The sequence below is a fragment of the Burkholderia sp. Ap-955 genome, assembly GCF_011753045.1.
Taxonomy (GTDB): domain Bacteria; phylum Pseudomonadota; class Gammaproteobacteria; order Burkholderiales; family Burkholderiaceae; genus Burkholderia; species Burkholderia lata_D.
In genome coordinates this window covers 1-115343 of record NZ_VWWH01000004.1, presented here as the reverse complement: position 1 = coordinate 115343, position 115343 = coordinate 1, and the positions used below count along the sequence as shown (strand labels likewise).

The following is a 115343-nucleotide window of genomic DNA, read 5'->3' as shown; positions in this document are numbered from 1 at the left end:
CTCGGCATGTCGCTCGACGCGGGTGGCCACCTGACGCACGGCGCGAAGCCGGCGCTGTCGGGCAAGTGGTTCAACGCGGTCCAGTACGGCGTGAACCGCGACACGATGCGGATCGACTACGACCAGGTCGAAGCGCTCGCGCACGAGCACAAGCCGAACCTGATCATCGCCGGCTTCTCGGCCTACCCGCGTGCGCTCGACTTCGCGCGCTTCCGCGCGATCGCCGACAGCGTCGGCGCGAAACTGATGGTCGACATGGCGCACATCGCCGGCGTGATCGCCGCGGGCCGCCACGCGAACCCGGTCGAGCATGCGCACGTCGTCACGTCGACCACCCACAAGACGCTGCGCGGCCCGCGCGGCGGCTTCGTGCTGACCAACGACGAGGAGATCGCGAAGAAGATCAACTCGGCCGTGTTCCCCGGCCTGCAGGGCGGCCCGCTGATGCACGTGATCGCCGGCAAGGCCGTCGCGTTCGGCGAAGTGCTGCATGCGGACTTCAAGACCTACATCGACAACGTGCTCGCGAACGCGCAGGCGCTCGGCGAAGTGCTGAAGGCGGGCGGCGTCGATCTGGTCACGGGCGGCACCGACAACCACCTGCTGCTGGTCGACCTGCGTCCGAAGGGCCTGAAGGGCGCGCCGGTCGAACAGGCACTGGAGCGCGCGGGCATCACCTGCAACAAGAACGGCATCCCGTTCGACACCGAGAAGCCGACCGTCACGTCGGGCATCCGCCTGGGCACGCCGGCCGGCACGACGCGCGGCTTCGGCGTCGCGGAATTCCGCGAGGTGGGCCGCCTGATCCTGGAAGTGTTCGACGCGCTGCGCGCGAACCCGGAAGGCGACCACGCGACCGAACAGCGCGTGCGCCGCGAGATCTTCGCGTTGTGCGAACGCTTCCCGATCTATTGATCCCACCGACCCGACAATACTGGAGCAACACATGAGCACGCTGCATCAAGACAGCATCATCATCGACGGGCTGAACATCTCGAAGTTCGAGAAGCCGGTGTTCGAAGACATGCGCCGTGGCGGCATCACTGCCGCGAACTGCACGGTGTCGGTGTGGGAGAACTTCACCAAGACCGTCGACAACATCGGCGTGATGAAGAAGAAGATCCGCGACAACAGCGAGTTGCTGACGCTGGTGCGCACGACGGAAGACATCTTCCGCGCGAAGAAGGAAGACAAGACCGGCGTGATCCTCGGCTTCCAGAACGCGCATGCGTTCGAGGACAATATCGGCTACATCGAAGCGTTCGCCGACATGGGCGTGCGCGTCGTGCAGCTCTGCTACAACACGCAGAACCTGGTCGGCACCGGTTGCTACGAACGTGACGGCGGCCTGTCGGACTTCGGCCGCGAAGTGATCACCGAGATGAACCGCGTCGGCATCATGGTCGACCTGTCGCACGTGGGCGGCAATACGTCGTCGGAAGCGATCGCGTTCTCGAAGAAGCCGGTGTGCTATTCGCACTGCCTGCCGTCGGGCCTGAAGGAGCATCCGCGCAACAAGAGCGACGAACAGCTGAAGGAGATCGCCGATGCGGGCGGCTTCGTCGGCGTGACGATGTTCGCGCCGTTCCTCAAGCGCGGGATCGAAGCGAACATCGACGACTACATCGAGGCGATCGACTACGTCGTGAACCTGATCGGCGAGGATGCGGTCGGCATCGGCACGGACTTCACGCAGGATTACGCGAAGGAATTCTTCGACATGCTGACGCATGACAAGGGTCGCTATCGCCAGCTGACGAACTTCGGCAAGGTGATCAACCCGGACGGCATCCGCACGATCGGCGAATTCCCGAACCTGACGGCGGCGATGGAACGCCACGGCTGGAAGGAGTCGCGTATCCGCAAGATCATGGGCGAGAACTGGGTGCGCGTGTTCAAGGACGTGTGGGGCGCATAAGCGCCGCGAACGCCGAACCGCCGCCAGCGATTCAACATTAAAAGAAATCGGGACGCGCCCGTGCAAGCCGCACGGGCGCGCGGACGATGTCGCGCCTGCGCACTGAGCCGCGCGGCCACTTTCCTCACGGAGTCACCACGATGCAACCGCAACTGCCGATCAACGTCGATCCCGATACCGGCGTCTGGACCACCGACGCGCTGCCGATGCTGTACGTGCCGCGTCACTTCTTCACGAACAACCACGTCGCGGTCGAGGAAGCGCTCGGCGTCGAAGCGTATGCCGAGATCCTGTACAAGGCCGGCTACAAGTCCGCCTACCACTGGTGCGACAAGGAAGCGAAGCTGCACGGCCTGACCGGCATGGCCGTGTTCGAGCACTACCTGAAGCGCCTGTCGCAACGCGGCTGGGGCCTGTTCTCGATCATCGAAGCCGATCCGGCAAGCGCACGCGCGAAGATCGAGCTGCGTCACTCGTCGTTCGTGCTCCAGCAGCCGGGCAAGGAAGGCAAGCTCTGCTACATGTTCGCGGGCTGGTTCGCCGGCGCGATGGACTGGGTCAACGACACGACGCCGGAAGGCAAGGGCGCGCCGCGTGCGCAATCGAAGGAAGTGCAGTGCGCGGCCGAGCATCACGACCACTGCGTCTTCGAAGTGTCGCCGATCGCGCACTGAAGCCCTGACGCATTGATTCACTGAAACACAACAACACCCGCAACACGAGACATTCGAACGCCAGAGGTCGCCAGCGATGCGTTATCCCCACCTGTTCAAACCCATGCAGCTGAACCAGCTGACGCTGCGCAACCGGATCGTCAGCACCGCGCATGCGGAGGTGTATGCCGAGCCGGGCGGCCTGCCGGGCGACCGCTATATCCGCTACTACGAAGAAAAGGCGAAGGGCGGCGTGGGCCTCGCGATCTGCGGCGGTTCGAGCCCGGTGTCGATCGACAGCCCGCAGGGCTGGTGGAAATCGGTGAACCTGTCGACCGACAAGATCATCGATCCGCTCACGCGTCTCGCCGACACGATGCACAAGCACGGCGCGAAGATCATGATCCAGGCGACGCACATGGGCCGTCGCTCGTCGTTCCACGGCGAGCACTGGCCGCACCTGATGTCGCCGTCGGGCGTGCGCGAACCCGTGCACCGCGGCAACGCGAAGATCATCGAGATCGAGGAAATCCGCCGCATCATCGGTGACTTCGCGGCCGCCGCGAAGCGCGTGAAGGCGGCCGGCATGGACGGCATCGAAATCTCGGCCGCCCACCAGCACCTGATCGACCAGTTCTGGAGCAAGCGTTCGAACCACCGCACCGACGAATGGGGCGGCAGCCTGGAGAACCGCCTGCGCTTCGGCATCGAAGTGCTGACGGCCGTGCGCGAGGCGGTCGGCAAGGATTTCTGCGTCGGCCTGCGCATGTGCGGCGACGAATTCCACGAGGACGGCCTCGATCACGAAGCGCTGAAGGAAATCGCGCAGGCGATGTCGGAGACGGGCCTGATCGACTACCTGAGCGTGGTCGGTTCGGGCGGCGACACGCACAACACGATCGCCAACTGCATGCCGCCGATGGCGCTGCCGCCGGAGCCGTTCGTGCACCTCGCGGCCGGCATCAAGTCGGTCGTGAAGATTCCGGTGATGCACGCGCAGAGCATCCGCGATGCGGGTCAGGCCGAGCGCCTGCTCGCGACCGGCATGATCGACCTGGTCGGCATGACGCGCGCGCAGATCGCCGATCCGCACATGGTGATCAAGATCCGCGACGGCCGCGAAGACGAAATCAAGCAGTGCGTCGGCGCGAACTACTGCATCGACCGCCAGTACAACGGCCTCGACGTGCTGTGCATCCAGAACGCGGCGACGTCGCGCGAAGCGACGATGCCGCACATCATCGAGAAGTCGCGCGGCCCGAAGCGCAAGGTCGTGGTGGTCGGCGCGGGCCCCGCAGGGCTCGAAGCCGCGCGCGTCGCGAAGCTGCGCGGCCACGACGTGGTGTTGTTCGAGAAGAATGCCGAAGTGGGCGGGCAGGTGATGATCGCCGCGAAGGCGCCGCAGCGTGAACAGATGTCGGGGATCATCCGCTGGTTCGACATGGAAACGAAGCGCCTGGGCGTCGATCGCCGCCTCGGCGTGGCCGCCGACGAGAAGATGATCATGGCCGAGAAGCCGGACATCGTCGTGCTCGCGACGGGCGGGTCGAGCTTCACGTGGCAGGTGCCGGGCTGGGGCGTGGCCGAGGGGCTGGCCGTCAGCTCGTGGGACATCCTGACCGGCAAGGTCGAGCCGAAGCAGAACGTGCTGCTGTTCGATGGCGTGAGCACGCATGCGGGCGCCGGCGTGGCCGATTTCATGGCGAGCCGCGGCTCGAAGGTCGAGGTCGTCACGCCGGACGTGAAGGTCGCCGATGATTGCGGCGGCACGACGTTCCCGATCTTCTATCGCCGCCTGTACGCATTCGGCGTGATCCCGACGCCGAACACGATGCTCGATCGCGTCTACGAAGAGGACGGCAAGCTGATCGCCGTGCTGCGCAACGAGTACACGGAAGAACTGGAAGAGCGCGCGGTCGACCAGGTGGTGATCGAAAACGGTTCGTCGCCGAACGACGAGCTGTACTGGAAGCTCAAGCCGGAATCGGTGAACCGTGGCCAGATCGATCCGCACACGCTGTTCGCGGCCGAGCCGCAACCGTGCCTGTCGGAAGAACTCGGCAACGGCCGTTTCCTGCTGTTCCGTGTCGGCGATTGCATCTCGATGCACAACGTCCACGGTGCGATCTACGACTCGCTGCGTCTCGTGAAGGATTTCTAAACGATGAACCCGTCCTTCCTCATTACCGCCCTGTTGTGGCTGTCGGTGGCGGGGCTCGCGTTCGCGGTCGCGAAGCGCTCGTCCTACTGGCGTCTCGGCCGGGCCACCGCGCCCGGCACGTTCGGCGTCGCGAACCTGTTCGCGATCCCGAAGCGCTACTTCGTCGACCTGCACCACGTGGTCGCCCGTGATCCGTACATCGCGAAGACGCACGTCGCGACGGCCGGCGGCGCGATCGGCGCGCTCGCGCTGGTGTTCATCAACTACGGCCTCGCGATCTACTCGCCGTGGCTCGACAAGCTGACCTTCCTCGCGGCGCTCGCGATGCTGGTCGGCGCGGTGTTCGTGTGGCGCCGTCGCGCGGCGAAGGATGTGCCGGCCCGCCTGTCGCGCGGCCCGTGGAATACGCTGCCCTGGCTGCTCGGCTCGTTCGCGCTCGGCCTCGTGCTGTTCATGCTGGTGCCGACCGGCGCGATGTCGGGTGCGTTTGCGGTGCTCTGCGCCGTGCTGATCGGTGTCGGTGCCTTCACGATGACGGTCGGCGCCGCGAAGGGCGGCCCGATGAAGCATGCGATCGCAGGTCTTCTGCACCTGGCCTTCCACCCGCGCCAGGAGCGTTTCGCGGCCACCCGCGAATCGTTCACGGGCAACGGCACGGCCACGCCGCCGACCGCGCTGAAGCTGCCGGACATCGAGCATCAGGAGTACGGCGTCGCGAAGCCGGTCGAATTCCGCTGGAACCAGCTGCTGAGCTTCGACGCGTGCGTGCAGTGCGGCAAGTGCGAAGCCGCATGCCCCGCGTTCGCGTCGGGTCAGCCGCTGAACCCGAAGAAGCTGATCCAGGATCTGGTCGTCGGGATGGCGGGCGGCACCGATGCGGCGTACGCGGGCAGCCCGACGCCGGGCCTCGCGGTCGGCCAGCATCGCGGCGAGCCCAACGGCCCGATCGTGTCGGGCCTGATCGAAGAGCAGACGCTCTGGTCGTGCACCACCTGCCGCGCATGCGTGCAGGAGTGCCCGATGCTGATCGAGCACGTCGACGCGATCGTCGACATGCGCCGCAACCGCACGCTCGTGCACGGCACGGTGCCGGGCAAGGGCCAGGAAGTGCTCGCGAACCTGCGCGAGACGGGCACGATGGGCGGCTACGACACGGCGGCACGCTACGACTGGTCGGTCGACCTGAGCGCGCCGGTCGCTCAGCCCGGCAAGCCGGTCGACGTGCTGTTCGTCGCGGGTGAAGGTGCGTTCGACATGCGCTACCAGCGCACGCTGCGCGCATTCGTCAAGGTGCTGAACAAGGCGGGTGTCGACTATGCGGTGCTCGGTTCGACCGAGACCGACACGGGCGACGTCGCCCGCCGGCTCGGCGACGAAGCGACGTTCCAGCAGATGGCGAAGCGCCTGATCGGCACGCTCGACACGCTGTCCTACAAGCAGATCGTGACGGCCGACCCGCACGTGATGCACAGCCTGCGCAACGAATACCGTGCGCTCGGGTTGCGCGTGACGGTCAAGCATCACACGACCTTCCTCGCCGAACTGGCCGACAGCGGCAAGATCGCGCCGAAGGCCGTCGAAGCGCTGCAGGACAAGCGCACCACGTATCACGACCCGTGCTACCTCGGCCGCTACAACGGCGAGACGGAAGCGCCGCGCAAGCTGCTGAAGACGATCGGCATCCAGGTCGTCGAGATGGAGCGCAACGGCATGCGCGGCCGCTGCTGCGGCGGTGGCGGCGGTGCGCCGCTGACCGACATCCCCGGCAAGCAGCGCATTCCCGACATCCGCATCGCCGACGCCCGCACGATCGGCGCGGACGTGGTCGCGGTTGCCTGCCCGAACTGCACGGCGATGCTCGAAGGCGTCGTGGGCCCGCGCCCCGACGTGCTCGACGTGGCCGAACTCGTTGCCGCCTCGCTGGAGTGAATCGATGAATACGATCAAACGAATCGATCCGCGCCGGCCGTTCATCATCACGGCCGCCGGCCTGAAGCGCATCACGCTCGGCGAGGAAGGCAGCGCCGATGCGAACGCCGTGCACGGTTCCGCGCACGCTCATGGCGCAGCCGCTGCGAAGCCGCGCCGCGCGGTGCAGGATCCGAAGCACGTGATGCTGGTGGTCGCGCACAGCGAACGCGGCGCGCTCGACGATCATTCGCGGCAGGCAATCGCCGCCGCCGCATTGCTCGCCGATGCACAGACCGAAGTCGCGCTGCTCGCATTCGGCGAGCTGAAGGACGACGTGGCCGCACTGGGCGTCGACAAGCTGCTGGAACTCGCCGGCTTCGATCGTCGTGCGTTCGACCCTGAAAGCGAATTGCAAGCGTTGCAGGCGTGCGTTGCGGCACTCGCGCCGAAACACGTGTTCGTGCCCGACAACGCGACGGGCGACGGCGATCTCGGCCGGCGTTACGCGGCGGCCGCCGGCGCGAGCGTCGCGGCGCACGTCGTCGAGATCGACGCGAAGCATGTCGGCGCGTATGCGCAGGCCGGGCGCGCGTTTGCCACCCGTGCGCTGCCCGACGTGATCCTGCTCGCGCAGAACGCGGTCGACGCGAAGCTGCCGTTCGTCGGTGCGGGCGAACGCCTGGCCGCCGACTTCATCCGCCCGGTGCATGACGCCGCGCAGCCGTATCGCGATCTCGGTCTCGACGAAATCGATGCGGCCCAGGTCGCACTCGAGGAAGCCGATTTCATCGTGTCGGCCGGCAACGGCGTGTCCGACATCGGCGCGTTCGAGCGGCTGGCCGGTGTGTTCGGCGCGGCGATCGGCGCAAGCCGCGTCGCAGTCGACAACGGTCACTTCACGCGCGACAAGCAGGTCGGTGCGACCGGCAAGACGGTCGAGGCGAGCGTGTACATCGCGTTCGGCATCTCGGGCGCGGTGCAGCACCTGCAGGGGATCAAGGACTGCCGCCACGTGATCGCGGTGAACCTCGACGGCAGCGCGCCGATCGCGAAGCGCGCGAACCTGACGGTGGTGGGCGACGCGCAGGGCACGATCGCCGCGCTGATCGAACAGGTGCAGGCCGCGCGCGCCGCGCGTGGCGAATCGCCGGCCGCGGTCGGCACCCGTGAACCGGAAGGAGTCGCTGCATGAACGCCCCCCGCCAGCTGCAACGCATCGCGGTGCTCGTGTCCGTCGGCCGTCATCCGGTCAGCGGCGTCGCGCGCTACAGCCGCAACGACGCGGCCGCGCTCGAAACCGGCCGCCAGCTCGCGGAGCGGCATCGCGCGAAGCTCGACGTGATCCATGCCGGCGACCCCGCGAATGCGGCGCTTGCCGAATATCTCGCGCTCGGCGCACGGGAGGTCGAGGTGCTGGCCTGCCGCGACGGCGACGACGCCGTGCATGCGCTCGCCGCGCGCGTCGAGGGCTACGACCTTGTGCTGACCGGCACGCGCGCCGAGGGCGCGTACGACACCGGCATGCTGCCGTATCGCCTCGCCGCGACGCTCGGCTATCCGCTCGTAGGTTCTGCTGTCGACGTGACGGTCGACGGCGGCCGCGTGGCCGTCCGGCAATTTTTGCCGAAAGGGCTGCGGCGGCGCGTCGACGCCGCGCTGCCGGCCGTCGTCGCCGTTCATCCGCTCGCCAATGCCGAGCCGCGCTATGCGTATGCGCGGCTGCGCGCCGGCGCGATCCGGCCGGCGCTCGCGGCGCCCGGTGCGGACGCCGACGCGGCCGCATGGACGGTCGGTCCGATCGAGCGTAAACCCGTAAAACTGGTCGCCGCCGAGAAGCGCTCCGGGCATGCCCGGATGCTGTCCGCGACGACGACCGAAAGCCGTGGCGGCAACGTCGTAAATGAAGGGAGTTCGGTCGAAAAAGCACAAGTGATCCTCGCGTATTTGCGCGAGCATCAGCTCATCGACTACTGATTTTGATGCCTGTCGGCAAGAACCCAGGGATGCAAGGAATCCGGAGCAAACGATGAAAGTATCGGCAGACATTCGTGCATTGATCGAGCGGCGCAAGGAAGGGCACAGCCTCGAGGCGCCGTTCTACACGAGCGAGGACATCTTCGCGCTCGACATGGAGGCGATTTTCCGCCAGCACTGGATCCAGGTGGCAATCGAACCGGACATTCCCGAGCCGGGCGACTACGTGACCGTGGAACTGGGGAGCGATTCGATCCTGATCGTGCGCGACGACGACATGGCGATCCGCGCGTTCCACAACGTGTGCCGTCACCGCGGCGCGCGCCTGTGCAACGAAGATAAAGGTTCGGTCGGCAACATCGTGTGCCCGTACCACAGCTGGACCTACAACCTGACGGGCCAGCTGATGTTCGCCGAGCACATGGGCGAGAAGTTCGACCGCTGCAAGCACAGCCTGAAGTCGGTGCACGTCGAGAACCTTGCGGGCCTGATCTTCGTCTGCCTCGCCGACGAGCCGCCCGCCGACTTCGCGCAACTGCGCGCCGAGATGGAGCCGTACCTGCTGCCGCACGATCTGCCGAACACGAAGATCGCCGCGCAGATCGACATCATCGAGGAAGGCAACTGGAAGCTCACGATGGAGAACAACCGCGAGTGCTACCACTGCGTCGCGAACCATCCGGAGCTCACCATCTCGCTGTACGAATACGGCTTCGGCTACCAGCGCTCCGACGCCAACGCCGAAGGCATGGACGCGTTCGCGGAAACCTGCGTGCGGCGCGGTAAGGAGTGGGCCGAGATGGGCCTGCCGTCCGCCGAAATCGAAAAGCTGCTCGACGTGACGGGTTTCCGCACGCAGCGCCTGCCGCTCGATCGCCACGGCGAATCGCAGACGCTCGATGCGAAGGTCGCGTCGAAGAAGCTGCTCGGCGGCTTCGACAAGGCGGATCTCGGCGGGCTGTCGTTCTGGACGCAGCCGAACTCGTGGCACCACTTCATGAGCGATCACATCGTGACGTTCTCGGTGATCCCGCTGTCGGCCGGCAAGACGCTCGTGCGCACGAAGTGGCTCGTGCACAAGGACGCGAAGGAAGGCATCGATTACGACGTGAAGAACCTCACGGCCGTGTGGAACGCGACCAACGACCAGGATCGCGCGCTCGTCGAATTCTCGCAGCGCGGCGCGACCAGCAGCGCGTACGAGCCGGGCCCGTATTCGCCGTTCACGGAAGGTCTCGTCGAAAAATTCTCGGCCTGGTACATCGGCCGGCTCGCCGAAAAAACCGGCGCGTAGTACTGAGCAGCGAACAAGCGGAGCAAGACATGATGCGAGATGCGGCCAATTTCGAGCCGGTGGACAGCCGGGTGACGCACCCGGCCTTCTGGAACGCGCTGCCCGAGCGCTGGACGAGCGACGTCGAGGAAACGCTGGTGTGCTGCCACGTGCGGCAGGAAACGCACGACGTGAAGAGTTTCTTCTTCCGTTCGCCGCAGGGCCGCTCGTTCTCGTTCGAGCCCGGGCAGTTCCTCACGCTCGAGCTCGACATCGACGGCGAAACGATCAACCGCTGCTACACGATCTCGTCGTCGCCCGCGCGGCCTCACACGGTGTCGATCACGGTGAAGCGCGTGCCGGGCGGCAAGGTGTCGAACTGGCTGCACGACAACCTGCAGCCGGGCGCACCGGTGCGCGTGCTCGGCCCGGCCGGCGAATTCACGTGCGCGCGGCATCCGGCGCGCAAGTACCTGTTCCTGTCGGCCGGCTCGGGCGTCACGCCGCTGATGTCGATGAGCCGCGCGCACCATGATCTCGCCGAGGATCGCGACATCCTGTTCGTACACAGCGCGCGCACGCCGGACGACATCATCTTCGCGCGCGAGCTCGACCTGATCGCGTCGAACCACACGAACTTCCGCACGTCGTTCGTCGTCGAGCGCGTCGGCGCACGCACCAACTGGCCGGGCGTCACGGGCTTCCTGACGCTGCCGCTGCTGAAGCTGATCGCACCGGATTTCATGGAGCGCGAGATCTTCACGTGCGGCCCCGCGCCGTACATGAAGGCCGTGCGCGACCTGCTCGACGAAGCGGGCTTCGATCGCAAGCAGTATCACGAGGAGAGCTTCTCGTTCGAAACGCTCGCGCAGACCGCGAGCGACGAAGTGCTCGCCGAACTCGTGCCGCCGGTCGAAGGCGGTGACGCCGCGACGAAGCAGTACACGGTCAGCTTCGCCAAGAGCAATCGCGAGATTTCGTGCGGCTCGGAGCAGCACGTGCTGGATGCGGCGCGCCAGTCGGGCGTGCGGCTGCCGGCTTCGTGCACGCAGGGCATGTGCGGCACCTGCAAGGTGAAGCTCGTGTCGGGGCAGGTTGAAATGAAGCACAACGGCGGCATCCGCCAGCGCGAGATCGACCAGGGGATGGTGCTGCTGTGCTGCAGCAAGCCGCTGTCGGATCTCGTGATCGACAAGTAGTCGCAACACGCCATCGGCTGTCCGGGCGCGTCGCGTCCGGACAAGCATCCGTCGGAAAACAACGATACCGCGGATTTGTGGTTGAAGAACCTAGAGAGGCAACGCGCACGGTGCGCATATCAAGGAGATCGACCATGAAGCTGTTCGGAAAACTGTTGTGGACCGGCGCACTGTCGGCAATGGTGGCGCTGAGCGCATCGGCGCTCGCCGATACGAAGCCCACGCTGAAGATCGGTTACGTCGAAGGCTGGGATGACAGCGTGGCGACGTCGAACGTCGCGGCGCGCGTGATCGAGAAGAAGCTCGGCTACGAAGTGAAGCTCGTGCCGGTCGCTGCCGGGATCATGTGGCAGGGCGTCGCGCGCGGCGATCTCGATGCGACGCTGTCCGCGTGGCTGCCGGTCACGCACGGCTCGTACTGGAGCGAATACAAGAGCAAGGTCGTCGACGTCGGCGCGAACTTTCCCGACGCGAAGATCGGCCTGATCGTCCCGGATTACGTGAAGGCGAAGAGCATCGAGGATCTGAACGCCGAGAAGAGCAGCTTCGGCGGCCGCATCGTCGGCATCGATGCCGGTGCGGGCGTGATGCGCAAGACCGACGAAGCGATCAAGAACTACGGGCTGAGCTACACGCTGATGCCGAGCTCGGGCAGTGCGATGACGGCTGAGTTGTCGCGTTCGGTCGGTGCGAACAAGCCGGTCATCGTGACGGGCTGGGCGCCGCACTGGATGTTCGCGAAGTGGAAGCTGCGCTTCCTCGAGGATCCGAAGAAGGTGTTCGGCGGCGCGGAGCACGTCGACAGCGTCGTGAATCCGGGGCTCGAAACGAAGGCGAAGCCGGTGGTCACGTTCCTGAAGAAATTCCAGTGGAAACCGGGCGAAATCGACAGCGTGATGCTGGCGATCCAGAACGGCTCGAAGCCGGAAGCAGCCGCCGATGCGTGGATCGCCGCGCACACGGATCGCGTGAATGCGTGGACGGAAGGCGCGCAGTAAGCCAGCGGTGAATCGCGTCAATAAATAGATGAAGAGACAGTCCGGGAAAGGTCGGTAGTAATGCGAAATAATCGTACTGCGACACGGCCTTATCCCGGAATTATTTTTTTGATTCTGCAAAAAAGTGCGTAAGTTGTTACACTAGCGCCCTTGTGCGGAGTCATCACAGGAGGAATTGGATGAGTCAGGCAGGACTGCGTGCGAACCGCACCAGTGATGTTGAGGCAACCATCTCACATGATTCGACGGGCCACACGCTGCATCGTGGCCTGACCTGGAAAGACGCTTTTTGGGTGACGAGCGGCGTGCCGGCAGGCGTGCTGTTCACGATCGGCGGCGTATGCGCGACGATCGGCCAGCCCGCGTGGGCGATCTGGATCGCCGCGATCACGATGGGGCTGGTTCAAAGCGCGACTTATGCGGAAATATCGGGGCTATTTCCCCATAAATCGGGCGGCGCGTCCGTGTATGGCGCGATCGGCTGGGTCCGTTACAGCAAGCTGATTGCCCCGGTTTCCGTGTGGTGCAACTGGCTCGCGTGGTCGCCGATGCTCGCGCTCGGCTGCGGCCTCGCGGCGAGCTATGCGCTCACGAGTCTCTTTCCCGCCGACGCGGCGGTGCTGCACTGGCAGCTCAAGGTTGCGGATCTCGGGTTCATCAAGCCGGGTCTGTCCCTGCGGATCAATGCGACGTTCATCATCGCGACGATCCTGCTTCTCATCACGTTCAAGCTTCAGCACAGCGGTGCATCGAAGGCTGCGCGTACGCAGCGCATTCTCGGCATCGCGTCGCTCACGCCGCTGTTGATCGTCGGCATCGTGCCGTTCATCACGGGCGACGTGCCGATGTCGAACCTGCTCCCGCTGCTGCCGCTCGGTCACGACGCACACGGCAATCTCACGGCCGCGACGTTCGGCTCGTGGAACGGGCAGGGCGTCACGATGGCGCTCGGTGCGATGTTCATGGCCGGCTGGGCGTCGTACGGCTTCGAGACGGCCGTCTGCTACACGCGTGAATTCCGTGACCCGCGTCGCGATACCGCCAAGGCGATCTTCTGGTCGGGCGCACTGTGTCTCGTCGTGATGACGCTCGTGCCGATGGCGTTCCAGGGCGCACTCGGTACGCAGGCGATGCTCGATCCGGCGATCGGCGACGGCACCGGCGTCGCGGCTGCGATGGCGAAGATCGTCGGCGGTGGCGCATGGGTCGCGAATGCGGTCGTCGTGATGCTGATGCTGTCGATCCTGCTGATCGTGATGACGTCGATGATGGGCTCGTCGCGCACGCTGTACCAGGCATCGGTCGACGGCTGGCTGCCGAAGTACCTGTCGCACGTGAACGAGCACGGCTCGCCCACGCGCGCGATGTGGACCGATCTCGGCTTCAACCTCGTGTTGCTGATGATGTCGGACTACATGACGGTGCTGTCGATCTCGAACGTCTGCTACATGCTGTTCGTATTCCTGAATCTTCAGTCGGGCTGGATCCACCGGATGGATCGCGGCAACTGGGATCGGCCGTTCCGCTGCCCGACGTGGCTGCTCGTCGGCGGCGCGATCTGCGGGTATGCGAACCTGGTTTATGTCGGCGCGGGTGCGAACCTGCAGGGCGACGGCACGCTGCGCAACGGGCTGATCGCGATGCTGCTGATCGTGCCGGTGTTCCTGTTCCGCCACTACTGGCAGGACCGCGGCCGGTTCCCCGCGCAGATGCAGCGCGACATGGAACTCGAAGTGCCGAAGCGTGCGATGTGGCTGAATCTGATGCCATACGTGGCGCTGGTCGGCGCGGGGCTGACGATCTGGTTGTCGTATTACTTCGCGTGGGTGAAGTGACGCGGTAGCGAACGCGCGACGGCTCCGGAAACCGCACACGGAGCGTCGCGTGGCGCATCGCGCGCAGCGCGACGACAAAAAAGGCTCGGCCGGGACATACCGGTCGAGCCTTTCTCGTTTCTGCCGCGTTTCGAACGCGACACCTTTCCGCTTACGGAAACACCACCGTCCGGTCCCCGTTCAGGAACACGCGCCGCTCGATGAACGCCTTTACCGCGCGGGCGAGCGTGAGCGATTCGACATCACGCCCCACCGCGAGCAACTGCTCCGGCCGCAGCGCATGATCGACGCGCTCGACAACCTGCTCGATGATCGGGCCTTCGTCGAGATCGTCGGTGACGAAGTGCGCGGTCGCGCCGATCAGCTTCACGCCGCGCGCATGGGCCTGGTGATACGGCTTCGCGCCCTTGAAGCCGGGCAGGAACGAATGATGGATGTTGATCGCGCGATTCGCGAGCTTCGCGCTCGTCTCCCGCGACAGAACCTGCATGTAGCGCGCGAGGATCACGAGTTCGGCGCCGCTCGATTCGAAGAAGTCGAGCCACTGCGCTTCCTGCTGCGCCTTCGTATCGGCCGTGATCGGGAAGTGGCGGAACGGCAGCCCGTGCTGCACGGCGAGCGGCTCGAAGTCGGGATGGTTCGACACGATGCCGACGATGTCCATCTTCAGCTCGCCCATCCGCCAGCGGAACAGCAGGTCCGCGAGGCAGTGCTCGAGCTTCGACACCATGATCAGCACCTTGGGCCGTGCGTTCACGTCGTGGATGGCCCACTGCATGTCGCCCTGCTGGCCGCCGAGACTGGCCGCGATCGGCGCGAATTCGTGGCGCAGCGCATCGATCTGCAGCGTTTCATCCGTCGGATGAAAGACGCAGCGCACGAAGAAGCGGTTGCTGAGATCGTCGTCGAACACGTTCAGCGCATCGACATAGCAGCGATGGCGATCGAGAAAGCCGACGACGGCGGCGACCTGGCCGGCCGCGCTCGCGCACGACAGTGTCAGGACGAATTGATCGGGGCGGTGCTCGGCGGTCATGAGACTCCTCGGATGGCATGGGCGCACGGCCGTGCGGCGGCGCACGAAGGCGCCGCGCCGCGCGGGTAGCGGGAGGCTCAAGTAAATCAGGACGATTTCGGGGCGGATAGAACCAACGCGCCGTGTGGCTGGTATCGGCGCGCCAGCACGCGGGGACGGGGTGCGCCCGTCACGCGCTCGCGCACGCGTCGAGCAGCCAGCGCCGGAACACGTGGGTCGCGTCCGGCTCGGGCCGCTGCGGCGGCCGCACCAGGAAGTAGCCGCGCGACGTGACGACCGGCGCGTCGACGAGCTTCACGAGCTGCCCCGACGCGACGAGTTCGTCGACGAGCGGCGACCAGCCCAGCGCGACGCCTTCGCCGAGCAGCGCCGCATGGATCACGAGCGCGTAGCTGTTGAAGGTCACGCCGCGCGCGGCGGCGGCCGTATCGAGGCCGTGTGCGTCGAACCAGCCGGACCACGACAGCCAGCGCTCGGGGCGCGTCGGCTGCACGTGCAGCAGCGGCAGGGCCAGCAGGTGCTCGGCCCGCGCGACGTGCGGGTGCGCGTCGCGGAACGCGGGCGAGCAGACAGGCGTGACCGATTCCGGAAAGAGTCGTGCGGCGGTGCACGACGGCCAGTGGCCGTCGCCGAACAGGATCGCGATGTCGCCATGGTCGCGCTGTGCGTCGTAATCCTGTGATGTGACGACGCGCACGTCGACATCCGGCATCACGCGCTTCAGCCCGGCCAGGCGCGGCATCAGCCAGTAGGTCGCGAAGCCGAAGTCGGTGACGATCGTGAGCGCGCCGTGCTCGCGGCGCGCGCGCAGGGTCGCGGTCGCGCCGCGCAGCGTGTCGAGGCTCAGCCGCACGGCTTCGTACAGGCACTCGCCGTCGGCCGTCAGCGTGACGCCGCGCGGGCTGCGCTCGAACAGCGGCACGCCCAGTTCGGCTTCGAGCTGGAACACCTGCTGGCTCACGGCCGGCTGGGTGGAGCCGAGCTCGCGCGCGGCGGCCGTGAAGCTCGCGAGCCGGGCAGCCGATTCGAACGCGCGCAGCGCCTGCATCGACGGTAACGGTTCGGATTTCGACATAAGTCTCTCTAATGGCCCCATAAGGGCCGGACGCCTACCCGCGCGAATTCGGGCGGGTGATAGTGCTTCGGACGGTGCGGTACCTGCGCTTCACGGCCCGCTTCAAAGCCCGTTTCAAAGCCTGCTTCAAAGCCGGCTTCACGGGCGCCGCGCAACGCATTCCGCGATTCTAGCCAGCGCGGCCCGCCCGTGCGGCACTTTCGTCGAGCCGTTTCCGTCATGCCGGACGTCTCGCTGCGCGAGCGGCGAGCCGTTCCATTCGAACACCGTTTTCCCCACGACTGCCGATGACGAACCCGACACCCAACATCCTGATCCTGATGGCCGACCAGCTCACGCCGTTCGCGCTGCCGGCCTACGGTAATCGCGTCGCGCGCACGCCGACGCTGGACCGTCTCGCCGCGCAAGGCGTCGTATTCGACGCCGCGTACTGCGCGAGCCCGCTGTGCGCGCCGTCGCGTTTCTCGCTGCTGACGGGCAAATTGCCGTCGGGGATCGGCGCCTACGATAACGCCGCCGAATTGCCGGCGCAAACGCTGACCTTCGCGCACTACCTGCGCGCGGGCGGCTACCGGACGATGCTGTCCGGCAAGATGCACTTCTGCGGGCCCGACCAGTTGCACGGTTTCGAGGAGCGGCTCACGACCGACATCTACCCGGCCGATTTCGGCTGGGTGCCCGACTGGGACAGCCCGACCGAGCGGCCGAGCTGGTATCACAACATGAGTTCGGTGCTGGAGGCCGGTCCGTGCGTGCGCACGAACCAGCTCGATTTCGACGATGAAGTCACGTTCGCCGCGAAGCAGAAGCTGTACGACGTCGCGCGCGAGCGTGCGGCCGGGCACGATGCGCGGCCGTTCTGCATGGTCGTGTCGTTGACTCATCCGCACGACCCGTATGCGATCACGCGTGACTACTGGGATCTGTACAGCGACGACGAGATCGACATGCCCGCCGTGCGCCTCGATGCGGCGGAAAGCGACCCGCATTCGCAGCGGCTGCGCTTCGTCTGCGAAAACGACCGCACGCCGCCCACCGACGCGCAGATCCGTGCCGCGCGCCGCGCCTACTACGGCGCGACGTCCTACGTCGACACGCAGTTCGGCAGCGTGCTCGCCGCACTCGAACAATGCGGATTCGCCGACGACACGATCGTGATCGTCACGTCCGACCATGGCGACATGCTCGGCGAACGCGGGCTCTGGTACAAGATGACCTTCTTCGAAGGCGGCTGCCGCGTGCCGCTGATCGTCCATGCACCGGGCCGCTTCGACGCCGCGCGCGTGCGCGGGCCGGTGTCGCACGTCGATCTGCTGCCGACGCTCGTCGACCTCGCCGGCGCCGCACCGGCCGGCGGCTGGCCCGACCCGGTCGATGGCGCGAGCCTCGTGCCGCACCTGCACGGCAAGCCCGCCCACGAGGTTGCGCTCGGCGAGTACCTGGCGGAAGGCGCGGTCGCGCCGGTCGTGATGATCCGCAGCGGCGACTGGAAGTACGTGCATTGCCCGCTCGATCCCGACCAGTTGTACAACCTGTCGGACGATCCGCGCGAGCTGACGAACCTGGCCGGCACGCCGGAAGCCACCGACGTGCTTGCCGCGTTCCGCGCGCAAGCCGCGCAGCGCTGGAACCTGCCCGACCTGGACCGGCAGGTGCGCGCGAGCCAGCGGCGCCGGCGCTTCCATTACGCGGCGACGACGCAGGGCCGCATCCAGGCGTGGGACTGGCAGCCGTTCACCGACGCGAGCCAGCGCTACATGCGCAATCACATCGAACTCGACACGCTCGAGGCGATGGCGCGCTTTCCGCGCGTCGGGCGCTGAGCGTATCGCATCGCGGTCAATGAAAAACGACGGAGGAAGTGAACCATGAAACGGCAACGCAATGCAGCAATCCGAAGGGTCGGCGCGGCGCTCGCCGCCGCCGCGTGCGTGGTGGCGATACAGCCTGCGTATGCCGCCGACCCGCAGACGTGCAGCGACGTGAAGATGGCGGCGCCCGGCTGGACCGACATCGATGCGACGAACGCGATGGCGGGCGTCGTGCTGAAGGCGCTCGGCTACCGGCAGGACGTGGCGAACCTGTCGGTGCCGATCACGTACCAGGGGCTCAAGAAAGGGCAGGTCGACGTGTTCCTCGGCAACTGGATGCCTGCGCAGGCGCCGCTCGTGAAGCCGTTCGTCGACGAGAAATCGATCGACGTGCTGCACGCGAACCTGAGCGGCGCGAAATTCACGCTCGCGGTGCCCGACTATGTGGCGGCCGCCGGCGTGCATACGTTCGCCGATCTCGCGCGCTATGCGGAGCGCTTCGGCGGCAAGATCTACGGGATCGAGCCCGGCGCGCCCGCGAACCAGAACATCAAGCGGCTGCTGTCCGACCACGTGCTCGGGTCCGCGAACTGGTCGCTGGTCGAATCGAGCGAGACGGGCATGCTCACGCAGGTCGAGCGCGCGGTGCGCGACAAGCGCTGGATCGTGTTTCTCGCGTGGGAGCCGCACCTGATGAACACGAAGTTCCATCTGACGTATCTGTCGGGCGGCGATGCGTACTTCGGCCCGAACTACGGCGGCGCGACGGTCAATACGGTCACGCGCGCCGGGTTCGCCGGCCAGTGCACGAACCTCGCGCGGCTGTTCCGGCAGATGACGTTCTCGGTCGACGTCGAGAACCGGATGATCGCCGACATGCTCGACCACAAGACGTCGCCCGTGCTCGCGGCGCAGCATGCGCTGAAGGCCGAACCCGCGCTGGTCGCGGGCTGGCTCGACGGCGTGACGACGGCGGCCGGCGCACCGGGCCTGCCGGCCGTGCGCGCGGCCCTCGACGGTCGCTGATTCCCTCCCTCCGGGCGGCCGGTTTTTGCCGTGCCGCCTGTCTACGTGTTTTCCCGATCCGTCGCATCGCGACCATTTAGTGTCGCCTTCAGACGGGTGACCCGAAATATGGGTTTGTATTTTTCGCCAATGGCTGCGTTATTGCGGAAAACGAAATGCCGAAGCCAGCAGGGCGGTCTGAATTGGAATCCACCGGTGCATCGCGGCACGCGCCGGGACGAGATTCTATCCATCGAACGGTTCAGGGAGGGTGGTCGACAATGAAGCAAAAGAAAGTTGCCGTAGCCGCCGCGCTTGCATGCGCGGCCTGTATTCCCGCCATTGGCCATGCGCAAAGCAGCGTGACGCTGTACGGGATTCTCGACGCGGGCATCACGTACGTGAACAACACGGGCGGCTCGCACGTGGTCAAGTTCGACGACGGCGTCGCCTACGGGAACCGCTTCGGCCTCAAGGGCACCGAAGACCTGGGCGGCGGCCTGAAGGCCGTGTTCACGCTCGAGAGCGGCTTCCACCTCGGCAACGGGCAACTGGGCTTCGGCGGCGCGGAATTCGGCCGCCAGGCGTATGTCGGCCTGCAGAACGACTGGGGCACGCTGTCGTTCGGCAACCAGCTCGACATCACGAACGAACTCGTGTCGATCTACAACATCTCGGCGTGGGGCAGCGGCTATGCGATCCACCAGGGCGACTTCGACCGCTTCAACGGCGACCGCCTGCCGAACTCGGTGAAGTTCCTGTCGAACGATCTCAGCGGCTTCAAGTTCGGCGCGATGTACTCGTTCGGCAATGTCGCGGGCAACTTCCATCGCAACAGCGCCTGGAGCGCGGGCGCGAGCTTCACGAAGGGCGACTTCTCGATCGGCGCCGCGTACACGCGCCTGAACAACCCGAACGGCATCTATGCGTTCGACCCGTACGCGATGATCGGCACGCACACGTTCCTCGGCCAGCAGACCGTCACCGTCGATCCGGCGACCGGCGCCCGCACCGACCTGTTCGCGAATACGCCGATGGACGTCGACAGCCAGGGCACGTTCGGCATCGGCACCAGCTACACGATCGGCAAGCTGACACTCGACGCCAACTACTCGTATACGACGATCAAGGGCTTCGGCCAGTCGTCGCACATGCAGGTGTACGAAGGCGGCGGCCTGTACCAGTTCACGCCGGCGCTGAGCTTCATCGCGGGCTACCAGCACACGCGCTTCGAAGGCCACCATTGGAACCAGGGCACGGCCGGCCTGCATTACCTGCTGTCGAAGCGCACGGACGTGTACATCTCCGGCGACTACCTGCGCGCGTCGCAGGGCGTCGATGCGGTGGTCGGCTACAGCTTCACGCCGTCGACGACGCAGACGCAGGCCGACGTGCGGATCGGGATGCGGCATTCGTTCTGAGCGGGGTGGTGTGGGGCAGCGACGTCTTCAGCGAAGGGTCTCTCTTTGGCGCGAACCACGGTTCGCGCTTTTTTTTTTTGCCGGGCATGAGCGGGCATGAAATGCGTCCGGCCCGTGCCGGCCGCCTGGCCACCGCCCGGGGAACCGCAGTCGGATGGTATTGACCATTGCCGTCTATAGGCGCTAGCATCGTCCGCATGCTTGATCTCGCCCTTTCCCCCTCGTCGCTGATCCGCGCATGTTGTCAGGACATGCCAGGGGGAAGTTGCGTCTAGCGAACTCGCTGAACATTCAAGCAATCGCCTTCCGGCCGCCTGTGATGCAAAACAGGCGGCCTTTTTGTTTTTGGGCCCACACCTTGGGACGGAGAAACTCGATGCCGCTTGCGCTGTATGACACCTGGTCGCGTACCGTGCGCCCCTTCACGCCTATCCGGGCCGGGCAGGTCGGCATGTATTGCTGCGGCCCCACGGTCTACGACGATGCCCACATCGGCAACCTGAGAACCTACGTGTTCGAGGACCTCCTGCGCCGCGTACTGGAACGCAACGGCTACGCGGTCCGGCACGTCGTCAATATCACCGACGTCGGCCACCTGACATCGGACGCGGACGAAGGCGAAGACAAGATGGAGAAGGGCAGCCGTCGGACCGGCGAATCGGCGTGGGCCATCGCCCGGCGCTACACCGAGGCGTTCGTCCGGGACTGGCGCGCGCTCAACCTGCTCGAGCCGACGGTCTGGTGCCGCGCCACCGATCACATCGCCGAACAGATCGCGTTCATCGATACGCTCGACCGGGCCGGCTACGTCTATCGGACGGACGACGGCCTTTACTTCGACACCAGTCGGCAGGACGACTACGGTTATCTCGCGCGGCTGGACCGCGCGGGGTTGCAGGCGGGCAAGCGGGTGGCGCTGGGCGGGAAGCGGAGCATCACGGATTTCGCGTTGTGGAAGTTCAGTCCGGCCGACGTCAAGCGGCAAATGGAATGGGATAGCCCGTGGGGGCGCGGCTTTCCGGGCTGGCATATCGAATGCTCGGCGATGTCGGCGAAGTATCTCGGGACGTTGTTCGATATCCATTGCGGCGGCGAGGATCATATCGCCGTGCATCACAGCAACGAGATCGCGCAGACGCGGGCCGCCCACGGCACGCACCTCGCGAACTACTGGATGCACGGGCACTTCCTGACGCTCGACGCCGATACGAAGATGTCGAAGTCGAGTGGCGATTTCGTCCGTCTGCAGACCTTGCAGAGCCGGGGTGTCGATCCGCTTGCGTACCGCTACCTGTGCCTGACGGCCCACTATCGAAGCAAGCTGCATTTCACGTGGGCGTCGCTCGACGCGGCGCACACCGCGCTGAATCGACTTCGGCACCTCCATGCCGGCTGGCCGGACGGCGGGCGCGTCGATGCGGATTTCGCCGCGCAATTCGATGCCGAAGTGAACGAGGACCTGAATCTGCCGAGGGCGCTCGCGGTGCTGTGGGATCTGGTCAGGAGCAACCTGCCGCCTGCCACGCTGAAGGCGACCGTCGACAGCTTCGATGCGGTGCTGGGTCTCGGGTTGCGCGACTGGCGGCCGGTTGCGTTCGACGTTCCGGAACATGTTGGCGTGTTGCTCGGTGAGCGTGAGCGCGCGCGGGCGGACAAGGACTGGGCGCAAGCCGACCGGATCCGGGAAGCGTTGAGCGCCGAGGGCTGGAGAGTCGAGGACACGCCGGAAGGGCAACGTCTGTTCGGCATGGCGATGGGTTCGAGCGATACAGGCGGTCCGCCGCGGTAAAGCGCGCGGGCTGCTTACATCGGAAGATCCTGTAGCAGGGCATCCACCCGGCGGCCGTGATCAGCGTGGCCGCCGGAATCGTCGGCACCCGCGCCTGCGGCCCGTTTTCCTCGGTTGGCATATCATCGCGCTTTGGCCGCGTCGGCACCGTTGTCGCGCGCACGCGTCGGCGTGCGCAGTCGTTTCTCGAACGGTACCGGCGCGCAGCGCCGACCGCCGAGACCTCGATGACCGACTCCGTGCCCGACTCCAGTCCTTTATCCCCGTTACCCGCCAACCTGTTCCGCCACGCCCCGTTCCAGCGTTTCTGGGGCACGCGCGTCATGTCTTCCCTGGCTTTCCAGATCCTGTCGGTTGCCATCGGCTGGTACGTCTACGCGCTCACGCACAGCGCATTCGCGCTCGGTCTCGTCGGCCTCGCGCAGTTCGTGCCCATGTTCGCGCTGACGCTCGTCGTCGGGCAGGTGGCCGACCGCTACGATCGCCGGCGCATCGCGACGATCTGCCAGGGCGTCGAGGCGCTGGCTGCCGGCGTGTTCCTGCTCGGTGCCACGCAAGGGTGGCTGGCCGCACCGGCCGTATATGCGCTCGCGGCGATCGTCGGCACGGCCCGCGCGTTCGAATCGCCGTCGGTGTCGTCGCTGCTGCCGGCCGTCGTGCCGCGTACCGATCTGCCGCGCGCGACCGCGCTGTCGACGTCCGCGAACCAGGCCGCGCAGATCCTCGGGCCTGCGTTCGGCGGGCTGCTGTACGGCGTCGGCGCGCCCGCCGCGTTCGGCACGAGCGTCGTCGCGTTCGCGATCGCGGCGGTGCTGAGCGGCACGATTCCGCTGCGCAGTGCGCCGCCCGCCCGCGAGCCGGTCACGCTGCGCTCGGTGTTTTCGGGCGTCGCGTTCATCCGGCGGGAGCCGGCGATTCTCGGCGCGCTGTCGCTCGACCTGTTCGCGGTGCTGTTCGGTGGCGCAACCGCGCTGCTGCCGATCTACGCGCGCGACATCCTGCAGGTCGGCCCGTGGGGGCTTGGTGCGCTGCGTGCGGCGCCCGCGGTCGGTGCGCTCGCGGGCACGCTGTGGCTCACGCGGTTCCCGCTGAAGGGGCGGCCGGGCCGCGCGATGTTCGGTGGTGTGATCGCGTTCGGCATCGCGACGATCGTGTTCGGGTTGTCACGGCACTTCACGCTGTCGCTCGTGGCGCTGGCCGCGCTCGGCGCGTCGGACGTCGTCAGCGTCGTCGTGCGGCTGTCGCTCGTGCAACTGCGTACGCCCGACGACATGCTCGGGCGCGTGAGCGCGGTCAATTCGCTGTTCATCGGTACGTCGAACCAGCTCGGCGAATTCGAGTCGGGCGTGACGGCCGCATGGTGGGGCGCGCCGGCGGCGATCGTCGTGGGCGGTGCCGCGACGATTCTGGTCGCGCTCACGTGGATGCGGTTGTTCCCGCAACTGCGGAACATGACTTCGCTCGAGCGCGAGCGCTGAAGCAATACCGACGCCGTTTCATGTCCGTGTATTTCAAAATACATTCGACAACGCGTTCCAGCGGCTCAATGCCGGCGGCGCCGATGCGCAGGAGGGCTGACGAACCTGCACAAGGGTGTCGGGATGAGTATCGGCCGGGTGCGGCTCGTCGATACGCTCGCGGGTGCGCTGATCCTGCTGTCGCTGACGGGCGTGCTGCCGTGGACGGAACTGAACAGTCGCAAGACGGTTGGTGTGGTGCTCGCGATCGTGTGGGCGGCCGGCGCGTAACGGCTGACGGTCAGGCGCCTGCGTCGCGCGCGACCCGCACGGCCGTGCCGTAGCAGATGACTTCCGTGACGCCCGCCCCGATCTCGGTCGAGTCGTAGCGCATCGCGACGATCGCATTCGCGCCGAGCTTGCGCGCGTCGCCGAGCATCTTGTCGAACGCCTGCTGGCGCGCCTTCTCGCACAGCGACGTATACAGCGTGATGTTGCCGCCGAAGAGGGTTTGCAGCGACGCGCCGAACGAGCCGACGATCGAGCGCGAGCGCACGATGATGCCCTGTGCGACCCCGAGCGAGCGGATGGTCGTGTGGCCGGGCAGGTCGAACGCGGTCGTGACGCGCTCGGGTGTGAGATCGTCGAACGAGCGGGAGATATCGGTCATGGCATTGCACCGTTTTGCTGAAGTGAGCGGATGACGATTCTATCCGGAACGGCAAACGGGCTCGGCCGGGTTCGAACGGGCGCGCCCGCACCACGCGCCCGTGCCACTGCCCCCGGCCGTCGCCGGGTCAACGCTTGACGGTCGCGCTGCCGTTCCCGCCGAGATCGACCGCGTAGGCCAGCGCCAGCTTGCCGAACTTCAGCGCATGATTCGCCTGCCGATCCGAATTCTCCAGCGTGTCGTTCACGGTATGGATATACGGGCTGTCGTTCTGGTCGGCCTCGAACGGGAACGACGCCGGATAGCCTTGCGCATTCCACGACGCGTGATCCGAGCACGCATACCCGCACTGCGACGTGCCGATCGCGAGTTCCGGCAGGTACGTCTTCGCCAGATTCGTCAGGTAGGTGTTCTGCGACGCGTTCGTGTAGTCGGTGATCAGGTAGATATCCTTCGGATCGCCCTTGTAGTTCGTCATGTCGAGCTGCAGCACGCCGACCACGTTCGCATTTTGCGCGCGGAACTGCTTCGCGATCGCTTTCGAGCCGAGCAGCCCGGCTTCCTCGGCTGCGTACCCGACGAACTTGATCGTCCGCTTCGGCTTGTAGTTGTTCGCCAGCAGCACGCGCAGCGCTTCGGTAAGGCTGGCGATGCCCGACGCATCGTCGTCCGCGCCGGGCGAGCGCGTGTTTTCCGTCGTGCGGCCGACCGTCGAATCGAGGTGGCCGCCCAGCACGACGGTGCCCGCGGCCGGATCGCTGCCGCGAATCGTCAGGATCACCGATTTCTGCGGAAAGCCGGTGTGCGTGAACTGTTCGACGGTGATGTCGGCGCGCGACCCCGCCAGCTGCTTCCACTGCAGTGCGAGCCAGTCCGACGCGGCGACGCCGTGCGACGTCGTGTAGTAGCGGTTCGTGAAGCCGGACAGCGACGTGATCGTGCCGACGATGTTGCTGGCCTGCAGCTGCTGGATCCACGTGCCGATCTGCGGCGCGTTCGATACCTTGTACACGGAGGCGGCGGCCTGTTTTGCGAGCGTCGGCGGCAACGGCTGCAGTGCCTGGCGTGCTTCGTCGAACGAGTCGTGCACGACGTAGCCGGGCCCGTGGCCGCGCGCATGGTGGACGGCGAGGGCCAGTTCGCCGAGTCGTGAATCGTCGATTGAGACGACGTGAACGGTTTCGCGGCGCGCGGCGCCGTCGGCTGTCTTGCCCGCGTCGAGGGTCGCGCTGTACTGCGCGGTGGCGCCGGCGTCGATGAGTTGCAACTGGCGGAACGCCGCGTCGCCGAGTGTGATCCACACCGGCGTCGCATGCGCGGCGGCGGTCAGCAGCATGCCGCCCAGCGCGGCGCTCAGGCGGGTCAGTTTCAGAGTAGGCATGTTCGATCTCGTGAGGATGGCGATGTCGAGGAAGAGGGCGCGCCGCAGGTCGTGCGAGGTGCCCCCGCCTGCTGCGGAATTACGATTTCTTCGGTACGGTCACGCCGTACGTGCAACTCTGGTTGTACGCATTGCCGATCGCGGTCAGCTGCGCGCTGCTGTAGCCGAGCGCGGACGCAGCCGTCAGCACGGCCTGCGCGGCGGCCTTCTGGTTGGTCGAGCTGTTGGTCATCGACAACCCTTTCAGGAATGCCTTGTCCATTGCCTGCGCACCGATCGCGTCGCGTGCGACGAGGTTGCACGACGCCCAGTACTGGCCGGCCGTATGGATCTCCGCGCCGCGTGCCTGCGCATAGGTGCGCCCGACGTTCCAGTTGGTCACGCGGCCGCCCCAGAACTCGTTGTGGCCGTCCCAGTTGTAGACCCAGTGGTATTGCGCATCCGACGGGCTCCACTGGTTGAAGTCGCGGCTGTACGCGGCGGCGAGATAGTCGCCGGTGCCTTCCGACAGCCCTTCCTGTTGCGACAGGCCGCCGTTCGTCACCCAGTCGTGGATGCCGTGGCCGAGCTCGTGGATCACGACGTCCGCATCCTCGGCATCGTCGACGCCGCCTTGCCCGAAGGTCAGCCGGCCGCTGCTCGACGAATACGACGAATTGTCGTCGCCCGATTCGCCGTGCGGGTCGTACTGCACGCCGCCGGTGTACTGGTACGGCAACGCCTTGATGCCGAGCGTCTGGTTCACGTAACGCAGGAACGTATCGATGTGGTAGTACGCGTTCACGGCCTCGAAATACAGGTTGCCGCGCGTGAATTCGAACGTGGGCGTCGACTGCACGGGGCACGCTTTGTCGAGCGGCGCATCGAAATCGACGCACGACGCGTACGGGCCCGTCAGCGAATACCGCCCTCCCGACTGCGCGAGTTCCTTCAACGTCACGCGCACGCGTGCGGCGGTGAGCTGCGACGAATCGGCGTCGTTGCTGTCCTTGTAGCCCGTGCTGCCGTAGCTGCTCTTGGTCGGCGACAGCGGGTCGGGCCGGAACACGAAGCCCGTGCCGTCGGTCGCGTAGAACGCCTTGTCCTCGGCGCGCAGCACGTCGCCGCTGCCCGAGTCGATCAGCAGTTCCCAGTCGCCTTTCGGGCCGTCGTTCGGGCGGCCGCGCACTTTCCACGCGGTATGCGTGCCGGTCTTGTCGACGAACGCGACGAGCTGCGCATCCAGGTTCGTGAAGCCGCTCACGCCGAGATACGCGCGGGCGCGGTCGAGCGCCTGCTGCTGGTCGACGGCTTGCGACTTGCGCGACGTCGCGACCACGCCGTTGATGGTGTTGCTCGCGACGTACAGGATGCGGCCGTCCTTCGCGACCGTCACCGCGATATCGCTGCCGTACACGGGCAAGCCGGCTGCCTGTTGCTGCAGGCGCACGACGGTGAAATCGGCGTCGTTGCGCTCCGACGTGACGACGAGGCTCGCGAGCGCGGTCGCATCGAGCCCGAGCTGCGCGGCTTGCGACGCGACGAAGTCGCGCGCGGTGGCGGCGGGTGTCGTGGCGGTTTTCTTCGCGCGATACGCGGGGTTGTACAGCGTGACGGCGACGCCGTCCGCGCGGAACTGCCCGGCGGCCGTATCGGCCTTGGCGGCCGGCGGCGCGACGCCGCGCGTCAGGCTTTCGCGCAGGCTCGTTGCTTGCGGGTTCGAGACTTTCGTATCGGCCGCGGTGCCGCCGACGATGCCGAAACCGAGCGCGAGACCCAGGGCGAGCGGCAGTGCTTTGCGTGATGTCTGCATACGTGATCCTCATCTCAACGGTTGGATACGCCCGCGCGTTCGTGGCGCGCAGGCACGACACGGCCCGCGCGCCGGCTCGATGGAGCCGGTGCGGCGAAGCGGTGTTGGGAGCGTCGACTGACTAAGGAAACCTAAATGTCAGGTCGAAAAGAAGCAGACGGGGGAAGAGCGGGGAGCGCAGGCGAAGCAGCGAACGGCAGGCAGGTGCGGCGACGGCGAAGCGAGCATCGTCATGTCATACCCCTCGGATCGGATCGATATCGGTTGATGGCCCGCGTGGCGCGACGCACGCCGAGCGGCGGCATGCGTGTCGTTAGGCTGCCTATCTAACTTTTTTTGGTATGTTACAGAATATTTTCAACGACATTCCAATTTATTTTCGACGACCGCTTCGGTCCGTCGATCAATCACCGGCATTGTGCAGCGAGCGGCGGGAAACGCTGCCGGAACGTGCAATACCGCGCTGGATTGTGCTTGAATCCGGCGACGATCAGCGTGTCGCACGCCGGTCGTTGCGCGGGCTCAGCCCGAATCGCGCGCGATACGTGCGCGAGAAGTGCGACGGCGATTCGAACCCGCACGCGACGCAAACCGATGTGATGCTCATGTCCGTCTGCTGCAGCAGTTCACGCGCGCGATCGAGGCGCAGGTTCAGGTAGAAATGCGTCGGCGTGTCGTTCAGCGTGGCGCTGAACAGCCGTTCGAGCTGGCGGCGCGTGATCGACACCTCCTGCGCGAGCGCATCGGAGCCGAGCGGGGTTTCCATGTGCCGCTGCATCGTGCCGATCACCTGGATCAGCTTGCGGTTGTGCACGCCGTAGCGTGCGGCGATCTCGAGCCGCTGGCTGTCGGAGCGCTGCCGGATCCGGCTGACGACGAACTGCTCGGAGATCGCCGCCGCGAGATCGGCGCCGTGCCGCCGCCCGATCAGGTCGAGCATCATGTCGATCGATGCGGTGCCGCCTGCGCACGTGATGCGCCGGTCGTCGATCTCGAACAGCTCCTGCGTCGCGTTCAGGCCGGGGTAGCGTTCGCGGAACGCGGCCAGTGCTTCCCAGTGCAGCGTGAGCGGCTGAGACGCGTCGAACAGCCCGGCTTCCGCGAGCACGAAGCTGCCCGTGTCGATGCCGCCGAGCGTTGCACCATGACGGTGCTGGCGGCGCAGCCAGTCGCCGATCGCGCGCGTGTAGCACACGAGCGGATCGAAACCCGCGACGACGAACACCGTATCGACCTTGTCGACCTCCGCGCACGCTGCCTCGGCGGCGACCGGAATGCCGTTGCTCGCCGCGACGGGCGCGCCGTCGGCGCTGATCACGTGCCAGCGATAGAGCTCGGTGCGAAAGCGGTTCGCGACGCGCAGCGGCTCGACCGCGGACATGAAGCCGAGTGCGGAGAAGCCGGGCAGCAGCAGGAAATGGAAATCCTCGGGCATCGGGGCAGGAGATGGAATCCGGTAGTCGTCGCGCATCGTGCGGGGCGGCGAGCGGACGGGCATGCGCCGTGGCCGGTTCGCGCGCGCCGAACGGTCAGCGGAAGATTATCGCGGGTTTTGCGGGGGCTCAGCGCGTTTTTGCGTCGCGCACGGCCCGGCGCGCGGTGGCCGACGGCAACTCGCCGAACTGCGCCTTGTACGCGTTCGCGAAATGCCCGAGATGAATGAAGCCCCAGCGCGCGGCGGCGTCGCTGATCGGCAGTTCGGCCTGCCGCGTATCGAGCAGCATCCGCCGTACTTGCGACAGGCGCAGCGAGCGCACGTAATGCAACGGGCTGGTCTGCACGACCGACTGGAAGCTGTTCTGCATCGTGCGCCGGCTCACGCGCAATTGCGTGCACAGGCTCAGCACGTCGACCGGCGCTTCGGGATGGCCGATCACGTAGTCGTGCACGCGGCGCACGATGTCGGCGCGACAGGCGTGCGTGAGGCGGTTCGAAGGCTCGGGAATCCGGTACGTGAGGAGATCGACGAGCACGTTGCCGATCTCGCCGCGCAGTTCGCGTTGCGCGCGTGCGTCACGGTAGGTATTGGGTGCCGACAGCACGCGCTCGAGTTGCGTGGCGACCTGCACGCTCGCGCGCATCAGCACGGCGGTGGGCATGTCGACGACACCGCGCCGCAACGCGGCTTCGTCGACGCGCACGTCGGCCGCATCCTCGACCTGCTGCATCAGCGCGCGATCGGCGACGACACCGATCAGCGACATGTCGTCGGGCGAATGCAGCTCGAACGGCGCACCGCCGCGCGCCATCACCATCGTGCCGCGCTCGATGCGCGCGCCGCCGAATGCGAATGTGCCGGAGCCGGTGAGCGGCATGCCGAACACCGTATGGTCATGCGGCAATCTTCCGCGCTGGATGATGCGAACGTTGGCGGTTTCCTGGAACAACTGCATGCCGTCCAGCACCGCATGCTTGACCGCGCTTCGATACGCGCCGGAGCCGATCTGGTCGTAGCGCTGGTGCCAGCCGCGCAGCGCCTCGGCATGCCGGTCCGCGTTGTCGAACCTCTCGTGAAACACGAACACAGCGCCTCCGGGTGCGTCGATCAGGACCGCGCAAGATTAAACCGACCGCGTGGTCGGCGCAATACGGGGGAGCGCTATTCCGCGCGCATTCGTCAGAGGGTCGGAAGCCTCCGGCCGGCGCGGCTTTCAGGCGGTTTTCCAATATCCCGAATCGGCACGCACGCGGTGCCGGTCCGGGTGCTGACCGGATTTATTGTCGAACTACAGTCGCCCCACATCACGTGATTCCCCAACTGGAGGCGACATGAGGACAAGGCGACGAACCGCGGTGCTCGCGGCGACGCTGGCGTTCGCGGCGGCATGGGTCGGCGGCGCGAACGCGACGGAAAAGCCGGAGGAACTGGTCGTGCAGAAGATGCCGCCATGGCATCCGCACGAGGTCTATATCGTCGACATCTCGATGCCGTCGATGACCGACGGACGCATCTACGTGTACGACGCCGATGCGAGGAAGCTGCTCGGCCAGATCGACGGCGGCTTCGGCCCCGGCTTCGCGATTTCGCCCGACCACAGGACGAGCTTCGTCGCGACGACCTACTTCTCGCGCGGCTCGCACGGCACACGTACCGACGTCGTCGAGATGACCGACAACACGACGCTCGATCACGCGGGCGAGATCGTGATTCCGGCGAAGCATGCGCAGCATGTGCCGTCGCCGTACAACACCGCGTTCAGCGCGGACGGCAAGCGGTTGTACGTCGCGAACATCACGCCGGCCGCTTCGATGACGGTGATCGACGCGGTGTCGAAGCAGGTGCTGTCGGAGATCGACACGGCGGCCTGCGTGCTCGCCTATCCGTCGGGCAACGACCGCTTCACCGCGCTGTGCGAAAGCGGCAAGGCGTTGACCGTCACGCTCGATGCGAACGGCAAGGAAGCGAAGCGCACGATGTCGGATGCGTTCATCGACGTCGACAAGGATCCGGCGTTCGTGAACGCGTCGCGCTACAAGGGCGACTACCTGTTCACGACGTATGGCGGCAACGTGCGCAGCGCGGATTTCAGCGGCGACAAGCCCGCGTTCGGCAAGCCGTGGCCGCTCTTGACGGATGCCGAGCGCGCCGAAGGCTGGCGCCCGGGCGGCATGCAGCAGACGGCCGTGCAGGCCAGGCAGAACCGCTACTACGTGCTGATGCACCAGGGCGGCGACGGCTCGCACAAGGATCCCGGCACGCAGGTGTGGGTGTATGACCTGAAGTCGAAGCAGCGTATCGCGCGCTGGGATCTCGCGCAGCAGAAGGTCGATCCGCTCGTGTCGATCCAGGTCAGCGAGGACGACAAGCCGCTGTTCTACGGGCTGACGGCGACGTCCGACCTCGTCGTGATGGATGCGCGCACCGGCAAGCTGCAGAACGTCGAGAAGCAGATCGGCAACACGTCGTCGCTGCTCGTCAACCCGTGAGGCCGCGATGACGCTCGATCCCGTACTTGCCACCAGCGCGCAGGCCGGCGCCGCCGTCGTCGTGCTGCTCGGCGCGTTCGCGAAGATGCGCCGGCCCGCCGCGTTCAGCCAGGCGCTCGCCGGCTACCGGCTGTTGCCCGACGCGCTGACCGCGCCCGTCGCGTTCGCGATTCCGCTCGCGGAAGCCGTCGGCGCCGCGGCGCTGCTGTTTCCGGATACGCGCACGGCCGGCGCGATCGGCCTGATCGCGTTGCTCGTGGCCTTCGCCGCCGCGATTGCGATCAATCTGCTGCGCGGCCACACCGACATCGACTGCGGCTGTTCCGGCTTCGCGGCGGCGCGTGCGGACGCACCGCGCGGCATCGGCTGGCTGCACGTCGGGCGCGCACTGCTGCTCGCCGCGCTGGCCGCGACCGCGCTCGTCGAGCCGGGCGCTCGCGCGGTCGTGTGGTTCGACTACCTGACACTGTTCTTCTCCGTGCTGCTGATCGTCTGCGCGCTGCTCACCGTCGACGTGCTGCTCGCCAACGACCCGCGCCTTTCCCACCTGAGGAATTCATGATGCAAACCGCTCTCACCGTTTCCACCGCCCTGCTGTGGGTGGCCGTCCTCGCGCTCGGCGCAATCTGCCTCGCGCTCGTGCGCCAGATCGGCATCCTGTACGAACGCATCATGCCGGCCGGCGCATTGATGATCGACAAGGGGCCGGCGGTCGGCGCGATCGCGCCGACGTTCGAACTGACCGACATTCGCGGCGCGCAGGTGAAGGTCGGCGGCTTCGATGCGTCGGGCAAGGCGACGCTGCTGTTCTTCCTGTCGCCGACGTGCCCCGTCTGCAAGAAGTTGCTGCCGCTGCTGCCGTCGCTGCAGGCGAGCGAAGCGACGCCGGTGAACATCGTGCTCGCGAGCGACGGCGATGTCGACGAACACACGCGCTTCGCGCGCAAGCACGACCTCGGGCGCTTCCCGTACGTGCTGTCGCAGGAGCTCGGCCTCGCGTACCAGATCGGCAAGCTGCCGTACGCGGTGCTGCTCGACGAAACCGGCACGGTGCGCGCGAAGGGGCTCGTCAACACGCGCGAGCATCTCGAGAGCCTGTTCGAAGCGAAGGAGCGCGGCGTCGCATCGCTGCAGCAGTTCGTGCACGGCGATCATGGCCACGACCACGACGCACGCGCGCAGCACGCATGACCGGCCGCACCTCTTTCAACGTCAAGGGAGAACAACGACATGGGCCTGTTTGATTCATGGTTCGAGCGGTCGGCGCGCGGCGTCGCGCAGCACAGTTCGCGGCGCAGCGCGATGGCGAAGCTCGGCAAGGTGCTGGTGGGATCGGCGATGCTGCCGCTGCTGCCCGTCGACCGCACCGCGTATGCGGCCGATGCGGCATCGGGCGCGTCCGCCGCGTCCGGCGGCGCCGCATCGGCGGCAAGCGACGATCCGATGAGCTGCGACTACTGGAAATACTGCGCGATCGACGGCTGGCTGTGCAGTTGCTGCGGCGGCACGTCGAGCAGTTGCCCGCCGGGCACGACGCCTTCACCGATCACGTGGATCGGCACGTGCCGGAACCCGCACGACGGTTCGGACTACATCGTGTCGTACAACGACTGCTGCGGCAAGACATCGTGCGGCAAATGCTTCTGCAACCGCAACGAGCGCGAGAAGCCGCTGTACAAGCTGTCGCTGAACAACGACATCAACTGGTGCATGGCCAACGGCAATTCGAACTATCACTGTTCGGTTTCGGTTCTGCTGGGAGCGGCGAAGCAATGAAAGGGAAGCAAGCGGGAAAGTTCGTCATCGCATGCATGACGGCCGTGGCGGGCTTCGTATTGGCGGGCGCCGCCGGCGCGCAGGAAACCGTGCATTACCCGGCCGGCAAGAGCCGGTTCGACGCGCAGTGCGCGGTGTGTCATCAGGCGGGCGGCAAGGGGCAGGACGGCCTTGCGCCGCCGCTGACCGAGTATCCGGGCAAGTACGCGACGGCCGAGGCGGGGCGTGCGCAACTGGTCGCGACGCTGCTGCACGGGATGTTCGGCGAGATCAAGGTGCGCGACAAGACCTACAACTTCAAGATGCCGTCGTTTGCGAGCGCGAGCGATGACGACATCGCGCACGTGCTCAACTACGTCGTGTTTGATCTCAACGCACAGCATGGTGACGCGAAGCCGTTTACGGCGGCCGATATCCGCGCGGCGCGTGCGAAGGTGATGGACGGCACGGCCGTTCATGCGCAACGCGAAGTCGTCATCAAGGGGCTCGGCCTGTGACGCTCGCGTGCGCGCCCCGTATTGGCGACGCCGCGGCCCGCGCGCGGTGTGCGGTGTCGTCGCGGCTCGGCAGCGTATCGCGTCGACTGTCGTCGTGGCTGATGCTGGCCGGAGCAGTCGCGGGTTCGACCGCGGCACCCGTGCATGCCGAAGGCGCGGCCGACGCGGCGCTCGCGCGGCAGCACTGGGTGCTCAACTGCATGGGCTGCCACACGGCGACGGGCGATGTTATCCCCGGCAAGGTACCGCCGCTCGCCAACTCGCTCGGCTATTTCACGCATCTGCCGGCCGGGCGCGAGTACGTGATGCGCGTGCCCGGCGCGTCGAACTCGGCGCTGTCGGACCAGGACCTCGCTGACGTGCTCAACTGGGTACTGACCACCATGAACCGCGACGCACTGCCGCGCGACTTCAAGCCTTATACGGCCGCCGAAGTCGCCGCGCACCGCCGTCCCGCCTTGTCCGACGTCGCGACCGTGCGCGCCGGCCTCGTTCGCGCGTTGCAGGCGCGCGGGATCGACGGTGTCACGGATCGCTATTGACCGACTCATTCAGGAAATCGAGGAATCAAGAAGATGGAGACGAACGAACAGTTCCCGCTGCTCGATGCCACGCGCGCGTTTCTCGCGAAGCCGAAGAAGATGCTGATCGGTGCCGAGTGGCGCGATGCGGCGTCGGGCCGCCAGCTCGACGTCGTGAACCCGGCCGACGGCACCGTGCTCGCACGGGTGCCCGAAGCGGACGAGCACGACGTGCAGCAGGCCGTCGCGGCCGCGCGGAGCGCATTCGACGCGGGGCCGTGGCGCACCGCGAAAACTACCGAGCGCGAGCGTCTGCTGCTCGCGCTCGCCGACCTGATCGACGCGAACGCGCGCGAGCTGGCCGAGATCGAGTCGCTCGACAACGGCAAGCCCGTGATGGTGGCGCAGGGGCTCGATGTCGCGATGGCCGCGCAGTGCTTCCGCTACATGGCCGGCTGGGCGACGAAGATCGAAGGCAGCGTGATCGACGCGGGCATGCCTTACATGCCGGACAGCGAGATCTTCACCTATACGCGCAAGGAACCCGTCGGCGTGGTCGGTGCGATCATTCCGTGGAATTTCCCGCTGCTGATGGCCGCGTGGAAGCTTGCGCCCGCACTGGCCACGGGCTGCACCGTGGTGTTGAAGCCCGCGGAAGATACGCCGCTCAGCGCGTTGCGACTCGGCGAGCTGATTCAGGCGGCCGGCTTTCCCGACGGCGTCGTCAATATCGTCACCGGTTACGGCCACACGGCCGGCGCCGCGCTGTCGCGCGATCCGCGCATCGACAAGATCGCGTTCACGGGCTCGACGCAGACTGGCAAGACGATCGGCCACGCGGCGCTCGACAACATGACGCGGATGTCGCTCGAACTCGGCGGCAAGTCGCCGGTGATCGTGCTGCCCGACGTCGATCCCGACAAGGCCGCAGTGGGCGTGGCGAACGCGATCTTCTTCAACCAGGGGCAGGTGTGCACGGCCGGGTCGCGCGCGTACATCCATGCGTCGGTGTTCGACGACGTGATCGAGCGCGTCGCGAAGATCGCCGCGAGCCTGAAGATCGGCCCGGGGATGGACCCGTCGACGCAGATCGGCCCGCTCGTCTCGGCGAAGCAGCGCCAGCGCGTGTGCGGCTATATCGACTCGGGCTTCGGCGAGGGTGCGCGCGCCGCCGCGGGCGGCCGCGCGATCGACGGCCCCGGCTTCTTCGTCGAACCGACCGTGCTGGTCGACACGACGCAGGCGATGCGCGTCGTGCGCGAGGAGATCTTCGGGCCGGTGCTCGTCGCGATGCCGTTCGACGACGTCGAGACGGCCGTGCAGCTCGCCAACGACACACCGTACGGCCTCGGCGCGAGCATCTGGTCGAACGATCTTTCCGCGATCCACAAGCTGATCCCGCGCATCGCGGCCGGCACGGTGTGGGTCAACTGCCACTCGCTGCTCGACAACGCGATGCCGTTCGGCGGGATGAAGCAGTCGGGTTTCGGTCGCGAACTCGGCCGCGCGGTGATCGACCAGTACACGGAAAGCAAGTCGGTGATGATGAACTACGCGTGAGCGTCGCGGCGGGTGCGCGCGTTGCCGGCGGTTCGGCAACGCACGCGCACGCGGCAGCGACGCGAGACGTCGTCACGCGCGAACCAGCACCACCCCGAGAATGAGGCACGCCGCGCCGGCCAGGCGGATCGGGCTGGCCGCATGCTGCTGGATGCCGAGTACGCCGAAGTGGTCGAACACGAGCGCGCCGGTCATCTGCCCGACGACGATCAGCGCGAGCGTCGTCGCGGCGCCCAGTCGCGGCACCATCAGGATCGCGATGCCGACGAACACCGCGCCGAAAATTCCGCCGGTCCAGCTGAACCATGACGCGGCACCGGTAATGGTGCCGGTGCCGCTCAAGCGCGGATGCGGGGACAGCAGCGCAACGACGAGCATCGCGGCGAGGCCGACGAGGTAGCTGACCGAGCCGGCCCACCACGGCGAGCCGAGCTGCGCACGGAGATTGGCGTTGAGCACCTGTTGCAACGCCACGCTGACGCCGGCGGCAACGACCAGCAGATAGGACAGGAGAGTAGTCACGACGAGGCAGGCTCCGGCGAAGTAGCCGTGACGGCGGCTCCGGCACGGCAGGCTTCCATTCTGGAAAGCGCGACGGTATAACGCAAATATCAAATCGGGCGCTTATCCATCTCTTTTCGGCATGCCATCCCTGAGGCAAATCCAGTATTTCCTGACCGTGGCCGATCTCGGCGGCTTCACGCCGGCCGCGAGCGCGCTCCACGTCGCGCAGTCGGCGCTCAGCCGGCAGATCGGTCAACTGGAAGACGAGCTGGGGTTTCCGCTGTTCGACCGGGAGCCGCGGGGTGTGCGGCTCACGCCCGCCGGCGCGCTCTATCGCGATCGCGTGGCGTCGATTCCGGCGACCCTGACCGCCGCGGCCGACGAGGGCGCGCAGTTGTCGCGCGGCGAAGCGGGGGTCTTGCGGCTTCTGCATTCGAGCACCGTCCCCGTCGGCAGCCTGATGCCGGTGCTCGAGCGCTTCATGCGCGCGTGCCCGGGCGCGCGGATCGATCTCGACCGCGCGTCGTCCGAGGATCAGGTGCAGGAGATCGCGAACGGCAACGCCGATATCGGGATCGTTCGTTTGCCGGTGCTGCGCCGCGATCCGCGCGTGCGCTTCGTCGAGCTCGCGGCCGAGCGCTTGTGCGCGGCGGTGCCGGCCGCTCATCCGCTGGCGGGCCGCAAGCGTATTGCGATCTCGCGGCTGCGGGACGAGCCGTTCGTATCGGCCGTGTATCGGGAGCGGGGCGGGCTCGCACGCGTCGTGATCGATCTTTGCCTGAAGCGCGGATTCGTGCCGGCGACCGCCAGGATCGTGTCGCCGAAGACGTCGATGCTGAATCTCGTCGCGGCCGGACAGGGCGTCGCGATCGTGCCGGAGCGGATGGCGAGTCTCGGGATCGACGGGGTCGTCTTCGTGCCGATCTCGGATGACGACGCCAAGTCGGTGTGCGCGCTGGTGCTGCCGGTCGAGCCGACGGTGCTGGCGGACGCGTTCGTGCGGGTGATCGGGGCATAAAAAAAACGCCAACCCGTCACGGGTTGGCGTTTCGCCTGGCGATGACCGGTATCAGAACTGGTTCATCGTGTTGTCCTTGCCTGCCGCCTTCAGCGCTGCTTCACCGCTGAAGTATTCCTTGTGATCGTCACCGATGTCCGAGCCGGACATGTTCTGGTGCTTCACGCAGGCGATACCCTGGCGGATTTCCTTGCGCTGCACGCCGGCCACGTAGCCCAGCATGCCCTGGTCGCCGAAGTATTCCTTGGCCAGGTTGTCGGTCGACAGCGCGGCGGTGTGGTACGTCGGCAGCGTGATCAGGTGATGGAAGATGCCGGCTTCACGCGATGCGTCGGCCTGGAACGTACGGATCTTCTCGTCGGCCAGCTTGGCCAGTTCCGTCTCGTCGTATTCCACGCTCATCAGCTGCGCACGGTCGTAGGCCGACACGTCCTTGCCCTCGGCCTTCATCGCGTCGTACGCCTGCTGACGGAAGTTCAGCGTCCAGTTGAACGACGGGCTGTTGTTGTACACCAGCTTCGCGTTCGGGATGACCTTGCGGATCTCGCTGACCATGCCGCCGATCTGGGCGATGTGCGGCTTTTCGGTTTCGATCCACAGCAGGTCGGCGCCGTTCTGCAGCGACGTGATGCAGTCGAGCACGCAGCGCGCTTCGCCCGTGCCGGCGCGGAACTGGAACAGGTTGCTCGGCAGGCGCTTCGGACGCAGCAGCTTGCCGTCGCGCTTGATGACGACGTCACCGTTGCCGAGTTGGTCGGCCGACAGTTCTTCGCAGTCGAGGAACGCGTTGTACTGGTCGCCCAGGTCGCCCGGCGTGTTGGTCACGGCGATCTGCTTGGTCAGGCCGGCGCCCAGCGAGTCGGTACGGGCCACGATGATGCCGTCGTCCACGCCCAGTTCCAGGAACGCGTAGCGGATCGCGCGGATCTTCGCGAGGAAATCCTCGTGCGGCACGGTGACCTTGCCGTCCTGGTGGCCGCACTGCTTCTCGTCGGACACCTGGTTTTCGATCTGGATGCAGCATGCGCCTGCTTCGATGAACTGCTTGGCCAGCAGGTACGTGGCTTCCGCGTTGCCGAAACCGGCGTCGATGTCGGCGATGATCGGCACGACGTGCGTGACGTGGTTGTCGATCTTGTCCTGGATCGCTGCCTTCGCGGTCGCGTCCTTGGCGGCGTCGAGTTCGCGGAACAGGCCGCCCAGTTCACGGGCGTCGGCCTGGCGCAGGAACGTGTACAGCTCGCGGATCAGCGCGCTGACCGAAGTCTTTTCGTGCATCGACTGGTCCGGCAGCGGGCCGAACTCGGAACGCAGCGCAGCGACCATCCAGCCCGACAGGTACAGGTAGCGGCGTTCGGTGCTGTTGAAGTGCTTCTTGATGGAGATCATCTTCTGCTGGCCGATGAAGCCGTGCCAGCAACCCAGCGACTGCGTGTACTTGGCCGGATCGGCGTCATAGGCGGCCATGTCGGCGCGCATGATCTTCGCGGTGTACTTGGCGATGTCCAGGCCCGTCTTGAACTTGTTCTGGGCACGCATGCGGGCGGCGTACTCGGGGCTGATCGCATTCCACGCGCTGCCGTGGTTTTCCTTCAAACCGGCAACTGCCTTGATGTCGTCTTGATACTGGGCCATGTCAATCTCCTGGGAGCAAAGCGCGTTTGAGTAACGGGTTGAGCGTGTCCGCTACGTCTGTCGAAGCGGACTGCATGGGATAAATAGTAACGCCGCCCATCGAGCTTTTGACGATGTCTTATATAAGACATAAGACATTATTTTTTCTTGTTTTTCAATGAGATACGTTGAGATTTTTGCAATGCAAAACAAGTTTTCAAGCGACGAAAAGGCGGCGGCGCCGGAATTCGGCGTAGATTCCGCAATACGAAACGCTCTTTCGGCTGCTGGAGGCCGGGCCAGCTTCACACGTGCCCGTGACACGCGTTCGTCGACGCGGCGCAAGCGGCGCTGAACCGCAGCCGCAGCGGCATGCCGTTTCGTCCGGGTCGAATCGAAAGCGTCGCGCCGCATGTGGTCAAGCTGAATCCATCGGAAATGCGCGCGAAAACCCCGCCTATCAAGCTTCTGAAGAAACCTAGTGGTTTCCACTCATAGTCGCAAACAGTCAAGAACAGGTCGCCGCCGGTCTTCTCGAGGCCAATATGGCTCGTTACTTTTACTCCCACGATGCAGGCCGGGCACACCCCGCGCACCGGCTGCCGCGAGTCAAACCGGGAGGAAACGAACCATGAAGTCGACGAAGATCGCCGCGCTTGCCGCGGCCGTGCTGGCGACCGGCGCGTTCACGCACGCGGCGCAGGCCGAAACGGATGCCGCGACTTGCCGCACCGTGCGTTTCGCGGATATCGGCTGGACCGACATCACGTCGACCACGGCGCTCGCGTCGACCGTGTTCGAGGCGCTTGGCTACAAGCCGACCACGACGATCGCGTCGGTGCCGATCTCGTTCGCCGGCCTGAAGAGCAAGCAGCTCGACATATCGCTCGGCTACTGGTGGCCCGTGCAGCAGAAGCAGCTCCAGCCGTTCCTCGACAGCAAGTCGATCAACGTCGTCGAGCCGCCGAACCTGTCGGGCGCGAAGGCGACGCTCGCGGTGCCGAGCTACGAATACCAGGCGGGCCTGAAGACCTTCGAGGACATCGCGAAGCACCGCGCGGAACTCGACGGCAAGATCTACGGGATCGAGCCGGGCAGCAGCGCGAACGCGACGATCCAGAAGATGATCGACACGAACCAGTACGGGCTCGGCGGCTTCAAGCTCGTCGAATCGAGCGAGGCCGGGATGCTGGTGACCGTCGAGCGCGCGATCCGCGAGAAGAAGTGGGTCGTCTTCCTCGGCTGGGAACCGCATCCGATGAACATCCAGATCAGCATGAACTATCTCTCCGGCGGCGATGCGTCGTTCGGACCGAACTACGGCGAAGCGCGCGTGTACACGCTCACCGCGCCCGACTTCATTTCCCGCTGCCCGAACGCCGGCAAGCTCGTCACGAACCTGCGCTTCTCGACGCAGCTCGAGAACCAGCTGATGCAGTCGGTGATGAACAAGACGAAGCCGGCCGATGCCGCGAAGGCATACCTGAAGAAGAACCCGCAGGTGCTCGATCCGTGGCTCGCGGGCGTCAAGACGTTCGACGGCAAGGATGGCCTGCCGGCCGTGAAGGCGTATCTCGGCCTGTGATGGATGGCCCGCGCGCCGCACGCGGCGCGCCCTGACGAAACATCCGCATTGCGACACAACCCGATTCAAACGAGGCAACCAGCATGAACCATGAAGTCATCATCACCTGCGCCGTCACCGGCGCCGGCGACACGGTCGGCAAGCATCCGGCGATTCCGGTCACGCCGAAGGAGATCGCGGCCGCCGCGATCGAGGCCGCGAAGGCCGGCGCGACGGTGGCGCACTGCCACGTGCGCGATCCGCAGACGGGGCGCGGCAGCCGCGACCCGAACCTGTACCGCGAAGTGGTCGACCGCATCCGCTCGGCCGACGTCGACGTGATCATCAACCTGACGGCCGGCATGGGCGGCGATCTCGAGATCGGCCCGGGCGAGGACCCGATGCGTTTCGGCAAGGGCACCGATCTGGTCGGCGGCCTCACGCGCCTCGCGCACGTCGAGGAGCTGCTGCCCGAAATCTGCACGCTCGACTGCGGCACGCTGAATTTCGGCGATGGCGACTACATCTACGTATCGACGCCCGCGCAATTGCGCGCCGGCGCGAAGCGCATCCAGGAACTCGGCGTGAAGCCGGAACTGGAGATCTTCGACACGGGCCATCTGTGGTTCGCGAAGCAGCTGTTGAAGGAAGGGCTGCTCGACGATCCGCCGCTGTTCCAGCTGTGCCTCGGCATTCCCTGGGGCGCGCCGGCCGATACCGGCACGATGAAGGCGATGGTCGACAACCTGCCGCCGGGCGCGCACTGGGCCGGCTTCGGGATCGGCCGCATGCAGATGCCGATGGTCGCGCAGGCGATGCTGCTCGGCGGCCACGTGCGGGTCGGCCTCGAGGACAACATCTGGCTCGATCGCGGCGTGCATGCGACCAACGGCACGCTCGTCGAGCGTGCGCGAGAAATCATCGAACGGCTCGGTGCCCGCGTGCTGACGCCGGCCGAAGGCCGCCGCAAGCTCGGCTTGCCGGCACGCGGCGAGCGTCCGCTCGAACGCCGTGCGATCGCCGAGTTCGCGTGAGTTTTCAGCCGACTGATTGATACGACATGGCGGCGCGCACAGGCGCGACCGCCCACCGATTTCCCCTGATTTGAAGGATGCGTTGACATGGCTGTGAAGACCGACATCAAGACGTTCGCCGCCATCGGCACCGGCGTGATCGGCAGCGGATGGATTTCCCGCGCGCTCGCGCACGGTCTCGACGTGGTCGTATGGGACCCGGCGCCGGGCGCGGAAGCGCGGCTGCGCGCGAACGTCGCGAATGCGTGGCCCGCGCTCGAACGCGTCGGCCTCGCGCCGGGCGCCGATCCCGCGCGGCTGCGTTTCGTCTCGACGATCGAGGCATGCGTCGCCGAGGCGGATTTCATCCAGGAAAGCGCGCCCGAGCGCGAGGCGCTGAAGCTCGAACTGCACGAGCAGATCAGCCGCGCGGCGAAGCCCGACGCGATCATCGCGTCGTCGACGTCGGGGCTGCTGCCGACGGATTTCTACGCACGGGCGACGCATCCGGAGCGCTGCGTGGTCGGCCATCCGTTCAATCCCGTCTACCTGCTGCCGCTCGTCGAGGTGCTCGGCGGCGCGCGCACGTCGCCGGAAGCGGTCGAAGGCGCGATGGAGATCTATCGCAAGCTCGGCATGCGGCCGCTGCACGTGCGCAAGGAAGTGCCGGGCTTCATCGCCGATCGGCTGCTCGAAGCGTTGTGGCGCGAGGCGCTGCACCTCGTCAACGAAGGCGTCGCGACGACCGGCGAGATCGACGATGCGATCCGCTTCGGCGCGGGCATCCGCTGGTCGTTCATGGGCACGTTCCTGACCTACACGCTCGCGGGCGGCGATGCGGGCATGCGACACTTCATGCAGCAGTTCGGCCCCGCGCTCGAATTGCCGTGGACGAAGCTGGTCGCGCCCACGCTGACTGACGCGCTGATCGACAGCGTCGTCGAAGGCACGACCGAACAGCAGGGCACGCGCAGCATCAAGGAACTCGAGCGTTATCGCGACGAGTGCATCACCGAGGTGCTGAAGTCGATCGCCGCGGTGAAGGCGCGGCACGGGATGCGATTCGAAGACTGAGGACGAGAGACGATGACCGGCGATACCCCGCTGACGATTTACCGCGACGTGGTGCGGCCCGAATGGGTCGACTACAACGGCCACCTGCGCGATGCGTTCTATCTGTTGATCTTCAGCTTCGCGACCGATGCGCTGCTGGACCGCATCGGCCTCGACGACGCCGCACGTCGCGAGCGGGGGCGCTCGGTCTATACGCTCGAAGCGCACGTGAACTACCTGCACGAGATCAAGGAGGGCACGCCGGTGCGCGTCGATGCGCGCGTGCTCGCACACGACGCGAAGCGGCTGCACCTGTATCTCGAGCTGTTCGCTGACGGGCACGACGATGCGGTATCGGCGAGCGAGCAGATGCTGCTGCACGTCGATACACGCGACGGTGCGAAATCGGCGCCGTTCGACGACGACGTGGCCGCACGCGTAGCCGAGCTGCATGCGTTGCAGCGCGATTGCGCGGCGCCCGCGTACGCGGGCCGCGTGATCGGGCTGCCGCCGCGCCGATAACTGCGCGAACCTTCGACCGCGGAGCGCACACGATGCTCGAACCGGAAATCGCGACGTTCGTTGCCGCCGTCGACGCGTGGTATCCGGCCGACGCGGCGGAGCGCTCGCCCGCCGAGCAGCGCCGCCTATACGACCGCTTCGCGGCCGAATGGACGCCGGCCGCGCTGCCGGCCGGCATCGTGCAGCAGGACGCCGCCTGGCATGCCGCCGACGGCCGCACGATCGCGCTGCGGCGCTACACGTCCGCGCACCGCACGCCGCGCGGCACGGTGCTGTTTTTTCATGGCGGCGGCTTCGTCGTCGGCTCGCTCGACAGTCACGCGCTGATCACCGCGCAACTGGCGGCCGATACGGGGCTCGACGTGATCGCGGTCGACTACCGGCTCGCGCCCGAGCATCGTGCGCCGGCCGCGCTTGAAGATTGCCTGGAGGTCACGCGTGCCGCGCGTGACGCACGCTGGCCGTTCGGTCCGTGCGTGCATCCGCTGACGCTCGCGGGCGACAGCGCGGGCGGCATGCTCGCGGCGGCCGTGGCTACCGCGCTGCGCGATGCGGGCGAAGGCGGTGTCGACGGCATCGCGCTCGTCTATCCGATGCTCGGGTTCGAACCGCAATCGCCCGCGCGCGAAACGGAAGCGCATGCGCCGATGCTGACGCTCGACGACGTCCATCGCTATCGCGCGCTGTACTGGGACGGCTGCTTGCTCGATGCGCTGGGAGACGGCGACCCGCTGCTGCGTGCATCGGTGCCGCTCGCGGCTTCTCGTTTCGACGGCCTGCCGCCCGTGCTCGCGATCGGCGCGGAACACGATCCGCTGCGCGACGACGCGCGCGTGTACGTCGAACGGATTCGCGCGGCCGGCGGGGCCGCGCATTACTGGATGGGAGAAGGGCTGGTGCACGGCTGCTGGCGCGCGCTCGGAACGAGCCCGCAGGCGGCGCGGCTGCACCGGACGGTCGGCGGGTTTCTGCTCGCACCACACGCGTAGCGGGCGTTTCCGGGAGGCAACGATGCAGGCAGCGCAACACCGTATCGAGGACTGGCGGACGTTTTCGGCCGACGCGGCCATCGCGGCGGCGACGATTGGCGACGGCGCGGTGGACATCGAATGGAGCGACACGCGACGATCGCCGTTTCATTTCGACTGGCTGCGCGACAACTGCGCGTGTTCCGCATGCGTGCATGCCGTCACGCGTGAACAGGTGTTCGAGATCGCCGATGCGCGCGAGGATCTCTCCGCACTGACGGTGCACGTCGAAGCCGACGGCGCGCTACATGTCGAGTGGAATGACGGACATCGCAGCGCGTGGTCGCCGGGCTGGTTGCGCGCGCATGCATACGACGACGCGTCGCGCGCGGAGCGCCAGGCCGCGCACGGGCGGCACGTATGGGCCGGTGACGATGCGACGGCCATCGGCGTATTCGCGTGGCGCGACGTGATGGAGGACGATGGCGCATTGCTCGCGTGGCTCGCCGCGTTGCAACGCACGGGGCTGACGCTCGTCGAAGGCGTGCCGGCCGAGCGTGGCCGTGTCGACGAGATTGCGCGCCGCATCGGCCTGATCCGCGAGAGCAATTTCGGCGTGCTGTTCGACGTCGAATCGAAGCCGCGCCCGGACAGCAATGCGTATACGTCGCTGAACCTGCCGCCGCATACCGACTTGCCGACCCGCGAGTTGCAGCCGGGCGTGCAGTTCCTGCATTGCCTCGCGAACGACGCGACCGGCGGCGACAGCGTGTTCCTCGACGGCTTCGCGCTGGCCGATGCGCTGCGGCGCGAGCATCCGGCCGATTTCGAACAACTCGCTTCGACGCCGTTCGAGTTCTGGAACAAGAGTGCGAACAGCGACTACCGCTGCTCGGCGCCGGTGATCGGGCTCGACGCGCGCGGCAACGTGACGGAGGTGCGCGTCGCGAACTTCCTGCGCGGGCCGCTCGATGCGCCGGCCGGCTCGGTCGCGGCCGTCTATCGCGCGTACCGGCGGTTTCTCGCGCTGGCGCGCGAGCCGCGCTTTCGCGTGCAGCGCCGGCTGCGGGCGGGCGACATGTGGGCGTTCGACAACCGGCGCGTGCTGCATGCGCGCACCGAGTTCGATCCGTCTACCGGCCGCCGGCACCTGCAGGGCTGCTACGTCGATCGCGACGAACTGCTGTCGCGGTGGCGCGTGCTGTCGCGTTCGGCGCCGGCCGCGGCCGCGCCGCGCTGACGGGGGCGCGCGGCTTCATCCTGCTCGCACGCATCCCTCGCAGATGAAAAAACACCCGGACGCCAAGCGCCCGGGCGAAGCCACCCGTTGCCGGACGGCGGAGGTATGCGTTCATAAAAAAGGACGAGCCCCGCAAGGGGGCTCGTCCGGATATTGCTTCATCGCGCGACGCGCGGCGCCCGCCGAGGGCGCATCGGCTTACTGGCCGAAGAAGATCGAGTCGCGAGCGTTCGACGATGCAGCCGGGGCGCCCGAGTGGACGGCCGGAGCCGGTTGTGCGCCGTAGCCGCTGGTGTCGGCACCATGAACACGCGCTTCGGCGCTCTGGATGTCGTTCGGGTAGTACGGGCTCGACACGCCCGGCTTGTAGCCGGCTTGTTCGAGCTGGACCAGTTCGTTGCGCACTTGAGCGCGGGTCACGGTGCTTTGAGCGAATGCGCCGAACGAAGCGGACAGGGCGGCAGCGGCAACGACTGCGGAAACGAGCGATTTCATGATGACCTCCGGTGTTTTATTGAGTTCGCTCTCGACACGATGTCTTAAGCGATTGATCAAATCTTAGTCATCGGAGGGTTCAGGGTAAACGCTGGTTTTGACGATAGATTGTTTCCTGGGTGGTAACAGTAGTCCGTCGAATCAGTCTTTCAACCGGCTTTCTTTTCGGTTGATGCAACGAGTAGGGCGAATGTTGCGGCGCCCGACGCGCGATTCAGCGCACCTCGGCCGCCGTGTCGAACGGCCGCCCCGGCGCGCGTCCGGCCGGTGCGCCCGAACTGAGGAAGCGCACGCCCGTCGCCGCTTCCGAGGCTTCCCACAACAGCGCCGCGGAGGCCACGTCGCGCGCTGCGCGTGGCACGCTCGCGGGCGCCGGCAGCCCGCGCGACTCGAACCAGCCGGACGGCCCGATGTACGCGCCGCCGGCGAGATCGGGCGACGTTGCCGCATGAATCGCGGGCAGCGCGCCCTGGTCGGCCGGCTGGGCGAGATAACGGTTCGCGGCGTGCATCAGTGCGGCACGGGCGGGCGAGCTGTCCATCGCCGGGCCCGCGAACTGCAGGTTGGTCGCCGCGTAGCCCGGGTGCGCGGCCACGCTGATCCCGGCGAACGCCGCGCGCTCGAAACGGCGCTGCAGCTCGATCGCGAACACGAGATTGGCGAGCTTGCTGTCGCAATAGGCGAGATAACGGTTGTAGCGGTGCTCGGCGCGCAGGTCGTCGACGCGGATCCGGCCGCCGCGGTTGAGGCCGCTCGACATCGTCACGACCCGCGCGCGGCGCGCGGCGCGCAGCGCGGGCAGCAGATGGCCGGTGAGCGCGAAATGGCCGAGGTGGTTGGTGCCGAACTGCATCTCGAAGCCGTCGTGCGTATGACGCAGCGGCAGGAACATCACGCCGGCGTTGTTGCAGAGGATATCGACGCGCCCATGGCGTTCGGCCACATCGGCCGCGAAGCGTGCGATCGACGCGAGATCGGCGAGGTCGAGCGCATCGACTTCGACGCGGGCATCGGGATGGAGCCGGCGGATCGCGTCGGCCGCCTGCGCGGCGCGGCCGGCGTCGCGGCAGCCCATCACGACCGTCGCGCCTTTCGCGGCCAGCGTTTCCGCCAGCTGCCAGCCGAGCCCGCTGTTGGCGCCGGTCACGACCGCGACCTTGCCGCCTTGCGCCGGGACGTGGCGCGCGCTCCATGCATGCATGTCTGCCTCCATCGGCGCGGCCGGGCGGCCGCGACACGTAATCGTTACATTGAGTGGTGTAACGATAGTGCGCGCGGGCGTGGCAGACAAGCTGGGGAACTAGACCGGCGCTTCTAGGGCCGGCGCATCGTGAGGCGCCGCGTGCCGTGATGCGCGGCCGGCAGGATTTACCTGCCGCCGGCCAGCGCGAGCACTTCGGCGGCGGAGATCATCGCGGCCGCGTTCGCGGGTGCCGGGCGTTCGGCCGGGCGGAAGACTTCGTCGCCGCGGTGGATTACCTGGCGCGACAGCGCGCAGGTGCCGGTGCGTTGCGCGAAGCGGCGGCGCCAGCGCTGTTCACCGTAGTGACAGCGGCCGGGTTCGACCCAGCGGACGACGAGCAGCGTATCGGAACGTTCGAGGATTTCGACGTGAACGTCGGCGGGATCGAGCGCAGGCAGGGATTTGGAGGCCTTCATTTGCCGTTTCCTAAAGCTCGTGCGGTTCGGTCATGGCAGTGGATGTCACTACCCGATGGCGAATCCGTAGCGGTTTCCATGAGTGGTGCGCTAAATGTAAGCGTCTGTGACCGGAAAAAACATCCTGTCTGGCTCAAATTACCTTTTGCCGATTTAGAAACAATCCAAGCTTATTTTCTTGGAAACCACAGACAAAAACGCCCCGGACGTGAAGCCCGGGGCGGAAAATCGGCCTGCGCGCCGTGTCTGCTCGCCCAGTCACGGAGCCCATCGCCGGGGGACGGAGGTGCCCGCAGGGATCGAACGCGGGCGGGGTGGCGATGGACCGGATGCGCAGTCCGGTACGTCATGATGGCGCGCGCATCCCGTTGAGACCCTGACGTGAACATGACTTTTTCGTCAGTTTGGCGGGGTGCCGCGCCAGGACGTGTGCCGTCATCCCGCCCGAAGCCCCGCCGATATTGAGGTTGTGCAGCCCCCCGGACAGGCGCTCCGAGCGCCTTCGAACGCCAAATCCTTGCTCGACGGCCCGATTTCCCCACCCGGGTAAATACTGAATCCCGATTCCGTGACAAACGCGGAATCACTTCCTATGATTGGCTGGACCTTTAGTCCTTTGTGCCAATCGGCCGACGGGTGGCCGGCTTTTCCGGGAGGTGCTCATGAGATTGCAGGGCAAACGCGCGCTGGTGACGGCGGCCGGGCAGGGCATCGGCCGCGCGACCGCGCTGCGGTTCGCGAGCGAGGGCGCCGACGTGCTGGCGACCGACATCAACGAAGCCGCGCTCGTGCGGCTCGAGGCCGACGCCGAGCGCGCGGGCGGCCGGCTGGCCACGCGTCGGCTCGACGTGACCGATGCGCAGGACGTCGCGGCGCTCGCCGCGAGCGAACGCGCATTCGACGTGCTGTTCAACTGCGCGGGCTTCGTGCACCACGGCTCGATCCTCGACTGCGACGACGAAGCATGGGCGTTCTCGCTGAACCTGAACGTCACGTCGATGTACCGGCTGATCCGCGCGCTGCTGCCCGCGATGCTCGAAGCCGGCGGCGCGTCGATCATCAACATGGCGTCGGCCGCGTCGAGCGTGAAGGGCGTGCCCAACCGCTTCGTGTACGGCACGACCAAGGCGGCCGTGATCGGGCTGACCAAGGCGGTGGCCGCCGATTTCGTCGAGCGGGGCATCCGCTGCAACGCGATCTGCCCGGGCACGATCGAATCGCCGTCGCTGGAACAGCGGATCGCGGACCAGGCGCGCACGCGCCACGTGTCAACCGACGAAGTGCGCCAGGCGTTCGTCGCGCGCCAGCCGATCGGGCGCATCGGAACCGCGGAGGAAGTGGCCGCGCTCGCGCTGTACCTCGCGTCCGACGAAGCGTCGTTTACGACCGGCGCGATCCACCTGATCGACGGCGGCTGGTCAAACTGACCGCGCCCTCCCATTCACTTTCCGTATCGGCTCGACACGACATGAAACTGCTGAGATTTGGCGACAAACACCATGAGAAACCCGGCCTGCTCGATGCGCAGGGCCATATCCGCGACCTGTCCGGCGTGATCGACGACATCGCCGGCGACGTGCTGGCGCCGGCATCGCTCGCGCGGTTGCGCGACATTCCGCCGTCGTCGCTGCCGCTGGTCGAAGGCACGCCGCGGCTCGGCGCGTGCGTGGGCCGCGTCGGCAAGTTCATCTGCATCGGGCTCAACTATTCCGACCACGCGGCCGAATCGGGGATGGAAGTGCCGAAGGAGCCCGTCGTGTTCGGCAAGTGGACGAGCGCGATCTCGGGGCCGAACGACGACGTCGAGATTCCGCGCGGCTCGGAGAAGACCGACTGGGAAGTCGAGCTCGGCGTGGTCATTGGCCAGGGCGGCCGCTACATCGCGGAAGCCGACGCGCTGTCGCACGTCGCCGGCTATTGCGTCGTGAACGACGTGTCGGAGCGCGAATTCCAGCTCGAACGCGGCGGCACGTGGGACAAGGGCAAGGGCAACGACACGTTCGGGCCGCTCGGCCCGTGGCTCGTGACGGCCGACGAAGTGCCCGATCCGCACGCGCTGCGGCTGTGGCTCGACGTCGACGGCCATCGCTACCAGAACGGCACCACCGCGACGATGGTGTTCCGCGTGCCGCACCTGATCAGCTACCTGAGCCGCTTCATGAGCCTGCAGCCGGGCGACGTGATCTCGACCGGCACGCCGCCCGGTGTCGGCCTCGGGCAGAAGCCGCCCGTCTATCTGCGCGCCGGACAGGTGATCACGCTCGGCATCGACGGGCTCGGCGAGCAACGCCAGCGCACCGTGCAGGCCTGATTTCCTTTAACGGACGGTTCGCCATGCCTATCATTCGATCGATGCGCGTCCTCGACGTGCGCTTCCCGACCTCGCGCCAGCTCGACGGCTCCGATGCGATGAATCCGGACCCCGATTATTCGGCGGCCTACGTCGTGCTCGAAACCGACCATGACGGGCTCGAAGGTCACGGGCTCACGTTCACCATCGGGCGCGGCAACGAAATCTGCTGCGCGGCGATCGACGCGATGCGTCACCTCGTCGTCGGCCTCGACCTCGACTGGATCCGCGAAGACATGGGCCGCTTCTGGCGGCACGTGACGTCGGACAGCCAGCTGCGCTGGATCGGCCCCGACAAGGGCGCGATCCACCTGGCGACGGGCGCGGTCGTCAACGCGGTGTGGGATCTGTGGGCGAAAGCCGAACGCAAGCCGCTGTGGCGGCTCGTGGCCGACATGAGCCCCGAGGAGCTGGTGCGCGCGATCGACTTCCGCTATCTGACCGACTGCCTGACGCCGGACGAAGCGCTCGACCTGCTGCGCCGCCAGGCGCCCGGCAAGGCCGACCGGATCGCGCTGCTCGAGCGCGACGGCTACCCGTGCTACACGACGTCGGCCGGCTGGCTCGGCTACAGCGACGACAAGCTGCGGCGGCTGTGCCGCGAAGCCGTCGAAGCCGGGTTCGAGTACGTGAAGCTGAAGGTCGGCGCGAACCTGGAGAACGATATCCGCCGCGTGACGATCGCGCGCGAGGTGATCGGCCCGGACCGCAAGCTGATGATCGACGCGAACCAGGTGTGGGAAGTGGACGAGGCGATCGACTGGGTGCGCGAGCTGGCGTTCGCGCGGCCGTGGTTCATCGAGGAGCCGACCAGCCCCGACGACGTTGAAGGGCATCGCAAGATCCGCAAGGCGATCGCGCCCGTGCAGGTCGCGACCGGCGAGATGTGCCAGAACCGCGTGCTGTTCAAGCAGTTCATCGCGCGCGGCGCGATCGACGTCGTGCAGATCGATGCGTGCCGGCTCGGCGGCGTGAACGAGATTCTCGCGGTGATGCTGATGGCCGCGAAGTACGGGCTGCCCGTGTGCCCGCATGCGGGCGGCGTCGGGTTGTGCGAGTACGTGCAGCATCTGTCGATGATCGATTACATCTGCATTGCCGGCACGAAGGAAGGGCGCGTGACCGAGTACGTCGATCACCTGCACGAGCATTTCGTCGAACCGTGCGTCGTGCGCGGCGCGGCGTACATGCCGCCGACGGCGCCAGGTTTCTCGATCGAGATGAAGCCCGAATCGCTGGAGCAGTACCGGTTCCGCGGCTGACACGCGTTGAGCGTGCCGACAACATGAACGACGGAGACGCGAAGTGGATCTAAATCTGCAACACAAGGTCGTGATCGTGACCGGCGGCGCGTCGGGCATCGGCGCCGCGATCTCGATGCGGCTGGCCGAAGAAGGCGCGATTCCGGTGGTGTTCGCGCGCCACGCGCCCGACGACGCATTCTGGCGCGCACTCGTGCAGAAGCAGCCGCAGGCCGCGTGCATCTCGGTCGAATTGCAGGACGATGCGCAGTGCCGCGATGCCGTTGCGGAAACGGTCACGCGCTTCGGCCGACTCGACGGCCTGGTCAACAACGCGGGCGTCAACGACAGCATCGGGCTCGATGCCGGACGCGATGCGTTCGTCGCGTCGCTCGAACGCAACCTGATCCACTACTACGTGATGGCGCACTACTGCGTGCCGCACCTGAAGGCGTCGCGCGGCGCGATCGTCAATATTTCGTCGAAGACGGCCGTCACCGGGCAGGGCAACACGAGCGGCTATTGCGCATCGAAGGGCGCACAGCTTGCGTTGACGCGCGAATGGGCCGTCGCGTTGCGTGACGACGGCGTGCGCGTGAACGCGGTGATTCCGGCCGAGGTGATGACGCCGCTCTATCAGAACTGGATCGCCGGCTTCGACGACCCGCAAGCGAAGGTCGCGGAAATTGCCGGCAAGGTGCCGCTCGGCAAACGCTTCACGACCGCCGACGAAATCGCCGATACGGCCGTGTTCCTGCTGTCGGCGCGCGCATCGCACACGACGGGCCAGTGGCTGTTCGTCGACGGCGGCTATACGCATCTCGACCGTGCGATCAGTTGAGGGCGGCGATCCATGCAACCGGACCTGAACCCGAACACCGCGCCGCCGTTGATCGCATTGACCGGCATCGGCAAGCGCTTCCCCGGCGTGCAGGCGCTCGACGATTGCCGTTTCGACCTGCGTGCCGGCGAAGTGCATGCGCTGATGGGCGAGAACGGCGCCGGCAAGTCGACGCTGATGAAGATCCTGGCGGGCGTCTACCAGCGCGACGACGGCGAGATCCGGATGGACGGCCGCGCGGTGGAGATCGCCGATCCGCGCGCCGCGCAGGCGCTCGGGATCGGCATCATCCATCAGGAACTGAACCTGATGAACCACCTGAGCGTCGCGCAGAACATCTTCATCGGCCGCGAGCCGCGCGGCCGCTTCGGCGTGTTCGTCGACGAAGCGGCACTCAACCGCGACGCGGCCGCGATCTTCGCGCGGATGCGGCTCGATCTCGACCCGCGTACGCCGGTCGGCCGGCTCACGGTGGCGAAGCAGCAGATGGTCGAGATCGCGAAGGCGCTGTCGTTCGACTCGCGCGTGCTGATCATGGACGAGCCGACCGCCGCGCTCAACAACGCGGAGATCGCCGAGCTGTTCCGCATCATCCGCGATTTGCGCACGCACGGTGTCGGCATCGTCTACATCTCGCACAAGATGGACGAACTGCGCCAGATCGCCGATCGCGTGACCGTGATGCGCGACGGCAAGTACGTGGCGACCGTGCCGATGGCGGACACGTCGATGGACACGATCATCGCGATGATGGTCGGCCGCCAGCTCGCGACCGAATTCCGCACGCCGCCCGATACGTCCGCGAACGACGTCGCGCTCGAAGTGCGCGGGCTGTCGCGCGGCCGCGCGATCCGCGATGTCGGCTTCACGCTGCGGCGCGGCGAGATTCTCGGCTTCGCCGGGTTGATGGGCGCAGGCCGCACCGAGGTCGCGCGCGCGGTGTTCGGCGCGGACCCGGTCGATGCGGGCGAGATCCGCGTGAACGGCAGGGTCGTGACGATCCGCACGCCGGCCGATGCGGTGAAGTACGGCATCGGCTACCTGTCCGAGGATCGCAAGCACTTCGGGCTCGCGGTCGGGATGGACGTGCAGAACAACATCGCGCTGTCGAGCATGCGCCGCTTCGTGCGCCGCGGCATGTTCCTCGACGCGCGTGCGTTGCGCGATACCGCGCAGTCGTACGTGCGGCAGCTCGCGATCCGCACGCCGTCGGTCGCCCAGCCGGCGCGGCTGCTGTCGGGCGGCAACCAGCAGAAGATCGTGATCGCGAAGTGGCTGCTGCGCGACTGCGACATCCTGTTCTTCGACGAGCCGACGCGCGGCATCGACGTCGGCGCGAAAAGCGAGATCTACAAGCTGCTCGACGCGCTCGCCGCGGACGGCAAGGCGATCGTGATGATCTCGTCGGAGTTGCCCGAGGTGCTGCGCATGAGCCACCGGATTCTCGTGATGTGCGAAGGACGCGTGACCGGCGAATTGCGCGCGGCCGAGGCCACGCAGGAAAAGATCATGCAGCTCGCGACGCAGCGCGAGTCGACCGTATTGTCCTGAATCAGACGCCGAGACGCTTACCCGATCATGTCCAACGATACGCATCCCGTTCCGCCTCTCGCTTCCGGTGACGCGCCGGCCGGCGCATCCGGCTTCCGCGCCCGCTTCTTCAACCCGGCCGCGCGGCAGAAGCTGCTCGCGTTCGCGAGCCTCGTGCTGCTGATCGTGTTCTTCAGCTTCGCGTCGCCGAACTTCCTCGAGGTCGACAACCTCGTCGCGATCCTGCAGGCCACCGCGGTAAACGGCGTGCTGGCCGTCGCCTGTACCTACGTGATCATCACGTCGGGCATCGACCTGTCGGTCGGCACGCTGATGACGTTCTGCGCGGTGATGGCCGGCGTCGTGCTGACGAAGTGGGGCATGCCGCTGCCGCTCGGGATCCTGGCCGCGCTGTGCTTCGGCGCGCTGTCGGGCAGCGTGTCGGGCTTCGTGATCGCGAAGATGAAGGTGCCGCCGTTCATCGCGACGCTCGGCATGATGATGCTGCTCAAGGGGCTGTCGCTCGTGATCTCGGGCACGCGGCCGATCTACTTCAACGACACGCCGGGCTTCACGTCGATCGCGCAGGATTCGCTGATCGGCAACCTGATTCCCGCGCTGCCGATTCCGAATGCGGTGCTGATCCTGTTCCTCGTCGCGGTTGGCGCGTCGATCGTGCTGAACCGCACGATCTTCGGCCGCTACACGTTCGCGCTCGGCAGCAACGAGGAAGCGCTGCGGCTGTCGGGCGTCAACGTCGATGCGTGGAAGATCGCGGTCTACACGTTCAGCGGCGCGGTGTGCGGGATCGCCGGGCTGCTGATCGCGTCGCGGCTGAATTCCGCGCAGCCCGCGCTCGGGCAAGGCTACGAGCTCGATGCGATCGCGGCCGTGGTGATCGGCGGCACGTCGTTGTCGGGCGGCGCGGGCAGCATCGTCGGCACCATCATCGGCGCGTTCATCATGAGCGTGCTGACGAACGGCCTGCGCATCATGTCGGTCGCGCAGGAATGGCAGACGGTCGTGACGGGCGTGATCATCATCCTCGCCGTCTACGTCGACATCCTGCGCCGGCGGCGCCGCTGACGGTCGCATTCATACAGGCATGTGCTTCATCGCCGGTTCCGGCCGGCGTCCCAGTCGTTCCAGTCGGTTGAGTCGATACGAAAAAAGGAGACGCGAAGTGATCAGGAGCAAGGTATTGAACGCGATCGTCGGGCTGACGTTCGCCGTCGGCGTCACGGCCGGCGCGCAGGCGCAGGAAACCTACATCCCGCTGATCTCGAAGGGCTTCCAGCATCAGTTCTGGCAGGCCGTGAAAGCGGGTGCGATGCAGGCCGCGAAGGACTACAAGGTGAGGGTGACGTTCGACGGGCCGGAGACCGAGGCGATGGTCGACAAGCAGATCGACATGCTGTCGGCCGCGATCGCGAAGAAGCCGGCCGCGCTCGGCTTCGCGGCGCTCGACAGCAAGGCCGCGCTGCCGCTCCTGAAGAAGGCGCAGGCCGAGAAGATCCCGGTGATCGCGTTCGACTCGGGCGTGGACAGCGACATCCCGGTGACGACGGCCGCGACCAACAACAAGGCCGCGGCGTCGCTCGCCGCCGACAAGCTCGCCGCGCTGATCGGCGATGAAGGCGAGGTGGCCGTGGTCGCGCACGACCAGACGAGCCGCACCGGCATCGATCGCCGCGACGGCTTCCTCGAACGGATGAAGTCGGCGCACCCGAAGGTGCAGGTTGTGACCGTGCAGTACGGCGAAGGCGACCAGCTGAAATCGACCGAGGTGACGAAGTCGATCCTGCAGGCGTATCCGAAGCTCAAGGGGCTGTTCGGCACCAACGAAGGCTCGGCGATCGGTGTGGTCAACGGCGTGCGCGAGATGAAGCGCAAGGTCGTGATCGTCGGATACGATTCCGGCAAGCAGCAGAAGGACGCGATCCGCAGCGGGCTGATGGCCGGCGCGATCACGCAGAACCCGGTCGGGATCGGCTACAAGACGGTCGAGGCGGCCGTGAAGGCGATCAAGGGCGAGAAGCTGCCGAAGGTCATCGATACCGGCTTCTACTGGTACGACAAGACCAATATCGACGATCCGAAGATCGCGGCGGTGTTGTACGACTGAACGTTGCGTCGAGCGGCGGCGGCGCGCGCCGCCGCAGCAGCAGCGACCGGACACGAGGGCATCATGGGCGCAGTACGTATCGATTCCCATCAGCACTTCTGGCGCTATCGCGCCGCCGATTACCCGTGGATCGGCGCCGGGATGGGGGTGCTCGCGCGCGACTACCTGCCCGACGCGCTGTGGCCGCTGATGCATGCGCAGGCGATCGGCGCGTCGATCGCGGTGCAGGCGCGCGCCGGGCGCGACGAGACGGCGTTCCTGCTCGATCTCGCGCGCGACGATGCGCGCATCGCGGCGGTGGTCGGCTGGGAGGATCTCGCCGCGCCGCAGCTCGCGGATCGTATTGCCGAATGGCGCAGCCCGAAGCTGCGCGGGTTCCGTCACCAGGTACAGGACGAAGCCGATGCCGGCGCGTTCGTCGCGGAGCCGGGCTTCAACCGCGGCATCGCGTGGCTGCAGGCGAACGGCTACGTGTACGACGTGCTCGTGTTCGAGCGCCAGTTGCGGGATGTGTGGGCGTTTTGTGCGCGGCACGACGCGCACTGGCTCGTGCTCGATCACGTCGGCAAGCCCGCACTCGCCGACTTCGAGCGCGACGACACGGCGCTCGCGCGCTGGCGCGGCGCGTTGCGCGAGCTGGGCGCGCTGCCGCATGTCGTGTGCAAGCTGTCGGGGCTCGTGACCGAGGCCGACTGGAAGCGCGGGCTGCGCGGGAAGGACGTCCGGCGCATCGAGCAGTGTCTCGACGCGGCACTCGACGCGTTCGGCCCGCAGCGGCTGATGTTCGGGTCGGACTGGCCCGTGTGCCTGCTGGCCGCGTCGTATGACGAAGTTGCGTCGATCATCGAGCGCTGGGCCGAATCGCGGCTGTCGGCGGCCGAGCGCAACGCGCTGTGGGGCGGCACCGCCGCGCGTTGCTACGCGGTGCCGACGTGAACGCGCGGGCGCGTGCGTTGGAACGTGGCTTCGTCGGACGAATGGCGACGGGTGCCACGGTGTGTCGATGGTTGCGGTCGCATCAATGCTTCACCCGATGCCCGGGGCCGAACCTTTAGAATATGCGCAAACGGTTGCGTGCGATGCGCGCGCGGCCGTCCAGAACGAAACCGATCACCAGTCCCGACGTATGTCCATCCAGCCGATTCAGAACCGCCGTCTCTACCAGCAGATCGCCGACAAGCTCAGTGCGATGATCGAGTCCGGCGATTTTCCGCCGGGCAGCTACCTGCCGCCCGAGCGCGAACTGGCCGAACAGTTCGGTGTGTCGCGCACCTCGGTGCGCGAGGCGCTGATCGCGCTCGAAGTGAGCGGGCTCGTGAGCGTGCGCGTCGGCGACGGCGTGAAGGTGCGCCACCCCGAAACGGCTGCCCCCGAACCCGCGCCTGTCCCTGTGGAAAAGGCCGCGCCGTTCACGATCGTCGAGATCGATCCCGAACTCGGCATCGCACTCGACCTCGATACCGAAATCCCGCCGTTCGCGTTGCTGCAGGCGCGCCGTCTGATCGAGCCTGAAGCGGCGTCGCTGGCCGCGAAGCACGGGTCGGACGAGCAGATCGAAGGAATCCACGAGGCGTTCCTGCGCAACCAGGCAGACAACCTCAGCGGCTCGCTCACGCATCCGGGCGACCGGCTGTTTCACATCCGCATCGCGGAAGCGAGCGACAACGCCGCGTATGCGCTGATGATCAAGCAACTGCTCGCGCACAAGTACGACCCGATGTTCCAGCGGCTGCAGTCGCTGTACATGCCGAACGACATGCCGCACCGGTCGGAACTCGAACACCGCGCGATCCTCGATGCGATCCGCGCACGCGACCCGGACGCCGCGCGCCGCGCGATGGCCGAGCATCTGGACGAAGTGATCCGCATCTTCGGTCGCGCGCTCGATTGAGCGCGCGCTTCGAAGCGTGATCGGTTGCCCGTTCAGAAGCGATCCGCGCGATACGGCGCCGGATCGGTGAACGGCGCTTCGCCCGTCATCATCTCGGCCAGCAGGCGGCCGGTGACGGGGCCGAGCGTCAGCCCGTGATGGTTGTGGCCGAACGCGAACCACAGCCCGCGATGCGCGGGCGCGGGCCCGATCACCGGGCGCATGTCGGGCGTGCACGGCCGGAAGCCGAGCCACGGGTGCGGGTCGAGCCGCTCGCCGAAACCGAACACGGGCCGCGCGACGCGTTCCGCGCGTTCGAGCTGGACGCCGGTGGGCGGCACGCCGCGCCGCGCGATCTCGACGCCGGTCGTCAGCCGCAACCCGCGCTTCATCGGGGCGATCACGTAACCGTATTCGCGATCGACGATCGGCGCCGACGGCACGCCGCGCGCGGACGGCGCGTAGTGCATGTGATAGCCGCGCTTCTCGCGCAGCGGGATCGTGTAGCCGAACTTGCCGAACACCGTGTCGGACCACGGGCCGAGCGCGACGACCACGGCCGGCGCGGCGGCCAGGCCGTCCTGCGTCCTGACCTGCCAGCCCGGCGACAGTGCGTCGAGGCTCGCGGCGTCGCCCGTCAGCAGCGTGCCGCCGCCTTGCACGAAGAGTTGCGCGTACGCTTTGACGAGCGCGGCCGGGTCGACGACGCTTTTCGGATCGAGCCAGTGCAGCGCGCCGCAGAAGCCGGGCGCGAGGCTCGGTTCGTGCGCGCTCAGCGCGGCGGCATCGAGTGGCGTGATGCCGAGCCCGTGGCGGCGCGCGGCGAGTCCGGCTTCGGCCACGCCGCGTTCGAATGCGGCCGGCGTGCGGAACGCTTCCAGCCAGCCGTTCGCGCGGATGAGTTCGCCGGCGCCGGCCCGCGCGATCAGCGCGTCGTGCTCGACGATGCAGCGCTCGATCAGCGGCAGCATGTCGCGCGACGCCGCCGCGTGACGCAGCGGCGCCGATTCCCACCAGAAACGTGCGAGCCAGGGCGCGAATGCGGGCAGCGACGCGCTATGCCAGTAAAGATCGGTCGAGCGGTTCAGCGCATAGCGCATCAGCGTGAACGGGCTGCGCGGGAACGGATACGGTTCGACCGACGAGCGCTCGATCAGCCCCGCGTTGCCGAAGCTCGTGCCTTCGCCGGGCGCGCCGCGATCGACGAGGGCGACCTTGCGTCCGCGATCCTGCAGGTGGAGTGCCGCGGAGACGCCGACGATGCCTGCGCCGAGAACGATGACGTCGAAATCCATCAGTGGTGAATGACGGTGAGCGGCGCGCGCCCGCGATGAGGCGTATGCGCCCGGGTTGGAGAGCAGTTCGAGCTGCAAGCATACTCGCGGCGGCGTGGGGCACCAAGGGGCGCGCGCGGCCGACGCGCTGTCGGTGGCCCGTGCGCGACGATTGCCGTGACGACTGACGAGAACGGATGCGTGGCGCGGGATGGCTGCGAGAAAGCGGACGAATACCGAAGCGTGCCGGCGACTCGGGGTGTCGTTTCTGTCCGCTCGGCATACCGTTCGTGCGTCCGCGCGCCGGTGCGAATTCCGGTACCGGATCAGGTTCCGTTCGAGTGGCACGCATTGCGCGCCGCCGCCGCCAGTTGTCGCGCCGCCGCGAAGCAGGCCACTTCGTCCCCCGGCGCGCCGATCAGCTGCACCCCGACCGGCAGCTCGCCCGACATGAAGCACGGCGCGACGATCACCGGCAGGTCGGCAAACGAGATCGGCTGCGTGAGCATGCCGAGCGTCTTCGCGGGTTCGAGCGCGATGCCGTTGACGTCGACGGTGGCGTCCGTGAATCGCGGAGCGGCATAGGGTGTCGCGGCCGCGATCAGGATGTCGTAGCGCGCGAAGTATGCCGCGATGTGCGTTCGCCATGCGGCGCGGCAGGCCAGTGCCTGCGCGTAGACGGAATCGGGTGTCGCCGCACCGGCGGCAATGCGGGTTCGCAGTCGTTCCGACACCTGTGCAGCCGGCGCATTGAGCAATCCGCGATGTGCGCGGGCGACTTCCACGTTGGACACGATGACGGCCGCTTCACGCACGCGCGCGGCTAGCGCGCCGTCGATCGGGATGGCGTCGGCCGCATGCATGCAGACCGCTGCGCGCTCGACGGCCTGCCATGCGGCTGTATCGGCATGCAGTTCAAAATCGCCGGTCAGCACGGCGGCCCGTAGCGGGGTGGCCGGATCGCGTGCCGATCGTTGGGTCGGCAACGAGGTGTCGCCAAGCAGCGCGCCGTAGAGTGCAGCGAGATCGTCGATGTCGTTCGCGAACCCGCCGACCGCGTCGAGCGTGGCCGCATACGGCACGCATCCCGCGCGCGAAAGCCGCTCCGTGCCGGGCCGGATGCCCCAGACGCCGCACAAGGCGGCCGGCGCGCGGATCGAGCCGTTGGTATCGCTGCCGAGCGCGAGCGGGACGTAGCCGGCTGCCACTGCGGCGGCCGATCCGCTCGACGAGCCGCCCGTCATTCGCGAGGGATCGACCGGCAGCCGCACCGCGCCGAAATGCGGATTCACGCCGGTGGCGCCGCATGCCAGTTCATCCATGTGCGTGGCGCCGACCGGAATCGCCCCGGCCGCGACGAGCCGCGCGACCATCGCCGCATCGTCGCGGGCGCCCGGCAGCGCGGCGCGCGCGGGCGAGCCGGCAATCGTCGCGTAGCCCGTGACGTCGAAATTTCCCTTCACGAGAAACGGCACGCCTGCGAGCGGACCGGGATCGCGTCCATCCCGTACGAGGGCGTCGATACGCTGCGCGTCGCGCAGCGCCCGCGCGTCGAAGGTTTGCGAGCATGCGCGATATAGCCCGTCGCGGACGGCGATGTCGTCGAGCACGGCCCGCACGATCGACGCGGCATCGACCTGTCCGGCACGCACCGCAGCCGCCACCGCAAGCGCGCTGCGCATCGGCAACGGCGCGGTCATGCGCGCTCCATCAGCCGGCGCGGAATCGACAGGATCAGCGCGGCCGCGGCGAACAGAGTGAACGCGAGCAGCGCGACGCCCAGTTCGGTGCTGCCGGTCAGCCCGGTCGCGTAGCCCATCAGCGTCGGGCCGACGAAGCCCGCGACGGCCGCACCAATGTTGACGAGCCCCGCGCCGCCCGCTGCCGCGTCGCCGGCGAGAATCCGCGACGGCAGGCTCCAGAACATCGCCAGCGTGCTCATGATGCCGGCCACACCGACGGTCAGGCACGCCACGGCGAGCACCGGATGCGCATGCACGCCGAGGCTCGCGAGCAGCGCGATGCCGCCGAACGCGACGGGTAGCGCCGTATGCCAGCGGCGCTCGCCGGTGCGCACCGAATGTTGCGCGTTCGCGACCATCGCGATCGACGCGACGAGATAAGGAATCGCGCTGACGAGGCCGATCGCGAGATTGCTGAGCGTACCGAGCGCCTTGATCATCGTCGGCATCCAGAACACGAGGCCATAGTTGCCGACGTTGTAGAGGAACGACGTCGCAACCAGGATCCACAGGGTCGGCTCGCGCAGCGCGTCGCCCAGGTGCGCGCGCTTGCCGGCCGCTTCCTGCGCCATTTCCACATGGATCGTCCGCTTTTCAGCGTCGGTCAGCCAGCTCGCATCGTCGACCCGCTCGGTCACGCGCGTGAGCAGATACAGGCCGAGCACGATCGCGGGCAGTCCCTCGAGCAGGAACATCCACTGCCAGCCGCGCAATCCGAAGCCGCCGTGCGTCGCATCCATGATCCAGCCCGACAGCGGCGCACCGACGATCACGCCGAGCGGCATCGCGAGAAACAGCAACGCCATGACCTTGGCCAGCCGATGCGACGGAAACCACACGCTGAAGTACGCGATCACGGCCGGGAAAAAGCTGGCTTCGGTCACGCCGAGCAGGAAGCGCAGTGCGTAGAAACTGACCGTGTCCCGCGTCGCGAGCGTGGCGATCGATACGGCGCCCCACGCCAGCATCGAGCCGGCGAGACAGCGTTTGACACCGAGCTTGCGCACGAGCCAGCCGGCCGGCACCTGAAGCAGCAGGTAGCCGACGAAGAACAGCCCCGCGCCGACGCCGTACGCGGCATCCGACAGATGGAGGTCGCTCACCATCTGCAGTTTCGCGAAGCCGACGTTCACGCGGTCGAGGTAGCCGAAGAAGTAGCAGACCAGGATCAACGGGATGATGCGCCGGCTCAGTCGCGCGTACAGCGCGTCGACGTCGGGCGCGTGGGCGCTCGCGTTCGTGTCGGGGCCGGTCTGCATGCCGCGCGGCGCGGCGGCGCCATTGGAATTCGTCATCGTGACTCCGTGCGGGTTGGGGCGGCGGGCCGTAGACGTTGCGCAGGGCCTCCCGCCGGCATGGCTAAATGGCGGCAGGCGCCGGGTTCGTGCGCCGCAGCGCGCGGCCCGGGCGTGCACCGGTATGCCGCCCGTGTTCGAGCACCGCCTGCCCGTTGACGAACACGTGCTCGATGCCTTCGGGCCGCAGCGTCGGGTTCGCGAACGTCGCGCGGTCGATCACGCGCGCTGGGTCGAACACGACGAGATCGGCATAGTGACCGACCGCGAGCCGTCCGCGATCGGCGATGCCGAACTGCTCGGCGGTGAGGCCCGTCATTTTGCGCACGGCCGTTTCGAGCGGAAACAGCCCGCGTTCGCGCGAGAATTCGCCGAGCACGCGCGGGAACGTCCCCCACAGACGCGGATGCGGGCGTGTATCGTTCGGCAAACCGTCCGACCCGACCATCGCGAGGTCGTGCCGGATGATCCGTTCGACGTCGGCCTCGTCCATCACGAAGTAGATCGCGCCGGCCGGTTGCAGCGCGTCGATCGCGGCGTCGATCGAATCGCCGAACAGCGGCAGCAGTTCGTGGAAGTCGCGGCCCGCGAGCTCCGGATGCGGCTTCGACCATGCAAGCAGGACCCGCGACGACTGGCGGATGCGGTCGGCGCGCAGCATCGTCGACGTAGCCGGATACGGGTGGCAGTCGAGGCACAGCGGCTGCCGCGCGCGCTGCGCGTCGATGTGCGCGAGCGTTTCGGCCGAGCGGCCGTGGTTGGCCTTGCCCGCGACCTTGTGATGCGACAGCACGACGCGTACGCCGAGCGCGCGCCCGATCGAGAACGCCTCGTCGAGCGATGCGATGATCGCGTCCGTCTCGTCGCGCAGGTGGGTGGCGAACACGCCGCCCGTCTCGCGCAGCGGTGCGCACGTGTCGATCAGTTCGTCGGTCGTGGCCGCCGCCGCGGGCGGATAGAACGTGCCGGACGATACGCCGAATGCGCCGGCGGCCATCGCGTCGCGCACGTCGGCAGCCATCGCCGCGATTTCCGCGGCATTGGCCGCGCGATCGAGGTTGGCCATGTGCCGCACGCGCAGTGTCGAATGGCCGACGAGGGCCGCGGTGTTGACGGCGGCGGGGGCCGCGTCGAGCGCGTCGAGATACGCGCCGAACGACGCAAAGCGGAAGTTCCGCCATGCGCCGAGCAGGTCGAGCGGCTGCGGCACGTCCTGTTGCGCGAGCAACGGCGCGAGGCTGATACCGCAGTTGCCGGCGATCACGGTCGTGACGCCCTGTGCGACCTTGGGCTCGACGTCGGGATCGGTCAGCACGAACGCGTCGTCGTGCGTGTGGCTGTCGATGAATCCGGGCGCAACGACCTGGTCGCTCGCGTCGACCAAGCGCTCAGCGGTCGCGTCACGCAGGTCGCCGATCGCGGCGATGCGTGTGCCGATCACGCCGAGATCGGCGTCGAAGCGCGCGGTGCCCGTGCCGTCGATCAGCGCGCCGCCGCGCAGGATGACGTCGAAATGCATGGTGGCTCCTCCTGTCCCCGCCGGCCTGGACGGCCGGCTTCCGGGTGATGAGTTACCGATCGTCCCCAGCCAATATCCGGCCGTCCAATGCGAGTGCGCAAGCGATTCATGCGCGGCCGTCATCAATGCCCGCAGTGCCGCGTGCGGATCACGCGAGCGATGCCTTCACCAGTGCGTGCAGATCGCTCGCGAAGCTGGACATCGAGATCGTGCGGTGCCGCACGATGCCGACGGTGCGGTCGATCGTCGGGCTCGCGATCGGCACGGCGCGCACGGCGGGCGTGCCGTACGCGCGCAGCGCGCTTTCGGGCAGGATCGCGCAGCCGACGCCTGACGCGACGAGCGCCGCGACGCTCGAGATGTGCTCGACCTCATAGAACCAGCGGGTCCCCACGGCTTCCTGACCCATCAGCATTTCGAGCAGCAGGCGGTTGCCGCTGTCGCGGCCGCCGATGATCAGCTTCGCCTGCCGGAGCTCGCCGAGCGTAACGCCGTCGGCACGCGCGAGCGGATCGCCGTCGTGGACGGCGAGGACGTAGCGGTCGGCGAACAGCGGTTCGAACAGCAGATCGTCGTCGGCGCCCGGATGCAGGCTCACGCCGAATTCGGCGATGCCGGCGCGCACCTGCGACAGCACGAAGTCGTGATTGCCGTCGAGGATCTGCACGGCGACCTGCGGGTATTTGGCCGCGTAGTGGCGCAGCACGTCGGGCAGCGCACGTGCGACGACGGTCGGGATGGCGGCGAGCCGCACCTTGCCGTAGCGCTTCTCCGCAATTTCCCGGATCGACGACAGCATCGTGCCGAGCTGCGCGATCTGTTCGCGCGCCATCGGCAGGAACTGGCGGCCCACGCCTGTCAGCGTGACGCTGCGGGTCGTGCGGTGGAACAGCTCGACGCCGAGCGTCTGCTCCAGTTTTTGGATGCGCCGCGACAGGCCCGGCTGCGTCAGGTGCAGCTTCTCCGCGGCGCGATGAAACGTGCCGAGCTCCGCCACGGCGACGAACGCTTCGAGTTCCGAGTTTTCGACTTTCATGGCGCTGCACACTCCGTGTCCACTCCGGCGGCATGGAACGGCACGCCGGCAGCAAGCCGCCATTGTCGTCGAAATCTCGCGCGGGCAGGCCCGTCAGTCCAGCGTGAACAGCGAGCAAGCACGCGCGTATCGATGCCTGCGATCCGCAATGCCTTCCACAACCGGCGCGACCGGCCGCGCCATGCGACCGCGCTGCGTGACCCCGCGCAGCGCGCGGGCCGGGGACAGTCGCTGCCGGAGGGCGTCGCGCTCTGCGTGGCAACGAACCAGGCGTACAACAGCTATGTCGCGCGGATCGTGCGCAAGGACGGCGCGGTGAAGGTGGAGAAGCTCACGTGCGTGGCCGATTGCGGGATCGCGGTGTCGCCGGCCGGTGTCGACGAGCAACCGTACGGCGGGCTGACGTGGGGGCTTGGCCATGCGACGTCCGACCGCATCGATTTCAGGCACGGTCGCGTGCAGCAGTCGAACTTCGATACGTATCGTGTGATGTGGATGAGTGACATGCCCGACACCGATATTCATATCGAGCAGGGCGATCCGGAAAAGCCGTGCGGCGCAGGCGAGTTGTCGAGCACGGCCGTGATGCCGGCGATCGCGTATGCGGTGTTCCGGCTGACGAGGAAGCGGTTGAGCGAGACGTCGTGCGATGTGTCGGCGGCGGCATCGCGCGACAGAACGTATGAAGTTTGGCGTCCTCGAGCATCCAATCCGCTGATCAATTTCCCGCCGTCGACACCGGATCGACATCGGCAACACGTTCGCGCGCAAACGCCGATTCCGCATACTTTCCCCGTTTCTCGCGGGTGTTTCCCACTGGTTGGCGATGCGAATTTTTACCTAAGATGAAGCCATCATGCGCGTAATTCGGTGCCTGCACGCGCATGGAGGGAGGCGGGAGGCAGCGCCGGAGCGACGCCAGCGGATGTTGCCATCATGGATGCGAAAGTGTGCGCGTCGGCTGCCAGTCTCGCGACTGCAGCGACGCCAGCGGACGTGGCGGCAATCGCCGCGCGAACGGCGCCCGGCCGTCCCGGCCGAACCGCTCCGCTGCACCACGCGCTGGTCGCAATCGTTTGCGTTCTGGGGGCCGCCCAGGCCATGCTTGCCGGAGCTTCCGCCGACGCGCTCGATCCGGCCGACACGGTGCGCATCGTTGCGCCCGCAAGCCCCGCGGATCCCGCCGATCCGGCTGTTGCGACACACGACACGGCCGTGCGTCAGGTCGTGCTGGGCATCATCAGTTTCACCCGCTGGCCGACGACACCCGTGCGCCTGCATCTATGCGTCACGGGCCGGCCCGACTATGCGGGCGGCCTGACCGATACGCTGCAGGCCGGCTCGACGCTGCTCGACGTGCAGCGTGTGCGCTTCGACGATCCCGCGCTCGGCATGGCCTGCGACATCGTCTATCTCGGCAACCTGGGCGCGGATGAACGCGCGCGCGTGAGGGCGGCGGTGGCCGGCCATCCGGTGCTGACGATTGCGGAACACGATCCATCCTGCACGGCGGGCGGCATGTTCTGTCTCAACGTCGACGGCGAACGCGTGTCGTTCGACATCAATCTCGACGCGGTCGCACGCAGCGGCGTGCGCGTGCATCCGAGCGTGCTCAATCTCGCACGGCGGCCGGGGGCACCATGACACGACCCGTCCCGCCCGTTTCGCTGTCGCGCGTGCCGCGCCCGACGCTGCAAAGCGTGCTGCGTCGCGCGCACCTGCGCCTGGCGTTCGTCGCCGTCGCGATGGCCGCCGTGTCGTTGATCGTGGTGGCCGTGATTGCATTGCGTGCGTATGCCGGCAACAACCTGAACCTGCTGGCCCGCTCGCTCGGTTACACGGTGGAGGCCGCGCTCGTGTTCGGCGACCGCGTCGCGGCGGCCGAGGCGATCGGGCTGATCGCCATCGATGAAGATGTCGCGCAGGTGGTGGTCACGGATAGCAAGGACCAGCCGTTCGCGACGTGGCAATTGCCCGCCGGTAGCGGGATCGCGCGGCTCGAACGCGTCGTCGCCGACCTCGCGCTGCCGGGACCCGTGACCGCGCCGGTGGTACACGACGGCATCGTCGTCGGTCACGTCGTCGTGCGCGGCCGTGGCCATCAGTTCTTCGGATTCCTGCTTGGCGGCGTGGGCGGCATTCTCAGTTGTCTGGCCGTCAGCGTGATCGGTGCGTACATCAGCTCGAAGCGCTTGCTGCGCAGCATCGTTTCGCCGTTGCGCGCGCTGGCGGGCGTCGCCCACGCGGTGCGGCGCGAGCGTGCGTTCGCGCAGCGCGTCGAGCCCACATCGATTGCCGAACTCAACCAGCTCGGCGACGACTTCAATGCATTGCTCGACGAATTCGAAGAGTGGCAGAACACGCTGCGCGACGAGAACGCGTCGCTCGAACACAAGGCGACGCACGATGCGCTCACGGGGCTGCCCAACCGCGTGCAGTTCGAGTCGCGTCTCGCACGTGCCCTCGGCGAAGCCGCAGTGACGGGGCAGCGGGTCGCGATCCTGTATCTCGATTGCGACCGCTTCAAGGAAATCAACGACTGCCTCGGCCACGACGCCGGCGACGCGGTGCTGATCGGCATCGCGTCACGGCTGCGCACGCAGGTGCGCGAGACCGACCTGGTCGCCCGGCTGGGCGGCGACGAATTCGCGGTCATGCTGCCGGCCGTGCGCGAAGCGGGTAGCGTATGTCGTATTGCTGACGAGATCTTGTCCGGTATGGCGCCGTCGATCGAGCTGTCCGACGGCCGCGTGGTGGCCACCATGATGAGTGCCGGCGTTGCGCTGTATCCCGATCACGCGTCGGATGCGAGCGGCTTGCTGCGGGCGGCGGATGCCGCGATGTACCGCGCCAAGCGCGCCCGGCCAGGCTCGTGGCAACTGGCGGAAGGGGTCGCGGGGGCGGCCTGAGGTGCATCGTTTCACGCTGCGGGCGAGGCCGCGGCAGTGGGTGGAAAGCGCGCTCGCGATGCGCGTGCAATCGAAGAGGTCAATGATGAACAACACGTTTCCGGTGGGCATTGGGCGCATGTGCGTCGGCAGCGCGCTGCTTTTGTGCATGCTGCTGGGAGGCTGCAAGACGCCGCCGCTTCATCGTGGATTGACGCAGACGCAGGTCACGGCGCTCAAGTCGGCCGGTTTCCAGGAAACCCAGCAGGGTTTCGAGTTCGGCTCGGCCGGGCCGATCCTGTTCGATTTCGATCGCTACAACCTCAAGCCCGATGTGCGGCGGATCGTCGAAAGGATCGGTCGCACGCTCCACTCGGCGGGGATCAACGGGGTACGGGTCTATGGATATTCGGACCAGGAAGGCGTGGACGAGTATGACCTCGAGTTGTCCAGGCGGCGGGCGGAGGTCGTTGCCCTCGAACTGGTCGACGTGGGGCTCGATGCAAAGCGCATCGCGATCGTCGGGAAAGGGAAGAGCGATCCGGTCGGGGACAACAGGACGCCGGGAGGAAGGGCGCAGAACCGGCGGGCGGCGATCGTGGTGTCGCCGCGGTGACCGGGGCGGTTTCCCTGGACCGCATGAAAGGCATTTGAAAGAACCGGAAAACATGCGATCGAACCCGACGACCAGCAGCGTGTAGCGGTACCGCGGCGTTTGCAAGCGCGCGTTCCGTTCCGAGCGTTCGCACTATTTCATCGTGACTGGGGGCGATGCTTCGCCCCGTACGGATCTGTCACACGTTTCATGCAGATTGTGTCCTGTTCCGCGCGTGCCGGCGCGGCGATTCGGCGTGGGCAGTCGCGTCCGGGCGGCCCGACCGCCGGCCTGTTTTCGGACTATCGGGGGCCCGAACGGAAACGTTTGCAGGTGTCTTTCACGCGTCCGGATTTTGTCCTACATTATCGGGGCTTCGGGCCGGTCAGCCGGCACCAGGAACCTGAGAACACAAGAAGGAACAAGAATGAGTTTCGCTCCGAACGGGGGTATTCCCACTGGAATGGGCGGTAGTGCGCTCGGCTCGTTGAGCGCGCTCGGCGGTCTCGCCGGCCCGGTTGCGTCGAGCGTCGCCGGCAGCCTCGGGCCGCTCGCGGGCCTGGCCGGGCACGTCGACACCGTCCAGCGCGCGATGCAGCTCGCGCAGACCGGCTTCTCGCTGATGGACAAGACGCCCGGTGCGATCGCCGAGGCGATCAACGGCGCCGCCAACCCCCCGCGCCTGACCCAGCTCAACCGCTACGTGACGCTCGATACGCCGCTCGGCCCGGACGTGCTGCTGGTCAGCGCTGCCGTCGTCGACGAGCACGTGAACCGGTTGCCGGAGATCCACCTCGACCTGCTGTCGCATCGCCACGACCTGCGCCCCGAGGATCTCATCGGCCAGCAGGTCAAGATCCGGTTCGACCAGCAGGCGCGCCTGTCGACGCTCGAGCGTGTCGTCGCATCGGGCGCCGCCGACAACGACCGTTACTTCGACGGCTACGTCGCGTCGTTCGACCGCGCGGGCAACCCCGGCAACGTCACGCAATATCACCTGACGGCAGTGCCGTGGTTCTGGTTCCTGACGCGCTCGACCGACTGCCGGATCTTCCAGAACAAGACCGCGCAGGACATCCTCACCGAGATCTTCCAGGAGCACGGCTTCTCCGACTTCGTGTTCGATATCCGGACGAGCCAGAAGCCGCTCGAGTACGTCGTGATGTACCAGGAGAGCTACTACAACTTCTGCGCACGGCTGATGGAGCAGGAGGGGCTGGTCTGGACGCACCGCTACGAGAAGGACAAGCACATCCTGGTGATCGGCGATTCGAACCTGCTGTTCCGCCCGATCGACGGGCTCGCGACGGTGCCGTTCGCGGCCACCGAGGCGAGCGAGGACAGCGGCATCGACCAGTTGCACGAAGGCCGGCGCTTCGGCGTGGGCAAGGTCACGTTCCGCGACTTCAACCACCAGAATCCGTCGTCGCCGCTGATGCTGGTGGAGGCCGGGCCGCAGAACCTCAAGCATGCGCGGCTCGACGCGACCGAGCGGTTCGAACACCAGTCGCTGTACGACCACGGCGACGACGGCAACCGCTACGCCCGTTTCGCGATGGAGGCCGAGGAGGCGCAGGCTCATCGCTATACCGGCGGCGGCTACGCGTGGCGCATGACCACGGCGGGCGCCGTCACCGTGGCGAATCACCCGGTGCTCGAGAACAACCAGGAATACGTGATCCTGCACGTGCGTCACGAGGCGGTGAACGACTACACGCAGCACAGCGCGAAGCTGCCGTATCGCAACAGCTTCGCGCTGCTGCCGAAGAAGATTCCGTACCGTGCGCCGCGCGGCACGCCGAAGCCGGTGATTCACGGCACGCAGTCGGCGATCGTCGTCGGTCCGAAGGGCGAGGAAATCTACACGAATGGCAGCGCCGTGAAGGTGCATTTCCCGTGGGACCGGCGCGGCAAGAAGGACGGCTCCGATTCGATGTGGGTGCGCGTATCGCAACCGTGGGCGGGCGACGGCTGGGGCGCGGCCGCGATCCCGCGGATCAAGCAGGAAGTGCTCGTCGCGTTCAACCAGGGTGACCCGGATAACCCGGTGATCGTCGGCCGTGTGTTCAACGGCGAGCAGGGCAACCCGTACCATGGGGCGGCCGGCGAGACGATGGGGATCAAGAGCCAGACGCACAAGGGGCAGGGGTCGAACGAAATCCGCATGACCGACACGAACGGCATGCAGGAATTCTTCATGCACGCGCAGAAGGACATGAACACCGTCGTCGAGAACAACGAGACGCACAAGGTGCTGGGGCCGATGCGTACCGTGCTGGTGGCAACGGGGAGTGAAGAGAAGCAGATCCCGCAGGGCAACCTGACCGAGACGATCGCCGAGAAGCGCAGCACGACCGCGACCACCGTCGAGGTGATGACGCCGGCCAAGGATGGCGGCGGCGGCACTCAGGTTTACATGGCCGAGCGCGGCATCCTGCTGAAGGTGATGGACAGCTCGATCTCGCTCGCGCCGGAAGGCATCCGCCTCGAGCACAAGGGCTCCGTGATCCTGATGACCGACGACGGCGTGATGATCAACGGCACGCGCATCGATCTCAACAAATAACTCGAACGAAACCAGCCATGCACTACGCAATCCACGAAGGCACCTTCGAACTGCCGGACGCGGCGCTCGACCGCACCGTTAACATCCTGATGATGAACGTCGGCCCCGGCGGCCTCAATCTCGTGATCGCCCGCGGACGGTTGCGCGACGGGGAGAATCTCGACGCGTTCGTCGCGCGCGAATGGGAAGTGGCGTCGCGCGATGCCAGGATGCTGACCGAGAAGGCGCGTCGGCCGGTGACGGTCGGTTCCCGTGCGGGCGTCCAGATCGATTCCACGCTCGAGCGGGACGGCAGGCTCTGGCATCAGGTTCAGACGATGTTTCCGTCGGACGACGCCGGCCGCGTGCTGGTGATGACGTTGACCAGCGCGGCGCCGCTGACTGAAGAACAGCAGGCGATCGCAGAACGCATGCTCGCCAGTTTCCAGCCGCGCGCGGCGCGGCCGTCCCTGCTCGGGCCGGGTGACGCGTCGTGAGCGCGGAAAACTTCGCGGCCGCTCGCTTCGAAGATCCGATCCAGCACACGTCGTTCCTGGGTGAGCTTGTCGGCACGGTCGGGTCGGTGGTCGGCGGGGCCATCGTCGGTGCGTTGGTGGCAGAGGTGATGGAGGGGCTGATATTCGCCGGCCTCGCCGCGCTCGAAATCGGCACGGCAGGGTTGGCGACGCCGCTCGTGATTGCGATCGGTGTAGGCGTGGCGGTCGGCTCGGGCGCGCTGATGGAAGCGAGCGGCATGAACGACGCCATCGACGACGGCGCGAAGTCGGTGGCCAATTCGCTCGTGCCGCCCGAGATCAAAGGCAAGATCGCGAGTGGGTCGGGGAACGTCTACGTCAACGACAAGCCGGCGGCGCGGGCGGCGAAGCCGGGCGATCTCGATACCGTTGCGTGTACCGATCATCCCGGGCCGCAGATGATTGCCGACGGGTCGGGCAGCGTTTATATCAACAATCAACCGGCCGCGCGGGTCGGTGACAAGACGACATGCGACGGGACGATTGCCGAAGGCTCGGACAACGTTTTCATCGGCGGTGGGACACAGCGGGTGCGGGATGTGAAGTCGGCGACCCGGCTCGGGTGGCTGGGGGCTGCGCTCGGTATCGCGCTCGCGGTGTGCGGCCGCGGGAAGATGAGCTGGGGCGACTTCCTGAAGAGCAAGGTGCCGTGTCTTGCGGTGAATTTTGCGGCGGGTGCGTTCGGCACCTGGCTGGGTAGTCTGGCGAGGCCTTCGGCGGGCCATCCGGTTAACGTCATTACCGGCAGCAAGGTGCTCGATGGCACGGACGATACCGATTTCGTCCTGCCCGGGCCGCTGCCGATCGTCTGGCAGCGTTTCTATAGCAGCCTCGATGATCGCGCCGACAGCCTGTTCGGGACAGGGTGGAGCGTGCCGATCAGCGTCGAGCTGCGACTCACGCGTGAACATGGCGAGGTGGTGTCGATCACGTACTGGGACGAGCAGGGGCGCGATATCGTGTTCCCGGCTGTGCCGCCGGGCGAGAGCCATTTCAGCGTGCCGGAAGGTATTTACCTGATCTGTACCGAGGGCGGCCACTATGTGATCGAGACGGTCGACGGTGTGTATCGCGATTTCGGTCGTGCTCGTACCGATGCGGATGGCGAGACGCTCAAGCTCTGGCGCCTCGAGGATCGCAACGGTAACTGGATCGAGGTCGAGCGAGAAGCGCACGATGAGGTTGTGCGGCCTGCGCGGTTGCACGATAGCGCCGGTCGCTTGCTGACACTGTCCTACGACAAGTTGCATCCGCAACGTATTGCCGCGATCGAACTGACCCGTGGCGTTGACGGTGAACAACCCGACACGCTGGTGCGGTACGCGTACAGCAACGCCGGCGAACTGGTGGCCGTTACCGATCGTAGCGGTCATGTCGGGCGACGCTTCGCATACGAGCATGGGCTGATGGTCCAGCACACGCTGCGTGGCGGCCTGCAGTGTTTTTATGCGTGGCAGGGTGTTGGTCGCGATGCGCGCGTCGTGCGCCACTGGACCAACGACGGCGAAGCGTACACGTTCGACGCGGATCTCGCGCAGCGGTCGGTGACGATTACCGACCAGATCGGCCGCGTGACGCGCTGGACGTGGAACGAGGATCAGCAGCCGACGAGCCATACGGATGCCGAAGGCCACGTGTGGCAGCTGGAGTGGAACGCGAAGCGGCAGTTGGTCCGCACGACCGATCCGGCCGGGAACACGACGCGCTTCGAGTATGACGAGCGCGGGCGGCAGACGCAGCGTATCGATGCGCTTGGGCAGGTCGAGCGGACTGAGTGGAACGGGTACTACGACCTGCCCGTAGCGGAAACCGATCCGGCGAATTCGCGCTGGATCTATCGCTACGACGATCGCGGCAACCTGACGATGACGCGCGATCCGGCGGGTTTTGCGACCGAGTATCACCGGGACGAGCGCGGGCTCGTGCATACGATTCGCGATGCGCGGGGTGGGTACAAGTTCCTTGAATGGAATGGCCGTGCGCAGTTGACGTCGTATACCGATTGTTCCGGCAAGGTCACGCGGTTTGCGTATGACGCACGTGGTGCGCTTTCGCGCGTGACTGATGCGGCCGGGCAGTCGACCGTGTACGAAACGGATGCGATGGGGCGGGTCATGGGGATCGGGACGGCCGATGGTGCTCGTCAGGCGTTCCGGTATGACGTGGCCGGGCGTCTCGTTGAAGTTGTCGATGCGAATCAGCGCAGCACGCGGTATGAGATCAATCCGCGCGGGCTGCTGATTTCTCGTACGGACGCGGCTAATCGTGTCGTGCGATTCGGGTACGACGATGCGTTCCGGCTCGCGAGCTTGACCAACGAAAACTGCGAGTCGTATCGCTTTCAGTATGACGGTCGCGATTTGGTGGCTGCGCAGATCGGGCTCGATGGCCACAAGCGCACATACGAATACGACGTGTGCGGCCAAGGCACGGTCGTGCGGGATGGAAAGGTCGAGACGCGATACGAGCGCGATGCGATCGGTCGACTGACGGCGAAGCAAGCTACGCATGAGCGATGTGAGTACCTGTACGACAAGGCGAGCCGAATCGCGTCGGCCGAGTTGTACACGCTGGGGGCTCGCGGTTCGTCGCTGAAGAATCGGGTCAGCCTGAAGTACGGCGCGCGCGGTGAGGTGCTCGAGGAGTACACGCCGACGGGCTGGCTTGCGCATACCTACGATGAGCTTGGTAACCGCGTCAGCACCACGATCTCGGGCGAGCGCACGATCGACTGGCTGCATTACGGGTCGGGCCATGTGCACCAGATCCGCGTTGACGGTGCCGCAGTCGCCGACATCGAGCGCGATGATCTGCATCGGGAAGTCCTGCGGACGCAAGGCAAGCTGACGAGTCATTTCGGGTACGACGCGGTGGGCCGTCGTGCCCGGCAAGTTGCACAGCGAGGCAGGGCGGCGGACGAGTTGCTGGCGAAGCAATGGCAATATGACGCTGTGGGAGATGTGATCCAGAAGCGGGATCTGCGCTATGGCACGACGAGCTATCGGTATGACCCGACCGGTCGCATTGAACAGGCGGCCGGGCCGGGATTGCCGTCGGAAGTGTTTCGTTGGGATGCGGCAGCCAACCTGGTGTCGAGCGATCACCCGGGAGGTTTCGTAGAGCACAACCGGCTCAAGATGTTCGAGGACAAGCGGTTCGAGTATGACGTCTATGGGCGGCTGGTTCGCAAGTTGAGTGGGCACGGGCCGGCCAAAGAGTTGGTACTTGAGTACGACGACTGGAATCAGTTGAAGACTGTCGTGACGAAGGACCGGCTTGGTGTCGGGACGACGCACTTCGAATACGACGCGTTCGGTCGGCGGATTCGGAAGCTCAATGGGGGTTATGCGAGTACGGATTTCCTGTGGGACGGCATGCGGCTCGTGCAGGAAACGTATCACGACCGTCAGGGCGAGGAAGCGCTGACGTACTTGTATGAGTCCAACAGCTATGTGCCGCTGGCACGGATCGACCAGGGTAAGGCGGCGGCTAACGACGCCAATGCACGGGATGCGGTCTACTATTTCCACAACGACGTGTCGGGGTTGCCGGAGGAACTGACTAACGCTGAAGGCGAGTTGATCTGGCAGGCTCGCTACAAGGTGTGGGGCAACGCGGTGCAGGAGGAGTGGGTCGCGCGGGCTCCGCAGCAGTCGGTGCCGGAATGGGGCGAGGTGCAATTGGCTTCTGCAACACCTGCCCACGTGCCGCGGCCGCAAAACCTGCGCTTCCAAGGACAATACCTGGATCGGGAAACCGGGCTGCACTACAACACGTTCCGGTTCTACGATCCGGACATCGGGCGTTTTATCAATTCGGATCCAATCGGATTGATGGGCGGAATAAACCTCTATCAATACGCACCGAGCCCACTAAGCTGGATTGACCCTTGGGGGCTGTCGTGCTCCAGTGATGCGAAGGAACTGGCGCAGAATCTAGGTACTAGACCCAGTGCCGACTATAGGGCGCACCATATCGTGATGTCGAACTCGACCGACCCTCGAATGGTGGCGTTGCGAACCAAAATGGATAATCTCGGAATACCAATTAATACGGCTGAAAATGGTGCGTGGCTGCCTAAAGACGCCAGCTCGCGCTTGGCTGGCGATTTGTCGACTGCACACTCTGGGGAAGGTGTTCATGGCAATGCATATAAGCAGTACGTCTTCGATAATTTAGATAACGCAAATACGGTTCCAGATTTTAATGCTGGATTGGATAAAATTAGAGCCGACCTTGAAGGCGGTAAAACGTTCCCGAGGAAGAGATAGGTGAAAAATGGGAAAAGACGACCTTGTTAAGCTGTTGAGTGCGAGTGATGGAGCTTATTCGGAATTTCTGCGGCGAGCGAAGGAGAGCGCCAAATCGGAAAGATGGGGGACAGGTGTTGGTGCGCCGTTTTCTCTTGAACCCTATCGTACCGAAATTCTTGGGGTAAAACCGGGGCGCATGCTAAAAAGTAAATCGGAGCCTGGCCCTCGACGATACTGTTATTCATATGATGACCATGGTCGAGTGATACATATGGTTGCCTATGGGAAGTTAGGTGGTCCTGCAGGAAACCAGGATTGGATGCGTTCAGACGATTTCTACGTGTACTCGGAGAATTTTGCGACGCGATACGTTTTCGGAAATACATTCCGGGAGAATCCCGATTCTCAGGTGACCCGCGTCGTACGGGCGATTTATGAGGATGGTAGAATTTCCAAGACATTTCAGATTGAAAGGAGAAATGCCGAGTATACGGAAACGACTTATTTATATGATGATTCTGGAAGGATTTTTGAAATACGGATCGTGTGGCCGGAGGGGCGGTTCCCGGAGCGATTGCTATCGCTGGAGGGAGAGGGAGATGACGTAAAAATATTTGAAATTCGTGATCAAAGAAGGATCCCAGTTTATCCGGAGCCTTAATTAAAGAAATAAAAATGAGAGAGTGGATGATGGCGTAAATTTGTTTTACGAAAATTTCCGCTCTCTCGGGTGTGATTAATTTATATATCTTGCTGGGACGTGAGAACTGGCCGCGTGCGTGTCTCGGGAAGTGAGGGTTGGCGTGTAAGTTTTCGTAACTTACTAGTTGGCTATCATCGGATAGTGTCCGTGTTCGCCGACAGTTGACGTATTTCGATCGTGGTTCGGCCTATGCCCTACCGTGAGGGATTGAATCAATAGCAGGCAGGTAACATAGACCAGGGCTCATTCTCACACGGATCAAACTGCTGGGATTCTGGACTAGGAGGCGAGTATGTTCGATATCGAGGTGCAAAAAAAGTATCTCGAATCGATTCTTTCTGCAGAAAAATCTGAAAACGTTGTTCGTTTCGGTGTCTGGTGTTGTGTTGGCCTTGCGCACGATGACTCAATATTCGAGTTCCTTGCCACGCACACGGGGAGTACGAGCATACAGATCAGGCAACGAGTCAGCGAATACCTGGATCAAGTGTGGAATGGAAACGAAAACTCCAATCCGCTAAGTGATCTGGAGCAAGTGGACTGGGATCCTGATGCAGTCGAAATGGAAGACGACGCTGCGGCCCAAGGGGCGACTGATTTGCTGGCGGGGCTATCCTTTTTGGCTCAATGGTGTACTGGGCACAATGTTGAACGATTGGTTGCATGCGCCGAGGTTCTGATAAATCGGATTGACTACTTGAAAAGTTTCGAGTTGATTGGTCGGCATGCGACGAATTCGGTTGAAAATGAAATGAACGCACAGAAGAACTTTGCCAGGGATCTTGTTGCAGGAATTTTGTCCGATCAGGACAAGAGAAAATATCACGAGTGGCTATTCAATCTCGGAACACCTTGAACCACAAACCTTTGCTGCGAGCGTGTAAATAGCGGCGGTGTGCTGCGGGAGTATCGCCGGGACTCTATGCAAGTCCTGCAGGGGATGTGATGCACCCGCTGCCGTAGGCACCGGCACCGCGGGGGGAATGTGAGGACAAGGAGACGGTTCACATCTTGGAACCTCTTAGGTTGAAGAGAAGAGGTCACGTGATGTTTTGAAGTGCGTAAATAAAGCGGATCGGTTGCTTATGAGGAAAGAATATTTCTGTTCCAGAACAGAGTTTCCATGTGGCCTCGGAGAGATTTTCACGGAATTTGTTGATGGTGTCGCGACGCGCCAGATTAGTCGACCTGACAATGGATCTGTCTACGCGTCGTCATCCCGGCACGATTGGAATCCTGATATTGGTTTTTTGCTATTTGACGGGATGAAGGACGAGCTTGAAATCTCACCACATGACGAAATCAAGGAGGAGGATTTCGAGCGCGCCTGGAATGCTGCCGTGGGAAACGTTTCTTAACGACATAGGAAATGTGGGATACCCGTGAAAATCACGCTCCCTCAGGTCGCGCAAGTCTTATTCGTGTCTGAAGATCGGTGGAATGTGGCTAATCGATGATGCATGTTTTGTGTCGGGCGCGATGTGCAGATCCTGATTGGATGGGCAGGCTGATCATCACGCAACTGTAAGGGCCAACGTCGCACGATGCGGTCGCGCTGTGCGAAGTCGCGCACCGTGCCGAGTAGGGCAGCCACAGCCGACCACCCCCAGCGCCTCACCAACCGATATTGCAAGACGACCGCGACGTCCCCGCACCACCTGTAGCCATGCACTTCGTCCCCGCACCATTGTCATAAAACGTCCGCGTCTCCGGCTGCGGCACCGAAGGGTCAAACGGATTCGGCGCGCCATGCGGACCGCGCGGAGCATCGTACGGCCGCTGCGGCGCATACGAACCGCTACTACCAGCAGGCCGTGAGCCGTTAGCGCGCAGATATTCAATCCAGTTCTGCTCGCGCTGTTCATACCCAGGCACTGCACGGCCAAAACTATCGCTCCCACCCGCGCCAAGCGCGACGCGGTTCGAAGGCAACTCAAAATCGGGCTCGTGCTCACCCGAAGGCGTCGGCACCACAAGCGCATCGCCCGTCACCCGCAAAGGACGCGTATCCGGCGTATCGAATGGACCGCGCTCCATCGGCGCGGCGTACTCCAGGCGACTGTGGCCCATACGCGCCGCATGCCCCTCATCCCGAGCCGCAGCCCTACGCTCCGACCGAAACACGTTGGCACCCACCGACCGATCGGTCAGCGAACCACGCCCGGAAGCATCGGCGGTAGAAACAGAAAGCGCACACGCAATCGCGGCGGTGGCGGAAGAAAAGCGGGGGAGGTGATTCATCAGCGTTCCGAAGCAGGTGATATGCGATGAGAAAAAAACGGCAGATCACTGGCTGGCGGCTGGGCGACGGACGGGCGTCGAAGCGGCCCTGAAGCGACTGCGAGGCGCTGCGTACGCGACTCACAGGAAGGCTGGCTGGATTGCAGAAGCGAATTCGTATTATTTCATGAAAATAACAATGAGCTTCCAAATGTTTAGTTTTGTTTGTAAACAGTAGGATTGACCGCCTCGACCGACCGCCCCGAGTTGGTGCCAACCCAAGCAATCATCAGTTGATTGATTTTCGGCGATCGGACCCTTAGCAGCCCGAAAACGCACCGGACAAAATCCACGATCGCCGAAAGCCAAGCCCAGCAAGGCAACCACCCAACCCGACCCACCCCATAGCAACCCAATTGCACCCCAGCCAAACGTTCTCGAGCCTCACGCGGTTGCGCCCCCATCGCCACCGCCGCCCCCAAATGCCTCCGTGTTTTCCCTCGGTCGACCGGCATTTTTGACAGACGATTTAAAAACGCCCATATAATTTCGACTGCCTTGCCAATGGCTGTCGGACCATCCCTCCGAACAAGCGATTTGGCAAGCGGGGCAGGCGAAACGCTTGCGCAATGCAAGACGCATCACGATGTCTTTCCGAACCAGACGTCCCCTTTCGGGGACTGCAAGAGCCGGGCCCCGCTACGCAACATTCCGCTGGAGTTCCGTCTTCTATGTGTCTCGGGCGTGTCCCATGTGCTCGCCCCGGGTGCTGTTCGATTGCGCAAGTCATGCCGCCTTTGCCCGTATGACTAAACAACATCGAGGAGCTCCCAGATGACGCTGTCCCGTCTTACGTCCATTTCCGCCGCCGTGCTGTTCGCCGCCGGCGCCGCCGCCGCGCAAGCGGAAACCGTGAAGATCGCCATCGCTGGTCCGATGAGCGGTTCGGTCGCCCAATACGGCGACATGGTGAAGGCCGGCGCGCTGACCGCGATCGAGCAGGTCAACGCTGCAGGCGGTGCGGGCGGCAACAAGTTTGAAGTCGTGATGATGGACGACGCATGCGAACCGAAGCAGGCCGTCGCCGTCGCCAACAAGATCGTCAGCCAGAAGATCAAGTACGTGATCGGCCACGTGTGCTCGGGTTCGACGATTCCGGCCTCGGACATCTACGAGAACGAAGGCATCGTGATGGTCACGCCGTCGGCCACCGCGCCGCAGCTGACGGAAGGCAAGAAGCGCCACTTCATCTTCCGCACGATCGGCCGTGACGACCAGCAAGGCCCGGCCGCCGCGCACTACATCATCAACAACGTGAAGCCGAAGAAGGTCGCGGTCCTGCACGACAAGCAGTCGTACGGCCAGGGCATCGCGTCGTCGGTGAAGAAGGACCTCGAAGCCGCGAAGATTCCGGTCGTCCTGTTCGAAGGCGTCAATGCCGGCGATTCGGACTACTCGGCGATCATCACGAAGCTGAAGTCGCAAGGCGTCGACTTCGTCTACTTCGGCGGCTACCACCCGGAAATGGGCCTGCTGATGCGCCAGGCGCGCGAGCAGGGCGTGAAGGCGACGTTCATGGGGCCTGAAGGCGTGGGCAACAAGGACGTGACGGCCATCGCCGGCCCGGCTTCGGAAGGCATGCTCGTCACGCTGCCGGCCGACTTCTCGGCCGATCCGGCCAATGCGGCGCTCGTGAAGGCGTTCGCGGACAAGAAGCGCGACCCGAACGGCCCGTTCCAGATGCCGTCGTACGCTGCGGTGAAGATCATCGCCGACTCGATCGCCGGAGCGAAGACGACCGATCCGACCAAGGTCGCCGCGTACATGCACAAGACGACGTTCGACACGCCGATCGGCAAGGTCGCGTATGACGCACAGGGCGACCTGAAGGCGTTCAAGTTCGTCGTGTACACGTGGCACAAGGACGCGACGAAGACCGCCGCCAAGTAATACGGAGTACCCGCCCACGCATGCCGCCCTGTCCGCGACCCGGACGGGGCGGGTGCGTATTGTCCGCGCATCTGCCCATTGCGCGGCCATGGGGCGGCCCGAGACGACACCGTGCGTTGCGCGCGGCCACGCCGTGATCCGGCGACGGCAGGCGACATGGCGCCAACGGGAGCTTCCCGCACATGACTGACTTCTTTCCTCAATTCGCCCAGCAGCTGGTCAACGGCCTGACGCTGGGTGCGATCTATGCGTTGATCGCCATCGGCTATTCGATGGTCTACGGCATCATCGGCATGATCAACTTCGCCCACGGCGAGATCTACATGATCGGCGCGTACGTGGGCCTCGTGACCCTGACTGCAATCGGCATCTCGGCCGGCTATCCGCTGCCGCTCGTGCTCGGCGCCGCGCTGATCGTGTCGGTGATCGTCACCGGCCTGTACGGTTTCGCGGTCGAGCGCGTCGCGTACCGGCCGCTGCGCGGCGGCCCGCGCCTCGTGCCGCTGATCTCCGCGATCGGCATGTCGATCTTCCTGCAGAACTACGTGCAGATCGGCCAGGGCGCGCGCGACGTGTCCGTGCCCGTGCTGATCTCCGGCGCGTTCGACATCCATCTCGGTGGCGACTTCGACGTGACCATCCCGTATTCGCGCCTGATGATCGTCTGCGTGACACTCGTGCTGATGATCACGCTCACGTTGTTCATCTCGCATTCGCGGATGGGCCGTGCGTGCCGCGCATGCGCCGAGGACATGAAGATGGCGAACCTGCTCGGCATCGACACGAACCGCGTGATCTCATTCACGTTCGTGCTCGGCGCGATGCTGGCCGCCGTCGGCGGCGTGCTGATCGGGCTGACGATCGGCAAGCTGAACCCGTATATCGGCTTCGTCGCGGGCATCAAGGCGTTTACCGCCGCGGTGCTCGGCGGGATCGGCAGCATCCCCGGCGCGATGCTCGGCGGCGTGCTGCTCGGCCTCGCTGAAACCTTCGCCGCAGGCTACATGCCGGCCGAGTACAAGGACGTGGTCGCGTTCGGCCTGCTCGTGCTGATCCTGCTCTTCCGCCCGACCGGCCTGCTCGGCAAGTCGGACATCGAAAAGGTTTGAGGGAGACGCAGATGAGTCAAGTCATTTCCGTTCGCCGCCCGGTCGCCGACGCATCGGTCGGCCAGGCGCTGAAAAATGCCGTGGCCGCCGCGTTCCTGACGGCGATCCTCACGATTCCGGTGCTCGGGCTGCAACTGAAGCTCGAAGGCTATCAGGTGGTGCTCACGCCGCACTGGCGGCCAGTGTGGATCGCGGTCGCGGGCGTGTTCTTGTTCCAGCTGTTCAAACCGTGGCTCGTACGCGCGAAATCATCGGTGAAGCTGCCGGCCATGCCCGCGATGGGCGCGCAGCAGCAGCGCGTGATCGTCTGGGTGCTGCTCGCGGTCGGGCTCGTGTGGCCGTTCTTCGGCTCGCGCGGCGCGGTGGACGTCGCGACGCTCGCGCTGATCTACGTGATCCTCGGCCTCGGGCTGAACATCGTGGTCGGTTTCGCGGGGCTGCTGGATCTCGGCTATGTCGGCTTCTACGCGGTCGGCGGCTACACGTACGCGATGCTGAACCAGTACTTCGGGCTGTCGTTCTGGGAATGCCTGCCGCTCGCCGCGATCGCGGCCGCGACGTTCGGCTTCCTGCTCGGCTTCCCGGTGCTGCGGCTGCGCGGCGACTATCTCGCGATCGTCACGCTCGGCTTCGGCGAAATCATCCGCCTGCTCGCGAACAACCTGACGAGCCTCACGGGTGGCCCGGACGGCATCTCGGGCATTCCGAAACCGAGCGTGTTCGGCTACGAGATGGCGCGCAGCGCGAGCGTCGAAGGCGCGAAGACCTTCCACGAACTGATCGGGCTGGAATACAGCGGCGATCACGTGGTGATCTTCCTGTACCTGCTCGCGCTCGTGCTGGTGGGCTTCACGCTGTTCGTGACGAGCCGCCTGATCCGCATGCCGATGGGTCGTGCGTGGGAAGCGCTGCGCGACGACGAGATCGCGTGCCGTTCGCTGGGCCTGAACCCGACGCGCATCAAGCTGTCGGCGTTCACGCTCGGCGCGGCGTTCGCCGGTATCGGCGGCGCGTTCTTCGCGGCGCGCCAGGGCCTCGTGAATCCTGAATCGTTCACCTTCATCGAATCGGCGCTGATCCTCGCGATCGTCGTGCTCGGCGGGATGGGCTCGCAGCTCGGCGTGATTCTCGCGGCGATCCTGCTGACCGTGCTGCCGGAAGTCGCGCGCGGCTTCGCCGAGTACCGGATGCTGATCTTCGGTCTCGTGATGGTGTTGATGATGATGTGGCGTCCGCAGGGCCTGCTGCCCGCGAGCCGTCCCCACGTGGAGCTGCCCCAATGAGCGCGAATACGGAACTGTTGAAGGTCGCCGGGCTGCAGATGCGCTTCGGCGGGTTGCTCGCGGTGGACGGGATCGATTTCGACGTGCGTCGCGATGAAGTGTTCGCGATCATCGGGCCGAACGGCGCGGGCAAGACCACGGTGTTCAACTGCGTCGGCGGCTTCTACAAGCCGACCGGCGGCGACGTCGTGCTCGACGGCCACGCGATCGCAGGGCTGCCGAGCCACAAGATCGCGTTGAAGGGCTTGGTGCGGACGTTCCAGAACATCCGCCTGTTCAAGTCGCTGACCGTCGTCGAGAACCTGCTGGTCGCGCAGCATCGCAAGGTGAAGGCTGGGCTGCTGCCGGGCCTGTTCTCGACGCCCGCGTATCGCCGCGCCGAGAAGGAAGCGCTCGAACGCGCGGCCGTGTGGCTCGACCGGATGGGGTTGACGTCGGTCGCCAACCGGCCGGCGGGCACGCTGTCGTACGGGCACCAGCGGCGTCTGGAGATCGCGCGCTGCATGATCACCGAGCCGCGCCTGCTGATGCTCGACGAGCCGGCGGCCGGCCTCAACCCGCAGGAAAAGATCGAACTGCAGCACCTGATCGACAAGCTGCGCCGCGAGTTCGGCGTATCGGTGCTGCTGATCGAACACGACATGAGCCTCGTGATGGGCGTGTCCGACCGCATCCTGGTGATGGAGCACGGCCGGCCGATCGTGATCGGCACGCCGGAAGCGGTCCGCAACGACCCGCGCGTGATCAAGGCGTATCTGGGGGAAGAGTGATGCTGAAGCTGGAACAGGTCCATACGCACTACGGCGCGGTCGAGGCGCTCGCGGGCGTGTCGATCGAGGTGAACAAGGGCGAGATCGTCACGTTGATCGGCAGCAACGGCGCCGGCAAGACGACGCTGATGATGACCGTGTGCGGCACGCCGCGCGCGTCGTCGGGCCGCGTGCTGTTCGAGGGCAAGGACATCACGGCGATGTCGACGCACCAGATCATGCGGCAAGGGATGGCGATCTCGCCGGAAGGGCGGCGCGTGTTCCCGAGCCTGACGGTGCTCGAGAACCTGAAGATGGGCGGCTTCTTCGCGAGCCGTCACGAGATCGACGACGGCATCGAGCACGTGTTCAAGCTGTTTCCGCGCCTGAAGGAACGCGCGACGCAGCGCGCCGGCACGATGTCGGGCGGCGAACAGCAGATGCTGGCGATCGGCCGCGCGCTGATGAGCAAGCCGCGTCTGCTGCTGCTCGACGAACCGACGCTCGGTCTCGCACCGCTCGTGATCGCGCAGATATTCGACATCATCCGCACGATCCGCGACGAAGGCGTCACGGTGTTCCTCGTCGAGCAGAACGCGAACAAGGCGCTGGGTGTGGCCGATCGCGGCTACGTGCTCGAAACGGGACGCGTGGTGCTTGCCGATACGGGTGCAAACCTGCTCGCGAACGATCGCATCAAGCAGGCGTATCTCGGCGGTTGACGCCGAAAGCCGCCGGCCTGCAACGGGCCGGCGGCGCTTCCTCTTTTGCTGTCTCATGCAAGGCCGGTTCCCGGCCTTGTCTTCATCCGATCCTGAATGTGCTTTTCAGTACGTCGCGCAGATGCAGCGCGGCGCGATTGCTGTCGTCCGTCAGGATGGTGATCAGGTGCGGCGGGAGATCGGGCAGCACGATCCCGGCGACGTGGCTCGTCAGGTTGCCGGACACGCGATCGTGCTCGATCAGGCCGACCGCGAGGCCGTTCGCGATACACGCCTCGACCGCAGGCGAACTGGCGCTCTCGAGCAGCATCCGGTGCGGGATCTTCGCTTTCTTCAGCGCGCTCAGCGCGGTGTCGCGGTACGGGCAGCCCTGCAATTGCACGGCGATCGGCAGCGGCGCGTCGGGATTGAACTTGAAGGTTCGCGCGGCGACCCACACCGGATGGGTCTTGCTGAGCAGCTCGCCGTGCGGCGTCGCTTTCGGCACCACGGCGATCGTGATGTCCAGCTGGCCGCGCGAGAACAGCGACTGCAGCTCTTCGCTGGAGCGCGCCTCGACCGTCAGTTCGAGCAGCGGCCGGTCGGCGGCGAAGCGCGGCAGGAATTCCGCCATGAAGTGCGCGGCGTACGAATCGGGGATGCCGAGCCGCAGCTTGCCGGTCAGCATCTGCGGCGACAGCGATTCGACGAGCCGGTCGTGGCTCAGCAGAAACTCGGTGGTGTCGCTCAGCAGCTTGTGGCCGTACTGCGTGAGTTCGACGGCCTGGTTGTTTCGCGTGAACAGGCGCTGCGCGACCATTTCCTCGAGCTTCTGAATCTGCGCGGTGACCGACGACGGGCTGCGATTCACATGAGCGGCCGCATCCTTGAAGCGTCCGAGCTTCGCGACGGCGTGGAAGGTTCGCAGCAGGTCGACGTCCAGGGTGCGCGGCATGATTTGGTTTTTCCGAATCAGTGATTCAGGTAATGTCGATTGACGGAATTATTGGGCATCCCATATTCTCGGTCAACAGGCAGACAACGGCAGGCAGCCGGTCGCGCGTTGCACGTATCCGGGGAACGATTCATGTCGATCAACGATTTCGTTGTAGATGCATTGGTGCGGGACAGGAAGTTGAAGGCCGAGTCGGTATGGACGGTCGAGAATCACGAAAAGTATTCGACGCTCAAGCGCAGCGACGATGACGCGAGGAGGAAGGAAGCAGGGCGCGAGGTGTTTTCGCTGATGCGCAACCTGAACGAGCTGGGCGTGCGGAGTCCCGCGCTGTGTGCGGACCGCGACGGCAACGGTTCGTTGCGCGAAGCGATCGGCCAGTTGAGCGAGCGGCTCGCGACGTTGTCGCGCGGCCGCGATGTGCATTACATCGAGCTCGGGCCGGAGCCGGTCAAGACGACCGAACTCGTGAAGGCCGTCAGCGGCTGCGGCCCGGATCATCTGCGCTATACGGCCGTCGACATCAACGAGTCGTCCGAAGACGCGATGCGGCACGCGATCATGCCGTTCCTGAAAACGCCCGGCTGTTTCAACTACATCGCCGACGATTACCGGAACGTGCAATGGAACCACATCGACGTGGGCCAGGACGTGACGTTCATCACGATGCTCGGTTTCCAGGAAGGCAACGAATTGCCCGTGACGATCGGCCGGCTCATCCGCAATCTCGGCGGCAAGTCGACCTACATCGTGTCGGAGATGCAGTTGCTGGTCGAGGGGAGAGAGGAGCCCATCTACAACTTCTACCGGAACGAGAACATGGTGCGTTTTTCCGAAGTCGTCAGCCGGCAGCAAGGCTTCGAACCGCTCGGCGAGCACCATGTGTCGATCGTCCGGCTCAATCTGCTCGGCGACCAGTTCCACGTGGCGGTCACGTTGCAGCCGGTATCGAAAGCCGGGGCCGACGGGCATCTGATCACCAACGTCTGCCTGAAATACACGCCGGAGCAATTCCGTCACGTGCGCCACAGTCACGCCAATTGCCGCGTGATCGACGAACTGCACAGCGGCGACGGCAGCGTCGTGTACCAGATCGCCCAGTTCAAGGGCTGAATGCCGCAACCACGACAGCGAGGCACGCGATGAACAAGGGAAATGCATTGCCGGTGTTTGCGCGAGGGTTCGATCGGGTGAGGCTTGCGCTGCAGACGTCGCTGTCCGGCGGCGCGAATGTCGACGGCTCGCTGGACGCCGCGACGGAACCGATGCGCTGGAGCAGCGCCTGCCTGCGCGACGGCTATGAAGTGCGATACCGGCGCAATCTCGACGCCCTCGGCTATCGCGGCGTGCCGATGCGCGGCACGCGCTCGGACGCGCTCAACGCGGTGTGCCATCTTCGCGGCTTGTTTTCGGACGAAGCGGTTCATGCGTTGCGCGAGATCGGCCGCGCGCTGGAGCGCAGTGCGTCGAGCAGCAACTGGATCATCTCGAAGCGCGTGCGCGCGGTGACGGAGCGCTCGCGGTTCATCGACGACATGATGCACGACCGCGCATTCCTGCTGAGGGTGTCGCGTCTGGCCGGTGTACCGCTGATTCCGTATCCGATGGTCAATGCGCGGTCGCAGTTCAACTATTACTACCCGACGAGCCAGCGCGACGGCAAGGAACAGCTGGGCATGTGGCATACCGATGGCACCAGCTTCGTGCTGAACATCGTGCTGTCGGATCGATCCGACTACGAGGGCGGAAACTTTCTGTTCTACGAATCGACCGCGGAGACGTTCGACCGCCACGATCGCGAACGCCGGCATGTGAAGACCGCGAACCTGGACAACGCGGGCGACGCGCTGCTCATCTACGGCAGCAAGCTGTTCCATGGCGTCGAACCGGTCGAGGCGGGACGGCGCATGTCGCTGGTGCTGTCGTTTCATTGCCCGACCACGCGGGAGGACGACAACGGGTTCTGGCATCTCGCGTCGGACGACGGCATCCCGCGCACGGTCGTCAACTGGCTGGCGCTGCAGCGTGCGCTCCGGGACGACGCCGAACTGCAGTATCACCGCCTCGGGATCGAACCGATTCGCCCCGGGGATCTGGCGGACCAGCGGCTGTCCCCGGCAACTTTCTGAGAGCCGTCGCGCCATGCAGTTATTCCTGCTCCAGCTCGTTTTCGTGTTGTCGTGGAGTTCCGGCTTCATCGGCGCCAAGCTCGGCGCGGAGACGGCCGGCGCGTTCAACCTGCTGTTCTGGCGGTTCCTGCTCGTCACGCTGTGCTTGGCGATCGTCCTCAACCGGCAGCTCGGGCGCCTGACGTGGGAGAAGCTTCGCTATCACGCGGTGATCGGCTTCCTGTCGCAGTTTCTTTACCTGGCCTGCGTGTACGTGGCGATTCAGCATGGCCTGCCGCCCGGCATCGCCGCGATCGTCGCCGCGATGCAGCCGCTCATCACGGCCGCGATGACGGCGGTGGAAGGCAGCGAGCGCAGCGGGGCGCGCCAGTGGGCCGGGCTCGTCGTCGGGTTCGTCGGCGTGGGCATCGTGATCGGCGGGCAATATGCGCTGCCGGCCGGGTCGGTCGGGCTCGTGATGTACCTGCTGCCGCTGGTGTCCGCATTGGGGCTGTCGATCGCGACGATCTATCAGCGGCGCCGCGCGCTGACGGCCGCGCGCAGCAACGAGGACGGCCTGTTCCTGCCGCTGTTCGTGCAGGGCTGCGTGAGCCTCGTGCTGTTCGCGGTGTGCGGGATCGTCACGGGCGACCTGCACGTGCCGACCCAGCCGAGCGTGTGGGTCTCCGTCGTGTGGCTGACGGTGTTCTCGACCTTCATCGCCTACCTGTCGCTGTGGGCGCTGCTCAAGCGCATGCCCGCGACGCGCGTGGCGACCCTCGTCTATCTCGAACCGCCCGTGACGCTGATGTGGGCCGCCTGGCTGTTCGGCGACCGGATCGAGGTGACGACCTATCTCGGCATCGTGGTCGTCGCGATCGGCGTGTGGCTGGCCGGCAAGCGCGTGGAGCGGCCCGCGCGGGCGCGGCGGGCGAACATGGAGGCGGCCGGCCGCTGACGCACTGGTTACGCGCGCGGTTCCGGTGTAGCGTCGCGGTACTGTCACGACCGCGCAGGCACCCGATGAAAGTCAAACGGATCGTCGCCAATATCGACACCCGATCAGTCGACGACGCAAAGCGCTTCTACCAACGGATCTTCGGCCTCGACCTGCTGATGGATCACGGCTGGATCGCGACCTACGGCAATGCCGAGCAGATGGACGTGCAGATCAGCTTCGCATCGGAGGGCGGATCGGGCACGCCGACGCCCGATCTGTCGATCGAGGTCGACGACGTCGATGAAGCACTCGCGCGTGTGCTTGCGGCCGGGATTCCGGTCGAGTACGGGCCGGCTGACGAGCCGTGGGGCGTGCGACGGTTCTATGTGCGCGACCCGTTCGGCAAGCTGGTCAACGTGCTTGCGCATCGCTGAATCGGCCCGCCGGGGCGGCTTCGCCGGCGTTTAAGCATGCAACGCCAGCCCCTTCACGGCCTTTTCCACCGCCTTCTTCGGTCCGCGCAGCGCCAGCCCGACGAAGTCGAGATTCTCCGCATCGCCGGCGCGAAACACTTCGCGGTTGGCCGCGTCGTGCCCGGTCGAAAACATCGCATGCACGTAGGGCACGATCGTGAGCTCGCGCGACAGCGCCTGCCGGTGTGCGGCCTGCAGGCCGTTCAGGTCGGCCGCGAACACCAGCATCGGCTGCCCCAGCATGCGGCCGTAGCGGCGTCCCGCCGCATCCTCGTACGGCTCGCCGAGCGCTTCGGGTGCTTCGGCCGCAATGCCGGTCGCGAGAAACGCGACGACATTGAGTTTTTGCCACGCGGCGAGATCGTCGCGCACGATCAGCGCGACCTTGGTATCGAACATGAGTGCTCCTTGTAGAGACGCTCATGATCGGATGCCGCGCACGATCAGTCTGGAACGTTTGTGCACAGTTGCCGGTAGGCGGCCGGCGTGATCCGGTACGCACGGCGGAACCAGCGGCCCAGGTGGCTCTGGTCGGCGAAGCCGACGTCCGCGGCCGCCTGCGCGGGCGTGCGGCCGGCCGCCAGCAGCCGGCGCGCGGCACGCAGCCGCAAGCGCACCAGGTACGCGTGCGGCGACGTGCCGAACGCACGCTGGAACAGCCGCGTCAGCCGGAACCGGTCGATCCCGGCGACGCTGGCCAGCTCGTCGAGCCCGATGTTGCCGTCCATGTGTTCATGCAGCAGATCGCGCACGCGCGCGATCGCGGGCGGCACGACGGCGCTTTCCAGCACGAGCGGCCCGCGCAGTTCGCCGCCGAGCCGGATCATCAGGCGGTCGAGCGTCTGGTCGCGTGCGAGCTTGCCTTCGTTGCCGTGGATCGCGAGAAACGCCTGGCGGATCGCGTCGACGAGGCCGCGATCGTCGACGAGCGTATGGCCGAACGACGCTTCGACACCGCCGAGGCCCGGCAGCTCCAGCCGGCGCGCTGCGCGCTCGACCCACGCTTGCGGCAGGTACAGCATCCCGTAGGTGAAGCCGCCGGCTTCGGGCGCATGGCCGTCGTGCAGTGCGCCCGGCTCGATCAGGATCGCGCGGCCCGGCACGCTCGTATGCACCGACCGGTGGCACTGGAATTGCTGTACGCCCTGTTCGGTGAAGCCGACCAGCATGTCGTCGTGATCGTGCGCATCGTATGCATGGCCGTTGAAATGCGCATGCAGGCTTTCGATGCCGGTTTCCGCATCGCGCCGCGCGACGAGCCAGTGGTCGGGGGCGCCGACGTCCTTTGCCGTTGTCGTCATCGAGTGCCTCGTACATCGTCGTCGCGTGACGGAGCGTGACCGCGTGTCGCGGGAGGGCGGTGGCGGATGCGGGTCATTCGTCGCTCGCTGCGCGTTCGTCGCGCGCATATTGCGCGGGCGGCCGGCCGACGTGCCGCGTGAACGCGACGCTGAAGGTGCTGGCGGAACTGTAGCCGACGCGCCCGGCGATCTCCGCGATGCGGCCTTCGTCGCGACGGAGCAGGTTTTTCGCGAGCGCCATGCGCCACGTGAGCAGGTATTCCATCGGCGCGACGCCGACTGCGCGGCTGAAGCGTTCGAAGAAGGTCGAGCGCGACAGCGCCGCTTCCCTGGCGAGTTCGACGACCGTCCACGGGTGCGCGGGGCGTGCGTGCATGCCGCGGATCGCGGCGGCGAGACGGCTGTCGGCGAGCCCGCGCACGAGGCCGGGCGACGCATCCGTGCCGGCCGAGAACCGCAATGCCTCGATCAGCAGCACTTCCACGAGACGCGACAGCACGAGTTCGCGCGCGGGCCGCTGCGCACGCGATTCGTCCCGCACCAGTTGCACGAGCGTGGTCAGGCGCGGCTCGCCGCGCACGTGCACGTATTGCGGCAGCAGCGACACCAGCAGCGCAGCGTCGGGCGAACTGAAGCTGCAATTGCCGGCCATCAGGCGCGTGTCGACCGGGCGGTCCGCGTCGCCGATCCGGTATTCGCCGTTGTCGAGCACGACCGGGGCGGCCGTTTCGACACCCGGCGGCGGCAATTCGAAGCTGGATATCGAGACGCCGTAGGCGGCCGGAATCAACACGAAATCGCCGGGCAGCAGATCGATCGGCGGATGTCCGTCGATCGCGACCCGGCACCCGCCATCCAGGACCGCGCAATAGAACGGCTCGCCGGCGACCGTCCGGCTGATGCGCCAGGGGCTTGCGCCGTGAACCAGCTTGGAATACCGCGTGCTCGGCTGCAGCAGCGTCACGACCTCGGCCAACGGATCGATCATCGCCGGACTCTCGCAAAAGAAAATCGGATTTTCGATTGTAGCGAATACGGATCCGGCCATCTATCGTACGAACACATGCTCAACACGTCACAGGAGTGAGTTCGCATGAAGACCGTATTGATCACCGGCTGTTCCTCCGGCTTCGGCCTCGAGATTGCCCGTTACTTCCTGGCCCGTGACTGGCAGGTCGTCGCGACGATGCGTACGCCGCGCGAGGACGTGCTGCCGCCGTCGCCGAACCTGCGCGTGCTGGCGCTCGATGTCACGAATCCCGACAGCATCCGCGCGGCGATCGACGCCGCCGGCCCGATCGACGTACTCGTCAACAACGCGGGTTTCGGCGCGGCCGCACCGGCCGAACTGATGCCGATCGACACCGTGCGCGCGCTGTTCGAAACCAACACGATCGGCACGATCGCGGTGACGGAAGCCGTGCTGCCGCAGTTGCGCCGGCGCGGGGCCGGCGTGGTCGTGAACGTCACGTCGAGCGTCACGCTGAAGGTACTGCCGCTGCTCGCCGCCTATCGCGCCAGCAAGGCGGCGGTCAATGCGTACACCGAATCGGTGGCGCTCGAACTCGCGCCGTTCGGCGTGCGTGCGCATCTCGTGTTGCCGGGCCGTGCGCCCGACACACGTTTCGCCGACAACGCACGCGCGCACATGCACGGCTTCGAGCACGAGGCTTATGCGGAATTTGCGGCGGCGGTCTTTGCGCGCATCGTCGACGATGCCGCGCCGATCACCCACGCGCAGGACGTCGCCGAAGCCGTGTGGCGTGCGGCGACCGATCCGTCGAGCCCGATGCGCATTCCGGCCGGCGCCGATGCGGTCGCGTGGGCGGCCGAAGCGGGCTGACGCTCGCCGACACGAGCGTGAATCGGCTGGCCGTCGACAGGGTCGAGCAGGCTTGTTTGCATGCGTAATTCGGGATGCCCGCCGGCCTGCAACAAGCCGGCGGCGCGCTGGCATGCACGTACGTGCATGCATCACGGACGGATACGGTCCGTGCTTTTTTCAACCTGTCGCGCTCGGCATGGAGGAACGCCGCGCGCGTTTCTGCTCGTCATCCATCCGCCGGCCATGCATGGTCGCGCCAGCCACCCCCACCCGATACACGAGCGACCACGCCGAGCCGGATATCTGCCGCTACTGGCCGCCTTCGTACAGCTGGTTGAGACGCTGGAGTTCCCCCGACTTCTGCATCCGCTGGTATTCCTCCTTGACCTGTGCGCGCGTGAGCCCGGTCGGCCCACCTGCCTGCGCCCCGGCGCTGGGCATGCTGCCCATCGACGTCGCGCTGATCGCCGAGTCGGACGGCTTGCTCGACGCTGACGCTGCGCCATCGTCCTGCGCCCGGGCGAGGCCCGACGCACCCACCACACAAACGACGGCCAGTGCCGCCTTGTACATGCTCTTCATCGTGGTACCTCACATGAACAAGCAATGCAACAACCACGACGCGGATGCTGCATCGTCCGCGTATGTCGACGTTCCGTACGCGCAACGTCGATCCTCCCCCGGCCATTCCCCAAAGTGTTCCGGCGACTGACGCATCGGCATGCGCGGCTTCGCGCCATGGTTCTGTCGCACGTGTCGAGTCGTCTTGTGCGCGTTTGACTCGCGCATCGTGAATCGGGTCATTCCGCCGCCATTGCATCGCGCCGGACAAATCCCCCATGCCGAACGCAGGAGTGGTTTCGTCACGCGAATGCAGCCGGAATGGCGGAATGATAGAACCCGCATGCCGGTTTAACGCCCTCTTGAAAGGGGGTATTTGCCGTCGTTGTCATGTGGAATGCCTACACTGCACAGACATCGCGAAACGTATGCAGTCGAGCGTCTCGCCATGACGCGCGAACGAATCTGGTGCATGTTCGAGGAGCGCATTCATGTCTGACAAACACGTCGCGCTTGCGAGTCATATTCGGCGGCTCTGTTCGCTTGCCGTCGAGCCGCGCCTCATCATTCCGCACGTGGTTGAGGCGGCCCGGCACATCGTCGGTGCCGATTGGGGCATGTTCTTCTATGCCGACGAGCACTACGCCGTGTCGGACGTGTACAGCGAAAACGAAGCGGTGTACGCGTTGTTGCCGGCGTATTTCGCGCACGTCCACAACACCGAGCGGCAGAAGGTGCTGGGCGTCACGTTTTCCGATGCGATGCGCCGCGGACGCGGTTTCGGCAACAGCGCGCACCACGACGATGCACTGCTGTCGAGCGAGATGTACGCGGACCTGTGGCGGCCGGTGTCGATGCGCCACTGTCTCGAGCTGACCGCGACGGATGGCACGCGCGGCTGGGGCAGCCTGCTGCTGTCGCGCGCATCGGGCTGTCGTCCGTTCTCGGAAAAGAACCATCGCGACATCGAACCCGTGGCGCGGCATCTGGCCCATGCGCTGTCGCGGCCCGTGCAGCCCACACTGCACGAATCGGAATGCAGCGAGTCCGCGACCCTGGTGGTCGACGACGACGGCCGGCTCCTGCTGCACAACGCGGACAGCATCCGGATGCTGGCGCTCGCGACCGGCGAGCCGCTCGCGTTCTATCGTCACGAACGCTTGCCGGACTGGCTTGCGCCGCTAGGGTCGAACCTCAAACGGACCTGGCTCGGCTACCCGGCACCCCCTGCGACGCTCGAGCGTCGCAACCCGGCGGGGCGTTTCCGCTTCAAGGCCTATCGATGTACCGACGCGGTCGCGTCGCAACGCGACGCCGCGATCGTGATCCATATCGAACACTTTCCGCCGCTCAGGCTGATGGTCGAACGACTCGGTTTCGCGTTCGGCCTGACCGAGCGACAACGCGAACTCTGTGAGCAGCTCGTGCTGGGCCGCTCGCACAGTGAGATTGCGCGCGACTTCGCGCTGCGCGACAGCACCGTCGTCGATCATGTTCGCAAGATCTATCGCCGGCTCAACGTCCACAACCACGACGAATTGCGCAGCGTGTTCCGGACCGGGCGGCTCGACTAGGTTTCGAGGCGCGTGGCGTTGCATCGGGTGTTCCGTTACAGTGCGCGCCGGATCGCCTGCTCGAGCAACGACAACCCGAGATCGATTTCCGCTTTGCTGACGGTCAGCGGCGGCGCGATCCGGAATACGCCGCCCATGCCCGGCAACTGCACGATGTTCATGCTGAGCCCGAGATTCATGCATTCGCGCGTGATCTTCGCGCCGAGCCCGTCCGCCGGTTCCTTCGTGCGGCGATCCTTGACGATCTCGACGCCGAGCAGCAGCCCGCGCCCACGCACGTCGCCGATGCAGTCGAAGCGTTCCATCAGGTCGAGCAGGCCGCGCCGGAGCCGGTCGCCCATCACGTTCGCCCGCTCGACGAGCCCGTCGCGCTGCACGACGTCCAGCACGCGCAGGCCGACGGCCGCCGGCAGCGGATCCGACACGTGCGTCGTGTAGAACAGGTAGCCGAGTTCGTGCGCGCGTTCCTCGATGGCCGCGGACGTCACCATTGCCGCGAGCGGCAGCCCGGCGCCGAGCGTCTTCGACAGCGTCAGGATGTCGGGCGTCACGCCGTCGCGCTGGCACGCGAACATCGTGCCGGTGCGGCCGACGCCCGTTTGCGCCTCGTCGAGGATCAGCAGCATCCCGCGTTCCTCGCACTTGCGCTTGAGCGCCGCCATATAGCCTGCCGGCAGTTCGATGATCCCGCCCGAGCTGAGGATCGGTTCCGCGATGAACGCCGCGAGGTTGCCGCTCGACTGGCGATCGATCAGGTCGAACGCGTAGTCGAGTTCGGCCAGGTAGTCGTAGGCGCCATTGCGCTCGAAGCGCGGCCGGTACGTGAACGGCGCCGGAATCGCGAACGAGCCGACGGCGGCCGGCCCGACGCCCTTGCGGCCGGCGCTGTACGTGGCCGATGCAGCCGCGCCGGTCATCCCGTGCCACGACTGCGCGAAGCCGACGATCTCGTACTTGCCGGTGACGAGCTTCGCCATCCGGATCGCCGCTTCGTTCGATTCCGCGCCGGTGCTGAGCAACAGCGCGCGATCGAGCCCGGCGGGCGTGACGTCGGCGAGGCGCGTCGCAAGGTCGACGACCGGCCGCGACAGCATCCCGCTGAACAGGTGGTCGAGCTTGCCCGCGTATTCGCCGATCACGGACACGATCTCCGGATGGCTGTGGCCGAGCACCGCGCTCATCTGGCCCGACGTGAAATCGAGGATCGCGCGGCCGTCCGCGTCGTACACGAAGCTGCCTTGCGCGCGCTCGATGATCATCGGCTCGAACGTGCCGCCGTAGCGGACCAGGTGCTGCCTGGCGTGGCGCCAGAAGGTCGGGTCGTCGTTCAGGGACATCGGGCGTCTCCGGGGAAGGGGCAGGGGGCGCTTGCAGTCTAGGCGTGCCTCTGGTTTGATGGAAACGAATAGTTCTAATGCAAGGTAGAAAAGGAGCTAATACCTTGGCGCTTTCGCTCGAAATCGACCTGCTGCGCTCGTTCGTCGTGATCGCCGAGGTGCGCGCGCTCAGCCGCGCGGCCGCGCGTGTGGGCCGGACCCAGTCCGCGCTCAGCCAGCAGATGAAGCGGCTCGAGGAGGTCGTCGACCAGCCGCTGTTCCAGCGCACCGGGCGCGGCGTGGTGCTGACCCACCCGGGCGAGCGGCTGCTGGTGCACGCGCAGCGCATCCTGCGGCTGCACGACGAGGCGATGGCCGACCTGTGCGGCACGGGGTTGTCGGGGACGATCCGCTTCGGCTGCCCGGACGATTACGCGGAAGTCTGGCTGCCGTCGCTGTTGCGGCAGTTTTCGAGCCAGCATCCGCAGGCGATCGTCGAAGTCGTGTGCGGGCCGACGCCGCGGCTCATCGAGCAGTTGGAGAAACGCGCAGTCGATCTGGCGATGATTTCATTGCCGGACGACGGATCGAACGACGCCATCATTCGCCGCGAGCAACTGGTCTGGATCGGCTATCCGGGGCTCGAACCCGAACATTTCGATCCGTTGCCGCTGGCGCTGTCCGATCGCGACACGCTCGATCACATCGCCGCCTGCGAGGTGCTGGATCGCGCGGGCCGCGATTACCGCGTCGCGTATGCGAGCAGCAGTCTCGCGGGGCTGATCGCGCTGGTGCGTTCGGGGCAGGCGTTCGCGGTGATGACGCAGACGGCGGTACCGGCCGACCTGGCGATCGTCACCGGCGATCCGCGCCTGCCGCCGTTACCGGCCGTGGGCATTGCGCTGAAGTTCGATCGCAAGCGGCCGTCGCATCTGACGGCGGCGTTCGCCGAGCATATCCGGCTCACGCTGCCGCTGTTGTGACGTGCGCGGCCGCCGTGCGGACGCATCAGTCGACCGTCGACGAGGCCGATACCTTCGCTGGGCCACGTGCATCGGCATCCGCCGCCGCATCGCGCATGCGGATCGCCGCCTGCATGCCCGACAACTTGAGTTCGGTCTCCTGATATTCGTTGACCGGATCGGAATCGGCGACGATGCCGCAGCCCGCGAACAACCGGCAGGCGCCGCCGTCGACCAGCGCGGAGCGCAGCGCGACGATGAAGTCGCCGTTGCCGTGCGCGTCGATCCAGCCGACGGGCGCCGCATACCAGCCGCGATCGAAGCCTTCATGCGCGCGGATATGGTCGAGCGCTTCGGCGCGCGGATGGCCGGCCACCGCCGGTGTCGGATGCAACGCCGCGACGACCTGCAGCAGCGTCGCATCCGCCTTCAGCGTCGCGCGGATCGGCGTGCTCAGGTGCTGCAGCCTCGGTAGCCGGTGCAGCGACGGTTGCTCGGGCACGTCGAGCGCGCGCGACAGCGGCGCGAGCGCCGCGCGGATCGCGTCGACGACGAGCGCGTGTTCGAAGCGTTCCTTCGCGGAATCCATCAGCGCGGCGCCGAGCTCGCGATCGTCGTCGGGCGTGGCGCCGCGCCGGATCGTCCCGGCCAGCGCATGCGTGCGCACGTCGCCGGCCGCGACACGCGCGAGCCGTTCCGGCGTGGCGCCGACGAAGCACGCGCCTTCACGGCGGATCGCGAACAGGTGCGCATGCGCGTCGCGTTTCCGCAGCCGGCGCAGCAGCGGCGCGACGGCAACGGGCCGCGCGTACTGGTCGAGCACGTCGCGCGCGAGCACGACCTTGCCGAACGCGCCGCCGTGGATCGCGTCCACCGCGCGCCGGACTTCGTGTTGCCATTCGCTGGCTTGCAGCGCCTGCGTGTGCAGCAGGTGCGGCGCATCGTCGTCATGGGCGGCGGCGAGCGTGCCGAGCGACTCGATGCGCGCGAGGCACGCATGCGCGAGCGCGGCCGGATCGTCGTGCGCGGCGACGACGTGCTGGCAGACGGCCCAGTGCGCGTCGCCTTCGCGCACGATCAGCAGCTTCGCCACCGTCATGCTCGCGTCGGGAAACGGCGCCCAGTGTGCGCTGCGCGCGCCGTGCGAATCGAACCGGAAGCCGCCGACGAGGCGCGGCGGTTGCGGGCCGGCGGTCACCGCATCGCGAACGAGCGCGCGCCAGCGCGCATCGATCTGCGCGAAGCGCGTGTCGCCGGTGGCGGTCAGTTCGAGCGCGCCGTCCCAGCCGAACAGCGTGACGGACGCATCGCCGGCTTCGTGGAAGAACCACGGCGTGGCGCCGTCGTCCCACGCGGCGATCAGGTCGAAGAAGTCGAGCGGGCGCAGCGGCACCGACACCGACGCGAGCGTCGGCGTGCCGGTGTCGGCGGCGCGGCGGGCCGCACGGGCGAACGTGTCGTGCAGCAGCGGGAGGCCGGCGTTCATGCGAGCCCCCGCTGTTGCCGCCAATACTGCGTCTGCTGCGCGATGTACCACGCGATCAGGCCCGAGAACAGCGTCTCGACGTAGTCACCGTCGAGGCCGGCCTGTTCGGCCCAGCGGCGCCGGTCGGGCAGCATCGCGGCCACCCGTTCCGGCGCGGCGATGCTCGCTTCGTCGGGCTTGAAGCGCGACGCGGCCTTCACGTATTGCATGCGCAGGCCGAGCGCCTCGATGATGTCGGCGTCCAGGCGATCGATGGCTTCGCGAATGTCGGGCAGCCCCGTGCAGGCGTCCGGTGTCTTCATGTGTACTCCTTTCCGTAACGAAGGGATTGGTCGATCCGTTCGACCAGATGCGCGATCACCGTCGGGTATTGGTGGCGCAGATAGAAGTGGTCGCCGCTGAACGTCTCGATGCGGATCGGGCGCGACGCGACGTCCTGCCACGCGTGCGCTTCGTCGTTGTCGAGCTCGGAATCGGCAAGCGGCAGCATCACGCCGAGCGGCGTATTGAGCCGCGGCGGCCGGTCGCGGCGATACGTTTCGATCGCGCGGTAGTCGCTGCGGATCATCGGCAGGTAGATCGCGCGCATTTCCGGGTCGGCGAGCAGCGCGGCGTGCTCGCCGGACAGCCGCGCGACATCGCCCACGAGCGCATCGTCGGATTGCAGGTGCAGGTCCGACAGGCGCTGGCGATGCGGCGGCGGCAACGCGGACACGGCCAGGTAAAGCGGCGCCGCGCCACGCGCTTCGAGTCGCGCCGCCACCTCGTAGGCAAGCGCCGCGCCGAGGCTGTGCCCGAACAGCACGAGCGGCGCATGGGTATAGCGTTGCAGCGCGTCGGCGGCGGGGCCGGCGAGTGCGTCGATCGACGTCAGGCACGGCTCGCCGAAGCGTTCCTCGCGGCCCGGATACTGCAGCGCGAGCAGGTCGACGTCCCACGGCAGCGCGCGGCTCCAGCCGCGAAAGAAATTCGCGGTGCCGCCGGCGTGCGGAAAGCAGACGAGCTGCGCGCGCGGGCACGGCGACAGGCGCAGTTCGCGGATCCAGTTCGAATCGGTCGGTCGTGCGCTCATGCGGCCGCCGCCTGCAGCTGGCGGCGCAGCAGGTCGCGCAGCGATTTCTTGCTGGTCTTGCCGATGCCGGTTTCCGGGAAGCGCGGCATGAACTCGATGCGATCGGGAATCTTGAACGCCGCGAGCCCGCAGTCGCGCAGGTAGCGTTTCAGCACCAGCCTGGACGGTGCGGGCGCGCGGGCGACGACGAACGCGCACGTGCGCTCGCCGAGCAGCGGGTCGGGCATCGCGACCACCGCCGCGTCGTGCACCTGCGGGTGGGCGAGCAACAGGTTCTCGACTTCCTCGGCGGAGACCTTCTCGCCCCCGCGATTGATCTGGTCCTTGTCGCGGCCTTCGACGACGAGGTCGCCGTCCGCGGTGCGCCGCACGCGGTCGCCGCTGCGATAGAAGCCGTCGGCCGTGAACGCGGTCGCGTTGTGCTCGGCGAGCCGGTAGTAGCCGCGGATCGTGTACGGGCCGCGTACCTGCAGTTCGCCGATCTCGCCGGGTGCGACCGGTTCGCCGGCATCGTCGACGATGCGTACTTCGTCGCCGTCCGACACGGGGCGGCCTTGTGTCTGCGCAATCCGTTCGGGCGAATCGTCGAGCCGCGTGCAGCAGATGAGCCCTTCCGCCATCCCGAACACCTGTTGCAGCTGGCAGCCGAGCACGGGCGTCACGCGCGCGGCCGCGTGGTCCATCAGTCGTGCGCCGCCGACCTGCAGCACGCGCAGGCTCGACAGGTCGGCCTGCCGTTGCGGCTGTTCGTCGAGCCACAGCAGCGCGAGCGGCGGCACGAGCGCGGTATGCGTGACGCGCTCCTGCGCGATCAGCGCGAAGCTCTGTTCGGGCTCGGGCCGCCCGGTCGTGATGACGCGACCGCCCGCGAGCAGCGCGCCGATCGTGCCGGGGCAGCACAGCGTGAAGTTGTGCGCCATCGGCAGCGCGGCGAGGTACACGGTATCGGCGTCGAAGCCGCTCGCGGCGCTGCACGCGCGCACGTTGTACAGGTATTCGCGATGACGGCGCGGAATCAGCTTCGGCGTGCCGGTCGTGCCGCCCGACAGCTGGAAGCACGCGATGTCGTCGGCGCGTGCCGCGCATTCGCGCAGCGGCGGCGCATCGTACAGCGCGTCGAACGGCGTGAACGCGTGATCGTCGCCGGCCATCACGACATGCTCGAGCGTCGGGCAATCGGCCTGCAACGCGGCTGCGAGCGGCCGGCAGTCGAATTCGCCGAGTTGCGCCGCGCCCAGATACGCACGCGCGCCGGCGAAGCGGCAGAACGCGCCGATCTCGTAGTGCCGGTGAGCGGGGAGGGCGAGCACCGGCCGCACGCCGAGCTGGAACAGCGCGAAACACGTCTCGATGAAGCGTGCGCCGTTCGGCAGGTGGACGACGACCGCGTCGCCGCGCGTCAGGCCGAGACGCGCGAAGCCGCCCGCCAGCTGGCGGATGCGCGCCAGCAGGTCGCGATAGCTGAGCCGGCTGGCGCCGTCGACGATCGCGAGCGCATCGGGGTCGCGCTGCGCTTGCGCGTCGAGCGCATCGAAGAAAGTCGTGTCTTGCCAATAGCCGGCGTCGCTGTAGCGGCGTGCGAAGTCGTCGGGCCAGTCGGGCGCGTCGGCCGGGGAGGCCGGCGCCACGGAGGGAAGGGAGGATTGCATGGGCTGACCTTGGGTTCCGGCAAGTTGTCAGAAAATGTAAATGAGAGGTATTATCATTTGTCACAAGTGCCGCGATAGCGTCGTTTCTTTCGATATCGCGGCAATTTCATTCGATCGGGCGCCTGTCGCGCGGCGCCCGCCCGGCCCGGCCGGACAATCGGCCGGTTGTCGCCGGCGCGCGCCGGGCCGCGCGTGCCGCCTAACCAACGGACCACCGATGAGCTCGACCTCCTTCGCTTCGTCACGACGTCACCCGCCGGTGCTCGTGCCCGGCAATCATCCGGGCGTGGTGCACATCGACGCGGGCATGAAACTCTTGAGCGGCACGCTGTGCTCGGACAGCCGCGACTGGTACGAGGAGCCGCTCGAAAAAGGGCTGAAGCTCGTCCTCGTGCAGAGCGGGCAGCTGCGCTGCCGTGTGCCGGGCCAGCCCGAGCAATGCATCAAGGGGCCGGGCCTGTGCGTGATCGCCAACGACGGCGAATTCACGACGCACCAGATCTACGACCGCGACACGCCGCTGCGTTACACGATCGTGCAGCTCGGTCTCGATGCGCTCGACCGCAACCTGAGCCTGTTGCCGGAGAAGATGCTCGCGCCGACGGGCGGCGATCCGCGCATCGTCAGTTGCCCGGCGTCGAAGGCGCTGCAGGCGCTCGCGGTGCAGATCGCGACTTGCCCGTTCGAGGGCGCGGTGCGCGAGTACTACCTGAAGGCCAAGGCATTCGAACTGACGGCGTTGAGCGCGCAGCTGCTGGCGACGCAGCGGCAGTTCGCGCCAGCCGACGTGCGCGTCACGTCGTCGGACGTCGAGCGCGTGTACGCGGCGAGCGACATCCTGACGCGCGAGCTTCAGCAGCCGCCCACACTTGACGCGCTCGCGGGCCGGGTGGGGATGAATTCGCGCAAGCTGACGGCCGGTTTCCGCAAGGTGTTCGGCACGAGCGTGTATGCGTACCTGCAGGAATACCGGCTGCGGACCGCGCACGCGATGCTGTGTGCAGAGGACGCGAACGTGTCGACCGTCGCGTACCGCGTCGGCTATAGCCCGGCACATTTTTCGATCGCGTTCCGCAAGCGCTACGGCATTTCGCCGAGCGATATTCGTGCGTCGTCGAACGCGATCGACGACGTCGAGATGGAGCGCGCGGCAATCTAAAACAACTGACCGGCAGCCTAAAGTAATCGACCGGGCTCATGGGCGTGAATGAGATAGATTCTCATTCACGGGTGGCCGCCGCCGCGCGGATCCGCCATCAAACGACCCCTATAAGGCGTGCCCATGAGCCAGACCGCTGTCGATTCCAGCATCGATCATTCCGATCCTTCCCGTTTTTCTCCCATCGCCTTTCGCTCGCAGCTCGTCGCGATGATCGCCGAGCTGCTCGACGAGCCCGTCGACGAAATCGCGTCGCTCGACGATGACGAGGACCTGCTGAGCTGCGGCCTCGATTCGATCCGGCTGATGTATCTGCAGACGCGCGTGAACCGCCTCGGCTATGCGTTGACGTTCGATGCGCTCGCGCGTACGCCGACGCTCGGCGCGTGGGCCGAACTCCTCGCGAATGCGCCGCGCGTCTCCCCTGCGGCGCCTGACGTCGAGACGGCCGAGGTCGTCGAGGTCGACGTGCATGCGCCGTTCGACTTGTCCGCGGTGCAGCAGGCGTACTGGCTCGGCCGCGGCGACGGCGAAGTGCTCGGCAACGTGAGCTGTCACGCGTTCCTCGAGTTTCGCAGCCGCGCGATCGATCCTGCTCGTCTCGACGCGGCATGCCGGCTCGTGCGCGAGCGCCATCCGATGCTGCGTGCGCGCTTCATCGGGGGCCGCCAGCAGATCGTCGCGGCGCCGGACGCGCCGGTGTTCGCGCATGCGGACTGGCGTGACAGGACGGCCGCCGAGGCGGAAACCGAATGGGTGTCGCTGCGCGCGCTGCGATCGCACGAATGTCTCGACGTCGAGCATGCGCAGGTCTTCATGATGGGGCTCGTGCAGATGCCCGGTGGTGAAGATCGCGTGTGGCTGAGCGTCGACCTGCTCGCGGCCGACGTGGACAGTGTGCGGCTGCTGATGCAGGAGATCGGTGCCGCGTACGCCGAGCCGTCGGCGTTGCCCGACGCGCCGTCGACGTGGTTCCCGGCCTGGCTCGCGCGTCGCGCGGCCGATACGCGCGAGGCGCGGGCCGCGGCGCGTGATGCATGGCAGGCGCGGCTCGCCACGTTGCCGGAAGGGCCGGCGCTGCCGCTCGCCCGTGCACCGGAGACGATCCGTGCGCCGCGTTTCAGCCGCATCGCGCATACGCTGAGCACGGCCGAACTCGCGCGCCTGCAGGCGCGTGCCGCGCAGCATGGCGTCACGCTGTCGTCGGTGTTCGGTGCGGCATTCGCCGCGGTGCTCGCGCGCTGGAGTGGCCGTCACGCGTTCCTCCTCAACGTGCCGCTGTTCGACCGGCACGGCGATGCGCCCGATCTTGGCCGCGTGATCGCCGATTTCACGACGCTGCTGCTCGTCGAATGCGACCTGCGCGCCGACGCGAGCGCCGCCGATACGGTGCGCGCGTTCCAGCAGCGGCTGCATGGTGCGATCGCGCAGGCCGCGTATCCGGCGCTCGACGTGCTGCGCGATGCGCGCCGGCAGGGCACGCCGCGCGCGGCGCCCGTCGTGTTCTCGTGCAATCTCGGCGATGCGCCGTTCGTGCCCGACGCGTTCGCGCGCGTGTTCGGCGATCTGCACGACATGATTTCGCAGACGCCGCAGGTATGGCTCGACCATCAGCTCTATCGTGTGGCGGACGGCGCGCTGCTCGCGTGGGACAGCGTCGACGGCCTGTTTCCCGACGGGATGATCGATGCGATGTTCGGCGCGTATGTCGCGCTCGTGCAGGCGCTGTGCGATCGCGACTGGCGGCTGCCGATCGCGGTCGAGCTGCCGTCCGCGCAGCGTCGCGTGCGCGATGCGCTCAACGCGGTGCCCGCGCCCGGGCAGCCGCGCACGCTGCATGCCGACTTCTTCGCATTGGCCGCGCGCGAGCCGGCGGCCGTCGCATTGCGGTGCGGCGAACACGCGATGACGCGCGGCGAACTGGCCGCACAGGCGCTCGCGATCGCGGGTGGCTTGCGTGCGGCCGGCATCGGTCACGGCGACGCCGTCGAGATCAGCCTGCCGCGCGGGCCCGCACAGGTGGCCGCGGTGTTCGGCGTACTGGCTGCCGGTGCGTGCTATGTGCCGCTCGACCTCGCGCAGCCGGCCGCGCGCAAGGCGTTGATCGAACGCGCGGCCGGTGTCAAGGCCGCGATCGGCGACACGACGCTCGCCGATGCGACGCTGCCGCATTTCGGCGTCGTGGCGCTGATGCGGCACGAACCGCTGGCCGCGCCGCTCGCCGTGGCACCGCAGGCGACCGCGTACGTGATCTACACGTCCGGTTCGACGGGCGTGCCGAAGGGCGTCGAGATGACGCATGCGGCGGCGCTCAACACGATCGATGCGATCGATGCGCTGCTCGGCCTGAGTGCGCAAGACCGGTTGCTCGCGGTATCGGCGCTCGATTTCGACCTGTCGGTATATGACCTGTTCGGCGTGCTCGGTGCCGGTGCCGAGCTTGTGCTGCCGACCCAGGACGACGCGCGTGACGCGGCGCGCTGGATCGAACTGATCGCGCAGCATCGCGTGACGCTGTGGAATTCGGCGCCCGCGCTGCTGGAGATGGCGCTGGCGGTGCCGGCCGCGGCCGACGCGTGCCGCAGCGTGCGCGTGGCGCTGCTGTCCGGCGACTGGATCGCACTCGATCTGCCGGCGCGCCTGCGTGAACGATGTGGCGACGCGTGTGCGTTCCATGCGCTCGGCGGCGCGACCGAGGCCGGCATCTGGTCGAACGTGCAGACGGTGCGCGATGTACCGCCGCACTGGCGTTCGATTCCGTATGGCCGGCCGTTGCCGGGGCAGGCGTATCGCGTTGTCGATGCCGACGGCCGCGACGTTCCGGACTACGTGCCGGGCGAACTGCTGATCGGTGGCGACAGCCTCGCACGCGGCTACCGGAACGATCCCGAGCTGACCGCGCAGCGCTTCGTGCAGCAAGCGTCGGGCCGCTGGTATCGCACGGGCGACCGGGGCCGCTACTGGCCCGACGGCACGCTCGAATTCCTGGGGCGCGAGGATCGCCAGGTGAAGGTGCGCGGGCACCGGATCGAACTGGGCGAGATCGAGGCCGCGCTGGCCGCGCATCCGCTGATCGACGGTGCGTGTGCGAGCGTGGTCGGCGGCGAAACCGCGCGCATTGCCGCGGCATTCGTGCCGGCCGATCGCGCATTGGATGCAACGCCGTCATCGCCGGCAATTGCGGAGGCGGACGTTGCCGATACGGTGCACGCGGAAGCGGCCGTCGCGCGCGCGGTCGCCGATCGGCTGCTCGATGGCGATGCGGGCTTGCCGCCGTCGCTGCGCGCCCGTTGGCATGCAAAGGATGACGTATCGATTTCGATCGACGGCGCGCTCGATCTGCTCGACTGGTATGCCGCCGATCTCGACGACCTGACCGGAGCGCTGCGCGCGCTCGCTGCGGATCCGGAAGGCGCCGCGCGGCGTGTGCCGCTCGATCCGCGGATCGCACCGCTGGCGTTCGCGGCGCGTCTGCCGGATGGCGCACGCGCGCTGCGCCAGTTTGGCGATGCGCTGCAGGCCCAGGCCGCTGCGCGCACCGAACCGATGCGGGTCGCGGTGCTCGACGCGCGTGCCGGGCAATGGTTCGATGCGGGGCTCGGCGTGCTCGACGATCCGCGCTTCGACGTGACACTGTTCGACGCGTCGCCGGGTCTGCTGCACAACGCGCAGGCGTACTTCACACGAACGATGCCGACGTTGCAGACGATGCAGGACGGCCTGCTGCCCGCTCGCCATCTCGGCCGGTTTGATTGCGTGATCAGCTTCGCGGCGGCGCACCTGCGTGACGATCCGCGCGATACGTTCCGAGTGGCGGCAGCGTTGCTGGCGCAGCATGGCCGCCTGCTGCTCGCCGATGTGCTGCGCGATTCGCCGCTGCGCGAGCTCGTCGCGGGCGTGACGGGCGATGCGTCGCTGCCGCGGCCGTTTGCACACGACGCGCTGGCGTCGGCGGCACACGCATGCGGCTTTGCGCTGGAAGATTCCCGGAGCTGGCGCTCGACTGCCTTTGCCTGTATCGACGCGCGCCGTGTCGGCGAACCGGTCGCGCAAGCGGCGCTGGCCGACTGGCTGCGCGACCGGTTACCCGATGCGATGCGTCCCGATGCGCTGTGGTGCCTCGCGCGCTGGCCGCTCAACGCGAACGGCAAGATCGATCGGCGAGCGGTGGGCGATGCGCTCGCGCGGGCGCTCGGCGACGCACCGGCCGCACACGATGCGTTCGTGCCGGCCGACGACCGGCAGGCGACGCTGCTCGCGTGCTGGGAGTATGCGCTCGGCCGCCCGGCGAATGCGCGTGACGCGACGTTCTTCGCGCTCGGCGGCGACAGCCTGCTCGCGACGCGCCTGCTCGCGCAACTGCGCGAGCGGCTCGGCGTGCGGGTCGGGATGGCGGCGTTCTACCGGCAGCCGACGCTCGCGGGGCTCGCCGCGCAGCTCGACGAGGCCGCGCCAGCCGCGCCAGCCGCACCAGCCTCGCCGGCCGAAGGCGACGCGCCGGTTGCGACGATCGAGGAGGGCGTGCTGTGAGCTTCGATGACGTGCTCGATCTTTGCCGCGAACGCCAGATCGAACTGTGGTGCGATGACGGCGGGCAATTGCGCTATCGCGCGCCGGCCGGCGCACTCGATGCGGACCTGGCCGCGCGCATCAAGGCCGAACGCGACGCGTTCGTCCGCTTCCTGCAGGACGGCGCGTGGCGCAGCGATCCGGCGCGCCGGCACGAGCGGTTCGCGTTGACGCCGGTGCAGGCCGCGTATGTGCTCGGCCGGCACGAGTCGTTCGAGTTCGGCGGCAATGCGTGCCATCTGTACGTCGAATACGGCGAGCCCGCGAATCTCGACTGCGTGCGCTTCGAGGCGGCGTGGAATGCGTGCGTTGCGCGGCATCCGATGCTGCGCGCGATCGTCGAGGACAACGCATGGCAGCGCGTGCTGCCCGACGTGCCGTGGCAGCCGCTCGCGGTGCACGACTTGCGCGAGGCCGATGCGAACGCATTCGACGCGCATGTAAGCAGCGTACGCGAGCGCCTGGACCATGCGGTGCATGCGCTCGACCGCTGGCCGGTGCTGCAGCCGGAAGTGAGCCTCGGGCCGGATCGCGCGGTGCTGCACTTGTCCGTCGATTTCACGCTGATCGACTACGCGAGCCTGCAATTGCTGCTCGCCGAATGGCGGCGACGCTACGACGATCCGCAATGGCAGCCGGCGCCGCTCGACGCGACGTTTCGCGATTACGTCGTCAATGAAGCCCATGCCGGCACGCGCGCCGAGCATGCGCGTGACAAGGCGTGGTGGCTCGCGCGCATCGACGATCTGCCCGCGCGGCCCGATCTGCCGGTGGTGCCCGCGATGCGTGCCGACGCACGGCCGCGCTTCACGCACCGGCATGCGCGGCTCGATCGCGCGCAATGGGGGGCGCTGAGCAGCTACGCAAGCCGCTTCGGGCTGAGCGCGGCAAGCGTCGCGCTGGCCGCGTTCGCCGAAGTCGTCGGCCGCTGGAGCCAGTCGCCCGCGTTCTGCCTGAACCTGACGGTGCTGAACCGGCCGCCCGTGCATCCGCGCATCGACGCGGTGCTCGGCGATTTCACCGCATTGAGCCTGCTCGCGGTCGACGCGACGCAAGGGCGCGATTTCGTCGAGCGTGCGCGCACGATCGGCGCGCGGATGTTCGACGACCTCGACCATCGCGCGTTTACCGGCGTCGACGTGATGCGCGAACTCGCGCGGCGACGCGGCAAGGATGCGGCGCTGATGCCGGTGGTGTTCACGAGCGGCATCGGCAGTGTGGGCCGCCTGCTCGGTGAGCAAACGACTCGCGCCGAACCCCCTCTCTACATGATCAGCCAGACACCGCAGGTCTGGCTCGACTGCCAGGTGACCGACCAGTTCGGCGGCCTGGAAATTGGCTGGGACGTGCGCGACGACCTGTTCCCGAACGGGATGCCCGCGGCGATGTTCGACGCGTACGTCGCGCTGCTGGGCCGGCTCGCGGCTGAAGCCGGGTGGTGGTCGCGCGAGGGCGACATCGTGCTGCCGTCCGCCGCGCCCGCCGCCGAGGTCCATCCGGATGCGGATACGCATATCGCGGCCGGCTTCGCCGCGCAGGCGTTGCGTACGCCCGATGCGCCGGTGGTGATCGACGCACAAGGGGCACGCACGTATCGCGACGTCGCGCAGCATGCGGCGGCGTTGCGGTCCGCGCTCGAGCAGGCCGGCGTCGGCGTGGGCGACACCGTCGCGGTGCTGATGCCGAAGTGCGCGCACCAGCTCGCGGCCGTGCTCGCGATCGTCCAGGCGGGCGCCGCATACGTGCCGGTCGACAGCCGCCAGCCGGCGCTGCGGCAACAGGCGATCCTGCGCAATGCGCGGGTGCGTGCGGTCGTCAGCGTGCAGGCGCTCGACTTCGAACATGATGGGTGCACGCGCATCGATATCGACACGTTGCCGATCGATCCGCAATGGCCGCCGCGTGCCGCGCGCGACATCGACGGCGACGCGCTCGCGTACGTGATCTATACGTCGGGTTCCACCGGCGAACCGAAGGGCGTGATGCTGAGCCACGCGGCCGTGTGCAACACGCTCGCCGACATCAGCGCGCGCCACGAAGTCGGTGACGGCGACGTCGTGCTCGGCCTGGCCGAACTCAGCTTCGACCTGTCCGTCTACGACTTCTTCGGCGCGACCGCGCGCGGCGCGTGCATCGTGCTGCCGGATCCGTCGCGCGGCAACGATCCGTCGCACTGGGCGGAGCTGATGGTGCGCCATCGCGTGACGCTGTGGAACTCGGTGCCCGCGCAAGGGCAGATGCTGATCGACTACCTCGAAGGCGAACCGTCGCTCGACGTGCCGGGCCCGCGCCGCGTGCTGTGGTCGGGCGACTGGATTCCGGTGGCGCTGCCCGCGCGCTGGTGGCGGCGCTGGCCCGACAGCGCGCTGTTCAGCCTGGGCGGCGCGACCGAGGCGTCGATCTGGTCGATCGAGCATCCGATCCGTCCGGCAGACACGCAGCTTGCCAGCATTCCGTACGGCCGTGCGCTGACCGGGCAGACGATGGAGGTGCTCGACGCACTCGGCCGGCCGTGCCCGCCCGGCGTGCGCGGCGAGATCCATATCGGCGGGGCGGGGCTCGCAACGGGTTACGCGAACGATCCTGTGCGCACGGCCGAACGCTTCATCCGTCATCGCGACGGGCGCAGGCTGTATCGCACCGGCGATCTTGGCCGCGTGCGCGCCGACGGTTCGCTCGAATTCCTCGGGCGGCAGGATGATCAGGTGAAGATCCGCGGCTACCGGATCGAGCTGGCCGAGATCGATGCGGCGCTGACCGCGCATCCGCTCGTCGGCGCGGCCGCGACGATCGTGCTCGGCGAAGGCGCGGAGCGCCGGCTTGCCAGTTTCGCTTCGCTGCACGGCGTGGAACCGGCACCGAACGCACAGGACGACGCGCTGCACGAGATCGCGAAGCAGGTGCGTACGGCGTTCGACGCTGCGCGCTGGCCCGCGCATGCGGACGTGGCACGGTCGGTCGACCAGCTCGAAGCGGCCTGCGTCGCGTCGCTGGCCGCGTGGATCGTGCCGGCAGGCGAGCTGACCGAGGAGGCAGCGACCGATTTCGCGACGTTGTGCGAACGGTTGCGCGTGCCGGCGGCGCGACAGCATCTGCTGCGTCACTGGCTCGCGATGCTCGACAAGCACGGCGTGCTGCACGCGGATGCCGAAGCAGGGGGCTGGCGTCTGCGGCCCGATACCCGCCACGTCGATGCTCACGCATGCTGGGATGCGTTTGCGCAGGATGCGTCGCCCGAGCTGTGGCCGGCCGTCCTCGTCAACTACTTCCGCGACAGCGCGGGATGCATCGACGCGCAGGTGGACGGCAGCGTGTCGCCCGCCGGCCTGATGTTCCCGGAAGGCGCATCGCATATCGCCGACGCGATGTACAGCGAAGGCGAACATGCACACGCACTGCACAACGGGATGGCGCAGGCCGTGCGCGCGATCGTCACGCGCGAGCCGCAGCGTCCGTGGCGCATCCTCGAGATCGGCGCGGGAACGGCCGCGGCGACACGCTCGATCGCCGATGCCCTTGCACCGCTGGTCGAAGCGGGCGCGCGGATCGACTACCTGTTCAGCGACGTGTCGAGCTATTTCCTCGCAGCGGCGCGCGAGCGCTTCGCCGCGTATCCGTGGATGCGGTTCGTGCGGTTCGACATGAATGCACCGCTGGACGCGCAGGGCATCGCGCCGCATTCGATCGACGTCACGATCAGCTCCGGCGCGCTGAACAACGCGCGCGACACGGTCGCGCTGGTCGCCGGGCTGCGTGCGCTGTCGTCGGCCGATGCGTGGTGGGTGATCCAGGAACTGACGACCGAGCATCCGGAGATCAGCATCAGCCAGGGGCTGATGATGGAAACGCCGAACGACGCGCGTGCCGAGTCGGCGCGATTGTTCGTGCCGCGCGCGCAGTGGCTCGAATGGCTGCAGTCGGACGGCGGCGATCGCGCGCTCGGTTGCGTGGCGCCCGGCACGCCGCTCGACGCGCTCGGCTACGACATCCTGCTCGCGCATGTGAAGCGCGGCGCGGCGCGCATTGCGCCGGACGCGCTGCTGGCGTTCGTCGCGGAGCGCGTGCCGGGCTACATGGTGCCGTCGCAACTGCGCGTGCTCGACCGTCTTCCCGTGACCGCGAACGGCAAGATCGACCGCCGTACGTTGGCCGCCATCGCCGACATCCGCGAACCGGAGCCGGCGGTCGCGCAACCGGCCCACACGCAGACCGCCGCCGATCCGCTGCTGGCCCGGTTGATCGGCTTGTGGGAAGCCGTGCTCGATACGCGCAACGTCACGCCGGATCAGGACTTCTTTGCGGCGGGCGGCGATTCGCTGCTGATCGCGCAGCTCGTGTCGCGGCTGCGTGGCGAGGAACCCGTTGCACAAGCGCATCCGTTCGACCGGCTGCTGCGCTGGGTGCTGGCGCAACCGACGCCGGCTGCGTTCGCGCAATGCCTGCGCGAAGCGAGTGAGCAGCAGGCTGCCGCCACGTCGCCTGCCGCCCCGCGCACGACTCACGCGTCGGCGGTCATCCATGCGCCCGCGCCACGCGTGCGTGCCGACGTACGCCCGATTCCGCTCGCACCGGGCGACGGCGTGCCGCGCGTGATCGTGCACGAAGGGCTCGGCACCGTGCATGCGTATCGTCCGGTCATGCCGGCGCTTGCGCGGCTCGGCCCGGTGCTTGGCTTCGCGGTGCGCGACGCGCAGGACTATCTCGATGTGCCGGCGCGCCATCTGAACGTGACGCTCGGCCGGCGCTATGCGGATGCGTTGTGGCGCACCGGCGTGCGCGAGGTCGATGTGCTCGGCTACTGCTCGGGCGGGCTGGTCGCGCTCGAAATGGCGAAGTCGCTGGTGCAGCTCGGCGTCGAAGTGCGCACGCTGGACATCGTGTCGAGCTACCGGATTCCGTACCTGATCGAAGACGAACGGCTCGTGCTGTTCAACTTCGCGGCGACGCTCGGGCTGCCGCTCGACGCACTGGGTTTTCCGGAAACGTACGTGCTGGCCGACGCGCTCGCCGACGCATTGAAGGCCGACCCCGCGCGTCTCGCGCCCGGCAGCCTGCAGGCACAGCTGGAGATCTTCGGCGATCGCTGTGAGCCGCTCGATGCATTACGCAGTCGCGTGCTGCGCGCGGCCGCCGGATTGTCGATGCAGGACGCGGTCGCGCATCCGCTGCTCGACGAACGCGAACGGCTGTACCGGCTCTTCATGCATTCGGTTCAGGCGAGCCACTGGGCGGGCGACGCGCCGTATGCGGGCGCGCTGCGGCTGTTCGTGCCGGAGCGCTGCAACCCGCTGATTCCGCAGCAGCGCGCGGCGCTCACCGAATACTGGACGGCACAGGCGCTCGGCGGCATCACGGCCGTCGATATCCCCGGCGGTCATTTCGACTGCCTGAATGCCGCGTTCGTCGACACCCGCCTGAAGGAGGCGCAATGAAGGTTCATCCGCTGCCGGTCGTCGTGGCCGGCTCACGCTTCGGCCAGTTCTATGCGGCGGGCCTCGCGGCGTCCAGCGCCTATCGTGTCGCGGGCATCCTGGGGCAGGGCAGCGCGCGCACCGCCGCGCTGGCCGCGCGTGTCGGCGCGCCCGTGTTCGACGCGCCTGAATCGCTGCCCGAGGACGTGCGCGTCGCGTGCGTCGCGGTCGGCGGCGCTGCGCGCGGCGCCGACGGGGCTGCGCTTGCGTGCCGGCTGCTCGAACGCGGGATCGATGTCGTGATCGAGCATCCGCTGTTGCCCGACGAATGGGATCGCGTGCTGCGCACCGCGTCGCGTCGTGGCCGCCGCTGCCTGCTCAACAGCTTCTATCCGAACCTGCCGGTCGTCTCGCGCTTCATCGCCGTCGCGCGACGGCTGCGCGAAACGAGCGCGCCGGTGCATGCGGATGTCGTGTGCTCGGTGCAGGCCAGTTTCGCGGCGCTCGACGTGCTCGCGGCCGCGCTGCAGGGCGTGGGCCCGTGGTCGGTCGAGCCGGTCGGGCCGGCGCTGTCGTCGATGCGCGAATGCGCGATGGTGCTCGCCGAAACGCCGGTGTCGCTGCGTGTGCACAACGAGATGGCGGCGGCCGACGATGGCCGGATGAGCCGGCTGTTCAGCATCACGCTGACGACGGACGCCGGCACGTGGACGCTCGCGTCGCCGCACGGCCCGCTGTGGTGGGCCCCCGCGTTGCGTGAACCGGAGATCGACGAACACGGACTGTTCCCGATCTTCGGCGATACGGCGGGCAGCGACCTGCCGAGCATCCAGATCTGCGACGACACGCGCGACACCTGGGGCGCGATTCATGCGCGCAGCTGGCCGCAAGCGGCCGTGCGCGCGGTCGATCGGCTCGTGTCGGGCGAAGGGCTGCACGCGTGCAACCAGCGCACTATCGACGTGACGCGCGTCTGGCAGCAACTGACGATGCAGCTCGGTTTTCCGGAGCAGCCGCCGGGCGACGCGCGCGCGGCCACGCTCGGCATGCTGCTGGAGCGTGCCGCATGAAAGGGCCGCTTCTTTCGATGTTGCGGCCGTTCGCGGTGCCGCTCGTCGCGGCGGTCGTGCTGCAGGCGCTGGCCGGTGTCGCCTCGCTCGTGCCGTGGCTCGCGCTCGGCCGGGTCGCCGACGCGTGGCGCGCGACGGCGCAGCTCGACGCGACGGCACGCGGCTGGCTCGTCGCGGCCGTGGTGGCCGGCGTGTGCTGGCTGGGCGGCCAGACGGTCGCGTTGCACCTGACGCACCGGGTCGACGCCGATCTCGCCGATCGCTTGCGCAGGCACCTCGCCGATCATCTGCAACGCTTGCCGCTCGGCTGGTTCGCCCGTGCGGGCAGCGATCGCGTCGCGCGTCACGTCGACCAGGATGTGCGTGCGCTGCACCAGCTCGTCGCGCACGCACCGGCCGATGTCACGCAACTCATCGTCGTGCCGTGCGCGGCGCTCGCGTGCCTGCTTTACCTGAATCCCGCGCTGCTTGCTTTCGCGCTCGTGCCGCTCGTCGCGGGCGCCGCGCTGTTTCGCTGGATGCGTTCGGCGCGGTTCGCGCCGGCCGTCGCGTCACGCAACGCGGCGCTTGAACAGCTGATGGGCGACTACGCCCAGCTCGCGCAGAACCCCGCGCTGGTGCGGCAGTATCCGGGCGCCGGCATCGAGGCGGCGGCGCTGGCGTCGACCGGGCGCTTCGAACAGGCGTTTTCGGCGTGGGTCGGCCGCGTCGGCGGCCCCGGTGCGTGTACGCAGGTGCTGCTCGGCACGCCGTTCCTGCTCGCGTGGGTCGTGTTCGGCGCGATGTGGCTCACGGCCGGCCGCTTGCCGGTGGGCGAACTGTGCGCGTTCGCGCTGCTGATCTGGGCGGTGGCCGCGCCGGTGCGCGCGCTCGGCCACGGTGCCGACGCATTGCGCGAGGCGCGCGCGGCCGCGGCACGCCTCGATGCGTTGCTCGCACTGCCGGTCTTGCCTGAACCTGCCGTTGGCGCCGCACAGGTGCCGCGCGATGCATCGATCGAGCTGCGCGGCGTGCGTGTCGACATCGACGGCACGCCGATCCTGCGCGACATCGACGCGACGCTCGCGGCCGGCACGACCACCGCGATCGTCGGGCCGTCGGGCGCGGGCAAGAGCACGCTGCTGATGCTGCTCGCGCGCTTCATGGATCCGGACCACGGCACGGTGCGGCTCGGCGGCGCCGATCTGCGGCGGCTCGCGTCGGATACGCGGCGCGAACAGGTGGCGATGGTGTTCCAGCAGGCCGCCGCACTCGACGTGTCGATGGCCGCGAACATCGCGCTTTACCGGCCCGATGCCGATCGCGATGCGATTCGCGCGGCCGCGCGCGCGGCCTGTCTCGACGAGCGCATCGACGCGCTGCCGGGCGGCTACGACTGCGTGTGCGGGCGCGACGTGCGGCTGTCCGGCGGCGAACTGCAGCGGCTGGCGATCGCGCGTGCGTTGTTGTCGCCCGCGCCGCTGCTGCTGCTCGACGAACCGGCCTCGGCGCTCGATCCGCAAACCGGGCGCGCATTGCGCAATGCGCTGCGCGGCGACGCGCGCACGCGCGTGATCGTCAGCCATGATCTCGACGCGATCCGGCATGCGGACCAGATTCTCGTGATGGATCGCGGCCGCATCGTCGAGCGCGGCACGCACGCGGCGCTGCTGGCCACGCACGGGCTGTATGCGCGGCTATGGCGCGAACGCGGTGCCGCGGGCGGGGAGGCTGCATGATGATGAAGTCGCTCAAACGTTTGCAGTGCCTGCCCGCCGAAACCCGTCGCGCGCTGTGGCGCGGGATCGGCTGGGCGGTGGCCGCCGCGTTGCTCGACGGCGCCTGCGGGTTGCTGCTCGTGCCGTTGATCCGCGCATGGTTTGCCGGCGCGCAGGCGGCCGTTCTGCACTGGACGATCGCGCTCGGCGCGCTGACGCTGTGCCACGCCTTCGTGCTGTACGTCGCGCAACGCGGCGGCTATCGCGCGGGCGGCGCGCTCGCGGCCGGTCTCGTCGAACGCCTCGTGCGCCACTTGCCGCGCATCGCGTCGTGGCAGGCCGTGCGCGACAGTCATCCTGCCGGGCTGCTGCGCGGGCCGGTGATGCAGGCGATGGGGATTCCCGCGCACCTGCTCGGGCCGCTGATCGGCGCGGTCGTGACCCCGCTCGCGGTCGTCGCGGGGCTCGCGTGGATCGACTGGCGCGTCGCGCTGTGCCTCGCGGCCGCGGCCGTGCTGCTGTTCGCGCTGCTCGAACGCGGCGGCACGCGCACGCTCGCGTTCGAGCAATCGCGCGCGGCGGGCGATCGCGACATGGCCGTGCAGCTTCAGACCTTCGCCGCGCATCAGGGGCTGCTGCGCTTCGCGGGCCAGGAAGGCGACGCGCGCGCGGCGCTGCAGCACGCGTTCGACGAGCAGCATCGCCGCACGCGTGCGCTGATGCGGCGCTCGCTGCCGATCGAACTCGGTTTCGCGGGCGCGGTGCAGGGCGTGTTCGTCGCGATGCTGGTCGGCGGCGCGTGGGCCGTCTCTGCCGGCCGGCTCGATGCCGCGACGGCCGTGGCGGTGCTCGTGCTGCTCGTGCGCTTCATCGAGCCGCTCGCGCAGCTCACGCAGCTCGACCAGGCGTTGCGCGGCGGCTGGCGCGCGCTCGACACGGTGCTCGCGGTGCTGCATGCGCCGCGGTTCGACAGCCCCGAGCGCGGCACGCCGGTGCACGATGCGAGCGTCGACGCGGTGCGCGTCGGCTACCGGTCGGCCAGCGGCGCGACGCTGCTCGACGGCGTCGACCTGCATTGCCCGGCGGGCGGCTTCGTCGCGATCGTCGGCCCCACGGGGGCCGGCAAGAGCACGCTGCTGGGCCTGCTCGCACGGCTCGACGATCCGGGCGCCGGGCGCGTGCTGCTCGGCCGCTCCGATGTGCGGCACCTGAGCGAGGCGACGCTCGCCGCGACGCGCAACCTCGTGTTCCAGGACAACGGGCTGTTTCGCGGCAGCCTCGCGTGGAACGTGCGGATGGGCCGCCCGGACGCGACCGATGCCGAGCTGCGTGACGCGCTGGACGCGGTGGGCCTGCTGCGCGACGCCGAGCGGTTGCCGGACGGGCTCGAGTCCGACGTGGGGCCGGGCGGCCAGTTGCTGTCGGGCGGGCAGCGCCAGCGGGCGTGTCTCGCGCGCGCGCTGCTGGCGCGTGCGCCGGTGCTGATGTTCGACGAGCCGACCGCGAGCCTCGACGAACTGAGCGCGCGGCGCGTGCGCGACAGCCTCGTCGCGCTGCGCGGGCAGCGCAC

93 protein-coding genes and 2 pseudogenes (1 of these 95 running past the window's edge) are annotated in these 115343 nt (G+C 66.9%); 67 read left to right on the top strand and 28 right to left on the bottom strand.

Annotation, left to right across the window (positions count from 1 at the left end; genetic code table 11):
• The 11 genes from F3J15_RS03820 to F3J15_RS03770 all read left to right on the top strand — a co-directional run.
• Positions 1 to 915 carry the 3' portion of a serine hydroxymethyltransferase gene (locus tag F3J15_RS03820; protein ID WP_059600252.1) on the top strand. 360 nt of this gene lie to the left of the window's left edge, so 915 of the gene's 1275 nt are visible here — the last part of the coding sequence; its start codon lies beyond the left edge, outside the window; its stop codon occupies positions 913 to 915.
• A gap of 31 nt (positions 916 to 946) precedes the next feature.
• Positions 947 to 1918: a dipeptidase gene (locus F3J15_RS03815; RefSeq protein ID WP_021160631.1), complete on the top strand. Its 972-nt coding sequence runs from the start codon at positions 947 to 949 to the stop codon at positions 1916 to 1918.
• A gap of 140 nt (positions 1919 to 2058) precedes the next feature.
• Entirely contained in the window at positions 2059 to 2592 is a 534-nt protein-coding gene (locus tag F3J15_RS03810) for a DUF5943 domain-containing protein (RefSeq protein ID WP_006488993.1), read from the top strand.
• A gap of 76 nt (positions 2593 to 2668) precedes the next feature.
• Positions 2669 to 4732, top strand: a complete 2064-nt coding sequence (locus tag F3J15_RS03805) for an NADH:flavin oxidoreductase (protein ID WP_021160633.1) — start codon at positions 2669 to 2671, stop codon at positions 4730 to 4732.
• A 3-nt stretch (positions 4733 to 4735) separates the two neighbouring features.
• Positions 4736 to 6661 carry a (Fe-S)-binding protein gene (locus F3J15_RS03800; RefSeq protein ID WP_166887948.1) on the top strand — a complete coding sequence of 642 codons (1926 nt, stop codon included), beginning with the start codon at positions 4736 to 4738 and terminating at the stop codon, positions 6659 to 6661.
• A 4-nt stretch (positions 6662 to 6665) separates the two neighbouring features.
• Positions 6666 to 7835, top strand: a complete 1170-nt coding sequence (locus F3J15_RS03795) for an electron transfer flavoprotein subunit alpha/FixB family protein (protein WP_166887945.1) — start codon at positions 6666 to 6668, stop codon at positions 7833 to 7835.
• On the top strand, positions 7832 to 8617 hold the full coding sequence (locus tag F3J15_RS03790) for an electron transfer flavoprotein subunit beta/FixA family protein (RefSeq protein ID WP_069252362.1): 786 nt from the start codon (positions 7832 to 7834) through the stop codon (positions 8615 to 8617). Before F3J15_RS03795 ends, F3J15_RS03790 begins: the two co-directional genes overlap by 4 nt.
• A 52-nt stretch (positions 8618 to 8669) precedes the next feature.
• Positions 8670 to 9911 carry an aromatic ring-hydroxylating dioxygenase subunit alpha gene (locus tag F3J15_RS03785; RefSeq protein ID WP_069252361.1) on the top strand — a complete coding sequence of 414 codons (1242 nt, stop codon included), beginning with the start codon at positions 8670 to 8672 and terminating at the stop codon, positions 9909 to 9911.
• A 29-nt stretch (positions 9912 to 9940) separates the two neighbouring features.
• On the top strand, positions 9941 to 11089 hold the full coding sequence (locus F3J15_RS03780) for a hybrid-cluster NAD(P)-dependent oxidoreductase (protein ID WP_166887942.1): 1149 nt from the start codon (positions 9941 to 9943) through the stop codon (positions 11087 to 11089).
• Between the two features lie 134 nt (positions 11090 to 11223).
• The gene (locus tag F3J15_RS03775) at positions 11224 to 12087 is read left to right on the top strand and encodes a glycine betaine ABC transporter substrate-binding protein (protein WP_166887939.1); all 864 of its coding nucleotides are present in this window, start codon (positions 11224 to 11226) and stop codon (positions 12085 to 12087) included.
• A 179-nt stretch (positions 12088 to 12266) separates the two neighbouring features.
• The gene (locus F3J15_RS03770; protein WP_069252358.1) at positions 12267 to 13922 is read left to right on the top strand and encodes an APC family permease; all 1656 of its coding nucleotides are present in this window, start codon (positions 12267 to 12269) and stop codon (positions 13920 to 13922) included.
• 151 nt (positions 13923 to 14073) lie between these two features.
• Here F3J15_RS03770 and purU read toward each other — a convergent pair whose 3' ends face one another.
• Positions 14074 to 14958, bottom strand: a complete 885-nt coding sequence (purU, locus tag F3J15_RS03765; protein WP_166887936.1) for a formyltetrahydrofolate deformylase — start codon at positions 14956 to 14958, stop codon at positions 14074 to 14076.
• A gap of 169 nt (positions 14959 to 15127) precedes the next feature.
• Positions 15128 to 16033: a LysR family transcriptional regulator gene (locus F3J15_RS03760; RefSeq protein ID WP_069252356.1), complete on the bottom strand. Its 906-nt coding sequence runs from the start codon at positions 16031 to 16033 to the stop codon at positions 15128 to 15130.
• A gap of 287 nt (positions 16034 to 16320) precedes the next feature.
• Here F3J15_RS03760 and betC point away from each other — a divergent pair, with 287 nt between their 5' ends.
• The 6 genes and pseudogenes from betC to F3J15_RS03730 all read left to right on the top strand — a co-directional run.
• Positions 16321 to 17856 carry a choline-sulfatase gene (betC, locus tag F3J15_RS03755; protein WP_166887933.1) on the top strand — a complete coding sequence of 512 codons (1536 nt, stop codon included), beginning with the start codon at positions 16321 to 16323 and terminating at the stop codon, positions 17854 to 17856.
• A gap of 45 nt (positions 17857 to 17901) precedes the next feature.
• Positions 17902 to 18870: a choline ABC transporter substrate-binding protein gene (gene choX, locus F3J15_RS03750; protein WP_166887930.1), complete on the top strand. Its 969-nt coding sequence runs from the start codon at positions 17902 to 17904 to the stop codon at positions 18868 to 18870.
• Positions 18871 to 19130: 260 nt separating this feature from the next.
• Positions 19131 to 20270: a porin gene (locus F3J15_RS03745; protein WP_166887927.1), complete on the top strand. Its 1140-nt coding sequence runs from the start codon at positions 19131 to 19133 to the stop codon at positions 20268 to 20270.
• A gap of 376 nt (positions 20271 to 20646) precedes the next feature.
• A complete protein-coding gene (gene cysS / locus F3J15_RS03740; protein WP_166888126.1) occupies positions 20647 to 22059 on the top strand; it encodes a cysteine--tRNA ligase in 1413 nt (470 codons plus the stop codon).
• Positions 22060 to 22286: 227 nt separating this feature from the next.
• Positions 22287 to 23537 carry an MFS transporter gene (locus F3J15_RS03735; protein WP_166887924.1) on the top strand — a complete coding sequence of 417 codons (1251 nt, stop codon included), beginning with the start codon at positions 22287 to 22289 and terminating at the stop codon, positions 23535 to 23537.
• Between the two features lie 96 nt (positions 23538 to 23633).
• Positions 23634 to 23807: pseudogene (locus F3J15_RS03730) on the top strand (peptidase); the annotation flags it as partial.
• Positions 23808 to 23817: 10 nt separating this feature from the next.
• On the opposite strand, the gene F3J15_RS03725 reads toward F3J15_RS03730, so the two are convergent.
• From F3J15_RS03725 to F3J15_RS03705, 5 genes are all read right to left on the bottom strand, one after another.
• Positions 23818 to 24186, bottom strand: a complete 369-nt coding sequence (locus tag F3J15_RS03725) for a YbjQ family protein (RefSeq protein WP_166887921.1) — start codon at positions 24184 to 24186, stop codon at positions 23818 to 23820.
• Positions 24187 to 24313: 127 nt separating this feature from the next.
• Positions 24314 to 25567 (bottom strand): M20/M25/M40 family metallo-hydrolase, encoded by a 1254-nt coding sequence (locus tag F3J15_RS03720; protein WP_166887919.1) that lies wholly within the window; start codon positions 25565 to 25567, stop codon positions 24314 to 24316.
• A 79-nt stretch (positions 25568 to 25646) separates the two neighbouring features.
• The gene (locus F3J15_RS03715) at positions 25647 to 27359 is read right to left on the bottom strand and encodes a M36 family metallopeptidase (RefSeq protein WP_166887916.1); all 1713 of its coding nucleotides are present in this window, start codon (positions 27357 to 27359) and stop codon (positions 25647 to 25649) included.
• Between the two features lie 490 nt (positions 27360 to 27849).
• Positions 27850 to 28794 carry a GlxA family transcriptional regulator gene (locus F3J15_RS03710; protein ID WP_069252347.1) on the bottom strand — a complete coding sequence of 315 codons (945 nt, stop codon included), beginning with the start codon at positions 28792 to 28794 and terminating at the stop codon, positions 27850 to 27852.
• Between the two features lie 127 nt (positions 28795 to 28921).
• Positions 28922 to 29884 carry a helix-turn-helix domain-containing protein gene (locus F3J15_RS03705; protein ID WP_166887913.1) on the bottom strand — a complete coding sequence of 321 codons (963 nt, stop codon included), beginning with the start codon at positions 29882 to 29884 and terminating at the stop codon, positions 28922 to 28924.
• Between the two features lie 244 nt (positions 29885 to 30128).
• Here F3J15_RS03705 and F3J15_RS03700 point away from each other — a divergent pair, with 244 nt between their 5' ends.
• From F3J15_RS03700 to F3J15_RS03670, 7 genes are all read left to right on the top strand, one after another.
• Entirely contained in the window at positions 30129 to 31286 is a 1158-nt protein-coding gene (locus F3J15_RS03700; RefSeq protein ID WP_166887910.1) for an amine dehydrogenase large subunit, read from the top strand.
• A 7-nt stretch (positions 31287 to 31293) separates the two neighbouring features.
• The gene (locus tag F3J15_RS03695; RefSeq protein ID WP_069252344.1) at positions 31294 to 31848 is read left to right on the top strand and encodes a MauE/DoxX family redox-associated membrane protein; all 555 of its coding nucleotides are present in this window, start codon (positions 31294 to 31296) and stop codon (positions 31846 to 31848) included.
• A complete protein-coding gene (gene mauD / locus F3J15_RS03690) occupies positions 31845 to 32477 on the top strand; it encodes a methylamine dehydrogenase accessory protein MauD (RefSeq protein ID WP_166887907.1) in 633 nt (210 codons plus the stop codon). Before F3J15_RS03695 ends, mauD begins: the two co-directional genes overlap by 4 nt.
• Positions 32478 to 32516: 39 nt before the next feature.
• On the top strand, positions 32517 to 33062 hold the full coding sequence (locus tag F3J15_RS03685) for a methylamine dehydrogenase light chain (RefSeq protein WP_089485178.1): 546 nt from the start codon (positions 32517 to 32519) through the stop codon (positions 33060 to 33062).
• The gene (locus F3J15_RS03680; protein WP_166887904.1) at positions 33059 to 33559 is read left to right on the top strand and encodes a cytochrome c; all 501 of its coding nucleotides are present in this window, start codon (positions 33059 to 33061) and stop codon (positions 33557 to 33559) included. The genes F3J15_RS03685 and F3J15_RS03680 overlap by 4 nt, the downstream gene beginning before the upstream one ends.
• 101 nt (positions 33560 to 33660) lie before the next feature.
• On the top strand, positions 33661 to 34101 hold the full coding sequence (locus tag F3J15_RS03675) for a cytochrome c (protein ID WP_205190677.1): 441 nt from the start codon (positions 33661 to 33663) through the stop codon (positions 34099 to 34101).
• 33 nt (positions 34102 to 34134) lie between these two features.
• A complete protein-coding gene (locus tag F3J15_RS03670; protein WP_166887898.1) occupies positions 34135 to 35640 on the top strand; it encodes an aldehyde dehydrogenase family protein in 1506 nt (501 codons plus the stop codon).
• Positions 35641 to 35712: 72 nt separating this feature from the next.
• Here the strand turns inward: F3J15_RS03670 and F3J15_RS03665 are convergent, their stop codons facing one another.
• On the bottom strand, positions 35713 to 36162 hold the full coding sequence (locus F3J15_RS03665) for a DMT family transporter (protein WP_166887895.1): 450 nt from the start codon (positions 36160 to 36162) through the stop codon (positions 35713 to 35715).
• 121 nt (positions 36163 to 36283) lie between these two features.
• Between F3J15_RS03665 and F3J15_RS03660 the strand changes: the two genes are divergently transcribed.
• Positions 36284 to 37162 (top strand): LysR family transcriptional regulator, encoded by an 879-nt coding sequence (locus F3J15_RS03660; protein ID WP_166887892.1) that lies wholly within the window; start codon positions 36284 to 36286, stop codon positions 37160 to 37162.
• A gap of 51 nt (positions 37163 to 37213) precedes the next feature.
• Here F3J15_RS03660 and F3J15_RS03655 read toward each other — a convergent pair whose 3' ends face one another.
• Complete coding sequence (locus tag F3J15_RS03655; protein WP_046548501.1) at positions 37214 to 38797, bottom strand: isocitrate lyase; 1584 nt, start codon at positions 38795 to 38797, stop codon at positions 37214 to 37216.
• A 610-nt stretch (positions 38798 to 39407) separates the two neighbouring features.
• Between F3J15_RS03655 and F3J15_RS03650 the strand changes: the two genes are divergently transcribed.
• The 6 genes from F3J15_RS03650 (at position 39408) to F3J15_RS03625 (ending at position 45136) form a co-directional block, all read left to right on the top strand.
• The gene (locus F3J15_RS03650; protein WP_089448201.1) at positions 39408 to 40361 is read left to right on the top strand and encodes a choline ABC transporter substrate-binding protein; all 954 of its coding nucleotides are present in this window, start codon (positions 39408 to 39410) and stop codon (positions 40359 to 40361) included.
• Between the two features lie 83 nt (positions 40362 to 40444).
• A complete protein-coding gene (locus F3J15_RS03645) occupies positions 40445 to 41374 on the top strand; it encodes a 3-keto-5-aminohexanoate cleavage protein (RefSeq protein ID WP_166887889.1) in 930 nt (309 codons plus the stop codon).
• 87 nt (positions 41375 to 41461) lie between these two features.
• A complete protein-coding gene (locus F3J15_RS03640) occupies positions 41462 to 42427 on the top strand; it encodes an L-carnitine dehydrogenase (RefSeq protein ID WP_089485184.1) in 966 nt (321 codons plus the stop codon).
• Between the two features lie 12 nt (positions 42428 to 42439).
• Positions 42440 to 42928: a thioesterase family protein gene (locus F3J15_RS03635; protein WP_048243371.1), complete on the top strand. Its 489-nt coding sequence runs from the start codon at positions 42440 to 42442 to the stop codon at positions 42926 to 42928.
• A gap of 32 nt (positions 42929 to 42960) precedes the next feature.
• A complete protein-coding gene (locus tag F3J15_RS03630) occupies positions 42961 to 43917 on the top strand; it encodes an alpha/beta hydrolase (protein ID WP_166887886.1) in 957 nt (318 codons plus the stop codon).
• A gap of 22 nt (positions 43918 to 43939) precedes the next feature.
• Positions 43940 to 45136, top strand: a complete 1197-nt coding sequence (locus tag F3J15_RS03625; RefSeq protein ID WP_166887883.1) for a TauD/TfdA family dioxygenase — start codon at positions 43940 to 43942, stop codon at positions 45134 to 45136.
• Between the two features lie 198 nt (positions 45137 to 45334).
• On the opposite strand, the gene F3J15_RS03620 is transcribed toward F3J15_RS03625, so the two are convergent.
• From F3J15_RS03620 to F3J15_RS03610, 3 genes are all read right to left on the bottom strand, one after another.
• On the bottom strand, positions 45335 to 45631 hold the full coding sequence (locus F3J15_RS03620) for a DUF4148 domain-containing protein (RefSeq protein ID WP_039366237.1): 297 nt from the start codon (positions 45629 to 45631) through the stop codon (positions 45335 to 45337).
• A 214-nt stretch (positions 45632 to 45845) separates the two neighbouring features.
• Positions 45846 to 46832: an oxidoreductase gene (locus F3J15_RS03615; RefSeq protein ID WP_166887880.1), complete on the bottom strand. Its 987-nt coding sequence runs from the start codon at positions 46830 to 46832 to the stop codon at positions 45846 to 45848.
• A gap of 167 nt (positions 46833 to 46999) precedes the next feature.
• The gene (locus tag F3J15_RS03610; protein ID WP_039366241.1) at positions 47000 to 47290 is read right to left on the bottom strand and encodes a DUF3331 domain-containing protein; all 291 of its coding nucleotides are present in this window, start codon (positions 47288 to 47290) and stop codon (positions 47000 to 47002) included.
• A 662-nt stretch (positions 47291 to 47952) separates the two neighbouring features.
• On the opposite strand from F3J15_RS03610, the gene F3J15_RS03605 reads away from it, so the two are divergent.
• The 9 genes from F3J15_RS03605 to F3J15_RS03565 all read left to right on the top strand — a co-directional run bounded on the left by F3J15_RS03605 (position 47953) and on the right by F3J15_RS03565 (position 57268).
• Positions 47953 to 48717 (top strand): SDR family oxidoreductase, encoded by a 765-nt coding sequence (locus F3J15_RS03605; protein ID WP_166887877.1) that lies wholly within the window; start codon positions 47953 to 47955, stop codon positions 48715 to 48717.
• Positions 48718 to 48758: 41 nt separating this feature from the next.
• A complete protein-coding gene (locus tag F3J15_RS03600; protein WP_069252330.1) occupies positions 48759 to 49601 on the top strand; it encodes an ureidoglycolate lyase in 843 nt (280 codons plus the stop codon).
• 23 nt (positions 49602 to 49624) lie between these two features.
• Positions 49625 to 50902: an L-fuconate dehydratase gene (locus tag F3J15_RS03595; RefSeq protein ID WP_089448193.1), complete on the top strand. Its 1278-nt coding sequence runs from the start codon at positions 49625 to 49627 to the stop codon at positions 50900 to 50902.
• A gap of 43 nt (positions 50903 to 50945) precedes the next feature.
• On the top strand, positions 50946 to 51722 hold the full coding sequence (locus tag F3J15_RS03590) for an SDR family oxidoreductase (protein WP_089448192.1): 777 nt from the start codon (positions 50946 to 50948) through the stop codon (positions 51720 to 51722).
• Positions 51723 to 51734: 12 nt separating this feature from the next.
• Positions 51735 to 53273 (top strand): sugar ABC transporter ATP-binding protein, encoded by a 1539-nt coding sequence (locus tag F3J15_RS03585; protein WP_166887873.1) that lies wholly within the window; start codon positions 51735 to 51737, stop codon positions 53271 to 53273.
• Positions 53274 to 53300: 27 nt separating this feature from the next.
• Complete coding sequence (locus F3J15_RS03580) at positions 53301 to 54338, top strand: ABC transporter permease (protein WP_166887870.1); 1038 nt, start codon at positions 53301 to 53303, stop codon at positions 54336 to 54338.
• 97 nt (positions 54339 to 54435) lie between these two features.
• Complete coding sequence (locus tag F3J15_RS03575) at positions 54436 to 55377, top strand: ABC transporter substrate-binding protein (RefSeq protein ID WP_166887867.1); 942 nt, start codon at positions 54436 to 54438, stop codon at positions 55375 to 55377.
• Positions 55378 to 55440: 63 nt separating this feature from the next.
• The gene (locus F3J15_RS03570) at positions 55441 to 56313 is read left to right on the top strand and encodes an amidohydrolase family protein (RefSeq protein ID WP_166887864.1); all 873 of its coding nucleotides are present in this window, start codon (positions 55441 to 55443) and stop codon (positions 56311 to 56313) included.
• Between the two features lie 190 nt (positions 56314 to 56503).
• Positions 56504 to 57268, top strand: a complete 765-nt coding sequence (locus tag F3J15_RS03565; protein ID WP_166887861.1) for a FadR/GntR family transcriptional regulator — start codon at positions 56504 to 56506, stop codon at positions 57266 to 57268.
• A gap of 32 nt (positions 57269 to 57300) precedes the next feature.
• On the opposite strand, the gene F3J15_RS03560 is transcribed toward F3J15_RS03565, so the two are convergent.
• The 5 genes from F3J15_RS03560 to F3J15_RS03540 form a co-directional block, all read right to left on the bottom strand.
• Positions 57301 to 58542 (bottom strand): FAD-binding oxidoreductase, encoded by a 1242-nt coding sequence (locus F3J15_RS03560; protein ID WP_166887858.1) that lies wholly within the window; start codon positions 58540 to 58542, stop codon positions 57301 to 57303.
• A gap of 305 nt (positions 58543 to 58847) precedes the next feature.
• A complete protein-coding gene (locus tag F3J15_RS03555) occupies positions 58848 to 60203 on the bottom strand; it encodes an amidase family protein (RefSeq protein ID WP_166888120.1) in 1356 nt (451 codons plus the stop codon).
• A gap of 14 nt (positions 60204 to 60217) precedes the next feature.
• A complete protein-coding gene (locus F3J15_RS03550) occupies positions 60218 to 61558 on the bottom strand; it encodes an MFS transporter (protein ID WP_166887855.1) in 1341 nt (446 codons plus the stop codon).
• A 64-nt stretch (positions 61559 to 61622) separates the two neighbouring features.
• Positions 61623 to 63077: a D-aminoacylase gene (locus F3J15_RS03545; protein ID WP_166887852.1), complete on the bottom strand. Its 1455-nt coding sequence runs from the start codon at positions 63075 to 63077 to the stop codon at positions 61623 to 61625.
• A gap of 148 nt (positions 63078 to 63225) precedes the next feature.
• Positions 63226 to 64113, bottom strand: coding sequence for a LysR family transcriptional regulator (locus tag F3J15_RS03540; RefSeq protein WP_166887849.1), 888 nt, complete (start codon positions 64111 to 64113; stop codon positions 63226 to 63228).
• 165 nt (positions 64114 to 64278) lie between these two features.
• Between F3J15_RS03540 and F3J15_RS03535 the strand changes: the two are divergent.
• The 9 genes and pseudogenes from F3J15_RS03535 to F3J15_RS03485 all read left to right on the top strand — a co-directional run.
• Positions 64279 to 64779 (top strand): annotated as a pseudogene (locus tag F3J15_RS03535) (molybdopterin cofactor-binding domain-containing protein); the annotation flags it as partial.
• Positions 64780 to 65049: 270 nt separating this feature from the next.
• Positions 65050 to 65757, top strand: coding sequence for a YfiR family protein (locus F3J15_RS03530; protein WP_166887846.1), 708 nt, complete (start codon positions 65050 to 65052; stop codon positions 65755 to 65757).
• A complete protein-coding gene (locus F3J15_RS03525) occupies positions 65754 to 67022 on the top strand; it encodes a diguanylate cyclase (RefSeq protein WP_166887843.1) in 1269 nt (422 codons plus the stop codon). The genes F3J15_RS03530 and F3J15_RS03525 overlap by 4 nt, the downstream gene beginning before the upstream one ends.
• A gap of 85 nt (positions 67023 to 67107) precedes the next feature.
• Positions 67108 to 67617: an OmpA family protein gene (locus F3J15_RS03520; RefSeq protein WP_166888117.1), complete on the top strand. Its 510-nt coding sequence runs from the start codon at positions 67108 to 67110 to the stop codon at positions 67615 to 67617.
• Between the two features lie 406 nt (positions 67618 to 68023).
• The gene (gene tssI, locus F3J15_RS03515; protein ID WP_166887823.1) at positions 68024 to 70162 is read left to right on the top strand and encodes a type VI secretion system tip protein TssI/VgrG; all 2139 of its coding nucleotides are present in this window, start codon (positions 68024 to 68026) and stop codon (positions 70160 to 70162) included.
• A 17-nt stretch (positions 70163 to 70179) separates the two neighbouring features.
• Positions 70180 to 70638 (top strand): DUF1795 domain-containing protein, encoded by a 459-nt coding sequence (locus F3J15_RS03510; protein WP_069252319.1) that lies wholly within the window; start codon positions 70180 to 70182, stop codon positions 70636 to 70638.
• Complete coding sequence (locus F3J15_RS37685) at positions 70635 to 74948, top strand: RHS repeat-associated core domain-containing protein (protein ID WP_345891542.1); 4314 nt, start codon at positions 70635 to 70637, stop codon at positions 74946 to 74948. The genes F3J15_RS03510 and F3J15_RS37685 overlap by 4 nt, the downstream gene beginning before the upstream one ends.
• Positions 74949 to 74955: 7 nt before the next feature.
• Positions 74956 to 75591, top strand: a complete 636-nt coding sequence (locus F3J15_RS03490; protein WP_166887817.1) for a hypothetical protein — start codon at positions 74956 to 74958, stop codon at positions 75589 to 75591.
• 334 nt (positions 75592 to 75925) lie between these two features.
• On the top strand, positions 75926 to 76489 hold the full coding sequence (locus F3J15_RS03485; protein ID WP_166887815.1) for a hypothetical protein: 564 nt from the start codon (positions 75926 to 75928) through the stop codon (positions 76487 to 76489).
• Between the two features lie 758 nt (positions 76490 to 77247).
• Here F3J15_RS03485 and F3J15_RS03480 read toward each other — a convergent pair.
• Positions 77248 to 77874 carry a hypothetical protein gene (locus F3J15_RS03480; protein WP_166887812.1) on the bottom strand — a complete coding sequence of 209 codons (627 nt, stop codon included), beginning with the start codon at positions 77872 to 77874 and terminating at the stop codon, positions 77248 to 77250.
• A gap of 813 nt (positions 77875 to 78687) precedes the next feature.
• On the opposite strand from F3J15_RS03480, the gene F3J15_RS03475 reads away from it, so the two are divergent.
• The 5 genes from F3J15_RS03475 to F3J15_RS03455 all read left to right on the top strand — a co-directional run bounded on the left by F3J15_RS03475 (position 78688) and on the right by F3J15_RS03455 (position 83666).
• The gene (locus F3J15_RS03475) at positions 78688 to 79803 is read left to right on the top strand and encodes a branched-chain amino acid ABC transporter substrate-binding protein (protein WP_166887809.1); all 1116 of its coding nucleotides are present in this window, start codon (positions 78688 to 78690) and stop codon (positions 79801 to 79803) included.
• A 182-nt stretch (positions 79804 to 79985) separates the two neighbouring features.
• On the top strand, positions 79986 to 80912 hold the full coding sequence (livH, locus tag F3J15_RS03470; RefSeq protein WP_166887806.1) for a high-affinity branched-chain amino acid ABC transporter permease LivH: 927 nt from the start codon (positions 79986 to 79988) through the stop codon (positions 80910 to 80912).
• Between the two features lie 11 nt (positions 80913 to 80923).
• Positions 80924 to 82195 carry a high-affinity branched-chain amino acid ABC transporter permease LivM gene (locus tag F3J15_RS03465; protein WP_166887803.1) on the top strand — a complete coding sequence of 424 codons (1272 nt, stop codon included), beginning with the start codon at positions 80924 to 80926 and terminating at the stop codon, positions 82193 to 82195.
• Positions 82192 to 82965 (top strand): high-affinity branched-chain amino acid ABC transporter ATP-binding protein LivG, encoded by a 774-nt coding sequence (livG, locus tag F3J15_RS03460; protein ID WP_089448183.1) that lies wholly within the window; start codon positions 82192 to 82194, stop codon positions 82963 to 82965. Before F3J15_RS03465 ends, livG begins: the two co-directional genes overlap by 4 nt.
• Positions 82965 to 83666: an ABC transporter ATP-binding protein gene (locus tag F3J15_RS03455; RefSeq protein WP_039366289.1), complete on the top strand. Its 702-nt coding sequence runs from the start codon at positions 82965 to 82967 to the stop codon at positions 83664 to 83666. Before livG ends, F3J15_RS03455 begins: the two co-directional genes overlap by 1 nt.
• A gap of 82 nt (positions 83667 to 83748) precedes the next feature.
• On the opposite strand, the gene F3J15_RS03450 is transcribed toward F3J15_RS03455, so the two are convergent.
• Positions 83749 to 84600 carry a LysR substrate-binding domain-containing protein gene (locus F3J15_RS03450; RefSeq protein WP_166887800.1) on the bottom strand — a complete coding sequence of 284 codons (852 nt, stop codon included), beginning with the start codon at positions 84598 to 84600 and terminating at the stop codon, positions 83749 to 83751.
• A gap of 132 nt (positions 84601 to 84732) precedes the next feature.
• Between F3J15_RS03450 and F3J15_RS03445 the strand changes: the two genes are divergently transcribed.
• The 4 genes from F3J15_RS03445 to F3J15_RS03430 all read left to right on the top strand — a co-directional run bounded on the left by F3J15_RS03445 (position 84733) and on the right by F3J15_RS03430 (position 88082).
• Positions 84733 to 85713 (top strand): hypothetical protein, encoded by a 981-nt coding sequence (locus tag F3J15_RS03445; RefSeq protein WP_166887797.1) that lies wholly within the window; start codon positions 84733 to 84735, stop codon positions 85711 to 85713.
• Between the two features lie 29 nt (positions 85714 to 85742).
• Positions 85743 to 86729, top strand: coding sequence for a 2OG-Fe(II) oxygenase family protein (locus F3J15_RS03440; RefSeq protein ID WP_089448181.1), 987 nt, complete (start codon positions 85743 to 85745; stop codon positions 86727 to 86729).
• A 13-nt stretch (positions 86730 to 86742) separates the two neighbouring features.
• Positions 86743 to 87666, top strand: a complete 924-nt coding sequence (locus F3J15_RS03435; protein ID WP_166887794.1) for a DMT family transporter — start codon at positions 86743 to 86745, stop codon at positions 87664 to 87666.
• A 65-nt stretch (positions 87667 to 87731) separates the two neighbouring features.
• On the top strand, positions 87732 to 88082 hold the full coding sequence (locus tag F3J15_RS03430; protein WP_089448179.1) for a VOC family protein: 351 nt from the start codon (positions 87732 to 87734) through the stop codon (positions 88080 to 88082).
• A gap of 30 nt (positions 88083 to 88112) precedes the next feature.
• Here the strand turns inward: F3J15_RS03430 and F3J15_RS03425 are convergent, their stop codons facing one another.
• The 3 genes from F3J15_RS03425 to F3J15_RS03415 all read right to left on the bottom strand — a co-directional run bounded on the left by F3J15_RS03425 (position 88113) and on the right by F3J15_RS03415 (position 90470).
• Complete coding sequence (locus tag F3J15_RS03425) at positions 88113 to 88520, bottom strand: DUF2000 family protein (RefSeq protein WP_069252309.1); 408 nt, start codon at positions 88518 to 88520, stop codon at positions 88113 to 88115.
• 44 nt (positions 88521 to 88564) lie between these two features.
• Positions 88565 to 89422 (bottom strand): AraC family transcriptional regulator, encoded by an 858-nt coding sequence (locus F3J15_RS03420; protein WP_166887791.1) that lies wholly within the window; start codon positions 89420 to 89422, stop codon positions 88565 to 88567.
• Between the two features lie 73 nt (positions 89423 to 89495).
• The gene (locus F3J15_RS03415; RefSeq protein ID WP_166887788.1) at positions 89496 to 90470 is read right to left on the bottom strand and encodes an AraC family transcriptional regulator; all 975 of its coding nucleotides are present in this window, start codon (positions 90468 to 90470) and stop codon (positions 89496 to 89498) included.
• Between the two features lie 45 nt (positions 90471 to 90515).
• On the opposite strand from F3J15_RS03415, the gene F3J15_RS03410 reads away from it, so the two are divergent.
• Positions 90516 to 91265, top strand: a complete 750-nt coding sequence (locus F3J15_RS03410) for an SDR family oxidoreductase (RefSeq protein WP_166887785.1) — start codon at positions 90516 to 90518, stop codon at positions 91263 to 91265.
• Between the two features lie 291 nt (positions 91266 to 91556).
• Here the strand turns inward: F3J15_RS03410 and F3J15_RS03405 are convergent, their stop codons facing one another.
• Entirely contained in the window at positions 91557 to 91829 is a 273-nt protein-coding gene (locus tag F3J15_RS03405) for a hypothetical protein (RefSeq protein WP_069252305.1), read from the bottom strand.
• A 470-nt stretch (positions 91830 to 92299) separates the two neighbouring features.
• Between F3J15_RS03405 and F3J15_RS03400 the strand changes: the two genes are divergently transcribed.
• Complete coding sequence (locus F3J15_RS03400; RefSeq protein ID WP_166887782.1) at positions 92300 to 93382, top strand: LuxR C-terminal-related transcriptional regulator; 1083 nt, start codon at positions 92300 to 92302, stop codon at positions 93380 to 93382.
• 35 nt (positions 93383 to 93417) lie between these two features.
• Here the strand turns inward: F3J15_RS03400 and F3J15_RS03395 are convergent, their stop codons facing one another.
• The gene (locus F3J15_RS03395) at positions 93418 to 94719 is read right to left on the bottom strand and encodes an aspartate aminotransferase family protein (protein WP_166887779.1); all 1302 of its coding nucleotides are present in this window, start codon (positions 94717 to 94719) and stop codon (positions 93418 to 93420) included.
• Positions 94720 to 94796: 77 nt separating this feature from the next.
• Here F3J15_RS03395 and F3J15_RS03390 point away from each other — a divergent pair, with 77 nt between their 5' ends.
• Positions 94797 to 95681, top strand: coding sequence for a LysR family transcriptional regulator (locus tag F3J15_RS03390; RefSeq protein ID WP_205190670.1), 885 nt, complete (start codon positions 94797 to 94799; stop codon positions 95679 to 95681).
• Positions 95682 to 95706: 25 nt separating this feature from the next.
• Here F3J15_RS03390 and F3J15_RS03385 read toward each other — a convergent pair whose 3' ends face one another.
• From F3J15_RS03385 to F3J15_RS03370, 4 genes are read right to left on the bottom strand one after another with little or no spacing between them, the layout of a single operon-like run.
• Positions 95707 to 97146 (bottom strand): isochorismate synthase, encoded by a 1440-nt coding sequence (locus F3J15_RS03385; protein ID WP_166887774.1) that lies wholly within the window; start codon positions 97144 to 97146, stop codon positions 95707 to 95709.
• Entirely contained in the window at positions 97143 to 97448 is a 306-nt protein-coding gene (locus F3J15_RS03380) for an isochorismate lyase (RefSeq protein WP_166887771.1), read from the bottom strand. Before F3J15_RS03380 ends, F3J15_RS03385 begins: the two co-directional genes overlap by 4 nt.
• Positions 97445 to 98218 carry an alpha/beta fold hydrolase gene (locus F3J15_RS03375; protein WP_166887768.1) on the bottom strand — a complete coding sequence of 258 codons (774 nt, stop codon included), beginning with the start codon at positions 98216 to 98218 and terminating at the stop codon, positions 97445 to 97447. Before F3J15_RS03375 ends, F3J15_RS03380 begins: the two co-directional genes overlap by 4 nt.
• Positions 98215 to 99867, bottom strand: coding sequence for an AMP-binding protein (locus F3J15_RS03370; protein ID WP_166887765.1), 1653 nt, complete (start codon positions 99865 to 99867; stop codon positions 98215 to 98217). The genes F3J15_RS03375 and F3J15_RS03370 overlap by 4 nt, the downstream gene beginning before the upstream one ends.
• A gap of 217 nt (positions 99868 to 100084) precedes the next feature.
• Here F3J15_RS03370 and F3J15_RS03365 point away from each other — a divergent pair, with 217 nt between their 5' ends.
• From F3J15_RS03365 to F3J15_RS03340, 6 genes are all read left to right on the top strand, one after another.
• Positions 100085 to 101026 carry an AraC family transcriptional regulator gene (locus F3J15_RS03365; RefSeq protein ID WP_166887762.1) on the top strand — a complete coding sequence of 314 codons (942 nt, stop codon included), beginning with the start codon at positions 100085 to 100087 and terminating at the stop codon, positions 101024 to 101026.
• Positions 101027 to 101149: 123 nt separating this feature from the next.
• Positions 101150 to 105556 carry a non-ribosomal peptide synthetase gene (locus tag F3J15_RS03360; RefSeq protein WP_166887759.1) on the top strand — a complete coding sequence of 1469 codons (4407 nt, stop codon included), beginning with the start codon at positions 101150 to 101152 and terminating at the stop codon, positions 105554 to 105556.
• Complete coding sequence (locus tag F3J15_RS03355; protein ID WP_166887756.1) at positions 105553 to 111027, top strand: non-ribosomal peptide synthetase; 5475 nt, start codon at positions 105553 to 105555, stop codon at positions 111025 to 111027. Before F3J15_RS03360 ends, F3J15_RS03355 begins: the two co-directional genes overlap by 4 nt.
• Positions 111024 to 112076, top strand: coding sequence for a Gfo/Idh/MocA family oxidoreductase (locus tag F3J15_RS03350; protein WP_166887753.1), 1053 nt, complete (start codon positions 111024 to 111026; stop codon positions 112074 to 112076). Before F3J15_RS03355 ends, F3J15_RS03350 begins: the two co-directional genes overlap by 4 nt.
• Positions 112073 to 113794, top strand: coding sequence for an ABC transporter ATP-binding protein (locus F3J15_RS03345; RefSeq protein ID WP_166887749.1), 1722 nt, complete (start codon positions 112073 to 112075; stop codon positions 113792 to 113794). The genes F3J15_RS03350 and F3J15_RS03345 overlap by 4 nt, the downstream gene beginning before the upstream one ends.
• The coding region (locus F3J15_RS03340; RefSeq protein WP_205190669.1) for an ABC transporter ATP-binding protein at positions 113794 to 115343 on the top strand (1550 nt) is incomplete at its 3' end. The genes F3J15_RS03345 and F3J15_RS03340, both read left to right, overlap by 1 nt.

Bases quoted from the DNA above. Each gene is read 5' to 3' on its own strand.
- F3J15_RS03600 (WP_069252330.1), top strand. From the start codon at position 48,759: ATGAAACTGCTGAGATTTGGCGACAAACACCATGAGAAACCCGGCCTG.
- F3J15_RS03745 (WP_166887927.1), top strand. From the start codon at position 19,131: ATGAAGCAAAAGAAAGTTGCCGTAGCCGCCGCGCTTGCATGCGCGGCC.
- F3J15_RS03785 (WP_069252361.1), top strand. From the start codon at position 8,670: ATGAAAGTATCGGCAGACATTCGTGCATTGATCGAGCGGCGCAAGGAA.
- F3J15_RS03700 (WP_166887910.1), top strand. From the start codon at position 30,129: ATGAGGACAAGGCGACGAACCGCGGTGCTCGCGGCGACGCTGGCGTTC.
- F3J15_RS03815 (WP_021160631.1), top strand. From the start codon at position 947: ATGAGCACGCTGCATCAAGACAGCATCATCATCGACGGGCTGAACATC.
- F3J15_RS03800 (WP_166887948.1), top strand. From the start codon at position 4,736: ATGAACCCGTCCTTCCTCATTACCGCCCTGTTGTGGCTGTCGGTGGCG.
- tssI (WP_166887823.1), top strand. From the start codon at position 68,024: ATGAGTTTCGCTCCGAACGGGGGTATTCCCACTGGAATGGGCGGTAGT.
- F3J15_RS03385 (WP_166887774.1), bottom strand. From the start codon at position 97,146: ATGAACGCCGGCCTCCCGCTGCTGCACGACACGTTCGCCCGTGCGGCC.
- F3J15_RS03375 (WP_166887768.1), bottom strand. From the start codon at position 98,218: ATGAGCGCACGACCGACCGATTCGAACTGGATCCGCGAACTGCGCCTG.
- F3J15_RS03645 (WP_166887889.1), top strand. From the start codon at position 40,445: ATGAACCATGAAGTCATCATCACCTGCGCCGTCACCGGCGCCGGCGAC.
- F3J15_RS03410 (WP_166887785.1), top strand. From the start codon at position 90,516: ATGAAGACCGTATTGATCACCGGCTGTTCCTCCGGCTTCGGCCTCGAG.
- F3J15_RS03560 (WP_166887858.1), bottom strand. From the start codon at position 58,542: ATGGATTTCGACGTCATCGTTCTCGGCGCAGGCATCGTCGGCGTCTCC.
- F3J15_RS03670 (WP_166887898.1), top strand. From the start codon at position 34,135: ATGGAGACGAACGAACAGTTCCCGCTGCTCGATGCCACGCGCGCGTTT.
- F3J15_RS03450 (WP_166887800.1), bottom strand. From the start codon at position 84,600: ATGCCGCGCACCCTGGACGTCGACCTGCTGCGAACCTTCCACGCCGTC.
- F3J15_RS03615 (WP_166887880.1), bottom strand. From the start codon at position 46,832: ATGCATGCATGGAGCGCGCGCCACGTCCCGGCGCAAGGCGGCAAGGTC.
- betC (WP_166887933.1), top strand. From the start codon at position 16,321: ATGACGAACCCGACACCCAACATCCTGATCCTGATGGCCGACCAGCTC.
- F3J15_RS03465 (WP_166887803.1), top strand. From the start codon at position 80,924: ATGAGTCAAGTCATTTCCGTTCGCCGCCCGGTCGCCGACGCATCGGTC.
- F3J15_RS03365 (WP_166887762.1), top strand. From the start codon at position 100,085: ATGAGCTCGACCTCCTTCGCTTCGTCACGACGTCACCCGCCGGTGCTC.
- F3J15_RS03435 (WP_166887794.1), top strand. From the start codon at position 86,743: ATGCAGTTATTCCTGCTCCAGCTCGTTTTCGTGTTGTCGTGGAGTTCC.
- F3J15_RS03555 (WP_166888120.1), bottom strand. From the start codon at position 60,203: ATGCGCAGCGCGCTTGCGGTGGCGGCTGCGGTGCGTGCCGGACAGGTC.
- F3J15_RS03605 (WP_166887877.1), top strand. From the start codon at position 47,953: ATGAGATTGCAGGGCAAACGCGCGCTGGTGACGGCGGCCGGGCAGGGC.
- F3J15_RS03640 (WP_089485184.1), top strand. From the start codon at position 41,462: ATGGCTGTGAAGACCGACATCAAGACGTTCGCCGCCATCGGCACCGGC.
- F3J15_RS03395 (WP_166887779.1), bottom strand. From the start codon at position 94,719: ATGTCCCTGAACGACGACCCGACCTTCTGGCGCCACGCCAGGCAGCAC.
- purU (WP_166887936.1), bottom strand. From the start codon at position 14,958: ATGACCGCCGAGCACCGCCCCGATCAATTCGTCCTGACACTGTCGTGC.
- F3J15_RS03525 (WP_166887843.1), top strand. From the start codon at position 65,754: ATGACACGACCCGTCCCGCCCGTTTCGCTGTCGCGCGTGCCGCGCCCG.
- F3J15_RS03550 (WP_166887855.1), bottom strand. From the start codon at position 61,558: ATGACGAATTCCAATGGCGCCGCCGCGCCGCGCGGCATGCAGACCGGC.
- F3J15_RS03625 (WP_166887883.1), top strand. From the start codon at position 43,940: ATGCAGGCAGCGCAACACCGTATCGAGGACTGGCGGACGTTTTCGGCC.
- F3J15_RS03510 (WP_069252319.1), top strand. From the start codon at position 70,180: ATGCACTACGCAATCCACGAAGGCACCTTCGAACTGCCGGACGCGGCG.
- F3J15_RS03630 (WP_166887886.1), top strand. From the start codon at position 42,961: ATGCTCGAACCGGAAATCGCGACGTTCGTTGCCGCCGTCGACGCGTGG.
- F3J15_RS03655 (WP_046548501.1), bottom strand. From the start codon at position 38,797: ATGGCCCAGTATCAAGACGACATCAAGGCAGTTGCCGGTTTGAAGGAA.
- F3J15_RS03710 (WP_069252347.1), bottom strand. From the start codon at position 28,794: ATGCCCGAGGATTTCCATTTCCTGCTGCTGCCCGGCTTCTCCGCACTC.
- F3J15_RS03620 (WP_039366237.1), bottom strand. From the start codon at position 45,631: ATGAAATCGCTCGTTTCCGCAGTCGTTGCCGCTGCCGCCCTGTCCGCT.
- F3J15_RS03445 (WP_166887797.1), top strand. From the start codon at position 84,733: ATGTCGATCAACGATTTCGTTGTAGATGCATTGGTGCGGGACAGGAAG.
- F3J15_RS03545 (WP_166887852.1), bottom strand. From the start codon at position 63,077: ATGCATTTCGACGTCATCCTGCGCGGCGGCGCGCTGATCGACGGCACG.
- F3J15_RS03695 (WP_069252344.1), top strand. From the start codon at position 31,294: ATGACGCTCGATCCCGTACTTGCCACCAGCGCGCAGGCCGGCGCCGCC.
- F3J15_RS03595 (WP_089448193.1), top strand. From the start codon at position 49,625: ATGCCTATCATTCGATCGATGCGCGTCCTCGACGTGCGCTTCCCGACC.
- F3J15_RS03415 (WP_166887788.1), bottom strand. From the start codon at position 90,470: ATGGCCGGATCCGTATTCGCTACAATCGAAAATCCGATTTTCTTTTGC.
- F3J15_RS03405 (WP_069252305.1), bottom strand. From the start codon at position 91,829: ATGAAGAGCATGTACAAGGCGGCACTGGCCGTCGTTTGTGTGGTGGGT.
- F3J15_RS03345 (WP_166887749.1), top strand. From the start codon at position 112,073: ATGAAAGGGCCGCTTCTTTCGATGTTGCGGCCGTTCGCGGTGCCGCTC.
- F3J15_RS03635 (WP_048243371.1), top strand. From the start codon at position 42,440: ATGACCGGCGATACCCCGCTGACGATTTACCGCGACGTGGTGCGGCCC.
- livH (WP_166887806.1), top strand. From the start codon at position 79,986: ATGACTGACTTCTTTCCTCAATTCGCCCAGCAGCTGGTCAACGGCCTG.
- F3J15_RS03400 (WP_166887782.1), top strand. From the start codon at position 92,300: ATGTCTGACAAACACGTCGCGCTTGCGAGTCATATTCGGCGGCTCTGT.
- F3J15_RS03565 (WP_166887861.1), top strand. From the start codon at position 56,504: ATGTCCATCCAGCCGATTCAGAACCGCCGTCTCTACCAGCAGATCGCC.
- F3J15_RS03420 (WP_166887791.1), bottom strand. From the start codon at position 89,422: ATGACGACAACGGCAAAGGACGTCGGCGCCCCCGACCACTGGCTCGTC.
- F3J15_RS03585 (WP_166887873.1), top strand. From the start codon at position 51,735: ATGCAACCGGACCTGAACCCGAACACCGCGCCGCCGTTGATCGCATTG.
- F3J15_RS03725 (WP_166887921.1), bottom strand. From the start codon at position 24,186: ATGACCGATATCTCCCGCTCGTTCGACGATCTCACACCCGAGCGCGTC.
- F3J15_RS03760 (WP_069252356.1), bottom strand. From the start codon at position 16,033: ATGTCGAAATCCGAACCGTTACCGTCGATGCAGGCGCTGCGCGCGTTC.
- F3J15_RS03475 (WP_166887809.1), top strand. From the start codon at position 78,688: ATGACGCTGTCCCGTCTTACGTCCATTTCCGCCGCCGTGCTGTTCGCC.
- F3J15_RS03715 (WP_166887916.1), bottom strand. From the start codon at position 27,359: ATGCAGACATCACGCAAAGCACTGCCGCTCGCCCTGGGTCTCGCGCTC.
- F3J15_RS03440 (WP_089448181.1), top strand. From the start codon at position 85,743: ATGAACAAGGGAAATGCATTGCCGGTGTTTGCGCGAGGGTTCGATCGG.
- F3J15_RS03380 (WP_166887771.1), bottom strand. From the start codon at position 97,448: ATGAAGACACCGGACGCCTGCACGGGGCTGCCCGACATTCGCGAAGCC.
- F3J15_RS03350 (WP_166887753.1), top strand. From the start codon at position 111,024: ATGAAGGTTCATCCGCTGCCGGTCGTCGTGGCCGGCTCACGCTTCGGC.
- F3J15_RS03780 (WP_166887942.1), top strand. From the start codon at position 9,941: ATGATGCGAGATGCGGCCAATTTCGAGCCGGTGGACAGCCGGGTGACG.
- F3J15_RS03370 (WP_166887765.1), bottom strand. From the start codon at position 99,867: ATGCAATCCTCCCTTCCCTCCGTGGCGCCGGCCTCCCCGGCCGACGCG.
- F3J15_RS03680 (WP_166887904.1), top strand. From the start codon at position 33,059: ATGAAAGGGAAGCAAGCGGGAAAGTTCGTCATCGCATGCATGACGGCC.
- F3J15_RS03490 (WP_166887817.1), top strand. From the start codon at position 74,956: ATGGGAAAAGACGACCTTGTTAAGCTGTTGAGTGCGAGTGATGGAGCT.
- F3J15_RS03790 (WP_069252362.1), top strand. From the start codon at position 7,832: ATGAACGCCCCCCGCCAGCTGCAACGCATCGCGGTGCTCGTGTCCGTC.
- F3J15_RS03570 (WP_166887864.1), top strand. From the start codon at position 55,441: ATGGGCGCAGTACGTATCGATTCCCATCAGCACTTCTGGCGCTATCGC.
- F3J15_RS03485 (WP_166887815.1), top strand. From the start codon at position 75,926: ATGTTCGATATCGAGGTGCAAAAAAAGTATCTCGAATCGATTCTTTCT.
- F3J15_RS03480 (WP_166887812.1), bottom strand. From the start codon at position 77,874: ATGAATCACCTCCCCCGCTTTTCTTCCGCCACCGCCGCGATTGCGTGT.
- F3J15_RS03770 (WP_069252358.1), top strand. From the start codon at position 12,267: ATGAGTCAGGCAGGACTGCGTGCGAACCGCACCAGTGATGTTGAGGCA.
- F3J15_RS03685 (WP_089485178.1), top strand. From the start codon at position 32,517: ATGGGCCTGTTTGATTCATGGTTCGAGCGGTCGGCGCGCGGCGTCGCG.
- F3J15_RS03520 (WP_166888117.1), top strand. From the start codon at position 67,108: ATGAACAACACGTTTCCGGTGGGCATTGGGCGCATGTGCGTCGGCAGC.
- F3J15_RS03735 (WP_166887924.1), top strand. From the start codon at position 22,287: ATGACCGACTCCGTGCCCGACTCCAGTCCTTTATCCCCGTTACCCGCC.
- F3J15_RS03390 (WP_205190670.1), top strand. From the start codon at position 94,797: ATGCAAGGTAGAAAAGGAGCTAATACCTTGGCGCTTTCGCTCGAAATC.
- F3J15_RS03660 (WP_166887892.1), top strand. From the start codon at position 36,284: ATGCCATCCCTGAGGCAAATCCAGTATTTCCTGACCGTGGCCGATCTC.
- F3J15_RS03360 (WP_166887759.1), top strand. From the start codon at position 101,150: ATGAGCCAGACCGCTGTCGATTCCAGCATCGATCATTCCGATCCTTCC.
- cysS (WP_166888126.1), top strand. From the start codon at position 20,647: ATGCCGCTTGCGCTGTATGACACCTGGTCGCGTACCGTGCGCCCCTTC.
- F3J15_RS03650 (WP_089448201.1), top strand. From the start codon at position 39,408: ATGAAGTCGACGAAGATCGCCGCGCTTGCCGCGGCCGTGCTGGCGACC.
- F3J15_RS03455 (WP_039366289.1), top strand. From the start codon at position 82,965: ATGCTGAAGCTGGAACAGGTCCATACGCACTACGGCGCGGTCGAGGCG.
- F3J15_RS03720 (WP_166887919.1), bottom strand. From the start codon at position 25,567: ATGCCTACTCTGAAACTGACCCGCCTGAGCGCCGCGCTGGGCGGCATG.
- F3J15_RS03775 (WP_166887939.1), top strand. From the start codon at position 11,224: ATGAAGCTGTTCGGAAAACTGTTGTGGACCGGCGCACTGTCGGCAATG.
- choX (WP_166887930.1), top strand. From the start codon at position 17,902: ATGAAACGGCAACGCAATGCAGCAATCCGAAGGGTCGGCGCGGCGCTC.
- F3J15_RS03430 (WP_089448179.1), top strand. From the start codon at position 87,732: ATGAAAGTCAAACGGATCGTCGCCAATATCGACACCCGATCAGTCGAC.
- F3J15_RS03610 (WP_039366241.1), bottom strand. From the start codon at position 47,290: ATGAAGGCCTCCAAATCCCTGCCTGCGCTCGATCCCGCCGACGTTCAC.
- mauD (WP_166887907.1), top strand. From the start codon at position 31,845: ATGATGCAAACCGCTCTCACCGTTTCCACCGCCCTGCTGTGGGTGGCC.
- F3J15_RS03810 (WP_006488993.1), top strand. From the start codon at position 2,059: ATGCAACCGCAACTGCCGATCAACGTCGATCCCGATACCGGCGTCTGG.
- F3J15_RS03425 (WP_069252309.1), bottom strand. From the start codon at position 88,520: ATGTTCGATACCAAGGTCGCGCTGATCGTGCGCGACGATCTCGCCGCG.
- F3J15_RS03805 (WP_021160633.1), top strand. From the start codon at position 2,669: ATGCGTTATCCCCACCTGTTCAAACCCATGCAGCTGAACCAGCTGACG.
- F3J15_RS03530 (WP_166887846.1), top strand. From the start codon at position 65,050: ATGGATGCGAAAGTGTGCGCGTCGGCTGCCAGTCTCGCGACTGCAGCG.
- F3J15_RS03675 (WP_205190677.1), top strand. From the start codon at position 33,661: ATGCTGGCCGGAGCAGTCGCGGGTTCGACCGCGGCACCCGTGCATGCC.
- F3J15_RS03540 (WP_166887849.1), bottom strand. From the start codon at position 64,113: ATGAAAGTCGAAAACTCGGAACTCGAAGCGTTCGTCGCCGTGGCGGAG.
- F3J15_RS03795 (WP_166887945.1), top strand. From the start codon at position 6,666: ATGAATACGATCAAACGAATCGATCCGCGCCGGCCGTTCATCATCACG.
- livG (WP_089448183.1), top strand. From the start codon at position 82,192: ATGAGCGCGAATACGGAACTGTTGAAGGTCGCCGGGCTGCAGATGCGC.
- F3J15_RS03580 (WP_166887870.1), top strand. From the start codon at position 53,301: ATGTCCAACGATACGCATCCCGTTCCGCCTCTCGCTTCCGGTGACGCG.